Source organism: Aeromonas sp. FDAARGOS 1411 (assembly GCF_019047125.1).
In the GTDB taxonomy this organism is placed as follows: Bacteria; Pseudomonadota; Gammaproteobacteria; order Enterobacterales; family Aeromonadaceae; genus Aeromonas; species Aeromonas veronii.
Genome location: NZ_CP077214.1, coordinates 3042388 through 3147500 on the forward strand (window position 1 = coordinate 3042388; position 105113 = coordinate 3147500).

Below are 105113 nucleotides of genomic sequence, written 5' to 3' on the forward strand. Positions count from 1 at the left end.
CGCTCGACAACTCCCCTTCCGGCAGGGTGGCAAGATAGAGCAGGGCTCTCAATCCAAAATCTGTATAACTGGTTAGTCTCATAAAACCTGATTAGCGCGATGCGAAAAGTGGAGTATTGATTCAAATCAAATAAACATCTAGGATGCCACTTATTAAATGACATTTTATATGTTCAATTAGAACGAGGTCCCTATGCTAGATCAAACCACCGTTGCCGTCATCAAAAGCACCATTCCGCTGCTCGAATCGGCAGGCCCTGCCCTCACCCAGCACTTCTACCAGCGTATGTTCAGCCATAACCCGGAGCTGAAAGATATCTTCAACCTGGCCCACCAACGCAGTGGCGGCCAGCCGCTGGCCCTGTTCAATGCAGTCGCCGCGTATGCAAAGAATATCGACAATCTGGGAGCGCTCGCCGGTGCGGTCGAGCGGATTGCGCACAAACATACCGGATTCCTGATCCAGCCGGAACAATATCACATTGTAGGTAGTCATCTCTTGGCCACGCTCAAAGAATTGGGCGGAAGTGCGGTCACCGACGAGGTGCTGGAGGCATGGGGCAAGGCGTATGGCGTGCTGGCCGACATCTTCATCGGCCGCGAGCGAGAGATCTATCAGGAGAAGGCAAGCCAGGATGGCGGCTGGCAAGGAACCCGCACCTTCATCATCAAGGAGAAGCGGGCCGAGAGCGCCCTCGTCACCTCCTTCCTGCTGGCGCCGGAAGATGGCAAGCCGGTATTGACCTTCAAACCGGGCCAATACCTCAGCATCAAGCTGGTTCACCCCGAGTTGGAATATCAGGAGATCCGCCAGTACTCCCTCTCCGATGCCCCCAACGGGCAGGACTACCGCATCAGCGTCAAGCGTGAACCGCAGGGTCAGGTCTCCAATCTGCTGCACGATCACCTGCAGGCGGGTGACAAGATCGAGGTGATGCCCCCTACCGGCGATTTCTACCTGAAAGCCGACAGCCAGACCCCGGTGGTACTGCTCTCCGCTGGTGTCGGCGTGACGCCGATGATGAGCATGCTCAACCAGCTGCTGGCGAACGGCCATCAGGCTGATGTCACCTGGCTGCACGCCTGCGAACAGGGCGCTGTACACTCCTTCCGGGAGGATATTCAGCAAAAATCCCGCCAGCATCCCAACTTGCTGAGCCGGATCTGGTATCGGGAGCCGGAGGCCAGTGATGTGCAGGGTCAAGATTACGATCTGGCCGGCACCATGGATCTGACTGCCGTGAAGGAGCGCATCACGCCAGAGGCCCACTACTACTTCTGTGGCCCCGTCGGCTTCATGCAAGAGATCAAGCGGCAGCTGCTGGCGGCTGGGGTGCCAGTCGGGCAGCTCCATTACGAAGTTTTTGGCCCCCACCAAGATCTCTAAGGCGCAGGCAGCCATATAACATAGGGAGGCTCCGGCCTGTCATGGCACGGCGGCTGGAACCGGACCCACAGGTGCAGATCTGTGGGTCATTTTTTTGGATCAGTGCATCGCCTTGGCGCGGGCCACCACGTTGGCCGGCATCCTGTTGCCAAGACGGTTGAGCAGACTCGCCGCCTTCTGGTGCAGCGCCTTGTCACCGATGACGGAGCCATGGAGCCAGCGATAGGCGTCCTCATAATCAAGCGGACTGCCCATCCCCTGCAACAGCATCTCGACCCACTCGATGCGAGCCCGCAGAAAACCGAGGCTGGCCGCCTCGCGCATCAGGGTCTCGGCCCGCACCAGATCCTTCTGCACCAAAGTTCCTTTCCAGTAGTAGCGACCCAGTTGCTCCAGCGCCGGCGCCAACCCCTGATTGGCCGCCTCCCACATATATTGCACCCCAAGCTCGGCATTGGATTTGGTGCAGACACCCCACGCCAGCATATCCCCCCAGAGGAATTGATAGGCCGGGATCTTCATCACAGAGGCGCGCGCTTCGATATCCTGAGTCAGCTGACAGCGATCCTGCTTCACCTGAGTGAGGTGGCGCCCCTGCTCAATCCAGTTGAGCAGCTCGTCCTGACGATAGAGTGGCACCGCCTGCAACTCGCCAGCGGCCAGAGGTGCGGGAGGCGCCACCACAGCGGCAGGTTCCGCCGCTTTTGGCAGCGGCGCGGCCCCCTCGCCACTACTGGCAACGGGTGTGACCGGCTCGGCCGGAAGCAAGATGGGGACGGCCTCAGAGGGCGCAGGCGTAGCAGCAGAGACAGGGGCCGTTGCCACCGCAGCACTGCTTGCGGTCGGTGCCGATACACTGGCTGCAGGCGCATCGCTCGATACGGCAGCCGATACCGCCTCGGCACCATAGAGGGGCGCGGTGAATGCACCGACAAGAACGAGAAGGGTAAGGGGTTTCATCATAAGGATCTCCTGCTGCACTCTGTTATCGGCACCAACCCCCATCCCCTTAGCCTGCCGGGCGGATCTCATCAATACAAAAGGGAGCCGAAGCTCCCTTGTTGGCACGGTTGACTCGCTTATTTGACGAAATCGACACCCAGCTGGATATCGGCTTTCAGAGTAGCCAGCATGCCTTCCATCGCTTCCTGCTCGAAGGCGCTCAGCTTGCCGTAATCCAGTACGGTTTCGACACCGTTCTTGCCCAGCAGTACCGGCTGCGCGAAGAAGGTGGCGTGCTCGCCGTTGCCTTCCACGTAGGCGCACTCAACAACGTTGGCTTCGCCCTGCAGACCCTTGATGAGGGAGAGACCAAAACGGCAAGCCGCCTGACCCATGGAGAGGGTAGCGGAACCGCCACCGGCCTTGGCTTCTACCACTTCGGTACCGGCATTCTGGATGCGCTTGGTCATGGCAGCCACTTCTTCAGCGGTGAAGGAGGCGCCTTCAATCTGGGAGAGCAGCGGCAGAATAGTCACGCCACTGTGGCCACCGATCACGTTGACGCGAACCTTGTCCACGTTCAGTCCTTTGGCGGCGGCAACGAAGGTCTCGGCGCGGATCACGTCCAGGGTGGTGACACCGAACAGACGACGCTTGTCATAGACACCGGCTTTCTTCAGCACTTCGGCGGCGATGGCAACGGTGGTGTTGACCGGGTTGGTGATGATGCCGATCAGCGCTTTCGGGCAAGTGGCCGCGCACTTCTCGACCAGATTCTTGACGATACCGGCGTTGATATTGAACAGGTCGGAGCGATCCATCCCCGGCTTGCGTGCCACACCGGCGGAGATCAGCACCACATCGGCCCCAACCAGCGCAGGAGTCGGATCTTCGCCGCAGAAGCCCTTGATGGCGACGTCGGTAGGAATATGACTGAGGTCAACGGCCACACCCGGGGTAACCGGGGCGATGTCATACAGGCTCAGCTCGGAGCCAGCCGGCAGACGGTTTTTCAACAGCAGAGCGAGGGCTTGACCGATGCCACCAGCGGCACCCAGAACGGCAACTTTCATGATCAACTCCATGTTTAAGCGTAGGTTTAAGGTTGTTTGTTGTTGTGCGCCCAACCTTAATGGATCCCCCCATAAAAAACAATCTGATAACAGTTGCAGTCACGGGTTCTGTGAGCCACGAAACATGCGGGAGCAAAAATTGGAGAGAAATACAAAAAGTTGGAGGAGAAGCACAGTTTTTCTGCACTTCTACCTACCATAAAGAGGTAGATTTGAAGGTCTCAGGATTGGAATGCCAGCGCCCGTTTTTCACACCAGCGAAAACCAATTGTTAACAATCCGTTCATCGCCAGATAAAGCCCGCCAGCCACCCCGAACACCGCCAGGGTATCGTAGGTCTGGGCATTCAGCCCCTGCGCCAGCCCCATGATGTCCATGATGGTGATGGTACTGGCGAGGGAGCTCCCCTTGAGCACCAGGATCACCTCGTTGGAGTAGGCAGGCACCAGATGACGGGCGGCGTGGCGCACCTTCATCCACAAGGTCTGGCGGCCATTAAAACCAAGCGCACGACACGCCTCCACCTCACCAGCCGGGATGGCATCGAGCGCCCCCTTGAACAACCGGGTGGAGTAGGCCGCCGTGTTGAGACCCAGCGCCAGCACGGCGCAGAACCAGGGCTGCTTGAGCAGCGGCCAGAGCGGGCTGGCTTTCAGCCACTCGAACTGACCCGGCCCGTAGTAGATAAGGAAGATCTGGATCAACAGCGGCGTACCGGTAAAGAGCAGCACCCACAGCTGCACCAGCTGGGTCGCTACCGGCAGGCGCAACTCCAGCACCCAGGTCATCAGGGCCGCCAGCACAATCCCCAGCAGCAGGCTGAACAGGGTCAGCTCCAGCGTGGTGACCAGACCGCCCAGCAACGTAACGAGATACTCTTGCATCAGTTAGCCTCCGTAGCGGCGGGTGTAGCGGGCAGCCAGCCCGAGGCCATATTCACTCACCAGACTGATGGCCAGATAGATGAGGGCGGCGGCGGCATACCAGGTGAAAGGCTCATAGGTACTGGCCGAGGCCATCTGGGCCTGACGCATCATCTCGTTCACCCCGATAAGCGACACCAGCGCGGTATCTTTCAGCAACACCAGCCACTGGTTGCCGAGGCCCGGCAGGGCATGGCGCCACGCCTGCGGCAACACGATGCGAAAGAAGATGTGGCTCTTGCTCAAACCCAGCGCCAGCGCCGCCAGCCGTTGACCTGAAGGCACCGCATTGAGCGCCGCCCGCAGGGTCTGGGTCGCATAGCTGGCGAACAGCAGGGAGAGCGCCAGCACGCCACAGGCGAACGGGCTGAACTCCACATACTCGCCAGTGAGGAGGAACAGCACCTGGGTCGAGCCGAAGTAGATGAACAGCACCACCAGCAACTCGGGCAGGCCACGGATCAGCGTGGTCAGGGTGGCCACCGGCCACACCAGCGCACGCTGCTTGCTGAGCTCGGCGGCACTGAACGCCAGTGCCAATACCATGCCCCCGACCAGTGATGCCAAGGCCAGCCCGAGGGTCATCCAGGCTGCATCCAACAACAGGCTCAACATGGCTTACTGTGCGAAGTATTTGTCGAAGATTTTCTGATAGGTGCCGTTGGCCTTGATCTCGGCCAGCCCCTTGTTCAGCTGGGTCAGCAGTTCCTGATTGCCCTTGGCGACCGCGATGCCAAAGCCGGTACCGAAGTACTTGGCATCCGTCACCGGCGCACCCACCACCGCATACTCCTTGTGCTGCTTCAGCCAGTCGGCTGCGACAGCAGTATCAGCAAACACACCGTCGGTACGGCCATTCATCATGTCGAGGAAGGCGCTCTGGTAGCTGGCGTACGGCACGGTCAGCAGACCCTTGCTCACCCAGTTATCCACCAGATAGGACTGGTGGGAGGTGCCGTTCTGCACGCCGACTGTCTTGTCGACCATCTCTTCCGGCCCCTTGAAGGCCCCTTTCTTGGCGACGAATACTGCCGAATTCTCGTAATAGATGTCGGAGAAGTCGACCTGAGCGGAGCGCTCCGGGGTCACGTCCATGGCGGCGATGACGGCATCGTAGCGACGGAATTTGAGGCTGGGGATCAGGCTGTCAAAGGCCTGGTTATGGAAGCTGCACTCCAGCTTGGCCTGCTCGCAGATGGCGCGCGCCAGATCGATGTCAAAACCCTGAAACTCGTTCTTGTCATCCAGGTATTCGAACGGTGCGTAGGTGGCCTCGGTGGCGAACTTGATCTCTTTGGCCATGACGGAGGTACTCAACAGGCCCATGGCAGCAACCAACAACAGACTCTTTTTCATGACAGCTTCCTTATCGATTCAATATCAATGCATCAAGAATTCGGCAAACCGGCTGGTTTGAGGGGATTGGAAAATGGCAGCGGTGCCGGATTCGATGATCCGCCCCTTCTCCAGATAAATCACCTGACTGGCTACCTTGCGGGCAAAATCAACCTCGTGGGTCACCACCACCTGGGTAATGCCGGTCTTGCTCAGGTTACGGATGATCTCGGCCACCTCTTTGGTGATCTCGGGATCGAGGGCGGCGGTCGGCTCGTCAAACAGCAGCACTTCCGGATCCATCATCAGGGTACGGGCAATGGCCACCCGCTGCTGCTGACCGCCGGAGAGGCGTGCCGGCCAGGCATCGCGCTTGTCGGCCAGTTGCAGCTGGGCCAGCAGATAGGCCCCCTTCTCGATGGCGGCCTCCTTGCTCATGCCGAGCACCTTGACCGGCGCTTCAATCAGATTCTCCATCACAGTGAGATGTGGCCAGAGATTGTACTGCTGGAACACCATCCCCACCTTGCGACGCAGCAGTTGGGACTGGCGGTTGAATTCGGCAGAAGAGAGGGAGTTCGGGAAAGAAAATTCACTTTCGCCAATCCGCAGAACACCCACATCCGGGGTATCCAGCAGGTTCATCATCCGTAGCAGGGAACTCTTGCCAGCACCGCTCGGACCCAGCAACACCAAGGTTTCACCGGGGGATGTCCGAAAGCTGACCTGTTGCAGAACCGGCACCTTGTGCCAGGACTTCTCGATACCTATTAATTCAATACCCATACAGCCCAATTGAATAAGTTTTCAAAATTTCATCCCGATTCTATCCCTAACAAAGGTTGATGCAAGCCATTTTTGAATCAATATGCAGAACAAGCGCCGCTTCCTTGCAAAAAACGGCATATGAATGCAAAATGGCCCCGCTGTTCGTATCTGCCGCCTGTATCGCACAGGCCGCCACACCTCCTCATTCGTGAGACCAAGATGAAACACAACGACAAGCAAGAAAAACTGGCCAAGGCCTTTAAAGCCTTGCTGAAAGAAGAGCGCTTTGGCTCCCAGGCAGAAATCGTCACCGCCCTGCAAGAGCTGGGCTTCGAGAACATCAACCAGTCCAAGGTATCGCGCATGCTGAGCCGCTTCGGCGCCGTTCGCACTCGCAATGCCAAGATGGAGATGGTCTACTGCCTGCCGGTGGAACTGGGCGTGCCCACCACCTCCAGCCCGCTCAAGAATCTGGTACTGGACGTCGATCACAACGGCGCACTGGTGGTGATCCACACCAGCCCGGGCGCAGCCCAGCTGATCGCCCGCCTGCTCGACTCCCTTGGCAAGGCAGAGGGGATCCTCGGTACCATCGCCGGTGATGACACCATCTTCATCACCCCGACCAGCGACACCGATATCGAAGAGCTCTATCTCTCCGCCCTCGAGCTGTTCGAACAGACGCCGTAATGGCCGCCACCGCATCATAGCGGTCACGCCAGAACGAAAAATCCCGGCCAAGGCCGGGATTTTTGTTTTCTGCAGCTTCGTCAGGCGGGCTTATTTGCCCTGCGCCATCAGAAAACCCTCCGATGGGGCGAAGAAAGCCGCGCCGGTCACTGCCTTGGTGAAACGCAGCAGGTGATCGAAGTGGCTGCCCTCTCCCTTGTACATGCTGGCCAGCATGGCGTTGAAGTGCTGCGGTGTGCGGCAGCAGGAGATGAAGTAGAGCCCCTGCTCGGTCATGGTGCCCCAAGGCATGCTCTGGCGCAGGATCTCCATGGACTCCCCTTTCGGCGTCTTGAGGTTGACCCGCTTGATGTGGGCGGTCAGCGGTTTGGCGGCAGACTCATACTCGATGTTGTCGGGCTTGGTACGACCGATAATGTCTTCCTGCTCTCTCTGCGCCAGCTTCTCCCAGTCACTCATGGCGTGTACCCAGCGCTGAACGTGGATGTAGGAGCCACCGGCAAACTCGCCCTCGGCCAGCAACGCCACTTCGGCACGGTGTTCATCCTGCGGGTTCTCGGTGCCATCAACGAAACCGGTCAGGTCACGGCAATCCAGATTGCGGAAACCGCGCACCTCTTCGGCCAGTTCGACCAGTCCGGCCAGCAGTGCCATCACTCGGTGACCGGCGTGGTGCAGCACATCCACCCGATCGGCGCGCAGCTGAATAAAGAGATCAAACGGGGTGTTGGGGGCCTCCTGACCGTTGGCGGATTGCGCCATAAAGCTGCGGAACTGGGGCGGACGGGCGGCAGGGTAGAGACCATCCCAGGCATCGGCGCCAACGGCAACCAGACCGCTGAAACCGGCATCGGGGAAATCGGCGGCGACCGCCTGCCACAGGGCGGGCAGTTTGGCCAGACGGCCGACCAGTTCGGCGGCATCGCCGGTACGATTGAACATCAGATAGAGGGCGTGCAGATTCGGCTCTGCGCAGATCCCGGCTTGGGCTTTCATATATCTCTCCCCTGAGTAGGCGTTAGCGTTACGGGCTATTTGCGTTGCGCGATTATAAACCAGAGTGGATCCAGTTCTTTGATTTCACGACGATATCACGCGTTCAGGGCAAAGGGTCAAACAACACCAATCCATGGGGAGCGACCTTGATCCGTGCCCGCATCCCATCAAGGGGCTCGCCAATGCTCGCCTCCAGCTGCAGATCGCCACACTCGAACAGCACCCGGCAGTGGTGGCCGAGGAACTGCTGCTCCACCACCTTGAGCTCCCCATCTGCGGCGCTCTCCAGCAGCAGTTGCTGGGGTCTGAGCATCAGCTGCAACTGCTCACCCACCGCACGGCCATGAGGCTCGCTGCCACAAATGACCCCGAGCGCCGTCTGCACGCACTGGCTGTCCACCACCTCGGCAGCCAGATAGTTGACCCCGCCGAGAAACTCCGCCACGAAGCGGTTTTGCGGGCGGCGATAGAGCTGCTCAGGCTGGCCCACCTGCTCGATGTGACCGGCGCGAAACAGCGCCAGCCGATCGGCGAAGGCGAACGCCTCCTCCTTGCTGTGGCTGACGAAGATGGCGCCAATCCCTTGCTGCTTGAGCAGGGCGCGGATCTCGAGGATCAGCTTCATCCGCACCTGGGTGTCGATGTTGGAGAAGGGTTCATCCAACAGCATCAGCCGCGGCTTGCACACCAGCGCCCGGGCGATGGCTACCCGCTGCTGCTGGCCGCCGGAGAGCTGGTGCGGATAACGATCCCCCAGCCCCTGCAGATTGACCAGCGCCGACGCCTCTTCAACCTGCTGCTGGCGGGCGCGGCGATCGAGTTTGGTCAGGCCGAAGCCGACGTTGTCGGCCACCGTCAGGTGGGGAAAGAGGGCGTAATCCTGAAAGATCATGCCAATGTTGCGCGCCTCGGGCGGCACGCTGGCACCCGGCCCGTCGAGCAGGGTATCGCCGAGGCGGATCGACCCCTCCGCCAGCGGCAGCAGCCCGGCGATGGCCTTGAGAAGCGTGGTTTTGCCGCAGCCACTGGCTCCCAGCAGGCAGACGATCTCGTTGTCTGCCACCGTCAGGGAGAGCTGCTCCAGCACATTGCGGCCGTTGTAACGGCAGCTGACATTTTCAACCTGCAAACAGGACAAGGCTGACTTCCTCTCGTTTCTGGCGGCGTGCTGCCTTTCGGTTCAGCACACCGCATGCAATTTCATTGACCGACGCGGCGACTCAGTGGCCCGGACTGTCCAGAGTGCGGTTGACCCAGATCAGCGGCAACAGCCCCACCAGCACAATGACGATAGCCCCCAGCGCGCCGCGCTCCAGCATCTCGTCCGAGACAAACTGATAGACGTGGGTCGCCAGAGTATCGAAGTTGAACGGCCGCAGCAGCAGGGCGGCGGGCAGCTCCTTCATGGATTCGATGAATACCAGCATGGCACCGGCAAACAGACCTCGGCGCACCAGCGGCAGATGGACCCGCCGCAGCATGCCGCCATCCCCCTGCCCCAGAGAGCGGGCAGCCATATCGAGGCTGGGGGAGATCTTGCCCATGCTGCTCTCCACCGAGCCGATGGCGATGGCCACAAAGCGCACCAGATAACCGAACACGATGGCGGTGAGGGTGCCGGTCAGCAACAAGCCCGGGCCCTGACGCCCGAGCCACTCGGCCAGATCGTTGATGGCAAAGTCGAGGGCGGTGAGCGGCACCAGCACCCCGATAGCGAGCACGGTACCCGGCATGGCGTAGCCCATGGCGGCGATGCGCAGAGGCAACAGACTCTTTATCCCGCCATCGAGACGGCGGAAGAAGCCAAGCAGCAGGGCAATCCCCATCGCCAGCAGAGCGGTCAGCGCCGAGATAGCCAAGCTGTTGCCGGCGAAGCGGACAAACTCCGGCGTCCACGACAACTCGAAGTAGCGCACCCCGTAGTCGAGCAGGATGACGAACGGCAGGCCGAAACCGGCCAGCACCAGCCCCCAGCACCAGAAAGCGGCCAGAGCGCGACTCATCCCCTTAAGCGGATAGCGCAGCGGCTGCTCATGGCCCATCGACTTCTGGAACACCTGCTGCCGACTGCGCGAGCGGCGCTCCAGCGCGATCAACAGCACCACAGCCAGCAACATCAGGCAGGAGAGTTTCGCCGCGGTGGCCAGACTGCCATAGCCGAGCCAGGTGTCGTAGACCGCCGTGGTCAGGGTGTTGATGGCAAAGAAGTGGACGGTGGCGAAATCGGCCAGCGTCTCCATGGCCACCAGCGATACCGCCACCATGATGGCGGGGCGTGCCAGCGGCAGACTGAGGCGGCGAAAGCTCTGCCACGGGGTACAGCCGAGCAGGCGGCTGGAGTGGATCAGGCTGACTGACTGCTCGAGAAAAGAGGCGCGGGTCAGAAGATAGACATAAGGGAACAGCACCAGCGCCAGCACCCAGGCGGCGCCGCCAAGGGAGCGAACGGCCGGAAACCAGTAATCGGCAGGACTGTTCCAGCCAAAGAGTGCTCGCAACCCGGCCTGTAGCGGGCCCGAGTAGTCGAGCAAGTCGGTATAGACGTAGGCGACGATATAGGAGGGCATGGCCATTGGCAGCATCAAGGCCCACTGCAGGGCACGGCGCCCCGGCACCTGACACATGGCCACCAGCCAGGCGGTGGGTACACCAAACAGCAGGCTGAGCAGTACCACACCGACCACCAGCCCCAGGGTATTGCCCAGATAATCGAGCAGCACGGTATCGGCGAGGTGGCGAAACAGCTCCCCCTCAGCCGAAAAGGCAGAGAAAAGCAGGGCTATAACCGGTAAACCCAGCAGCAGGGCGATGGCCCAGCTGCCGGTCATCCATCCAAAATTTTTCATGAGACCACAGATGTTGATGGGGCCGTTGGCCCCATCTGATTACAAGTCGAACTTCACTTCATCCAGCAACTGCAAGGCGTCCTTGCGGTGCTTGGCGTAATCGCTGACCGGTAGTGCGTCAGACTTGAAACTGCCCCAGGACTTGACCATGGCGGAAGGCTCGACTCCGGCCTTGACCGGATATTCGGCGTTCACGTCCGCATACATGTGCTGGGCGGTGTCGCCAGCCAGAAACTCCATCAGCTTCTGGGCCTCGGCCTTGTTCTTGGCATATTTGGTCATGGCCACGCCGCTCACGTTGACGTGGGCACCGCGGTCAGCCTGGTTCGGGAAGTTGATATAGACTGCATCCGCCCAGGACTTCTGCGCCGGATCTTTCAACATGGCGCCCAGATAGTAGCTGTTGCCGAGCGACACGTCACAGATACCATCCTTGATCGCCTTGACCTGATCCCGGTCGTTGCCCTGCGGCTTGCGCGCCAAGTTGGCCTTGACCCCTTCCAGCCAGGTTTTGGTCTCGGCCATGCCGTGATGGGCAATCATGGAGGAGACCAGCGCCACATTGTACTCATGCTTGCCGCTGCGGGTGCATATTTTCCCTTTGAATTCCGGTTTGGCCAGATCTTCGTAGCTGATGGTATCGAGCTTGCCGAGGCGATCCTTGCTGGAGTAGATGGCGCGAACCCGGGTGGTCAGGGCGAACCAGCGATTCTCCGGATCACGATAGATGGCGGGGATGTTCTCCTGCAGGATCTTGCTGTCCACCGGCTGCACCAGCCCCTTGTCCACCAGATCGGTCAGACGGCTGATATCGACAGTCAGCATCAGGTCGGCCGGAGAGAGCTTGCCTTCCCGCTCCAGACGCTCGTTCAATCCCTCTTTGGCGAACACCACGTTCACCTTGATGCCAGATTCCTTCTCGAACTGCTGGATGATGGGCTTGATCAGCTCATCCTGCCGGTTGGAGTAGACATTCACTTCCCCGGCCGCCAATGCCGACTGAGCTGCCAACGCAGAGAAAGCCAGTGCCAACATCTTCATTTTCATCATCCATTCCTTGATTAGCTATACAGAGTGATAACGATTTCCGTTTGCATTCTGCATACATCTTATAAGCGGATCAAGAAAGCTCGCCGTCGCCACATCACATATTTAATCGCCCATAAACGAAAAGGGCCGGATGGAATCCCATTCGGCCTCTTCAGAGCAAAACGTTATGTTGATCAGGCTTCAATAAGCGCTCACTCCATCGGGATTCCCCGAGATCGGGAGGTCAACAGATCTGTACGTCACTGATGCGGTTCATCACAGCGCCTCGTCGTCACTTTCGCCGGTGCGGATGCGCACCGCTTGCAGCAAGTCGTAGACAAAAATCTTGCCGTCGCCGATCTTGCCGGTATAGGCCGCCTTGCAGATCGCCTCGATCACCCCTTCCACGTTATCATCGGCGGTAGCAATCTCCAGCTTCACCTTGGGCAGGAAGTCGACCTGATACTCGGCTCCCCGGTATAATTCGGTGTGTCCCTTCTGGCGGCCAAATCCCTTGACCTCGGACACGGTCAGCCCTTCCACCCCCAGGTTGGCAATAGCCTCGCGGACATCGTCCAACTTGAACGGTTTGATAATCGCACTAATCAGCTTCATCTGGTTGCTCCCAATCCATGGTGTGTCATGAATCGGGTTTCAATTCTTATGCCAAGTATTTTTATTGTTTTATTTCATATAGATAGAGTTTAATGCCGGCGCCATTCGCCAGGCACATCCCCATAACCGGCCAGCACGCCCCATAATGAGGCACCATGCTGCAGCGGTCAGCGGGTATGCACCAAACAAGAGCAAAACAGCATGTTAGTTATCTCCAACAGCGTCACGATTCCCTGGCATGAGCTGCAATTTCAGACCATGCGGGCACAGGGCAACGGTGGACAGCACGTCAACAAGACCGACTCCGCCGTCTGGCTGCGCTTCGATTACCGTAACTCCCCAAGCCTCACCCCGCTCTACAAGGAGGGGCTCGACAAGCTGAGCGACAGCCGGGTACACGATGGCTTTATCCTGATCCGGGTCGAGAGCCATCGCAGCCAAGACATGAACCGCAAGGAGGCGATGAGCCGTCTGGTGGAGTTGCTGAAGAAAGCAGCCTGGCGCCCCAAGGCTCGTCATGCCACCAAGCCGACCCACAGCTCCCAGCGCAAGCGGGTTGATGCCAAAAAGCGCAAGGGTGATATCAAGTCTGCCCGCGGCAAGCCGGTGCTGGACTGAGCCCCCCCAGCCTCCAAAGGATGTCAGCCGATGAGATACAGTTTTTGCGACAGCGCTCGCGGCCCCCTGCTCATTGCCATCAATCAGGATGGTCTGCGCCACGTGGAGTTCATGCACGGAGAGCGGCCCGTCATGCCGCAAACTGACTGGCAACGGGATGACAAGGCGCTGGCCCCCTATCTTGCCCAGTTCACCGCCTATTTCGCCGGAAAGTTGCAGCAGTTCGATCTGCCCATGGCAGCGAAGGGCACCCCGTTCCAGCAAACGGTGTGGAACGCTTTGTGTGATATCCCCTATGGCGAGACCGTGAGCTATCTCGAGATTGCCCAGGCTATCGGCAATCCCAAGGCAGTGCGAGCAGTAGGCGCTGCCAATGGCCGCAATCCGCTGAGCATCATAGTGCCCTGCCATCGGGTGATCGGACGCAGCGGTGAGCTGACCGGCTATGCTGGCGGCATTCCCATCAAGCGCTGGTTGCTGGCACTGGAACAGACAGGCACAACATTCGAGCTGGCCCCATGAGACGATGAGCGCCCCGGAGAGGGACGGGACAATATGGTGACCAGAATGAAAAGGCTTTCAGTCAGTGACCACGCTTTGCTGACAAGATGAACAGAAAATGAAGAATCGCCTCAGAACTACTTCAGATTGAGCTTGGCATGATGGCTCCATACTTGAATGGCACGGCTCATTCGCTGATTCAAGTAGCACCCATGTGACGCTTCCAATCTGTCTTTTTCCCCGCGCCTCCTCTGAGGCGCTTTTTTTGTGCCGACACAACAGGCCGCCACCCGGCTTGAGTGGCCTGAACGCCACAAAATCTGCGCCCGCCCAAAAACCAAGAGGCGAAGGATCATCCTTCGCCTCTGACGTAACAGCTGGCTACTCGTTCTGGGGCAGGAACTGCAGTTCCGGCGCCGAGGAGGTCAGCACATCGGCGCAATAATCCCAGGTCGAGATGCGATAGTGCTGCAGATCTTCATCCAGATGCAGGCCGTCCGACTCCTGATGGAACCAGCTGGCAAAACGGGATGGGGTGATGAGCTGGATCTGCTCTTCGATAGCGTGGCTATCCTTCCCCTCGGCCAGATCGCAATCTTCGATAACCCGCAGGGCGTAGATATGACGAAAATAGACCCGGCAGAGGATTTGTGGGGGCAGATCGATGCTGCGCGCCCGCCCCAGCATGATGGTCAGGGAGTCGCTCCAGAGATCCTGATGCAGCTCGGCCACAACCAGACCGGGCGGTAGCTGGCGGGACGGAGCCCAAGGGACGGCAACCTGCCGAATGGCATTTTTCTGTTCCATATTCACCTCACGACGACTCGCTCCCTGTCTTGAGTCTATCTGAACCACATAGTCCCGGCGAAGGCAATCGATGGACAGTAAAAACGGCAATAAAAAAGCCGACGTATCAAACGTCGGCGAATAAAAAGTGCTTACAACAGAGGATTCACATATTCAGACCCGCGGGTCGAAAGATTGGTTCCCTCTTTTTGTAATTAATTTTCGGCGCGTTTAAACATCAGGGTATTGGCGTCCGACTCTTCCGGTACGAAGTAGTAGCCCTCGGCGTTGAAACCGGTCAGCTGCTCCACCTCGGTCAGACGGTGCTTGATGATGTGGCGAGCCATCATGCCGCGCGCCTTCTTGGCGTAGAAGCTGATGATCTTGAACTGGCCGTTCTTCTCATCCTTGAACACCGGTGTGACAATCCGCCCTTTCAGGCTCTTGGGTCGTACCGACTTGAAATACTCGTCGGAAGCCAGATTGATCAACACCTCATCCCCCTGCGCTGCCAGCGCGTCGTTGAGATGGTGAGTGATCACCTCCCCCCAGAACTGGTAGAGATCCTTGCCGCGATCGTTGTCGAGCTTGGTCCCCATCTCCAGCCGGTAGGGCATCATCAGATCGAGGGGGCGCAGCACGCCGTAGAGGCCGGAGAGCATCCGCAGGTGCGCCTGAGCGAAGTCAAAATCGGCCTCGCTGAAATCCTCTACCGCCAAACCGGTGTAGACATCCCCCTTGAAAGCCAACAGCGCCTGACGGGCGTTGGCGGGAGTGAAATCTGGCTGCCACTCGGCAAACCGGGCGGCATTGAGACCGGCCAGCTTGTCGCTGATCTTCATCAGAGTGGCGATCTGGTCAGGGCTCAGTTGGCGGGCCCGGCTAATCAGTTCGGCGGAGTGATCCAGCAGCTCGGGTTGGGTGAAACGGGGTGTCACCAGCGGTGACTCGTAATCCAGCGTCTTGGCCGGGGAAACCACAATCAGCATAACGTTCCTTTATGGCGAGGGGCCGAACGGCAGAGCAGCCCCATGATTCATTCATCCAGCGTCACATTGTCCAGCGTGCCGGTACCGAGCCGCTCGCGACCGGAGAGCTTGATCAGCAGTCGCAGGTCGTTGGCCGAGTCGGCGTGGGCGAGTGCCTCACTGTAGCCAATCTGGCCGGCGCAGAACAGGCTGAAGAGCGCTTGATCGAAGGTCTGCATACCCAGCTCGGTGGATTTGGTCATCACCTCCTTGAGGCGATGCATCTCTCCCTTGCGAATAATGTCAGTGATGAGCGGAGTATTGAGCAGGATCTCGAACGCAGCGCAGCGCCGCTTGCCATCCATACTCGGCACCAGCTGCTGGGCGACGATGGCCTTGAGGTTGAAAGAGAGATCGAACAGGAACTGGCGGTGTTTGTCCTGCGGCACCAGATGGAGGATGCGATCCAGCGCCTGGTTGGCATTGTTGGCATGCAAAGTGGCGAGACAAAGGTGTCCTGTCTCGGCGAACTGCAGGGCAAACTCCATGGTCTCCTGACTTCGGATCTCGCCGATCAGGATCACGTCCGGCGCCTGACGCAGCGAACTTTTCAGCGCCACATCGAACGACTCGGTGTCGATCCCCACCTCTCGCTGGGTCACCAGACTACGACCATGCTGATGGACGAACTCCACCGGATCTTCCACCGTCAGAATGTGACCATCGGCATGCTGGTTGCGATAGCCGATCATCGCCGCCTGAGTAGTCGATTTGCCCGCCCCGGTGGCGCCGACAAACAGCACCAGCCCCCGCTTGGCCATCGCCACCTCTTGCAGGATCTTGGGTAGCTGCAGATCTTCAAAGGTGGGAATGCGGGTCTCGATACGCCGCACCACCATGCCGGGCAGCTCCTGCTGCCAGAAGGCGCTGACCCGAAAACGGCCAAGCACCTCGCGATAGATCGCGTAGTTGGCCTCCTTGGTACGGATATAACGCTCGAAGTGATCGCTGCTGAGGGTATCCCTGACCAGCGTCAGAGCTCCCTTCTTGTCGAGCGCTTCGCCCCCCAGCGACACCAGATGGCCATTCACCTTGAGGGTGGGCGGCGAGCCCACCGTCACAAACAGATCCGATCCCTTTCGCTCGACCAGCTCGCTCAGCAGATCATCCAGATTCATCATCTATCCCTCCCTGGGTGTGAGTCGCTTAAATGCTGTTGGGATCAACAGCCTTGGCCTTGGCATCGAGGGATGCCACCACACCACGACTCACCAACTGCTTGAGACTCTGATCCATGGTCTGCATGCCGTGGGTCATCCCGGTCTGGATCACCGAGTAGAGCTGGGCAATCTTGTCCTCGCGGATCAGGTTACGCACCGCTGGAATGCCCATCATGATCTCGTGAGCCGCCACCCGGCCACCGCCAATGCGCTTGAGCAGGGTCTGGGAGATAACCGCCCGCAGGGATTCGGAGAGCATGGAGCGCACCATGTCTTTCTCTGCGCCGGGGAAGACGTCGATGATACGGTCGATGGTCTTGGCCGCCGACGAGGTGTGCAGGGTGCCAAACACCAGGTGGCCAGTTTCGGCGGCGGTCATGGCCAGACGAATGGTCTCAAGGTCGCGCATCTCGCCCACCAGAATGATGTCCGGGTCTTCCCGCAGTGCCGAGCGCAGAGCGTTGCTGAAGCTCTTGGTATCCCGGTGCACTTCCCGCTGGTTCACCAGACAGCGCTTGTTCTCGTGGACGAATTCGATGGGGTCTTCGATGGTGAGGATGTGGTGATGGAAGTTCTCGTTGATGTAATTGACCATGGCAGCCAGGGTGGTCGATTTACCGGAACCTGTCGGGCCGGTCACCAACACCAGACCCCGCGGGAACTCGGCGATCTTGCGGAAGATCTCCGGCGCATCGAGATCCTCGAGGCTCAGCACAGTGCTGGGGATGGTACGAAATACCGCGCCCGAGCCGCGAGCCTGCTGGAAGGCGTTGACCCGGAAACGGGCCAGATTGGGCACCTCGAACGAGAAGTCGACCTCGAAGTTCTCCTCCAGCTCCTTGCGCTGATGGTCGTTCATGATGTCGTAAATGAGGGCATGCACTTCCCGGTGTTCCAGGGCGGGCAAATTGATCTTGCGAACCTCACCATCAACCCTGATCATCGGGGGAACCCCGGCCGAGAGGTGTAGATCCGAGGCTTTATGCTTTACACTGAAAGCCAATAACTCTGTGATATCCATAGACTTGTCATTCTCCCATCACAAGATCACTAACGAAATATGAACCAGATTGCCCAGCACCTGTTTCAGGTAAAGGAACGTATTGCCCAGGCCGCCGAACGGGCTAGCCGCAACCTGCAGCAGATCCGCCTGCTGGCCGTGAGCAAGACCAAGCCGGTCGAGGCCATCATGGCCGCCCATGCCGCAGGTCAGCGCTGCTTTGGCGAATCCTACGCTCAGGAAGCAGCGGCCAAGATCGATACCTTGCGCCAGCAGCCGGAATATAGCGACATAGAGTGGCACTTTATCGGCCCTTTGCAATCGAACAAATCCAAACTGGTCGCCGAACGGTTTGACTGGGTGCAGAGCGTGGATCGGGACAAGCTGATCGACCGCCTCAACAACCAGCGCCCAACTACAATGGCACCGCTAAATGTTTGTCTGCAAATCAATATTAGCGGAGAGAGCAGCAAATCCGGAACGTCGGAACAAGAGATTTTCCGCCTTGCCGAGCTGGTCTCTCAAAGTGAGCGACTGGTGCTGCGGGGACTGATGGCCATTCCAGAGCACACCAGTGACGAGAGCATACTGGCCGCCCAAATGACCCGTATGCAGACTCTGTTCACCGAGCTTGCGCGACAATACCCCACGGTGGATACCCTCTCGATGGGCATGACCGAGGATCTTGAACTGGCGATCGCCCACGGCAGCACCATGGTGCGGGTCGGCACCGCCATCTTCGGCGCCCGTGACTACTCATAGGCAAGGCCCGCGGATAACCCATACGTCCGCCTCTTGCCGCGACTTCATCAACAGGAGCGTTTGATGGAACACCGAATTCTGGCGTCAGGTGGTGCAGGCAGCGCCAACCCCGCCGCGACCCCATGTGCAACAGGAGCATCTGATGCAGCATAGAACGCTGGCCTTTATCGGCGCGGGCAACATGAGCCGCAGCATCATCGCCGGACTGGTCAAGGCGGGTTATCCCGCCTGGCAGATCACGGCCGCCAACCCCAGTCTGCCCAAGCTGGAGACGCTGGCGAGCGAACATGGCATTCGCATCACCCAGAGTAATGCCGAGGCGGCCCGCGACGCCGAAGTGATCGTGCTGGCAGTCAAGCCGCAGCTGATGGCAGGCATGCTAGCCGCTCTGGTTGCCGAGCTGGGCTCCCTTGAGGGCAAGCTGCTCATCTCCATCGCGGCTGGCATCAAGGTGGCGCGCCTTGGCGAGATGGCCGGTGGCCATGACCGCATCATCCGCACCATGCCCAATACCCCTGCCCTGCTGGGTCTGGGCATGACCGGTCTCTATGCACCCGAACATATTGCCGCCGTGGATCGTGACTTTGCCGAGCAGATGATGCAGGCGGTCGGCAAGACCCTCTGGGTGGAGCAGGAGTCTGGCATCAACGGCGTCATCGCCGCGGCGGGCAGTGCTCCGGCCTACTTCTTCCTCTTTATGCAGGCGATCGCCGAAGAGGCGGAGGCGATGGGTTTCTCGCCCGATCAGGCACGCCTGCTGGTGCAGCAGACCGCGCTGGGCGCAGCCGCCATGGTGGAGCAGAACCCTGAGCTGGCGCTGCAAACCCTGCGTGAGCAGGTCACCAGCAAGGGCGGCACCACAGCTGAAGCCATCAAGACATTCCAGCTGCAGGGGCTGATGCCGCTGACTGCGCAAGCCATGCAGGCGGCCGTTGCTCGTGCCACCGAAATGGAAACCCTCTTCTAACAGGAGCCCAGATGAACACTGCTTACTTTCTGATTAACACCGTTTTCGATCTCTACCTGATGGTGATCCTGCTGCGCGTCTGGCTGCAGTGGGCCCGTGCCGACTTCTACAACCCGATGAGCCAGATGGTGGTCAAGCTGACCAATCCGCTGGTGATCCCACTGCGCCGCGTTATCCCGGGCTTTGGCGGCATCGACCTCGCCTCTGTGGTGCTGGCGCTGGTCATCGCCTTCGCCAAGCTGGCCCTACTCAAGAGCATGAATGTGCTGCTGGCGGACTGGCTCAGCATCAGCCTGTTCGCCGCGCTGACCGTGCTGAAGAAAGCGGGCTCGATGATCTTCTGGGTACTGCTGATCCGCGCCATCCTGAGCTGGGTCAGCCAGGGCCGCAACCCCATCGAATACGTGATGCATCAGCTGACCGAGCCGTTCCTCGCTCCTATCCGCCGCGTACTGCCGGCACTGGGCGGACTGGATCTCTCGGTGCTGGTCGCCTTTATCGGCCTGCAAGCCATCAACTACCTGCTGGGTGACCTGTTCGGCCAGCTGTGGTGGATGATTTGATGCCAGCCGTCCTGCAACAAGGGGATGAACTGGTACTGCATCTGGTGATCCAGCCCAAGGCGAGTCGGGATCAGATCATCGGATTGCATGGTGAAGAGCTGAAAGTGGCCATCACGGCGCCGCCGGTCGATGGCCAGGCCAACAGCCATCTGATCAAGTTTCTGGCCAAGCAGTTCAAGGTGGCCAAGGGACAGATCACCATAGTGCGGGGCGAGCTGGGGCGACACAAAACCGTCTCCATCGACAGCCCCAAACAGTTGCCGCAAGAAGTGAGTGCGCTGCTGAATGACACGCAAGGCTGAATGAATCGGCCTGCGCCAACCGTAGATATGAGAGGGATGACAGATGAAAACAGTCTGGATGAGTGGCCTGCTGGCACTGCTGATGACCCTGCCGCTCAAGGCAGAACAGATGAAGGAGCTGGGGCCCTGGCTAGTGCACTACAACGCCTTCAACTCCAGTTTCCTCACCCCCGAGGTCGCCAAGGCGTATGGACTGGAGCGCAGTCGCTACAACGCCATCATCAATATCGCGGTACAGGACAAGCAGAAAGTGGCGCAAGCCGTGGGGATCACCGGTGAGGCCAAGAACCTGACCGGCACCATCCGCACCCTGAACTTTCAGGAGGTAAAAGAGGGCGATGCTATCTACTATCTGGCGACCCTCCCCTACCGCAACGAAGATACCTATCAGTTCACCCTGAAGATCATGGGCGGTGGGCAACAACAGAACCTCAGCTTCCAGCAGACCTTCTACGTCGACTGAGCAGCAACAAGAAGCCCCGACCAAGGTCAGGGCTTCATTTTATCCATATGACAAGGGCGCCATCAGGGCGCCCTTGTTGCATCTATTCCGTACCGCAGCGGTTACAGGGCGAGGAACAGACCGGCCAGACAGGCGCTCATCAGGTTCGCCAGCACGCCAGAGAGAATTGCGCGCATGCCGTAACGGGCGATGAAGGATTTGCGCTCCGGCACCATGGAACCCAGACCGCCGATCAGGATCGCCATGGAGGAGATGTTGGCAAAGCCGCACAGGGCGAAGGTCACGATGGCCTTGCTCGACTCGCTCAGGGTCTGATCCTGCACCAGACCGATAAAGGCGACGAACTCGTTGACCACGATCTTGGTACCGATCAGAGCGCCAGCGGCTTGCGCCTGATCCCAGGGTACCCCGATCAGCCAGGAGACGGGGGCAAACAGCCAGCCCAGAATGATCTGGAAGCTCAGATCCAGCCCCACCAGACCGCCAGCCCAACCCAGCAGACCATTCAGCATGGCGATCACGCCAACGAAGGCCAGCAGGGTGGCACCGACCGCCACCGCAATATTGAGGCCAGACATGGCGCCATCGGCCGCCGCTTCGATCACGTTGGTGGCGCGGGGGATCTCGACATCCTGATGGTGATCGACCTCTTCAGCTCCCGGCGGCACCAGGATCTTGGCCATCGCCAGACCGGCAGGGGCCGACATGAAGGCGGCAGCGATCAGGTATTTCAACTCAACCCCGAGGCTGGCATAGCCCACCAGGGTGCCACCGGCGACAGAGGCGAGACCACAGCTCATCACAGCGAAGAACTGGGAATCGGACATCTTGGAGAGGTAGGGTTTGACCACCAGCGGCGCTTCCACCATGCCAACGAAGATGTTGGCGGTCGCGGAGAGGCTCTCGGCGCGGCCGGTGCCCAGCAGCTTCTGCAAGCCACCACCCAGCAGGGCGATCACCCGAGGCATGATGCCGATGTGGTAGAGGATGGCGATCACCGCGGAGAAGAAGATGATGACCGGCAACACGTTGAAGGCAAAGATGAAGCCCAGCTTGAACTTGGCCAGATCGCCGAACAAGAAGGCGATCCCCTCCTGACCATAACCGATCACGCTGCTTACGCTCTCGCTGACCCCGTTCAGCACCTGCTGACCGGCAGGCAACCAGAGCACCAGACCGGCAAACATGATTTGCAGGCAGAGGGCAAGGCCAACTGTTCGCAACGGGATACGACGACGATTATCAGAGCAGATGACGGCAAGCGCCAGGATACTCAGGATGCCGAGCAGGGCAATCATAGGGACTCCATCAGGTGGGGCAAAAGATGGGCGCGGATTCTGCGCTTCTCCCCCCGTCACTGCAAGTCCGCTTGGTTACAACCCTGTTAGAAAAAACGTTTGCACGACATCGGTTGCGCCAACTGGCTGATTTGGTTCGATTTTAGTATCAAAAGAAATCTAAAGTTCTTATATGGAAACAATCATTCCTCACCGCCGGACAATTTACCCCCGAGCCAGGGGGCCAGTCGCTGCTCCCAATAGGGTTCGGGGCCAAAGCGGGCCTTGAGGAAATCGATGAAGAGACGGATCTTGGGATCCAGATGTTCGCGACGGGCATAAACGGCGTGTACCGCCATCTGCTGGTTCGGTCGCCACCCTGGCAACACCGGGATCAGCTTGCCGCTCTGTAACTCCTTGTCCAGCAAGTAGTTGGCAATATAGGCGATACCGAGCCCGGCCAGTGCCGCATCCCGCACCGCCTCCGCCATATCCACCCGATAGTTGCCCGCCACCTGCACCGTCTGGCGCTCCTTGCCTTGGCGAAACGACCACTGATGATAGCGCCGCTCCCGACTCTGGTAAGTGATGCAGTTGTGCTGGGCCAGATCCTTGGGATGAAGTGGCGTGCCGTGGCTCAGCAGGTAATCCGGCGAAGCCGCCACCACGAAGCCAATGTCGGCCAGCCGCTGTCCCACCAGCCCTTCCGGCTTGTCCTCATAGGTGGTGAGCCAGAGATCCAGCCCCTCATCCACCAGATTGGTTCTGTGGTCGAACAGCGAGACTTCCAGCTCCAGCTCGGGATAGCGATCCTGAAACGCCTTGAGATGAGGAATGACGTGCAAGCGGCCAAAAGATTGGCCCACCCCGAGATGGAGCACGCCGCTCACCTTGCCACGCCGCTCGGCGATCATGGAGTCCGCCTCCTGCGCCACCGCCACCAGCGCATGGCAGTGACGGGCATACTCCTGACCCAGCTCGGTCAGGACGAAACGGCGGGTGGTGCGCTGCACCAGCTGGGCACCGAGGGTAGTCTCCAGCAGCGCCAGCTGCTTGCTGATATGGGATTTGGAGACCCCGAGACGACGGGCAGCGGCAGAGATCCCCTGCTCGCGCACCAGCGCATCGAAGATCACCATTTGAGGAAGACGTTGCAGCACAGGATAACCGGATTGAGTGGCGGGAGCCCATTATTCCAGAGCCGCCCGCCAAGGGGTAGGGTCAGAGCCCCAGCGCCCGGGTGATCTGCAGTTTGAGGGGGTCGTCAGCCGGATTCTGGTTGGCGCCGTAGCTGGCGATCAGCTTGCCATCGCGCCCCACCAGATACTTGTGGAAGTTCCAATTCGGCTCATCCCCATCAGCGGCCGCCGCCAGCCCCTTGAACAGTGGCACTGCATCGGAGCCCCGCACCGCTACCCGATTGAACATCGGGAAGGTGACGCCATAGTCGCGGCGACACACCTCGGCGGTCTTGGTCTCGTTGCCCGCCTCCTGCCAGAAGTCGTTGGAGGGGAAGCCGAGAATAATCAGTCCCTTATCCTTGTAGCTCTGGTAGAGCTGCTCCAGATCGCGAAACTGACCGCTGTAGCCGCAGTAGGAGGCGGTATTGACCACCAGTACCACCTTGCCCTCGGTCAGCTGACAGAGGTTGTGGCGCTGAGAGTTGTTTAGCTCCCGCATCTCCACATTGAAATAATCGGGGCACGCCGCAGAGGCAGCGCCGGCCCCCAATAACAGCAACAGAGTGAACCATTTCATCGCCAAGACTCCTTTTGTTTTGTCCATCATACGCGGTTACCAGAGCTGCAGTTCACTCTCAATGCAATGGAATGCCGGTCAGCCAGCCGTGGCCCCAGAACACCAGCAGCGCGGTGGCAGCCAGGCCCGCCCCGACGCTGATGCCGGTGCCCGTCCAGTTGGCCGCAGGACGGGGATATCGCTGCCAGTCCCGCACCGAAATCCAGACCATGCTCACCAGCGCCCACAGCCCGATGCCGCCAAACAACACCAGAGAGCGCGCCTCGCTGTTGACCAGCAGATGGGCCACCGCCCAGAGCAGGGTACCGAGCAGTTGGGGATGCACCAGCCAGCGGCGCAGATGGTTGGGCCCCAGGCCGGAGAAAAAGAGGATCAGCGCAAAGGGCATCATCACCGTCATGGTCATCGGCCCCCACTCCGGCAGGAAGTAGAGCGGCAGCGAGCTGGCCGAGCGCCAACCGGCGATGATGCAGGCGATGGCGATAAACACCAGCAGGGAGAAGAGCCCCTTGTAGCGATTCTCACCCAGCCGTTCTCTCAGTCGCGCCCGATGGGCCACCGCAAAACAGGGGTAGAGATGGATCAGGGTAAACAGCGCAACCCCCAGAGTCAGCAGGAACATGAGTCTCTCCTTGTACTTGGTACGACCACTATGCCGTAAAGGGAGATTTGCGCCTATCAAAACCGCGCTGACCCATGGAGTCAAAAGTGTGGCAAGACAAAGGAACAGAAAGAAAAGAGCCGATCACGATGGATCGGCAAATAAGTGCCAGGGCAGTCAGACATCTCGCGGGATGGGAGATGCCCCAAACGGGGATATTGAGTGGCCGATGGGGCGCATCGGCCGAACCGAATCAGCCCTTGAGCTGATAGAGCGCCGCTACGTTGCGCGCAGTGAGTTGAATATTGGTGCTGGCGCTCTCCAGCGCCTCCGGCAGAGACATGGCGCGGTTGACCACGGCGAATACCGCGTCCAGCCCGTGATCGTGTACCACACCGCAATCATCGGTCAGGCAACCGGAGATGCCGATCACCGGCTTGCCGAACTGCTTGGCGCAACGTGCGACACCGATTGGCGTCTTGCCATGGATGGTCTGGCTGTCGATGCGACCTTCACCGGTGATGACCAGATCCGCATCGGCCACTTCATCGGCCAGTTTCAGCGCTTCGATGACGATCTGGATGCCGGGCTTGAGCTCGGCACCAAGCAGGCCGACCAGCGCGGCCCCCATGCCACCGGCGGCACCCGCCCCCGGAATATCCTTCACCTGCTTGCCAAGGGCCTGCTCAATGCAGTCGGCATAACGGGAGAGGTTGGCATCAAGTTCGACAACCATCTCGGGCGTTGCCCCCTTCTGCGGGCCAAACACCGCAGAGGCGCCTTTCGGGCCGCAGAGCGGGTTGTTCACATCGCACGCTACCTCGATAACCAGATCGCTCAGGCGCGGATCCAGACCGTTCAGATCGATGGTCGCGAGTTCGGCAAGACCTGCGCCACCCAGCTCGATGGCAGAGCTATCCGCTTTGAGCAACTTGCCACCGAGCGCCTGGATCATGCCAGCACCGCCGTCATTGGTGGCGCTGCCGCCGATACCGAGGATCAGATGCTTCACCCCCATCTCCAGCGCGGCCAGGATCAGCTCACCAGTGCCGAAGCTGGAGGTGAGCAGTGGATTGCGCTGCTCGGGCGCCACCAGATGGATGCCGGAGGCGGCCGCCATCTCGATGACGGCGCGCTCGCCATCGCCCAGCAGACCGACGAAGCCCTGCACCTTGTTGCCAAGTGGCGCGGTCACTTCGACCGGCAGGATGCGGCCACCGGTGGCATCCACCAGCGATTGCACCGTGCCTTCACCGCCATCGGCCATCGGCAATTTGACGTAGGTGGCGTTCGGCAGTACCTGCTTGAAACCAGCCTCGATGGCATCAGCCACCGCCATGGCGCTCAGACTCTCCTTGAATGAATCGGGGGCAATAACAATTTTCATATCAATTCCTTAGGCGAGGCCAAACACGCCAAACATCAGGGTGGAGACAGTGGCAATGGTTAGACCGACTGCAGTTTCGTAAGGGATAAGTTTCAGGCGCTCACCCACCCCCATGTGGACGCTGCCACCGGTGGCATGGAAGAAGGAGCCGTGGGGCATGTGGTCAAACACGGTGGCACCGGCATGGATCATGGCCGCCCCGGCCAGACCGCTGATCCCCAGTTCAATCAGGGTGGAGCTGAATACGTTGGAGGCCACCACGGTACCGGCGGTGGTCGAGGCAGTCGCCAGTGACATCAGGGCACCGGAGATGGGCGCCAGCAGGTAGGAGGGCAGACCGGAGGCGGTCAGGCCGCTGATCAGCACATCTTTCAGGCCGGAGTTGGCGATGATGCCCGCCAGGGTACCGGTACCCAGCAGCATGATGGCGACCGGCGCCATGCGGGCGAGGCCGGAGACCGCAAACTGGTTCACCTTGCTGAATTTACCCATCATCAGGGCACCGACCAGACCACCAAGCGGCAGCGCAATCAGCGGATCCACCACGATACCGGCAACAGGACGCAGAGCCAGCAGCAGGATGGCGACCAGCGGTGCACTGATGGCGGCGGCAAAGCCTGGCAACTTGGCACCGGCAAAGCTCACCACCTCATCAGCAGCAACCTTGCTGCCCTTGTTGTTCAGACGCTTGGCCAGCCAGTAGGCCATCACCAGACCGAACAGACCCGGAATGATGCCCGCCGCCATCACAGAGGTGAGGGGCAGATGGAAGGCATCAGCCGCGGCAATGGCGTTAGGGTTGGGGGACATGACGTTACCCGCCTTGCCGCCGCCGATCATCGCCAGCAGGATGGCCGCCTTGGAGAGGTCGGCACGGCGGGCGATGGCCAGCGCGATGGGGGCGACCGTGATAACGGCCACATCCACGAATACGCCGACCGCAGTCAGGATCAGGGTTGCCAGCGCCAGCGCCAGCAGGGCGCGGGTTTCACCAAGTTTCTTGACGATGGTCTCGGCGATAGTGGTGGCAGCGCCCGATTCGATCAGTACACCCGCCAGCACACCGGCCGCCAGGATCCGCATCACCGCAGTGGTGATCCCCTGGGCGCCGCCGATCATCAGGGCGACGGTCTGGGTCAGATCGGCACCGCCAATCAGGCCACCGGCCAGGGCACCCACGATCATGCCGTAAGCGGGCGGCACCTTCTTCAAAATGAGGATGATGGCGATGGAGAGCGCCGCGATGGCGCCAAGGGCTGTAACCGGGATCATGACGGACACCTTCAATGGGAGTGAATGGCCGCCATTATGGAGATCTGCAATCAGAATGCTTTGGCTGAATAACCAAAAATCACATCATGTAAATGTATTTTTTTGTCCAAATTCACAATCACAAGTCGAGATTAAGGCCGAGATAGAGCAAAAATTTGTCGTCTAACTTGTTGAAATTCAACCCGGTTATCTGCTCTATCCGCCCCAGCCGATAGCGCAGGGTATTGGGGTGAATGAACAGAGCTTCGGCACAGCGATGCAGATCACAATCCTGCAAGAAATAGTGGCGCAGGGTCTTCTGCAGCGCCCCCTTGCCATCTTCCCGGGCCAGTTTCTGCAGCGGTGTGCGCAGCTGATCCGCCTGCCAGGAGTCCGCCAGACTGCCCAGCAGCACCGGCAAACGGTAGTCCTCAAAGAAGTAGACCTGTTTGCGCGGCGCCTGCCGCATGCCACGGCGCAGGGTATCTCGCGCCGTCTGGTAAGAGCGCGCCAGCCCGTCGATCCCGGCGAAGTAATCGCCCACCGCGATATGCACCTTGAAGTGAGGAATACGCGCCAGCAACTGCTTGATCCGGCTGCGCTCCTGCGCCGATTGCCAGACGCCATCACTCAATTGCGCCGGTTTGAGCACCACTATCTCGTCGAGCCCGTTGATGGCGACCAGATTGTCCCGCTCCGGATTCTCCAGCTGATGGACCAGCTCTCGCAGACGCGCCGGATCCGCCTCCTCCAGCGCCAGCACGGCCACCACCCGAGGCTGGGCCAACTCCAGCCCGAGAAAACGGGCCGCCTGCTGCAATTGATCGACTCGCCCCTCGCCCCGAATGAGCTGCAACACCAGCTCTTCCTTGTGGCGCTTGTCCCACTGCAACTGCTCGGTAAGCGCCGCCTGCTCCAAGATCAGTTCGGCCGTCATTCGCACCAGCTCGGCGTAAGCACGCACTTCCTCCGGATCGCCGGAGATGCCGATCACCCCGATCAGCTCCCCCTGATAGGAGATGGGCAAATTGATGCCGGGGCGCACCCCTTTGAGCTGCAAGGCAGTCGCTTCGCTGATCTCCACCACCCGGTTCTCGGTCAGCGCCAGCACGGCCCCTTCGTGGCGCTGATGGATCCGCTCCGGATTGCCGGACGCAATGATGAGGCCATGTTCGTCCATCACGTTGACCGAGAACGACAGGATCTTCATCGCCCGTGCGACGATCTGGCGGGCAAGGTTATCGTTTAGCTGCATAACATCTCCGGGCAAGGAACTGATCTGAGAGCGCCACTACGGGCCGATTCAGGGCACATGGACGCAAAGATGCCACATCATCAAGACAAGCGAGAGGGGGATCGCTAGAATAGGCCACTTTACCCGATGTGCGCCCCGCCATGGAGCAGGAATTGCGTGCTTGCACCCGCCTGCCCGTGATGGCCCATCCCTCCGATCTGGACTGTGCTATGGATTATGAATTTCGCCGCGACCCGTTTGGTGGCTATCGCGCCCGGTTCTCCATGGGCCATGAAGCCATCGGTCAGTGGCTGATCGACGAGGTTGGCAAGGATGAAGAGAAGCTCGACGAGCTCTTCTCCATCATTGATCAGCTCTCCAACCGCACCCGAGTCGAATACCGGCTCAACGGCGGTGACTACTCCCTGCTGCTGACCCATGAAGAGGCGGAGGTGAAAGCCAACGCCCTCAATATCGAGCTGGGTGAGGATCTTGACGATCTCGCCTACTACGATGATGAACAGCTAGCCATGTGCGGGCTGGAAGATTTTGCCCAGGTGCTCACCTCCTGGCGCGCCTTTATCCGTAACGAGGATATGGGCTGATTGACCCAATGTCGGGCAAATGTGCTCTTTTGCCTAACTCAACAGGATTGACTATGTCTATTTACGATTTTGATGACGAACTGCCGGAAGACGAAGAACAGGAATCCACCAAGAAAGCGGCTGCACCTGCCAAGAAGAAAGGCAAGCAGGTGATGAACACTCAGGTCAACCTGAGCCCGCGCGATGCCAGCCGTCTGAACGGCATGCACGTTGAAGCGATCGCCACGCTGGACGACGTCAGCCTGCCGAAGAACGTCATCTTCAAGGCAGGCCTGATCGCCCTGGGCGAACTGGAAGCCAGCAAGCGCGCCGATATCATCGCCCGCGTGATTGCCGAATCAGGCCGCTAAGCGTCCCTGAAGGCAAATAGAAAGCCGGAGCCACTGCTCCGGCTTTTTGTTTTCCGGCCGTGCACTCTCAACGGCAATCGATCCCCTTTCCGGCTCGGGAGATCAGTTGGTCATAGCGGCCATCGGCACGGGCGGCAGCCAGGGCATGATTGAAGCGCTCAAGCAGGTTGGCGGCCTCCGGGTACTGCCGTGAAATGATCAGGTAAAAGGTGTCGCTCTGACGAAAGTGGGGCAATGCCTGCAGATGGCAGGGGTCGCCAAACAGCTGACGGCTGGCATCCCGGGTCACCGTCTCGTTCATCGGCAGCAGATCGATCCGTTTGCGATCCAGCAATTGCAGACATTGTGCCAGGGTCTTGGGGCGCTGCAGATCCAGCCCGAAACGCTTGATCACCCCGTCGGCATGGCTGGTGCTCCACCCCAGCGGAATGCAGACACGCAGCCCTTGCCAGCGGCCAGCCTGAATGGCCTCGCTCCCCCGATAGGTGTACCAGGAGAGGCGATCTATATGAATGGGAGCGCTGTAGTGGAAGAGCTTGGCCCGCTCGGCAGTCCAGGCGTAGGGGAAGGTGGCCGCAACCAACCCATTGCGGGTCAACTGATAGCCGCGGGGCCAGGGCAGGTAGTCGACCTGGAGCTCTCGATACCCGGCCTCTTGCAGCAGGGTCGTCACCAGCCGGGTGCTCTCGCCGCCTTCAGGCAGGGCCTTGCCGGTATAGGGGGTGAACTCACCGGTCACCAGCAGCAAGGGTGCGGCCTGCAGCCAGACACACCAACAACACAACAACCACAGACAGTGCTTCATCAGCTGCTCTCCCTTTACCCTGTTGATGAGTATAGAGAAGGGATCCGACCACCTCCTGCGCGGTTGTCCTGCTGACGCCCACTTGTTAAGGTTGCCGCCTGCCTCGATCAAGGAGATCCAATGTTACCCCTCCCCGACTCATTTATCTGGGGCACGCTGGCGCTGGCCGTGCTGCTTGCCCTCTTCCGCCAACGTCTTCCCGCCTTTGCCCTGCTGGGACTCTCCCTGCTGCTGGCCCTGTGGCTTGACCGAATGACGCTACCCGCCCTACTGGTCTCGGTCGCAGGATTACTGCTGGCGTGGCGTACGCCAACCCTCCCCGCCCGCCGGGCGATGGCGGCCAGAATGGTGCTGATCCTCTGGGCGATTGCACTGACCCTGCACCTAATCCCCGGCTTCAACAATCTCAAGGTGCTGGATCAGGCGCTGGCAGGCCCCGCCAGCGTACCGTTCAACATGTATCTGAACCTCGACAAGCCGCTGCTGCTCTTTGGCTTGCTGCTGGCCTGCCCGATGCTGCTGGGCAAGGGGGGCGCCATCCGCTGGCGCCCTTTGGCCCTGTTGCTGCTGCCGCTGGGTGCCCTGCTGGTCATCGCCTGGCAGTTGGGGGCACTGAAACCGGAAGTGGGTCTGCCCCACTGGTGGTGGCTGTTTGCACTCAACAATCTGCTGTTCACCTGTGTGGCAGAAGAGGCGCTGTTTCGCGGCGCGATCCAGCAGGAGCTGACCGAGCGTTACCGCCCCTGGATTGGCATCGTCGTGGCTGCGCTACTGTTCGGAGCCATCCACCTGCCCGGTGGCCCACTGCTGGCGCTGTTTGCGACCCTGGCAGGCTGCTGCTATGGCCTGGCATTCCAGCTCAGCGGGCGACTCTCCGTGGCCATCCTGATCCACTTCGCCTTCAACTTCGCCCATCTGGCGCTCTTCACCTACCCGCTGGCCCACCGCTAACTCCTGAAGGCGCCTGACACAGGCGCCTTCCCTCGCTCTTCCCTCTCTCTTTAAGCGTGTTAAGCGTGCTGCCTCGCTCGCTTTACACCTCCATAAAGCTCCAAACAAAACCAATTCATTTACTTGTAACCAAAATGTAAACAAACTGACCTCTGCATTCGCCATAACAGTCACTTTCCATTGCCCTGCAACCAAAAGGATCCTGTGATGCAGAAAACCCTCAGTTATGCCGCCCTGCTGCTGGTCAGCCAGTTCCCGCAACTGGCACTGGCCGATACCGATGTCTATCTCACCAACAACAGTCCTGAACCGCTTCAGATCGACATCAGCCAAAGCGGCAGCGGCCAGCTGCAACCCAGCAGTCTGTGGAGCCAGCACCGCACCGAGCTGGGCCCGTGGGAGAGCGCCATGGTACTCAGCTTCAATCGCTATGAGGGGGTAAAAGCGGGCAAGAGCTATCTGTTCGAAACCCGCGTGACCACAGCGGGTGGCGACGTCTATCGGCTCAACCAGCTGATGGAGGGAACCTGGTGGAACACCACCTTGCAGCACGGTGGCGAGACGCCGACCGGCGCATCCGGCTGGCAAAACGATCGGGCGATCCACCGCGTTGCCGGGCCACAAGAGCTGGCCTTTGCCGCCAAGTTCACCGGCCGCTACGACGATCTGCACTATATGATCACCCCCCCCCAAAAACGGGAGCAGCCGGAACCGGCAGAAAACAGGCTCAAGGTGGCCAGCTACAACGTCTGGGCGCTGCCTGTGATCGCCTCCAGCATCGGCGAGCGGTTGACCCTGCTACCTGATTATCTCAAGGGCTATGACGCCCTGCTGCTGCAAGAGGTATTCGATGGCCGCCGCGAAGGCTTTTTGCAGGCGCTGGCGAAAGAGTACCCCTACCAGACCAAGGTACTCGACAAGCCCGGGGTCAACATTCATGACGGCGGCGTGGTGATCGTCAGCCGCTATCCCATAGTGCGGGAGGCCCAGCTGGTCTATCCCCAATGCACCGGCACCGACTGCTTCGCCGACAAGGGGGTGATGTACGCCGAGGTGATCAAGGGGGGCAAGGCGTGGCACCTGTTCGCCACCCACACCGCCAGCTTCGACACCGACGAGGCGCGCAAGCTGCGCCAGATCCAGTTCGGTCAGATCCGCTCTCTGGCTGCCAGTCTCAAGATCCCTGCCACGGACACCGTCATCTATGGCGGCGACTTCAACGTCAACAAGCGCAAGTTTGCCGACGATTACGCCGGCATGCTGGCCAACCTCAATGCCGATGAGCCGACCTACGGCGGCTATACCGAAGCCACCTTCGATCCCAGGATCAACCCCTATGCCGGCGGGCCGCTCTCGGGCGGAGCCAACGTCGAGTATCTGGACTACCTGGTAGTGAGCCGGGAGTACGGCGCCGTACGCCACAACCTCAACACGGTCTGGATCCCGCGCAGCAGCGATGGCAGCCTCTGGCCCGCCAGCAACCTCTCAGACCACTTCCCGGTCAAAGGAGAGATCAGCCGATGACTCATCGTTACGGGATACTGGCGCTGGCTATCCTGACCCTTTTACTGGTGAATCTGGGCTGGCAGGAAGAGCAGCCCCCGATATCGCCAGAACAGTCGGCGACGCCTTCTCCGGCCGATGTGCAATTGCCAGCAGAATCGGGGAGCCCGCCTCCCCGCATGCCAAACGCTGAGGGGATAGATGGCAAAAGCAAAGAAGTGCCCAGCAGCTGGCAGGCGATGCCGGATGAACTGATCAACCAGCTTGCCAGCGAGATCAGCGACAGCGAGTTGCCGCTGGCGCAGCGTGTGAGCAATCTGGAAGCAACAGAGGCCGGGTGGCTGAGCGAGGGGGAGAGTCTGATCCGGTTACAGGGGCGCTATGCCCTGGCGCTGGATCAGTTGGCGCAAGAGAGCGAGCAGTTACCGCTGGCCGAGCGGCTGGACGCCCTCAGCCGCTTGCAGGACCGGTGGGCAGCGGATCATCCGGATCTGGCGGTGGATCTGTTCAACCCGGATGCCCGCCTGCAGCAAGCTCGTCAGCTGTGGGGAGATGAGGATCTGGCCACCCTGGCCCGCCACTTCCTGCCCTCAGAGCAGGCCGAAGCCACGCTGGCGTTTGCCGGAGCGCGCCAGCAGCAGCTGGATCAACGCAGCCGCTACCAGCGAGAGCTGGCCGAGCTGGAGCAGCAACTGGCGGCCAGCCAACAGCAGATGGATCCTGCCCTGTGGCAACAACACAAGGAGGAAGTGCTGAGCCAGTGGCGTCGTGACTTCTTCGCGCGGGAGCAAGGCACACCCTGAGGTCAGCGCTTGCCCTTGAACTGCTTGACGCTACGTTTGGCCTGAGTGCGGCGATTGGCCTGCTTGTCACGAGGGGGGCGCTTGCCCTCCCCGCTGGCAGGCTGGTCGGTGACCGGGAATCCCGCCAGATCGCCCAACGGCAGCTCGCGGCCGGTCAGGGTGCGGATGGCTTGCAGCATGTCACTCTCGCCATGGCAGACCAGCGAAATGGCCAACCCCTCGCGGCCAGCCCGGGCGGTACGACCGATGCGGTGTACGTAAACAGGGGCGCTGGCGGGCAAGTCCAGATTGATCACCACCGGCAGCGCCTCCACATGGATGCCACGCGCCATTAGGTCGGTAGCCACCAGCACCCGAACTTTGCCCTCTTTGAAATCGCCGAGTGCCTGCTCGCGCACCGCCTGCTCCTTCTCGCCATGGAGGGCGGCCACCGCAATGCCCGCCTTGGCCAGCTTTCTGGCCACCCCGTCGGCATCATCCCGCGCACTGATAAAGACCAGCACCTGCGGCCACGCCTGCTCCTTGAGCAAGCTGATGAGCGCCGGCACCTTGCTGCTCTTGTTGACCAGATAGAGCCGCTCTTCGATCTCGTTCACCACGCTGTTGAGGGGGGTGGCCTCGATACGGGTAGGCTCGCGCAGCAGGCCGTTGGCCAGCGCCTCCAGCTCGGCAGGCAAGGTGGCGGAGAAGAGCAGGGTCTGGCGATCCGCCGGAATAAAGCCGAGCAGTGCCTTGATGTCGGGAGCAAAGCCCATCTCCAGCAGGCGATCCGCTTCATCCAGCACCAGCAGTTGCAAACCATCCAGCCCCAACAGTTGCTGGGTCAGCAGATCCCGCAGCCGCCCCGGCGTCGCCACCAGCAGCTGTGGCCCCAGAGCCAGCTCGGCCTGTTGCCGCTCCTGCGCAACGCCCCCACACAACGTCACTATACGCAGCCCCAGCGCCTCGGCGCCCTCTTCAAGCGCGGCAGTGACCTGAGTCGCCAGCTCGCGGGTTGGCACCAGCACCAGACCCTGCACCTGACTGGAGGAAGGATCCAGCCGTTGCAGCAGCGGCAAGCCAAACGCCAGCGTCTTGCCGCTGCCGGTCTGGGCCAGCGCCAGCAGATCCTGCCCCGCCAGCGTCGCCGGAATCGCCAGCTGCTGGATGCGGGTCGGCGTCTGCAAGGTGGCAGGCAAAGAGGCAAGCAGAGCAGGATGAAGGGCAAGTTCGCTAAAGATCATGGCGCTACGTCAACAAAGAAGTGGGAGGCGAAGTCTAGTGAGCGGGGGCCGAGAAGTAAAACCCTATCCATGATGGTTTGGCCAAGGGGCGCTGACGACGGGCTGACTACACTTTAGCTGACCCATCACCAAGAGAGACTCGCCATGACCAGACACATCCCCCTTCTGCTGCTCGTGGTCACCCTGCTCGGCAGCGCCACCCTCGGCCTGTCGCAGACTCCGGAGAACGACGTCGCCCCCGAGCCACCGAAACCGGTGCGCATCCTCAATGCCCACCTTGGCGAGCTGCCGGGGCTGATCAATGCCGACAAGACAGGCCCCTTTGTCGACCTGGTGCACGCCATCGATGACCTCTACCCCGATGTAACCATCAAGATCACCATCTACCCCATCGCTCGTGCCATGGCTGGGGTGATCTCCGGCAAGGCTGATCTGGGGCTGCCCGCCATCCGCAACCTCAAGGATATCGATATGCTGGCTTATCGTTTCAGTACCCGCAGTTTTGGCAAGGTTGCCCATGTGATTTACAGCAATACCGCCTATCCGGTCACCACGGATATGGCCTACGGCATAGTGCCCACCAAACGGGATCTGCTGATCGAGGCCGTACCCGACTATATGCCCTTCCCGGTGCAGCGCTCGATGAGTATCGAGCAGTCACTGCGCAAGCTCTCACGCGGCCGTATCGACGCCTTTGTCTGGGCACAAGAGGAGGCCGACCTGATGCTCAAGCAGCTGGGGCTGACCAATATCAGGCGAGAATTTTTCGGGGATTTCGAGGATGTCTTTATCATCCAGAAAGGGGCTGCTGGTGATGAGATGGACGAATTTCTCCAGCAAGCCATTGATCAGCTGGCCGCCACCGGCAAACTGGCCGAGATCTACGAGAAGATCCACCGCCCCTATGTGGAGTGGCAACCCTCCCCTGCCGCCAAGGTCGAACCGGCAACCACCCCGCCCGCTACGCCCTGAACGGACAATTCCCGCATAAAAAATCCCGCCGAAGCGGGATTTTTTATGGCTTGCAGCCTTACAGCACGGCCAGCGCCGCAGCGTAGTTCGGCTCGTCGGCCACTTCGGCGACCAGCTCGCTGTGCAGCACCTTGTTGTCACCATCCAGCACCACGATGGCGCGAGCGGTCAGACCGACCAGCGGACCGGAAGAGAAGGCAACGCCGTAATCTTCCATGAAGGCCGCACCGCGCAGGGTGGAGAGGGTCACTACCTTGTCCAGACCTTCGGCGCCGCAGAAGCGGGACTGGGCGAACGGCAGATCGGCGGAGATGCACAGCACGACTGTGTTCTCCAGCGCGCTGGCCTGCTCGTTGAACTTGCGCACAGAGGTCGCGCAGGTCGGGGTATCGACGCTCGGGAAGATGTTCAGGATTTTGCGCTGACCGGCAAAGCTTGCCAGGGTCACGTCGGAGAGATCCTTGGCCACCAGGGAGAAGGGCTTGGCTTGCTCACCGGCGACCGGGAAGTGACCAGCGACGGAAACCGGGTTGCCTTGCAGAGTGACTGAGTTGCTCATGTGTTATGTCCTTTATTGGTGTAGTAAAAATCCGGGTGATCAGTATAGGGGCGGCGAGACCAGACAAACACCCGCGAAGACAAGGGATATAAAGGGGTTGACCTTGGACTTAACACCAAGGTTTAGACTCCTCCTCGGTAATCAGGGATCTCGCAGGGGCGGGATCCATCAAGAGGGACTCATCATGAGCAAATCCTGCTGCAATCATCAGCACGCCGCCCCCATCAAGGCCGTCAGCAAGGCGGCCTCCGGCCAGAGTGAGCATCACCACGATAGCCACTGCTGCGACAACACCACGCCCGTCAGTTGCTGTTCAACCCCGACGCCTTATGAGCACGCATCCCGTGACGGCAATGAATCACCTGGGGATGAAGAGCCTCCCCGAGGAAGCTGTCACGATCAAGCGTGCTGCAGCGCCCCCTTATCGCCAGCTCATGAGCATGAGCATGAGCATGGGCACGATATGCCCCCTGCCGACCCGCTGGTTGCGCCGGAGCAAGGCAACAGTCGCCATAGCTGGCAGGTGTTGGGGATGGATTGCCCCAGTTGCGCCCGCAAGATCGAGACCGCCGTCAGCCGGGTGAGCGGCGTGCAGCAGGCCCGCGTGCTGTTTGCCACCGAGAAGCTGGTGGTGGATCTGGCCCCCGGCCTCTCCCCCGATCCCGTCACCGCCGCCGTGCTGGCCGCCGGTTTCCAGCTCAAGGAGGAAAGCGCTGACAAGCAGGCCGCTGGCCGCAAGCAAGCTTCACAACAGCCCCGGCAGGGCAATCTATTCGGTAACTTTTTGGGCAAATATTGGCAGCCCCTGTCACTGGCCGGCCTGATGCTGGTCGCCGCCCTGTTGCCGAAAGAGCTCGGTCAGCCGCTCTTTACCCTAGCGACCCTCTGGGGGCTGTGGCCTATCTCCCGCAAGGCGTGGGCGCTGACCAAAAGCGGCTCCCCCTTCGCCATCGAGACGCTGATGACAGTCGCCGCCGTGGGCGCCCTGTTCCTCGGCGAAACCGCCGAAGCGGCCATGGTGCTGCTGCTCTTTATGCTGGGTGAGCATCTCGAGGCCTACGCCGCCGGACGCGCCCGGGCCGGAGTGACCGCCCTGATGGCGCTGGTGCCTGACAAGGCGCTGCGCATCCGTACCACTGCCGAGGGCGAGGTGCGGGAAGAGGTCGCCGCCGATCAGCTGCGTCCCGGTGATATCATCGAAATCGCCCCGGGTGCCCGCTTGGCAGCCGATGCCCGTCTGCTCGATGAGCTCGGTGCGTTTGACGAGAGCGCCCTGACCGGTGAGTCTATTCCGGTAGAGCGCCGCCATGGTGACAAGGTGCCGGCCGGCAGTCTGGCTGCCGATCGAGTGCTGCGCCTTGAAGTCGTCTCCGAGCCAGGCAACAACGCCATCGACCGCATTCTGCACCTCATCGAGGAGGCCGAGGGCCAGCGCGCCCCCATCGAGCGCTTTATCGACCGCTTCAGCCGCTGGTACACCCCGGCCATGATGCTGATCGCTATGCTGGTCGTCATTATTCCACCGCTCGCCTTCGGCCAGAGCTGGGACGAGTGGATCTATCGCGGACTGGCGCTGCTGCTGATCGGCTGCCCCTGCGCGCTGGTCATCTCCACCCCGGCAGCGGTTACCTCGGCGCTGGCTGCGGCAACCCGTCAGGGGGCCCTGATCAAGGGGGGGGCCGCGCTGGAGCGATTGGCCCATATCGATACCGTCGCCTTTGACAAGACCGGCACCCTGACCCTGGGCAAGCCGCAGCTGACCGAGCTGGTGAGCCTCAATGGCCAGCCGGAGGACGAGTTGCTGGCACTGGCGGCTGCCATCGAGCAGGGCTCCCACCACCCGCTGGCCCGCGCCGTGGTCGCCAACGCGACCGAACAGGGGATGACGCTGGCGGAGGCTCGCGACCTGCGAGCCCTGCCGGGCATGGGCGTTGAGGGGCGCATCAACGGCGAACTGTGGCAACTGCTGGCACCGAGCCGGGTGGCGACCCTGAATGTGGAACAGCAGACCCGGATTGCTTCGCTGGAGCGGCAGGGCAAGACCGTTGTGGTGCTCTGCCAGAGCAGCGATGCTCAGGCGTTGCCGGTTGCCCTGCTGGCCCTGCGGGATCAGATCCGGCCGGAAGCCGCCACCGCGCTGCAAGAACTCCATCAGCTCGGGCTCAACAGCATCATGCTGACCGGGGATAACACCAACGCTGCCGAGGCGATCGCCACCGAGCTGGGCATGGGCTGGCGCGCCGGTCTGCTGCCGGAGAACAAGGTAGAAGAGATCGCCAAGCTGGCCAGCACCCGGAAGGTTGCCATGATCGGCGATGGCATCAACGATGCCCCGGCCATGAAGCGGGCCAGTATCGGCATCGCCATGGGTGGCGGCACCGACGTGGCACTGGAGACCGCCGATGCGGCGCTGACTCACAACCAGCTCGGCGGTATTGCCGCGATGATCCGGCTGTCGCGGGCGGCACTGGCCAATATTCACCAGAATATCGCGCTGGCGCTGGGGCTGAAGGCCATCTTTCTGGTCACCAGCCTGCTCGGCATCACCGGCCTGTGGATTGCGGTGCTGGCCGATACCGGCGCCACCGCACTGGTGACCGCCAACGCCCTGCGGCTGCTGCGCAAGCGCTAATCCCGCACCATCAAAACCGTGAAATAACAACCGCCGCCCCAACCGGGGCGGCTTTTCTTTTTCCTCTCATTTCTCTCACGGCACCCCGTAAAAGAAAAAGCGCGCCTGCCGGTCGGCAGTCGCGCTTTGCTTACTCTCTCGGAGTTATCCCACCCTTGGCAAGGTGGAATTCAACCCGGGGGCGCCGAGCCATCCCCCGGACTCAATGGCTTGCTTACTTGACGCTGCACTCCTGAATGACGGCAGTACCCGCCTTGACGCCAGCCGGGTCAACCTTCACCAGCACACTCCACAGCCCCTGCGGCAGGGTGATGCTGTTATTGGCACTGCCCCCCTTGGAGAAGGCGAACGAATAGCCGGTTTCAGCGTTCACCGCGCCGCCACCGTTGAGCAGGTACTCCTTGCTCCAGTCCTCGTTGGCGACCTTGAACTCGGTGCTGCCGGCATAGTTGAACGCCGCCTGATAGATGGCGAGATCGCCATCCATCCCCTTGTAGCTCAGCTGGTACTGAGGTTGGGCTCCCCAGCCGGAGAGCTCACCCTTGACGAACAGGTTGTAGCCGAGCGGATTGCCCGCCACAGTCTCCAGCACCTTGCAGCTCTGCACCGGCTCGGTGAAGCTGACGCTCAGGGTCGGTTTGTCCTTGTTCATGGCGGTAAAGACAAACTTGTAGCTGCCCGCCTTGGCCAGATCGACACCAATATTGCCGGTTTCTCCCCCCTTGCAAAGGGTCAGCGGGGTGCCGACCACCAGCTTGTCACCAGCGTTGCAGCTGCCGTAGTTGACCGGCCCCCAGCTGGCGTCAGCGATCTTGACGTTGGTGGTACCCAGCTTGTCGGTGCTCACCTCGGTAGTGAACTCGTACATAAAGTTGCCGCTGAAGGTCATCTGGTTGGTGTTGCCCCACTCATCGAGGAACCCCTTCAGATAAACATCGGTGTTGCCAAACGGTGGCAGGGTGCTCAGGTCGGTCTTCTTGCTGACCGGCAGGCCCGCGCCCTGTGCACCAGACTGCGGCTTGACGAACACGGCGGCAGACCAGGCCCCCAGCGTCAGCTGGCCGTTATCATAGGCGGCGCCGCTGGCGATGCTGTCGACTGCGCGATGCTTGCTGCTAAGCACCATACCGCTCAGATCGATCGGCTGATCGTTGCCGTCACGGAAGTCGCCGATGCTCTGGCTCTGGTTGCTGGCGTTGATCATCACCACCAGACCGTCGATGGCGGGATCCAGATCCGCCCCGGCACTGACGCCATCATCCACCGTCATGACGATAAGGCCGGGCACCTGATCCGGGCCGGTATTGCGGAAGTCGACCCGCTTGATCACCTCGGCGCCGCTGCCCAGACGCAGCAGGCGGGATGAGTTGCGCAGCTCCGCCAGCTCCTGATAGAAGCTCACCATCTGCGCCATCTCGGCCGAGCCCGGCTTGGCATGCTTGCCGAGCACCTGCTCGATCAGCGGATAGTTGTCGCCATCCTTGTCCTTGCGCGGCAACCCCTTGTCGAAGTTGTTGTCGCCCAGGGTGTAGTCGACCTTGTTGTACCAATCGCCCGAGTCATAGCTGTCCCTCTCCATGGATTTGGAACGCAGCAGCTCGACACCGGCGTGGGTGAAGGGAATGCCCTGACCCAGCATGGCTGTCGCCAGCGATACCCCCTGCATCCGCACCAGATCGGCTCCGGCAGGCGCCTTGTAGATCAGGTTGTCGAACAGGGTCTGGTTGTCGTGCTTGTCGACATAGTTCTGCACTTCCACCGGATCCTGGGCATAACCGGCAGGCTGACCGTTGTAGTCGATCTCGGCGCCTTTCTTCGGCATGCCATCCTTGTCGGTCAGCACGAACTCCTTGAGGTTGCCCGCCATGCCGAGCCGCACCAGATCGGACTGGTGCAAGGCCGTAGCCAGATCCACCTTGCTCATTTCGTTAGGATCGACGAAGGCACCGTTGCCAAAGCCCTGGGTCTTGCGAATGGTATCGCCACCGTCGAACGGACTGCCGCCGCGCACTGCATCGCGCAAGCGGTCAGAGAAGGAGCCGATACCGGTACCGCCCAGATGCTTCTGGGTCGCCTGCACGAAACGCTTGTCATCCTGCACTTCGCCGAAGTTCCACCCCTCGCCGTAGAAGTACATCTCGGGATTGACCTTCTTCACCGCGGCCAGCGCCTGCACCATCTGATCTTTCGGATGGTGGCCCATCAGGTCGAAGCGGAAGGCGTCGATCTTGTAGTCGCGCGCCCAGGTGACCAGAGAGTCATCCATCAGCTTGGCGAACATGGCGTGTTCCGGCGCCGTGTTGGAGCAGCAGGTGGAGTTCTCCACCGAGCCGGTCTCCGGATTGAGGCGCTGATAGTACCAGGGCACGATCTTGTCGAGCACCGACTTGGGACCGAGCCCGGATTCGTTGGTGTGGTTGTAGACCACATCCATCACCACGTTCATGCCGATGTTCTGCTTGATGGCCTTGACCATCTCGCGGAACTCCAGAATACGTTTGGTGCCCTCGGCGTTGGTGGCGTAGGAGCCTTCCGGCGTGGTGTAGTGGTAGGGATCATAACCCCAGTTGAAGGAGTCGACGCCGCGCAGATAGCCGGAGAGCTCCTGCACCTGCGGATTATCCTTGCTGTCGCCCCCTTGCAGGTCGGCCAGCACATCCCCCACGGTCTGACCGCCACCGCAATAGCCACCAAATTTGGATGTTTTCACATCCGGATTGACCTGACAGAGCTTGCTGAAGTCATCGCCGAGATTGGCCACCTTGGCCGGATCCTCATTGACGGTGGCGATATCGAACACCGGCAGCAGGTGCAGGTGGCTGACGCCGCTTTTTGCCAGCGCTTTCAGATGGTTGACCGGTACAGAGTCGGGCTGGGTCAGGCCGACAAACTTGCCGCGCTTCTCTTCATCGGTGGAGGCATCGTTGCCGGTCAGGTCACGAACATGGGCCTCATAAATAGTGATGTCGGCGGGGTTCTGCTGGCTGTGGGGCGCCTTGAGGCTGTCCCATCCTTCCGGTTTCAGGGCCGGATCGTCGAGATCCACTACCTGACTGAACTCGGAGTTCATCGCCAGACTCAGGGAGTAGGGATCGGTCACCTCGTAGCGCTCGACCTTGCGGCTAAGCGGGTGGTAGACCTCCATGTCGTAGCGGTAGAACTGGCCGATCAGCTCGCTGCCCCCTTCGTAACTCCAGCTGCCGCTGGCGCTGTCGAAGGTCATCGCCACTTCACCACTCTTCTGGTGGCTGGCGTTGTAGAGGGCCAACTTGACCGACTTGGCGGTCGGCGCCCAGAGGCGGAAGGTCACCCGGTTTCCCTCTACCACTGCGCCATAGCTGAGCTTGGTCGCCTCGGGAGCATAGAGCGCATCGAGGGCGCCGGCGCTCTGCACCAGGGTGGCTCCTTGCAGGATACCGTCGGCATCGGTGCCGATAGCCACCAGTTCCCCCTTGAGCAGGGGCTTGAGATCTTTCCCGGCAGGCAGGGTAAAGGCGGCGGCATCCTTGAGATGCGGATATTTGGCCTGCTGCTCGGCAGTCAGGCCGGTCGCGGTCAAGCTGATATAGGGGAAATCGAACACCCCATCGGCATTGGCCTTGATGGTGCCCGAGTCGCTGTAATAGAGGCGAACGTGGGGCTTGTCCTTGCCCCCTTGCCAAATCAGGGTATTGCCATCGATAAGATGAGCGCTGGCCCCCGCCACGCCAAAGGCGGCGGTAAAGGCTTCGGCACGGCTGCCAAACAGATCTTTCTTGCCCGCGACGATAGCCACGGTGCGATCCGGGTGCTCACTGAAGATCACCTTCATATCGCTGCCGGTCAGGTTGGCCAGATCGCCGTTGCGAGCGATAAAGTTGATGCACCCTTCCACATTTTTGAGCGGAACAACCCAGGCCGGACCAAAGCTGTCGGCGGTGGCTGGTGTCTTGCTCTTGTCATCCCAACCGGTATTCAGGCCACTATCAGCCGTTGCCTGGCAGGCGTCGTTATTCCAAAGGTGCAGGCTGTGGCTGTCAAACGGTGCCTTGGCTCCTTTGGCTGCCGACTGGGTATCCACCAGCGCAATGACCACCTGATTTTCGCCGGCAACCAGCAACTCTTTCGGGGGATCCATCTTGGGCAGACGGGCGACAGGCCCATCGGTGACTTCAGGTGTAGGCGGTGTAGGGGGGACGGGGTTCACACCGGAGGCATCAGAGCTGTTGTCATTACAGCCAGACAAAAGCGCGAGCAGTGAGGCTGTTACCAGCGCCACTTTGGTCTTTTTCATATCCATATTTTTATAATTCCCGCTGTAGTTAGTCTCGATAGTCGAGCACCCGGTCATTGCCAGGCGGTGCCATATTAATCAGCGGCAATCGATTCAAATGTGAGCGGAAAGGCAAAAAAACCATCCAGTTTCAACAAGATAACGTTTTCAGACTGAAACTTCGATCCGGCTCACAGACCTCGCGGCCATTTGGCCTCATATCTGGAAAACGGCAGTCACGGGGTCAGAAAAGCAATGTCTGATCAAGTGGATAGACAAGGAGTAAGCAATGAAACGGATTGAAGAGCAGGCAAGACGACTCGATCAGGAATATCAGGCGATCGGGCAGCTGTTCGACCAGTTTTGCCAGCAGGCTGGCACCCTGGCCGAGCAGTATCACTTCTTCAACTGGCCCGATTATGAAGACTCGCCCCCGCTGAGCCGCGCCTTCACCCTGCTGGGGGAACCCCGCGAGCTGCGGCTGCGCTGTCAGCCCGGTGAGCGCTCCGCCCTCCATGGCCTGATCCAGGTGGTCTCGGAGGATGGCACCATAGATGCCAGCCTCGGGTTTCGCGCCGATGGTCAGCTGCTGCTGGAGTCCGGCAAGCTGCTGGACAACCCGCCACAACTGCTGCTCAAGTTGCTGCTCGGTGCTGTGTGGCAACACAAGCCCCAGGATGAGATCTCCGGGCAACCGCACTGACATCAGAGTGCCAACGGCACTGAAACCAAGGGGGCCAACGGCCCCCACTATTTATCCTGTTCGCTGGTGATTTCGATGGTCACATGCACCAGCTCTTCATGGATCGCCAGCCGCTCGCGGATCTGCTGCGCCGGTAGCGGATTGACCATCAGCAGAGAGAGCACGCAGGCATACTGCTGCTGCCCTACCCGCCAGACGTGCAGATCGCGGATCTCGGTCTGTGGCAGTTCGGCGATGACCTCGCGGATCTCCACCACCAGCGGGGTATCCATCTCGGCATCCAGCAGCACCCGACCGGAGTCGCGCAACAGGCCCCAGGCCCATACCGCGACCAGTCCGGCACCCACTATGCCCATCAGCGGATCCAGCCAGTCAGCCCCCCACAACATACCTCCAGTCAGCGCCAGAATCGCCAGCACGGAAGTGGCCGCATCCGCCAGCACGTGGATATAGGCGGCGCGCAGATTGAGGTCCTGATGGCCGTGATGATCGTGTGAGTGATCGTGGTCGTGATGCTCATGATGGTGGTCATGCCCATGGCCGTGGTGATGGTGGCCGTGATCATCCTTGAGCAGCCAGGCACAGGCGAGGTTTACCAGCAGCCCCACCAGCGCGATAGCGATCGCCTGTTGATAGTGGATCGGGCTGGGATCGAGCAGCCGGAACACCGACTCGAACAGCATCAACCCGGCCACTCCCACCAGCAACAGGGCGCTGGTGAAGCCACCCAGCACCTCGATCTTCCAGGTGCCGAAGCTGAATCTGTGGTCACGGGCGAAATGGCGGGCAGCGCGGTAAGCCAGCACCGAGAGGCCGAGCGCCAGTGCGTGGGAGCTCATGTGCCAGCCATCGGCCAGCAGCGCCATGGAGTTGTAGAACCAGCCGCCGCCAATCTCCGCCACCATCATGATGACGGTCAACAATACGGCCCAGCGGGTCTTCTGTTCGGCCAGCGGATTGCCCTCGTGGATGACGGGTTGATGGCAGTGAGATTGAGCAAGGGATGACATGGATTTCTCCTGAGAGCGATGATGCAATATACTATACCCCAGTATAGTTTTATTGTTCGAGAGGATCCGTCATGTCCCACACTATTCACGACAAAAAGAAGTTGCTGGCACGGGTGCGCCGCATCAAGGGACAGGCCGGTGCGCTGGAGAGCGCGCTGGAGCAGGAGAGCGACTGCACCGCTATTTTGCAGCAGATCGCCGCCATCCGCGGCGCCGTCAACGGACTGATGCTGGAGGTGCTGGAAGGACATATGCGCGAGCATCTCGGTGCCCCCGATGCCACCCCGGCCGAGCGGCTGGAGGATCTGGATCAGGTGGTCAGCGTCCTGCGATCCTATTTGAAGTAAGCAGGATCGCGGCATCATCTCTTCAGGCTCGACCAGCGTCGGGCTTGAGCCACCGCCAGCTTTGCGCCATGATGTCCAGCCCGGCTGACCGCCGGTTTTACTGGACAGTCAATTTCAAGGATCCCCCATGTTTGAACACGTCGATGCCTATGCTGGCGACCCCATCCTGACGCTAGTCGAGACCTTCCACAAAGACACCCGCGAGCAGAAGGTGAACCTGGGGATCGGCCTCTATTACGACGAGCAGGGACGCATTCCGCTGCTGCCGTCGGTGCAGCAGGCCGAAGCCCAGCGCGCCGCCGCCCCTGCCCCGCGCCCCTACCAGCCGATGGAAGGCGCCGCCAACTACCGCACCGCAGTGCAACACCTGCTGTTTGGTGCCGACCATGAAGCGGTCAAGGCGGGACGTATCGCCACTATCCAGACCATCGGTGGCTCCGGCGCGCTGAAGATCGGGGCCGATCTGCTCAAGCGCTACTTCCCGACCTCCGAGGTGTGGGTCAGCAACCCGACTTGGGACAACCACAAGGCGATGTTCGAGGGGGCCGGCATTAAGGTGCATGACTACCCCTACTACGATGCGGCCACTGGCGGCGTGCAGTTTGACGCCATGATCGACTGCCTGAGCAGCCTGCCGGCGAAGAGCATCGTGCTGCTGCACCCCTGCTGCCACAACCCGACCGGGGTGGATCTCTCCCGCGCCCAGTGGGATCGGGTGATCGCGCTGGTGGTCGAGAAGAACCTGATCCCCTTTATGGACATCGCCTATCAGGGCTTCGGTGACGGGCTGGAAGAGGATGCCTACGCCATCCGCGCCATGGTGGCCGCCGGTGTCAGCTTCTTCGTCAGCAACTCGTTTTCCAAGAACCTCTCCTTCTACGGCGAGCGCTGCGGCGGCCTGTCGGTCATCTGCAAGGATGCCGAAGAGGCGAGCCGGGTACTGGGTCAGATGAAGGCCACCGTGCGTCGCAACTACTCCAGCCCTCCCACTCACGGTGGCCAAATCACCGCGGCGGTGATGAGCCAGCCCGAGCTGCACGCCATGTGGGTCGATGAAGTGACCGAGATGCGCACCCGCATCAAGGCGATGCGCCAGAAGTTGTTCGAGGTGTTGAGCGCCAAAGTGCCAGGCCGAGATTTCAGCTACTTCATCAACCAGCGCGGCATGTTCAGCTACACCGGCTTCACCCCGGAGCAGGTAGAGCGCCTGCGCGAGGAGTTCGCCGTCTATCTGGTGCGCTCCGGCCGCATGTGCGTGGCGGGCCTCAACAGCCGCAACGTCGACTATGTGGCTGACGCCATGGCGGCGGTGCTCAAGGGCTAATCCGCATCAGCCCCGCTTTGGCGGGGCTTTTTGTCTGTTGCGTTCGCGGTCACCTCTTGAGGAGTCTGCTCCCCCTGCTGTGAGAGAATGCCAGCAGGTCACGTTGAATCTTTCTGATTCCAAGCCTGTTTATCTTCATCAATTTCAGGAGCCACTATGGATCTGATCGCTCTCTCTCGGCTGGGAGGTCGCCATCTGGTCACCCTGCACCTGTTGCTCGACAACCAGAGCGTCACCCGCACCGCCGAGCGACTCTGCACCACCCCTTCCACCGTCAGCAAAACCCTCAACCAACTGCGGGATCTGCTGGGGGATCAACTGCTCTACCGCCAGGGCAACCAGCTGCTGCTCACCCCCATGGCCGAGCGACTGGCTCCCACCCTGCATCGACTACTGGGGGAGCTGAACGGCCTCACTCGCCAGAACACCTTCAACCCCCAACAGTGGCAGGGCAGCTTGCGGCTGGGATTGCGCGAGAGCGTGATGACCTGGCCGGTGGGCCCCATTCTGGGTCAGCTGATGCAGGAGGTACCGGGCATGGTGCCGGAGATCTGGAACAAGGATGAGCAGGGGCTGGAGGCGCTGGCAGCGGGTAAACTCGACTTCGTGATCCTGCCCCATGACCAGAGCCAGCCATTGCCACGCCAGCCCGGGCTGGTGTGGGAGACCCTGCGGGAAGAAAAACTGGTCTGCCTGCTGCGCAAAGACCATCCCGCGCTGGCCAAGCCCTGGGATCTCGATGCCTACCTGAGCTGGCGCCATATCGCCATCCGGGATCAGGAGCTGGCCAACCCCTTCTTCGAGCAGAGCCTGGCCCAGCAGCAGGTGCGTCGCCAGATTGGCGCCACCCTGCCCGATTTTGCCAGCGCGGCGGCCCTGCTGCCCCAGACTGATCTGATCCTCACCGCCATCGGTGGCTGGGCGGCCTGCATGGCCAGTCAGCCGGATCTGATGATGCGTCCGGCACCGTTCGATTACGGCAAGGTGAGTCACAGTCTGGTCTGGTATGGCCCGGCCGGTGATGGCTCGGCCCGTCACTGGTTCCGCCAGCGGATCCTGCAACTGGGTCGCGAATTGATTGAGCCCTGAGCCGGGCGACAGCGAGAAGAGGTTGATGTTTCGCCGCGGCGAAACATCAACGGCAAGCAGGGACTAGGGACGTTTGGTATAGATGGGGCTGGGGAAGGAGGCGACGTTGCTGCCCAGATCCGTGATGCGGGCAGCCCCCTGCTTTTTCACCTGATCGATGCGCAGCACCTGATGCATGGGAATAAGAGTCTGGCGCACATCGGCAAATTCGCTCTTGAGCTTCTCGTGACTGGGATCGACGATAAGCGCCGTGTGGTTGTCCCAGACAAAGTCGGCAATCTCGATAAAACCGAACAGCTGGCCCTGATTGACTTCGCGCACATACACTTCGTAGCGCTCGCTGTGGCAAATAAACTGAACCCGATATAACGCCTTGCTTTCACTCATGATTATCTGTCATTGAGGGGTAAGAAGATGGCCATTATTCTAGCCGCCGTTCTCGCCCCCTCCAATAGACAGAAATCACAGTTGCGGCCTTTCCATGCCGCACCTCACGCCATGACGGTCACCGGATGACGCAGCCACTCAGCCCATCAAGGCAGGCAGTGAGACCGGCCCCAATCCCGCTGCACGCAAACGGCTGGCCAGCTGTTCCAGCTCGGTTTGGTGAGCCTCTGGCCATTGCGCCGCCTCCCCCCGCACCCCGTGGTGGCGAAAGCCGTTGAGGCGAATGGGCACAGGCCCAAGCTGCTGCAAGAAGGCGGCAAGATCTGCGCCAAGCTCACCATTCGCATCCAGAAAATCGCTCCTGCCCGGCACATGGAGCAGCCGCAGTTCGGTCAGCTTGCCGTGGCGTGCCAGCAGTTGCAGCGATGCCAGCACCCGCTCGCGACCATAGCCGGTCAAGGAGTGATGCACCGAGTCACGCCACCCCTTGAGATCGAGCATGGCGCCGTCGAGCACCGGCAATAGCCGCTGCCAACCGGTTTCGGCCAGCGAACCGTTGCTGTCGAGCAGGCAAGTGAGATGGGCCAGATCCGGCGCGCCCTTGATGGCGGTAAAGAGCGCAACCACGAAGGGGAGCCGGGTGGTCGCCTCGCCGCCGGAGACGGTAATCCCGCTCAGCAGTGGGCCGTAGCGGCGCAGCAGGGCCAACACGTCGTCCACCGTCATGGTAGCGGTCTTGGGATTGGCACTGCGCGGGCAGACATCCAGACAGGCGTCGCAGTCGGTACAGAGCGTTGCCTGCCAATGAACCTTGCCCTCGCTCATGGATAGGGCGCCGCTCGGGCAGACCGCAAGGCAGTCACCGCAATCGTCACACAGCCCTATGGTGTGGGGATTGTGGCAGCCGGGGCAGCGAAAGTTGCACCCTTGCAGAAACAGCACCAGCCGGTTGCCCGGCCCGTCGACACAGGAAAAGGGCAGCACCCTGCTTACCAGGGCGCTGCGTGTTGGCAAAACATCAGCCATCGGTGCGAACTCAATACTCGCCGATAGTCGATTCGTGGGCGACTACTCGCGGTGCCCGCTGCCGGATGGCGGTCACTTCACTCGCCTCAGCACCGAGACAGGTGGTCTGCAACCGCGAACCTTCTTCTGCGAAGCGGGCCACGTCGCTCTTGCGGATCATGTAGCCGGTCACCCGCACCAGATCGCTGTCGGCCACGTTGGCGGTGAACTCGCGCATGCCGATGGCGAGCGCTCCCTTGCAGAGCTGCAACAGCGCCTGCGGGTTCTGGCGGATGGTGGGATCCAGCGTGAGGATCTCGCTGATCCCCGAATGGTAATAAGTGTGGTGCGGTGCCAGCGCCAGCACATGGCTGGCGGGATCCGGCTCATGACCGTAAGGGATGCGCACCCCGGGGGTGACAGCCACATCGATGCTGAGGCCACCCTGCGAGTGCAACAGCGCACGGCCACCCCAGGCATGGGTCTGCGGCGTCGCAGTGACATATTCCGAGAGTTGGGCCGAGATGCGATAGCCAAGCTGGTTCGCCTCCTCGCCATGGCCATAGCGATCCGGCAGATTCTCTTTATCCATCAGGATATTGACCGCTTCCGCCATGCCGTAGATGCCGAACATGGGGACAAAGCGATCCTCATCCAACAGCCCCTCTTTCACCAGGAAGCTGTCGAAGAAACCGGACTCCTCGTGGAGGAATGCGGCCCGCGCTTCGATCAGCTGAGAGGCCAAGCGGCAGTAGTGTGGCAGCAGGCAGCCGAGGAAGTCATCGATCCCCTGACACTGCTCGGCGACCCGCTTAAGGGAGATGCGCACCAAGGTATTGGCGCCACCGGCCTGCGGCAGGGCGTTGTAGCAGCTGACGATGCCAAAACCACGAGCGTCGAAGGTGTCGCGGTGGATCGGGTAGTTGGCGATGTGCGGCTTGCTGCACTCGGCGATGTTCTTCACCGCCTGCAGCAGCAGATCGTCCGGGGTCTGCTCCGGATCGTGGAAGAAGGTGAGGTTCGGCGCCACCTGCTTGAGCTCGTTGTCGATACGCAGGATCAGGCGGCAGATGCGGTTGTCATCCGGCCCGATGTTGACGTGCATGAAGGCGTCCGGCAGCACCCGATCCAGATAGACCCAGAACCCCTTCAGCTTGCGATAGAGGGTCTCGTCATCCAGTTCGCCGACGAACGGCAACAGCAGATGGTCGAGCCGCCCCAGCCAGACCGGCATGCCGGTGACTGAGGGGACATGGTGATAGAGGATGCGCAGGGCGTTGAGCGCCTCGTCGAAATCCTGCGGCGCCGCCAGCTCCAGCCAGGCAGAGCCCTGAGTCAGAAATTTTTCATAGTCCGGCAGCACATAACGCGGCTTGTAGGGGGCGTGCCCTTCGAACATGTCGCAGATAAATCCCTGCTCCATCGCCTCGGCGACTGCGGCAGGCAGGTCGGGGTAGGGCAACGCATTCTCGGCGGCCAGCGCCAGTGCGTGGCTCTTCTGGGCGGCGGAGAGATGGGGATCGCGCACGATACGCTGACAGGTTTCGATCAAAGACATGGGACACTCCTTCACGGATAGAGCCCATATCCTCACCATTTGCAGGCTTTTTTTGAAGTGACATTCACAACAATACGAATGTCTCAAAAAGACATCCGTGAGAGAGGATCACACCCCAAACAGAACGGGGGCCTTGTCTACCGACAAGGCCCCCGTTGTACGGATCAGGGCTCGATGACGATGGGCGTACCCGGGTCAATAGCGTCCCACACTTCATCCAGCTCGTGATTGAGCATGGCAATGCAGCCGTTGGTCCAGTTGGAAGGCTGAACCCTGCGGTTGCCAATGCTGTTGCGCTGGCCGTGGATCATGATCATGCCACCCGGACGAACACCCAGCTCATTGGCGCGCTTGATGTCATCCAGGTTCGGATAGTTGATATGGATGGCTTTGTAGTAGCCGGAATTGGTCTTCTTGTAGTCGAGGGTGTAGCGCCCTTCCGGCGTACGCTGATCCCCTTCCTGCTGCTTGTGCCCCTTGGGCGCCGGGCCCAGAGCAATCCAGTAGCGCTTCAGTTCTTTGCCATCCTTCATCAGGGTCAGGCTATAGGTCGACTTCTTGACCACCACCAAATCGGCTTTTTCGGTCAAGGCAAAACTCAATGCGGGCCAAAGCCCCAACAAACACAGTAATACGGCTCTCATTCCATCCCTCGACAAGCCTCTGGTGCGGGCTTTTCTTGTTGCCAGATCATCTGAACGATGCCCGCCGAGCGGCGAGCGAGCGCCATGATATTGGATCGCCATCAATACTCAATATGCCCGGCAAAACATATCTTGCCGCAGCCAGGCCATCTTCCTTGAACGCTGTCATTTTGCATTGGCAATTAATAGTTAAAACAACAAGATACAAAAAATTATCGCGCTGGCACCCGGGGCAATGATCGGCGAAGATAACACTCCACTCCCCGACAGGATCATGCCATGCGCTCTTCGTGCCGCCTCGCCACCCTGCTGTTCTCGCCACTCCTGCTCTGGCTGCCCGCCAGTGTCGCCGCCGATGCACTCTGGCTGCGCGAGCCCGCCCTCTCCACCGATGGCAAGCAGCTTGCTTTCACCTGGCAGGGGCGCATTTTTGTCGCCAGTGCCGAGGGTGGCCCCGCTACGGCGCTCACCGGCAGCGACTACCTGAGCCAGCGGCCAATCTGGTCGCCGGATGGCAAACAGCTCGCCTTTGCCGCCAATCTCTACGGCAACGAAGATGTGTTCGTGGTGCCTGCCAGCGGCGGCGAGATGGTGCGCCTCACTCGCGATTCGCGCACCGATCTGCCGCAAGCCTTCAGCGCCGATGGCAAACGGCTGTTGCTGAGCAGCCAGCGCCTGGGGGCACCCGCTGCCGACCATTTTGTCGCGGAAGGCTACCAATGGGGCGAGCTCTACTGGACCCCGATCACCGGCGGCACCTTGCAGGCCGACCTGCCGCTGCCTGCGACCCTCGCCCGTCCCCACGGGGAGCGGCTCGTCTACCAGATGCCCGCGGCGGATCAACCCTTTCGCAAGCATCAGCACTCGTTTGCGGTGCCCCGTCTCTGGCTGTTTGATGGCAAGCAGCACAAGCAGCTGACCGAAGATCGGGTGGCGGCCACCGATCCGGTCTGGAGCGACAAGGGAGATGCTCTCTTTTACCTGAGCGAGCGCAGCGGTGATTTCAACGTCTGGCGCCGGGATCTCGCCAGCGGCAAGGAGCAACAGCTGACCCACTATCAGGGCCATCCGGTGCGGGGGCTCAGCGCCTCTCGCAATGGCGATCTGGTCTGGTCATGGCTGGGGGAACTCTATCGCCTTGATGCCGGTAGCAGCGAGCCACGCAAGCTGACCCTCACCCCGCAAGTGGCCAGCGCGCCGGATGAGGCGAGCGAGGCCCTGACCCTGGCAGACGAAGCGCTGGTCAGCGAAGAGGCGGACGAGCTGATCCTGGTGAGCGAGGGCAACCTGTTTGCCGTCGACCCCGAGCGGGAGCGGGTGCGCCAGCTGACCCGCGATCCGAGCGAGCAGTCCAGCCCCCTCTTCGCCGAGCAGGGGCGCGCCCTCATCTATCTGTCGGAGCAGCAGGGGCACGCTGCCCTCTATCGCCTGCGCAAGGGTGATCCGGATCTGCTGTTCAGCGATCCCGGCACTCTGACCGAGAGCCTGCTGCTGGCGATTCCCGGCAAGGGGATCAGCCGTCCGGTGCTCTCCCCCGACGGCAAGCTGCTCGCCTTCGTGGTGGATGGCCAGGCCATCCACCTGCTGGATCTGGCGAGCAACAAGCAGCGGGAGCTGGTACCTGCCAGCTTCAACCCCTCGCGCCACGAGGTGCATCTCGCCTTTGCCCCCGACTCCCGCCATCTGGCGCTCACCTTCCGCCCCGATGCGGCAGAGCAGGAGATCGCGGTGATCGACACGGCCAATCCCAAGGCCAAACCGGTCAATGTCAGCCTCAACGGCTATCAGGATGGGCAACCGGGCTGGAGTCAGGATGGCGCCATCCTCTACTGGCAATCGACCCGATTTGGCGCACTGGGGCCCGATGGCGAGCCCCTTGTCACCAACCTGCTCGGCATTTACAGCAGCCGCGCCGCCAGAGCCGATGCGATTGCCGAGCTGGAGCCGCCGAAAGGGGGATACGGCTTTGAGAGCGATCGCCTCAACCATCGCGAAGCACTGCTGCTGCAACCCACCGGCACCCTGCTCGCCAGCCGCATCATCGGCGACCAGCTGATCTATCTGGTGGAGGAGATGGGGGTCAACAGCGAGAGCGAGATCAAGGGCTACAGCCAGGATCTGCGCAAGGGCAAAACCAGCGAACTGTTTGGTGAGCAGCCCGGCCCAGCGCTGGCAAGCCTCAACCAGCAGGGCACCCTGGCTACCCTGGTGCGGGATGGGGAGATCACCCGGATCCACCTCGACTCCGGCGAGGCCACCAGCGCCCCCTTCGCCTTGCAGCCCACCAGCCGCTGGCAGGCACGCATGACCGCCGCCTTCGATCAGATCGCCCGGCTCACCCGGGATGAGTTCTATCTGGACGATATGAACGGGGTGAACTGGGAGAGCTATGTCGCCGCTTACCGCCGCCTGCTGCCGGGCATCGGCAACCCGCGGGACTTTGGCAACCTGCTGGCGGAGCTGGCTGGCGAGCTCAATGTCTCCCACACCTGGGGCAGCGGCCCCGCCCCCTTCCCGCGCATGGCGGACGAGACCGCCAGCCTTGGCGGCTACTGGCAGGATGGCGAGCAAGGGGTGATGCTCACCGCCCTGCTCTCTGGCGGCCCGCTGGATCAGGAGAGCGATATCGCCCCGGGCGCCCGCCTGCTCGCCATCAATGGCATCCCGATTGCCAATCTGGCCGAGCTGGATCGAGCCCTCAACCATCAGGCTGGCGCCCGGCTTGCCCTCACCTTCCAGCAGGAGGGCAACAAGCAAACTGACGAGGTGGTGCTCACCGCCATCGACAAGCAGCAGGAGTACCAGCTGCAACAGGATCGCTGGATTGAGAAACGGCGGGAGCTGGTGGCTAGCCTGAGCAGAGGACGGGTCGGCTACGTCTATCTGCCGGCAATGAATAGCGAGGTCTACGATGCAGTGGTGGCGGATGCCCTCGGCAGGCAACGCAATCGCGAGGCGCTGATTGTCGATGTCCGCTTCAACAGCGGCGGCTATCTCGCCAATACCCTGGTGGAGTTTCTGACCGGCAGCGGCAGCACCAAGGGAATGGCCAGCAGTTGGCCCCGTCAGGGCAAGGGGGAAACCGACGCCGCCACTCGCCAGTGGACCAAGCCCTCGGTGGTGCTGGTGAACGCCGCCAGCTACTCGGAAGGCTCCGCCTTCCCCGAGTACTACCGCGCCCTCAAGGTCGGCCCCATCGTCGGCGATCCGGTGCCCGGCACCGGCACCATGGTCTATAGCCACGACTCCCGGCTGATCCCGGGCCTCTCCTACGGCATTCCGACCCTGGGGCTGCGCAAGCCGGACGGCACCTTTTACGAGAATCAGGAGCTGATCCCGGATCTGCAGGCGCCTCTCACCCCCGCCGACATGGTGGCCGGGCGGGATCCGCAACTGGAGGCCGCGGTACAGGCCGCCCTCAAGCAGCTGCCCGCCAACCCCAAATAACGGCGCCCATCGAGCTCAACGAAAGCGGAACAGCTCGCGATGCAGATGCCCGTCCGGCAACAGCCGGGTCAGGGCATCTGCCATCCCCTCCGGCCCGCAAAACCACACCTGCTCGGGCGCATCCTGCGCGATGCGGGCCAGATCCAGCCGCCCGGCCGCCTTGTCCAGATGCAGCTGATAACGCACACCGGTGCGATGACAGAGCTCGGCCAACCGTCGGTGGTAGACAGCCCCCGCCAGATCCGGCGCGCACTGGATCAGGGTGATCCCCTCGCCTCGCTCCCCACGGGCTGCCAACCCCTCCAGCCAGGCCACAAACGGCGTGATACCTATCCCGGCCCCCAGCCAGAGGGCTCTACCTCCCCCTTGCGGGGCGACAAAGGCGCCATAGGGCCCGGTCACCACCACCCCATCCCCGGCGCGCGCCTCTGCCACCAGCTGACGGGTATGATCCCCGAGCGCCCGCACCGCGATCACCAACTGGCGCCGATCCGCTGACACCCGCACTAGGGTAAAGGGGTGCGGCCCCTCCTTGGCGTCAAACTCGAAGAAGGCAAACTGGCCCGGGCGGTAATGGGCGAGCGGCCGCTCCAGCTGCATGGTCAGCTCGCAGGTCTGATCCGCCAGCGCCCGCACCGCAATGACCCGGCCCGGATGGCAATCCCGCGCCCCCACTTGTCCCAGCAGGGAGTAGAGTGCCCCGATAGCACCCAGCCCACCGATCAACCAGATCGATACCCCCATGGGAGTCATAGCTCCAATCTGAGGCAACAGGCAGAGCCCGTGTCCCCACCCCGCAAGATAGATGAGCGGCGCCAGCCGGTGGATCAGCCGAAAGCGACCATAACTCACCAGCGCCAGCAAGCTCACCACCACCAGCGCGATCAGCAGATAGAAACTCCACTCACCCAGGGTATTGCCAAGGGCATGGAGCGAGATGCCATTACCTGCACCAACCCCAGCACCGCTGGCCCCACGCCGAGCGGGACGGCTCAGCCAACCCGCCGAGACCGCCCACTTGGGCGCCTCCACCAGCAGCCAGTGGGCGGTCAGCGCCAATGCGCCACCGATGGCCGTCTGGCGGTGCAATCGCAACATCCGGTCCAGACCGCCACACCACACCTCCAGCTGCGGCAGGCGCAATGCCAGCAACAACGAAATGGCCATATAGGTCATCCCCAGCAGGCCGGTCACCAGCAACATCTCATGGCGCCAGGGCCACACCCCGTTGGCATCCCCCGCATACCCGAGCCACCAGACCCCGACCGCCAGCAGTGGCAACAGCCACCACACCCGTTTACTCGTCATAACATGCTCCCTGGTTCCATCGCGGCAGGGCCTCACCCCTGCTCATGGTTCCATTACAACCCCGTCCGGTCACAAGACTTTGCCAGAGGGGGAAGCTTGTGTGGCAATGTGTGACAAACGGCAACAGCAGAGGGGCCCGCCGGCCCCTCTGGTCACCCTTGCTCACTGGCCCTCTCTTCATGGGGAATAGCGCAAAATCCACCTCTGCCGTGATTGACGACCCGCCTGCAAAAGGAATCAAATGGGGACGACACATATCTGCGGCGGAAAACCTGCTGCCCACTCCCCCGGACGAGGAGCCTCCCCTTGCTTTCATCCACTGAACAACGCTACTGCTCAAGCTGTCAGCGCGAGACCAACCATGTCGTGGTGCTGGTCGACAAATCCTTTGACCAGCAGCTGACACCGGAGCAAAAGCGCAAGGCGTTTATCAAGGACTTCATTACCGGCTGGGCCGCCGGCCCCTTTCTGGCCAACATGGATCGCTTTGAACGCCACGCCATCTGTGAAAATTGCGGAAATAAAGTCATTGATGAATCGTGAATAATGAAAAAAAGAATGGCAGGAAGGTCGCCCCTCCTGCCAATTGCCTATTCATATCAAGCCTGCCTTCATCACATCACTTACTGCACGCAGCTCAGCGCCTCTCTGACATCTCCAGCAAAGTAGCACCGGGTAATCCACGCCTCGAAGTCGGCCAGCATGCGGGTTTCCGACTCGCTGTTGTCGGCGATAAGCTCGGCGCCGTGTACCACCCGGATATGGGCGTCGAGCGGGCTTCCCTCGCCAGCCGCGGGGCGCTGCTGGGCGGCGGCCATGCAGGCTTGCGCCTGTTGCCACGCTTCGGCGGCGCTCAGGTTGCATGCCTCGGCCAGCGGCACCGCGCTGAATCCCTCGCCGGTCAGGCTGCGCAGGGTCTCATCGTGACTCATGCCGTTGCCAGGCCCCCAGTAGTGGGCGGCCAGATCCGGCCCGATGCGCGGGTTGTCGGTAAGGTAGCCATCGCGCTTGAGGAAGTAAGCTCGGGTCTGCTCCACCGCCATCAGCGCCAGCAGGTAGCCGTGATAGGCGCAGGCCGACTCCTGATTAAGGAGATGCGGAATGGCCAGCAGCGGGCGCGGGCTCTCCACCCCGACAATCTTGCGCTCCCACTGGCGGGCCAGCGCCAGCACTGCATCGGGAGTGCGCTCAGCCTCATCCATGGCGTAAAGATCCCGCTCGAAGTAGGCCACCAGCGCGATCTGGCGTTCGTTAAAAGCGCGAAACGGCTGACGCGCTTCGATCATCTCCTTGATGAGGGCATCGGGAACAGCCTCTCCCGCCGCATTTCTGGCATAGCGTTTGAGCCAGTCGGCATCGTCCAGCAGGCTGTCGCAGAACATTGACTGGGTCTCGGCATAAGCCATGGAGGTGGGCGGGAACTCCTGTGAGAAGCAGGGCGCGTTGCCGGTGACATTGGCAAAGTGCGCGGCGTGACCCCCCTCGTGGAACAGGGTGTTGAGGCCACTCCAGCCGCTGCCCACCTGCGCCGGATCGGCCAGGCTGGTAAAGTTGACCACCGCCGGCACCCACACCCCCTGTTGGAAGAAGCTCGGCACCGGGCCGTGGCAGAAGCCGTTCTCGTATTTCCCCTCTCGTGCCAGCAAGTCCAGGGTCAGGGTCGCCCCGCGATACTGGATGCCGAGCCGGCGGAAGCTCTCGACCCAATCCCGCAGCGCCCGCGAGAAGGGCACGTAAGGATCGAGCTGGCGGGTCACGTCGCCGCTCACGCTGTAACGCAGGTTGTGAGGCAGCAGGGCCGCCTCGCCCTTGGCGGCCTTCAGCTCGGCCAGGCTCTGCTGCAACCGGGCGTCGGTGCGGGCAATGAAGTCGTCGAGGATGGCGAACAGCTGATCCGGGCTCATCTGTTCGTTCTTGCGCACCTTGTAGGCGAAGTAGTCGCGATAGCCCATGGCGCGGGCAAAGCGGTTGCGCAGCGCTACCACCTCGAGAAAACCATTGCCGACCACCCACTGCTCCAGGGTGTGGAACATGGCGAGCGCGCTCTGGCGCACCGCCTCGTTCGGGCTGGCGGCCAGCGAGGTGCTGGCGGCGGGCAGGCTGCCAGCCACCTGCTGGCCCTGCTCATCCAGCAGGGTCAGTTTCAGCCCTTTGCGGCGGGCGAACAGCTCCGCCTCGGCAGCTACCAGCTCATCCATCAGGGCAGCGGCAGCGGGATCCTCGATGACGTTGCACTCGAAGAAGGCGATCCAGCCTTGCAGACCGCGCTTGAGATCATCCTCGTCGGCCTGCGCCAACATCTCCCGCAATTCGGGCAGACGGGCCGGATTGGCACAAAAGGCCTTGTAGGCCTGCTCGGCCGCGGTGAAACCGGCCTGATCATCGCTGGTGCCCATATAGGTGGACCAGAAGAGATCCTCCTTGCGCCTGTGCACCTGCAGGTAGTCGGCGTTGAGCTGGTTGAAGTAATTCCTGGCAATGGAACTCATAAATTCCCTCTTGTTATGGGGTCACCCACAGCGGGGCCCACTCCTTTTTTTGAAGAAATGCCAAACCATTCACACTCTTTGGCAAAAATTGCGCAGGGATGCGCATCAACACGCTACCAAAAAGTGGGGGTTGCTGTCTGCTGACTATACTGATGTTAAAACGCTCATTTGAGAAAGCTCGGCAAGAGACTGAAAGTAAATGAGTTGTTAACTCTTACGAACTGGCTGCCGCGGTACAGAGCCACATAAAATCAACAGGGAAATGAGGGTTTAGTCATGTTCAAGCTCGGTGATATTACCGTGAGCCGCAAATTGATTTTGCTGCTCGCACTGGCGTTTGTCGGTTTTGTCTCGCTGCTGCTTATCTCGGCCAACGCGCTCCAGCGCAATCTGATGAGCGAGCGAGAGGCGCGGCTCAATGCGGTACTGGAGCAGGCCATGAGCCAGATCCAGTTTCTGGCCAGCACCCTGCCAGCAGAGCAGGCCCAGCAGGAAGCGCGCAAGCTGCTGACCAACACCCGCTTTGATGGCAACAACTATTTATTCGTCATCGACGAGAACCGCACCATGGTGGTTCACCCTATCCGTCCCGAACTGGTCGGCCAGAAGATGGGTGAAGGAAGTGCCGCCACCGCCGGGCAGTTCTGGTATCAGATGGTGGATATCGCCAAAGGGGGCAAACAGGGCACCCTGCAATATGTCTGGACAGGCCCATCGGGCGAAACCGCCGACAAGCTATCCATGGTCTCCGGCTATCAGCCTTGGGGCTGGATCCTCGGTTCCGGCATGCTGCTGCAAGATATTCAGCAGACCATCTGGGCCCAGTACATGAAGATGGGTACCGCCACCGCCATCGTGATCCTGCTGATGGGGCTGCTGGGCTGGCGCATCACCCACTCCATCGTCTCCCCCCTCAGCCAGATCAACCACGCCATGCAACGGGTCGCCAAGGGGGATCTGGTGGTGAGCATCCCGGTACAGGGCAAGGATGAGTTGGGAGTGGTCGCCCGCTGCACCAACCAGAGTCTCGATGCCATCCGTCACGCCCTGCTGGAGGCCAGCCAGGGGGCCCGCAACGTGGCGGATGCCGCCCTGCGCATTGCCGCCTCTGCCGAGCAGACCAATCAGGCGGTCACCAGCCAGCGGGATCAGCTGGCCCAGCTCGCGACCGCCATGAACGAGATGAGCGCCACCATCTCCGATGTGGCCGGACACGCCGAAAATACCGCGCGGGATACCCAGGAAGCGACCGGTGAAGCCGGGCTCGGCAACCGCGACGTTCACGCCAGCGTGCACGGCATCAAGGCGCTGGCCACCGAGGTGGAGCAGGCCACCCAGCAGGTCAACCAGCTTAAAGAGGGAGTGATGCAGATCAGCGAAGTGACCGCCGTCATCAGCGCCATTTCGGAGCAGACCAATCTGCTGGCCCTCAACGCCGCCATCGAAGCAGCCCGCGCCGGCGAGCAGGGCCGCGGCTTTGCCGTGGTGGCCGACGAGGTGCGCCAGCTGGCCAGCCGCACTCGCCAATCCACCGAAGAGATCCAGAGCACCATTGCCCAACTGCAGCAACGGGCCGTCACCGCCGCCAACGCCATGGATACCAGCCGCAAACTGGCAGAGAGCAGCGTCAACCAGTCCCAGCAAGCGGGGCAGGATCTCACCCTGATCGTCAACCACATCCAGCATGTAAGCGACATGGCGACCCAGATCGCCACCGCTGCCGAGCAGCAGAGCATGGTGGCCGAGGATATGAACCGCAACGTCAGCGGCATCAACGACTCGGCGCTGGAGATGTCCCAGTCCGCCTCGCAACTGGCGCAGGAGAGCGAGTTGCTGGCTGGTCTCTCCCGTAGCCTGGATGAGCGGCTTGCGGTGTTCAAACTGGGCAAAGAGTCCGCCGCGGCGCCAATGATGGCTCCCGTGTCTCCCCCATCAGGCGAGCAGCGCGCCCGTCATTGATGGCGTCAATCCGTGTCGCCTTGTCACCCGACCTGCCAGCCAAGCTGGCAGGTTTTTTTTACGTCAGCAACACGCAATCAACATGCGTCTTATCGACATATTCAACGTTAATCGGTGCCATTCACAGATAAGAGAACAATTTAAAAACAGCCAGTTAGAATGATTTTCGCGCCATTGAATGGCGCATTTAAACATTTAACTTCAAATAATTAATCAATGCGGTGCACAATGCAGACGGCCGAACATTTGGCCCATCACTAACCATCTAGTCATTTGGCAAACTGACCGAAAGGTCGGGACGCAAAGCCTCCGGTCTACAGACGTTTTGTCCAGGATAGCGGGGTTGCCACACGCAAGTGTGCATCGGGGAACTCCCCGGCCAACTGACTGCCCACATCTATCGAACAGAGGAATGTATGGCAGCAAAAATCCAACTCAATCACATCGCGGCGATGCTGGCCCTGCTGGCCAGCGGCAGCGCACTGGCCCACGGCTACATCAGCCAGCCCGAGAGTCGCAACTATCTGTGCAAAACCGGCGGCAACAGCCAGTGTGGCGGCGTGCAGTGGGAACCCCAGAGCGTGGAGGGCCCATCAGGCTTCCCGCAGAGCGGCCCGCAGGATGGTCAAATCGCCTCGGCGGGCAGCCCGCGCTGGAGCGAGCTGAACATCCAGACCAGCGACCGCTGGACCAAGCGTGAAGTACAGCCCGGCCCCTTCGCCATCAGCTGGACCTTCACTGCCAACCACGTCACCCGCAACTGGCGCTACTACCTAACCAAGCAGGACTGGAACCCCAACCAGCCGCTCACCCGCGCCTCGTTCGACCTGACCCCCTTCTGCATCATCGACGGCAACATGGTGCAGCCGCCCAAGCAGGTGACCCACAACTGTATCCTGCCGGAGCGCACCGGTTATCAGGTGATCCTCGGCGTGTGGGAAGTGGGCGACACCAGCAACAGCTTCTACAACATCATCGATGCCAAGTTCAAAGATGGTAGCCAGCCGCCGCTGGAGTGGAGCCAGGCAGGCACCATCTACCCCTCCATCGACCTCGCAGTGGGTGACAAGGCGATGACCCGGGTATTCGATGCCAACGGCGAGCGCCCCGATCTGCAGACCGTACTGACCATCACCACCGCCGAGCAGGGCCAGAAGAACAGCTGGGCCCATGCCCTCGCCAGCAAGATCAACGCCGAACAGAGCCTGATCCGCGCCGGTCAGCAAGGAGCCGATGGTCAGTTCAATCCGGTCTACGGTATGAACCCCGTCTATCTGCATCGAGACAGCAAACTGGATCGAGTCGAGATTGATATGCAACAGCTGCAGCCGCCGGTAGTGGACAGCATCAGCGTCAGCGGTCTGGCCAGCGACTATGTGCTGGACAACGGCAAGGCAACCCTCGATTTCACCGTCACCGCACAGGGCGATCTGGCCGTCACCAACACCCTCTATGACCACGGCGGCGTCGCCAAGGGTGAAAGCAGTGCCGACATCAAGGACAGCAGCCACACCTTCACCATGGCGCTGGAAGGTCTCAAGGCGGGTCACCACCAGCTGGTGATCAAGGCCACCCCGAAAGCGGGCGGCGAGACCATCCAGCAGACCATGGATCTGATGTTCAAGGAGCAGAGCAGCGGCGAATACGACTTCATCTTCCCGAACTCGCTCAAATCCTATGCCGCCGGCACCAAGGTGCAGCAGCCGAAAAATGGCAAGATCTATCAGTGCAAGCCCTTCCCCTACAGCGGCTACTGCCAGCAGTGGACCACCACTGCCACCCAGTACGAGCCGGGTTTCGGCTCCCACTGGCAAATGGCGTGGGATGAAGTGCACTAACCCACGCTTGGCCACATAAAAAAGGGCGTCCTCTCTAGCAGGGGACGCCCGGAAAAATCAAACCTTGCGGTTTGCATACCAACGGAACCAAGACCTCACTCTTCACTTACTTCACACACTCAACACACTCTTCAAACAGGATTTGTCCATTAACCCTGCCATTTTCCTCCTTCGACAATCACATCATTCGGATCGGTATCAGGGCTCAGCTTGTCACGCACATACTGGTCATAGAGTTTCAGCAGGTACTTCTCCTCCCCCAGCTTGGCGAGACGGTCGTTGACCCAGTCACGCAGCTCGATATTGCCCTTCTTCACCGCCGGGGCGATCGGGTCTTCCGAGCCCAATTTTTCGGGCAATACCCGGTAGCCCGGATTCTCCTTGGCCCAGCTGAACAGCACCAGATTGTCCTGGGCGTAGGCGTCACCGCGCCCTTGGGCCAGTGCCTGCAAAGATTCGGTGTTCTTCTCGAACTTGAGCACCTTCCAGTCCGGGTGGTTGCGGGTCAGCCAGATGTCGGCCGTGGTGCCCGTGGTGACGATCAGGGTCTTGCTGGCCAGATCGTCGAGCTGCTTGGCCGGGCTTCCTTGTGGCACCAGCACCTGCACCGCCACTCGCAGGTTAGGATTGGTGAAATCCACCACCTCGCGCCGCTCCGGGGTGACCGTCATGTTGGCGAGGATGAGATCCACCTTGTCGCTCTGCAGGAAGGGGATGCGACTGGCGGGCTCCACCGCCACGAACTCGACCTTGTTCTCGTCTCCCAGCAGGTCCTTGGCGAAACGGCGACCGAGGTCGGTGTCAAAGCCGACGTAGTTGCCTTTTTCATCGACATAGCCGAAGGGAGGCTTGTCGGTGAAGACCCCGACGATGAGCTTGTCGCGGGCCTTGATCTTGTCGAGGGAACCGTCCGCCGCATGGGCGGCGCCGCTGGCGAGTCCCAGTCCCAACAAGGCACTAAGCAGAACCGAGGTGATTTTTTTCATGCTGACTCCTTTCGTTTGATGACATTTGTATAAGAAAACTTGGCGAGGAACTGGCGCGCACGCTGGCTGCGCGGGCTCTCGAAAAATGGATGGGGGGTGGCCTGCTCCAGGATGTGGCCGCCGTCCATGAAGACGATGCGATCCGCCACCGCCTGGGCGAACGCCAGCTCGTGGGTGACGATGAGCAGTGTCATGCCGCTGCCGGCGAGATCCCGGATCACCTCCAGCACCTCCTGCACCATCTCGGGATCCAGCGCAGCGGTCACCTCGTCAAACAGCATCACCTGGGGGTTCATGCACAGGGCCCGCACGATGGCGATGCGCTGCTGCTGGCCGCCGGAGAGCTGGCGTGGATAGTCGTGGCGCCGCTCCCACAGGCCGATGCGAGTCAGCAGCTGTTCCGCCTGCAGCAGGGCCTCGGCCCGCTCCCGTTTTTGCACCTGAAGGGGGCCGAGCAGCACGTTCTCCAGCACCGTCAGGTTGGGGAAGAGGTGATAGCTCTGGAACACCATGCCGATGCGCTGGCGCAGCCGCTGCCAGTCGGTGGCACCATCCAGCAACACACCATCGAAGCGGATCTCGCCCCCCTGAATGGGTTCGAGCCCGTTGAGAGTGCGCAGCAGTGTGCTCTTGCCACAGCCGCTAGGCCCCAGGATGACGATCACCTCCCCGGCTCGCACGCTGAGGCTGATCCGATCCAGCACCAGATTCGGGCCGAACTGTTTACTGACAGAACCGAGTTCAAGCAGAGGTGTCATACCGCATTACCCCATTGTTGCTCCAGCCGGCGCGAGGCGAGCGAGAGCGGATAGCAGACCAGAAAAAAGAACAGAAACAGCAGACCGTAAATAAGCAGCGAGCCATAGGTGCGCTCGATGACCTGCTGGCCCACCTTGATCACCTCCACCACCCCGATCAGCACCGCCAGCGAACTGGTCTTGATGATGCGGGTGTAGATGTTGATGGTCGGCGGCGTCAGCCGCTGCAACGCCTGCGGCAGCAACACATGGCGATAGAGCTGCCAGGTCGAGAGCCCGAGCGCCAACCCGGCCTCCTGCTGACCACGGGCGAGGGAGTTGAGGCCACCGCGCACCACCTCTCCCACCTCGCTGGCGCCCCAGAGGGCGAGTACCAGCACGGCGCACCAGAAGGCCGGAATATCGAGGCCGAAAAAGATCGGCAACCCGAAGAAAAAGAGATAGAGCCACACCAGCACCGGCACTACCCGAAACAGCTCGAGATAAAGCCGCAGCAGGCCCCGCACCAACCGGCCGCCCTGTTGTGCCAACACGCCGTAAGCGACACCGCCGAGGGTGGCAAGCAGGATGGCCAGTAGCGAGATGGCGAGGGTCTGACCCGCGCCCACCGCCAGCAGTGGCAGCGCCTGCGTCAGCTGCTCAGTAACGGAATTGACCATATTGAGCCCTCCTTTCCTGCGCCTCGGTGGCGAATCTGCAGCAGCTGGAAGATAAGTGCCCACATCGGGATCCTCGCCTGCATCAGCGATTCAGTGACCGAACTGACCATGTTGCAGCCTCCTTTCAACGACGCGCAGAGCGAGCGAGAGCGGCAGGAAGATCAGCACGCACATCAAGGTCAGCACCGCCAGCATCTCGTAGGTCTTGTAGTAGAGGGCGATGTAATTCTTGGTGGTGTAGAGCAGCTCTGGCACCGCCACCGCCGAAGCCACAGTCGTCTCCTTGAGCAGAAAGATGAAGTTGGCAAACAGCGCCGGCAGGCTGGCGAGCCAGGCCTGGGGCAACTGCACGTGGCGCAGCAGTTGCCAGCGGGAGAGGCCGATGGCCCTGCCAGCCTCCAGCTGACTGGCGGGCACCGCCTGAATGCCTGCACGCAGCGCCTCGGTCAGATAACCACCGCCGAGGAAGGTCATGGCAATCACCGCAGTGGTAAAGCCCGACAGCGACAAGCCGAGCGCAGGCAGCCCGAAATAGAGGAAGAAGAGCTGGATAAGCAGCGGCGTGTTGCGAGCCAGCTCGACATATCCGCGGATCAGTGCGCTGAGCTGCCGCTTGTGCAGGCTCAACAGGGCGACGTTGAGCAGGGCGACCGCCAGCGAAGTGAGGATCACTATGGCTCCCAGTTGCAAGGTGACCCAGACCGCCTTGCCGAAGGCGGGCAGCGTCGTGAGGATGAAAGGCAGATCCAGATTCATGCCGGGATCCTCCCGTCACGCTGCAGACGCTGGGGCAGCACAGTGATCGCATCCGGGTACTTGATGCCGGCACCGGTATTGAGCACCACGACCTGCTCTCCCCCACGGATCCAGCCAGCCTCGCGTAGTTGACGAGCAGCAGCAAACGCGGCGGCCCCCTCAGGGCAGACAAAGCTCCCTTCGCGAGAGGCAAGCTGGCGGATCTCGCTCTGGATGGCCTTGTCATCCACCGCGATGGCGCAACCCTCGGTGCGATAGAGGGCGTCCAGCACCAGAAAATCTCCCAGTGCCTTGGGTACATTGATGCCGAAAGCCAGCGTTTGGGAGTCGGGCCAGAAGCTCGATTCGGTGGCTCTCTGTTGCCACGCCTGCACAATGGGCGCGCAGCCACTCGCCTGTACCGCGACCAGTCTGGGCAACGCGCCCTTGACCCAGCACAGCTCCTGCAGCTCGCGCAGCGCCTTGTAGATACCGATGAGGCCGACCCCGCCACCGGTCGGATAGATGATCACATCCGGCAGGGTCCAGCCCAGCTGTTCGGCAATCTCCAGCCCCATGGTCTTCTTGCCCTCAATCCGGTAGGGCTCCTTCAGGGTTGAGGCGTCAAACAGGGATTGCTCCGCCACCGCCTGCGCCACCTGACGACCGGCATCGCTGATCAGGCCATCCACCAGATAGAGGCGGGAACCGGCGAGAGAGGTCTCCAGTCGAGTGATGGCGGGGGCTGCCTGCGGCATAACGATGGTGCTGCGCAGTCCGGCACGGGCACCGTAGAGCGCCCATGCAGCGCCTGCGTTGCCGTTGGTCGGCATGGCGAAGTGAGTGACGCCGAGTTCACGCGCGCGGGAGATGCCCACCGCTGCACCACGAGCCTTGAAGGAGCCGGTGGGGATGACGCTCTCATCCTTCATCCAGAGATCCGGAATACCGATCTGCTTGCCCAGCGTAGGCAGCCGTAGCAGTGGGGTGAATCCCTCCCCCAGCGTCACAACGTGGGCGGGATCTCGCACCGGCAGCAACTCGTGATAACGCCACAGGCTGGCCGGGCGCCCCAGCAATGCCGCCGGGTGCCATGCTCGCTTCAGCGCATCGAGATCGTAGCTGGCCAGCAGTGGCGCACCAGCCCGGCTCAGTTGCCAGGGCTGGTCAGCCTCATGGATCTCGCCACTCTTGCTGCAACGCAGATGTGATAGGTAGCTATACGGCATGCTTTATCCTGAATGGATCGACTTTGGTCAGTCACTTATTCCATCCTGCAACCCAAGTACCGGATAACAAACAAAATTAACTGGCAAACCTAAGTGAAAAAATTCATATGAAGCCGTCTGTTTTTGCTGGCAATCTCATCTGCCAGCAACAAAAAAGGGGAGCCATTGGCTCCCCTTTTGTCATCTCTTCCTATTCAAATCTGGAAGTCGAGGGCAGGCTCGCTGCCCATGGCGCGGGCTTGAATATCCGCCAGCGCCAGCTCGGGGTTGCAGAGCTGGATAAACTGCCAGGCAAAGTTGTGCTGGAACTGCCCCTGCTTGAGGCCAATCCAGGCGGTATGGGGGGCAAACAGATGGCTGCCATCAAGCTGTACCAGCCCCTGATCGCGCTGTGCGTCGAACGCCATGTCGGCCAGTATGCCGACCCCCATCTCCAGCTCGACATAGGTCTTGATGACATCGGAGTCCTGCGCCGTCAGCAGGATCTGCGGTTCAATGCCAGCCGCAGCAAAGGCTTCATCCACCCGCACCCGCCCGGTCAACCCGGCTTGATAGGTGACGATGGGCCAGTTGGCCAGCGCCGCCAGCGTCAGCTCCCGCTCACCTGCCAGCGGATGTTGCTCGGGCACCACGATATTGTGGTGCCAGCGGTAGTAGGGAAATGCCACCACCCCTTCGCTCTTGTCGAGCTGCTCGCTGCTGATGCCGATATCCACCTCGCCGGTCTGCACCAGCCGCACAATCTCCTCCGGGCTGCCCTGACGAAGCTCCAGCTGTACCAGCGGAAACTGCTCGCGAAACGCCTTCACCACCCGCGGCAGGGCATAGCGGGCCTGGGTATGGGTGGTCGCCACCAGCAAGCGGCCCGAGTCGCGGTTGGCAAAGGTACTGGCCAGTTTGCGGATGTTGTTGGCGTCATTGAGAATGCGCTCGGCAATCACCAGCAGCTCCTTGCCAGGCTCGGTCATACCGAGCAGCCGCTTACCGTAGCGGATAAAGAGCTCGATACCGAGCTCCTCTTCCAGCTCGCGGATATGGCGACTCACCCCGGATTGCGAGGTAAAAAGGGCATTGGCCACCTCGGTCAGGTTGTAATCCCGCCGCGCTGCCTCCCGGATAATACGTAACTGCTGGAAATTCACCTTGTCGCCTCCTGCGAAGAGTGGGCGACACAATCTGCTCGCCCCTCTCATTTTTGTTATTTGGCCGGATCATGCCCGGCTGACAGCCTGAACCGGGCGGCCACACCGCCCGCAACACAGCATCAAATCTGATAGTCGGGATAGAACTGCGCCTGTCTGGCCACCAGCTTCACCCCCTGACCCGGGGCAAACAGCTTGGCCGCCTCCTTGCTCAGCTCCGCCTCATAGTGAGCCCCTTTGGTCTCACCGTCACCACGCAGCTCCACCCGAATGCGTGGCCCCATGGGCAGCAGACGGGTAATGGTGGCGCGGATCCCGCCCGGCGCATCGGCTGGCAAGATCTCCAGTTCATGGGGGCGGACATAGGCGATGGCGGCACTGCCGTGAGCCAGATGGGAAGCCGACGGCCCGCCGAGCAGCTGCTCGCCGACACCGAATCCCTGCTCCGCCACCCGACCGCGGAACTGGTTCACACTGCCGAGGAAGCTGTGGACGAAGGAGCTGGCGGGCTGGTCGTAGACCTCGGCCGGGGTGCCGATCTGCTCGACCCGTCCGGCATTCATCAGCACCACCCGATCCGCTACCTCCAGCGCCTCTTCCTGATCGTGAGTCACGAACAGACTGGTGACGTGCAGCTCGTCGTGCAGCTCGCGCAGCCAGCGACGCAGCTCCTTGCGCACCTGCGCATCGAGGGCGCCGAAGGGCTCGTCCAAGAGCAGTACCTTGGGCTGCACCGCCAGCGCGCGGGCCAGCGCGACCCGCTGACGCTGGCCGCCGGAGAGCTGGGTCGGGTAGCGCTCAGCCACGTGGCTGAGCTGCACCAGATCCAGCAGCTCCTTGACCCGGGCACGAATGGCCGCCTCGGCCGGGCGCTCGCTGCGCGGTTTGACCCGCAGGCCAAACGCTACGTTTTCGAACACCGTCATGTGGCGAAACAGGGCGTAGTGCTGGAACACGAAGCCGACGTTGCGCTCGCGCACATGGAGATCCGATGCGTCCTCGCCACGGATGATGACGTGGCCAGAGTCGGCCTGCTCCAGCCCGGCGATGATCCGCAGCAGGGTGGTCTTGCCGCAACCGGAGGGGCCGAGCAGCGCCACCAGCTCACCGTCGTGAAAGTCGAGGTTAATGTCTGCCAGCGCCGCGTACTGATTGAAATGCTTGTTGAGTTGTTGAACCTGAATGCTCATGGCTGCCTCTTTAAAACGGTGATCAGTGAGATTTGGTGGGCTGGGCACGCAGCCGGGCCAACAGGGTTTCCCCCAGCAGGGTGAAGATCCCGAACAGAGCCAAGAGGCTTGCCACTGCAAAGGCGGCGCCGGTCTGGTACTCGTTGTAGAGGATTTCGATATGCAGCGGCAGGGTATTGGTCTGGCCGCGAATATGGCCGGAAACTACCGACACAGCGCCAAACTCCCCCACTGCGCGGGCGGTACAGAGCAGCAGGCCGTACATCAGGCTCCAGCGAATGCCGGGCAGGGTGACGCGCCAGAACATCTGCAGACCGCTCGCCCCCAGCATGATGGCCGCCTCCTCCTCTTCCGGGCCGCGCGCCTCCATCTGGGGCAGCAGCTCGCGCACCACGAAAGGCACGGTAATGAAGGTGGTAGCTAGGATGATCCCCGGGGTGGCGAAGATGATCTTGATGTCATGTTCGCTCAACCAGTCACCAAACCAGCCGCGGCTGCCGAACATCAACACCAGCATCAGACCGGCGATCACCGGCGACACCGAGAAGGGCAGATCGATGATGGTGATGAGCAGCTGCCGACCGGGGAAGCGGAAACGGGCGATAGCCCAGGCCGCCGCAATCCCGAACAACAAATTGAGTGGAACCGCACAGAGGGTCACCAACGCGGTGAGACCGAGGGCGCTCAAGGCATCCGGCTCGCTGATGGCGTGCCAGAAGAAGGCGAGCCCCGGCGTCAGCGCCTGAATAAAGACGGTGGCCAACGGCAGCAGCAACAGGGCGGCAAACCAACCCAAACCGACCGTGATGAGCAGCCACTTGACCCACTGGGGTTCACGGATCACGACCGGTGCCTTGCGAGCGGGGGTCGCCTCCACAGAGGCCGCCTCAATGGCGATAGCAGATGAACTCATATCCGGCTCCCTCCGATGCGAGACCAGCTCCAGGCCTGCAACTTGTTGATTAGCAGTAACAAAATGAACGAAATCAGCAGCATCACCACGGCGATGGCGGAGGCACCTGCGTAGTCATACTCTTCCAGGTGGCTCATGATCATCAGCGGCGCGATTTCCGAGACCATCGGCAGGTTGCCGGCGATGAAGATGACGGAGCCGTACTCCCCCACCCCACGGGCAAACGCCAGCGCAAAACCGGTGAGCAGGGCAGGCACCAGGGTCGGCCAGAGCACCCGCAGAAAGGTCTGCCAGCGATCGGCGCCGAGGCTGGCGGCGGCCTCCTCTTGCTCGGTTTCAGCCTCCCGCAGCACCGGCTGCAGGGTACGCACCACAAACGGCAATCCGATAAAGGTGAGTGCGATGACCACCCCGATAGGGTTGTAGGCGAGCTGGATGCCGAGCGGCGCCAGCAGCTGGCCGATCCAGCCGTTGGGGGCGAAGATGGCGCACAGGGCGATGCCGGAGACAGCGGTGGGCATGGCAAACGGTAGGTCGATGAGGGCATCCACCAGACGACGACCGGGGAAGGTGTAGCGCACCAGGATCCAGGCCAGGATCAGGCCAAACAGGCTGTTGAGCAGCGCCGCGACAAAGGCCGCACCGAAGCTCAGGCGAAAGGAAGCGAGCACCCGGGGTGAACCGATCACCTGCCAGAACTCGGCGGCGGTCAGGTTGTTGATCGCAAACAGTACCAGGGCCGAGAGCGGCAACAGCACCAGCAGGCCCAGATAGAGCAGACTGAACCCCAGGGTGGGGCCAAAACCGGGCAGGACAGAATAAGAACCAAATCGCATAACACATCCATCTGTTATGAAGAATTTTCGATATGGTGATTCTGCTCACTCCCCTCATCGGCAACAAACATCAATTGCGACTTTGCTAATCACTTTTTTGTCTAACCGCAGAGTCACAAGGCTCTTGGCGCACTCCAAATAAAAAAAGGTCTTTTATATAAATAAAAGACCTAAGAAATGGAGCAATAAGGAGCGGAGCATTCAAAGAACGGGGGCATGGAGTAGCCAGCGAACAGCGCGCTCGCCAACCCTCCAACCACTTCACAGATACCTAGCGAAAGCCCAATACGACCGGCCGGGGCGATGCGGCCTTGACCGGTGCCACTACCAGCTCACCACGGCGGTAGAGTGCCCCCAGCAAATGCAGCCCCTGATGCCAGTCCCCATGACCGGACTGGGCATTGATATGGCCAGCCTCACCGGCATCGAACAGCGGCACCTGCCACTGGCGACTCCAGTATTCGGCCCGTTCAAAGCTCATCCAGGGATCATTGCGGCTGGCCACCAGCTGGGCCGACACCTGCAGCGGCCCGGCCAAGGCCTCATCCGCAATGCCAAAACGGGCAGGATCGGCGGGCGCCACCAGAAAGATCGAGGCCACCTTCTCCGGCTGCAAGCGGGCCGCCGCGATGGCGGTCAGGGCGCCGAAAGAGTGGGCCACCAGATGGACCCGGCTGCGGCGACGTTTCAGCTTGCTCGCCAGCTTGGCACTCCAGACCCTGAGGTCCGGCTTGTCCCACGGCAGCCCGGTCATCCGCTGCCATTGGGGAAAATGATCGTGCCAGCGGCTCTGCCAGTGATCCGGCCCACTGTTGTGCAGACCGGGAACCAGGAGGATCTTGTTCATCTTGGTGCTCCTATCGGCTGGCACAGGGGCCAGTTCAGTGATGGATAACGAAGCTATCAACGACCCGGCTGATAGATCTGGTCAAACAGACCGCCCTGGGCGAAGTGTTTCTTCTGGGCTTTCTCCCAATCCCCTTCCAGATCCTTGACGGTAAAGAGGGCAAGCTGCGGGAACTGGGCTGCCGTCTCCTTCAGGATCGCCGGGTTGCTGGGGCGATAGTGATGTTTGGCGACGATATGCTGCCCCTCGTCAGAGTAGAGATAATCGAGATAGGCCTTGGCCACCGCTTCGGTACCGTGCTTCTTGGCCACCTTGTCCACCACCGCGACCGGCGGCTCCGCCAGAATGGAGACCGAAGGCACCACCAGCTCGAACTTGTCGCTGGCACCCGCCTGACCAAGCACCAGCAGGGCTTCGTTCTCCCACGCCAGCAGCACGTCACCGAGACCGCGCTCGGTAAAGCTGGTGGTGGCACCGCGGGCGCCTGAGTCCAGCACCTTCACGTTCTTGAATAGATCGCCGACAAACTGCTTGGCCCCCTCTTCACTGCCGCTCTTCTTCAGGGCATAGCCCCAGGCGGCCAGATAGTTCCAGCGTGCCCCGCCGGAGGTCTTGGGGTTGGGAGTCACGATGGCGACATCCTTGCGCACCAGATCATCCCAATCCTTGATCTGCTTGGGATTGCCCTTGCGCACCAGGAAGACAATGGTGGAGGTATAGGGCGAGGCGTTGTTGCCGAGGCGGCTCTGCCAGTCGGCAGCGGTCAGCCCCGCCTTGGCGATGGCGTTGACATCGTAGGCCAGCGCCAGCGATACCACGTCGGCCTCCAGTCCATCCACCACAGCACGGGCCTGCTTGCCGGAGCCACCGTGAGACTGGCTCACCACCACGTCGTCGCCGGTTTTGGCCTTCCACTCCTTGGCAAAGGCGGCGTTGTACTCCTGAAACAGCTCGCGGGTCGGATCGTAAGAGACGTTGAGCAGGCGGATCTCGGCGGCATTGGCCTGACCAAATGCCAGCAGAGAGAGCAGGGTCAGGGCGGTCATTCGCAGTTTCATGGTGATTCTCCATATCTTGTTGGGTTGAGAACAGCATGCCGTGGAGTTGTTATGCCCAGAAGAAAGAAATAACTCTTTGCTTATCTCTTTTGCTCATATCAACTCAGCCACCCGCACCGGGAGCCGGACGCAGACTCTGTGAGCCATGCCCCTCTGGCCCCTTGCTCGCTGTGCCATCATGGGAACAAGGCAGGCAGATGACGAAAAGGAAGTCGTTATGTGGATCAATGCAGAACCGGTCAACGGAGCCCTGGTCTCGTTGGCCATCGGCCTTATCATCGGGCTGGAGCGGGGTTGGCAGGTGCGCCAGCTGGGGGATAACCAGCGCATCGCCGGGATGCGTACCTACGGCCTTATCGGCCTGCTCGGCGGGGTGTGCGGTTTGCTGCTGCCCACCCTGGGCCCCTGGCTGCCGCTGCTCGGCCTGCTGGCGGTGGTGATCGGTTGTGGCCTCTCGGTCTGGCTGGCCCAACGCTGGCAGGGGGAGTTCGGCCTCACCAGCTCGGTCGCCATGCTGCTCACCTATTTGCTGGGGCTGATGTCGGTGCTGCTGAGCCCGAACGAGGCGGTCGCCTGCGCCGTGCTGGCTGCCCTCTTGATGGGGCTCAAGGGCAAGATCCAGCAGGGGATGCTGTTTCTGAGCGAAACCGAGTTCCACGCCACCTTGCGTTTTCTGCTTATCTCGCTGGTGCTGCTGCCGGTGCTGCCCAACGAGGAGATGGGGCCCCTCGATGCCTTCAACCCCTTCAAGATCTGGCTGATGGTGGTGGTGATCGCCGGCATCTCGTTTTGTGGCCACTTCGCGGTGCGGCTGCTCGGCACCCGCGCTGGGCTGGTGCTCACCAGCATACTGGCGGGATTGGCCTCCTCCACCGCTCTCACCCTGCAGTTCGCCCGTCTCAACAAGGAGCAGGGCGGGCTGGAGCGACTGCTGGCTACCGGCATCCTGCTGGCAGGGGCCACCATGTGGCTGCGGCTGCTGGTACTGGTGCTGCTCATTCACAGCGAACTGGCGATGCGCCTCATCGCCCCCCTGTTGCTGCTGGCCACCACAGTCTACGGCTTTGCCTTCTGGTTCTGGCGTCAGCGCGAGGAGCTGACTGACGGCCCGGTGCAGCCGGAAACCAGCAACCCGCTCGATCTTGCCACCGCCATCAAGTTCGGCCTGCTGCTGGCGCTGATCGGCTTTATGGCCACCCTGCTGCAAGACAAGGTGGGCAACTCCGGGGTCTACCTGCTGGCGCTGGTGTCGGGGATCACCGATGTGGACGCCATCACGCTGTCGCTCTCCCAGCTCTCCCACAAGGAGCTGGCGCTGGAGGTGGCCGCCCGCGGCATCCTGCTCGCCGGGCTGGTCAACTCGCTGGTGAAGGGGCTGCTGGCCCTCGGTATCGGCGGTCGCAGTCTGGGGCTGCGGGTGCTGCTCCCTTACTTCATCTCGGCCCTGCTGATCCTGCCCCTCGTCTGGCCCGCAGGTTGACGGGGATCACCTGCAACAAGTGACAGACTGACGGCGCCCCTGACAGTCACGTATACTGCCTGCTCTTGCAGCATGAGGAGGTAGCAATGGCGAGCGACTGGGACAAGGTACTGGCTGGCGGGGCACTGGATAGCCAGAGCGAGGAGATAGCCAACGACCGGATCCGCGGTCAGGCGCAGCTGGCCCGGCTCAATGGTTCACCTGCAGGCGATGCCCCTCTGCGCCAGCAGATCTGCCGCGAGCTCTTTGGCCACTGCCCCGACTCCTGCTGGATCAGCACGCCGTTTACCTGCGAATTCGGCCGCAACATCCATATCGGCGAGAAGACCTTCTTCAACTTCAACGTCACCATTCTCGACGTGGGCGAAGTGCATATCGGCAGCCATGTGCTGCTGGCCCCCAACGTGCAGATCTACACCGCCACCCACACCATGAACTATCTGGAACGACGGAACTGGACTGCCTACAACAAGCCGGTGCGGATCGGTGACGACTGCTGGATTGGCGGCGGCGCCATCATCTGCCCCGGCGTCACCATAGGGCCGCGATCCATTATTGGCGCGGGCGCCGTGGTGACCCGCGACATCCCGGCCGACTCGGTGGCGGTGGGCAATCCGGCCAAGGTGATCCGCAAACTCAAGCAGGATGAGGAGCGCTGCTGGGAGCTGGCCCAGTGATGGCGCTGGCACTGCTGCCACTGGGCGCCGCCCTCTGGCTCGGCCTCGGCGAGCAGCAGTGGTGGCCGCTGGCCGTGTTGCTCTTCATGAGCCTGCTCACGGTAGTCGCCTACGCCTGGGACAAGCGGCAGGCGGTGCGCGGTGAATGGCGCATTCCCGAATCTCGCCTGCACCTGCTGGAGCTGTGCGGCGGCTGGCCGGGGGCACTGGTGGCCCGCCAGTGGCTGCGTCACAAGACCCAGAAGCGCAGCTACCGGCTGGTCTTCTGGTTTATCGTGCTGCTGCACCTCACCCTGTGGGCGCTCTGGGTCGGGCGGCCACTCTGGCAGCAATAGCCAACTGCATCACAAAGGCGAAACGGGGCCCATTGCGGCCAATTGGCGGCTGTGAGAAAACAGAACAGATCCCATCAGCGTTTTCGCCGTTTATAGACGACAAGGAGTCGTGACATGACCATGTGGACAGGCATAGTCCTGATCGTATTTATCAGCCTATTGTTCGGATACCTCGGCAAGCGAGCCCGCTACCAGATGGGGGATGCACGCATCACCGACCGCCTCGGCAAGCAGGATATGATCATCAGAGAATTGCAGGAGCGGATCGCCAATCTGGAGGCGATCGTCATCGAAGAGGAGAAGCGGCGCCCGTTTCGGGAGCTGTGATTTTTCGCCATCAGGCGTCAGATAACCAAAATTCAAATCAAAGAAAGAGGGCTGCATGATGCAGCCCTCTCTTGTTTGAACTGCTTCAGATTGCCAACGGCAGCAACTCGGCATAGTCGCGGATCGCCGGAAAAGCGGTAATGCTCTGCTCCGGCTTGCAGCTATCCGGATTCTGGATCGCCAGCTGATAGCCGATACCATAGTCGGCGGCAGCCCGCAGGATCCGCTCGCTATCATCCACAAACAGGGTGCGGGCCGGATCGAACGCCAGCCGCTCGGCCAGTGCCTGCCAGCAGTGCTGGCTCTCCTTCGACCAGCCCAGTTCGTGGGTACTCACCATCAGATCCAGATGGTCGCTCAGCCCCAGCTGCGCATCCTTCACCGACAGGCTGGCGGGGTGGGCATTGGTGAAAAGCACCAGCTGTTTGCCCGCGGCGCGCAGCGCGGCCAGAAAGGGGATGGCGTGGGGACGCCACTGGATCTTCGCCAGCAGCTCCTGCTTGAGGGCCCGAATGTCGAGCCCCAGGGTCTCGCTCCAGTAATCCACGCAGTACCAGTTCAGGGTGCCGTTGACGGCGTGATAGTGGACGTCGATCTGCGCTTTGGCTTCATCCAGCGGCAGGCCGAGCCGCTCGGCGTAACGCTCCGGCACCAGCTGCTGCCAGAGGTGGTTGTCAAAATGCAGATCGATCAGGGTACCATCCATATCGAGCAAGACGGTATCAATCTGGTGCCAAGGCAAGGTGGTGGAGCGGGAGTGTGGCATCGGGCCTCTTGAGCGCGGATCTCGGAAAACGGGGCGGCAGTATAACGGATTTTTCCTCCCCCTTTGCCATCCCTGGCCCGTGGTGTTCGGTGTGAGAGTCGTTTACTCTTGAAGCACGATTTTTTAACGAGCCGTCACCCCTGATGAGTGAGCACCACAAAAGCCCCCCCGAACAGATTTCGATCGACCAACTGGATCATCCCAAGAGCAAGCCGGAGATCCTCAAGGCCGATATCGTGGCCGAGAGCCGACTGTTCAAGGTGGAATCGCTACACCTCAAGTTCTCCAACGGCGAAGAGCGGGTCTACGAGCGGATGCGCGGCGGCAATCGTGGCGCCGTCATGGTGGTGCCGCTGTTCGATGCCCACACCCTGCTGCTGGTGCGCGAATATGCCGCCGGCACCCACTCCTACGAGCTGGGCTTTCCCAAGGGGCTGATCGACCCGGGCGAAGATGCCTTCGAGGCGGGCAACCGGGAACTGATGGAGGAGGCGGGCTTTGGCGCCAACAGCCTGACCCTGCTCAAACAGGTGTCGCTGGCGCCCGGTTACTTCTCCAGCCGGATGGACATTTTGCTGGCGCGGGATCTCTTCCCCGAGCAGCGGATCGGCGACGAGCCCGAACCGCTGGAAGTGATCCCCTGGCCGCTGAACCGGATCGACGAATTGCTAGCGCGACCCGACTTCACCGAGTCGCGCAGCATCAGTGCCCTGCTCCTGGCCCAAAAGTGGCTGGCGGAGCAGGCAGAGTAGCCCGCAGACGGGCAGTTAACAGACAGAGGATAACGAGATGCAGGAGTTGTTGGCCTGGGTGCCGGGGGTCAAGGAGATTGCCCGCGAAGCCGGAAGGATCCTTCACGACATCTATCATGGCGGTCAGTTCGAGCGTCAGCTGAAGGAGGATGCCACTCCGGTCACCAGTGCCGATCTTGCTGCCGATGCCTACCTCAAACAGGCGCTGTCGGCGCTCACTCCCCATGTGCCGGTGCTGACCGAAGAGGCGGCCGACATCCCCTTCAGCCAGCGATCCAACTGGCGGCAGTACTGGCTGGTGGATCCCCTCGACGGCACTGGCGAATTTATTGCGGGCAGCGGCGACTTCGCCACCCTGATCGCCCTGGTGCGGGACAATGTGCCGGTGCTCGGGGTCATCTACGCCCCCGAGTCCAACGTGCTCTACTGGGCGGTGCGCGGCTACGGCGCCTTCAAGGAGGTGAATGGCGAGGTACTGCCCATCAGCGCTATGCATCACGAGCATGACCAGCCCGACTCGCTGGTAGTAGCCATCAGCCGCCGCCAGAAGCTGGAGAACCTCACCCGCCGCCTCAACCCGGCCATCAACTACGAGCTGATCCCGCTTGGCTCCAGCTCCCTCAAATCCTGTCTGGTGGCGGAAGGGGCTGCCGATTGCTACGTACGACTAGGCCCCACCGGCGAGTGGGACACCGCCGCCGCCCAGTGCATCGTCGAGGCAGCCGGTGGCCGTATCCTCAGCCTGGCGTTGCAGCCACTCAGTTACAACGAAACCGAGTCGCTGGAGAACCCTGACTTTATCGTGATGGGGGATCCGGATCTCGCCTGGGGCAACATTCTGGCCCACTAGGCGGATAGCGATGTCATCACACCAGACAAGCAGGCGGCCCGATGGCCGCCTGCTTTTTCAGGGAAGTTGCCCCGGGTGATGGCCGGTGTGATCCGCTGGTCAAGGCGCTCTTGAACAGCGTGATACGCTGGCAAAGAAGCGAAATGATAGTGAAATATCACAATTGGTCGGCGAGAAATGGTGCGATTTTTCACGTAATTCTGAAAACACCTTATTAGCCAAAATAAAAAAATGATCGCAGATAAAAATTTGGTTTTATATTTCACAAAAATCACCATTGTCAGTTTTGTTGCATTCTGTGACCAAGATTCCATTCCCAATCTCGCTGGCTAAACCCCGCAATGGCAGTGATATGTTTCAGCCCCGCTTTTTGAGAATTAAATCCCGATAAACCACAATTAACTCAGATTAAAACACTGACAAAAAGTGAATTAGTAATGAGTTTATCTGTAGAGGCTACCAAGGAGCTATCCGGTTCCTGCTCCACCACTGCCAGCACCACCCGCTGGCGCCGTCACGACACCCACTGGGTCATCAGCCTGTTTGGCACCGCCGTTGGCGCCGGCATCCTGTTCCTGCCCATCAATCTGGGTCTGGGCGGCATCTGGCCTCTCGTCATCGTCGCGGTACTGGCAGGCCCCATGACCTTCCTCGCCCACCGCGGGCTGGCGCGCTTCGTGCTCTCCTCGTCACGCCCCCACGCCGACTTCACCGAAGTGGCGGAGGAGCATTTCGGCAAGATGGCTGGTCGCCTCATCTCGGCGCTCTACTTCCTCTCCATCTTCCCGATCCTGCTCATTTACGGGGTCGGGCTGACCAACACGGTGGAGAGCTTCATGGTCAACCAGCTCGGCATGGCGACCCCGGATCGGGTGATGCTCTCCGGCGTGCTGGTGTTCGCCATGATCGCCGTGATGCTGGCGGGGGAGAAAGCGATGCTGCGCGCCTTCGCCTTTATGGTCTATCCGCTGGCAGCCATTCTGGCGGCCCTCTCCTGCTACCTGATTCCTCAGTGGCAATGGCCGGAAGTGACCGCATTTGAGGGGGTCAGCTTCCTCAACACCGTCTGGCTGGCGCTGCCGGTGACCGTGTTCGCCTTCAGCCATGCCGCCGCCATCTCCGGCTTTGCCAACGTACAGCGCCGTGAATATGGCGAGCAGGCCGAAGCCAAGAGCGGCCTGATCCTGCGCAACACCACAGTGATGCTGGTGGGCTTCGTGCTGTTCTTCGTCTTCTCCTGCGTGCTGAGCCTCTCACCAGCCCAACTGGCCGAAGCCAAGGCCCAGAACGTCTCTGTGCTCTCCTATCTCGCCAACATCACCGACAACCCGGTGATCGTGACTCTGGGGCCGCTCATTGCCTTTATCGCCATCAGCTCCTCCTTCCTCGGCCACTTCCTCGGTGCCCGCGAAAGCCTCAAAAGCCTGATCGCCAAGCCCACCGGCCTGCCGCTGGCCAAGGCGGACAAACTGGGTATCGCCCTGATGTTCTTCTCTATCTGGAGTGCCGCCGTCATCAACCCGGGCATTCTGGGGCTGATGGAGACCCTTTCCGGCCCGGTCATCGCCATGATCCTGTTCATCATGCCGGTGATTGCCATCTACAAGGTGGATGCGCTGGCCCGCTTCCGTCACGGCTGGACCAACGGTTTTATCCTGCTGACCGGGTCGCTGGCGGTATCGGCGCTGATCTTCAGCCTGTTGAAGTAACGACTCGCAGCAGATAACAAAGAGAGGCGACCCCGGGGTCGCCTCTCTTGTCTCTGTTCGGGCGTGAACTCAGCCCAGCTTGGCGCCGTTCTCCACCGCCTGCTCGGGAATGGCCATCACCACGGCGCCATCTGGCCGGTAGAAACCGGTCAGCAGAAACTCCGACTGAAACGGCCCTATCTGCTTGGTCGGGAAGTTGACCACGGCGATGATCTGGCGGCCCACCAGCTGCTCTGGCTGGTAGAGGGTGGTGATCTGGGCACTGCTCTTGCGAACCCCCAGTTCGGGGCCAAAATCCGCCCACACCTTGTAGGCCGGTTTGTGCGCCTCGGGGAACGGCTCGACCCGCACCAGAGTACCCACCCTCAGCTCCACCATCTCGAAATCCTGCCAGCTAATCGTCTCCATTTCGGCTCCAGTTTATCGTGCACCTTGCATGACCCGCAGCATGGCCCAAAGAGAGCATCCCGTCTTCGGCGATCAGCCGCTTCGTTACGGCAGGCGGCCGTTTTGTTGGCGCCAGAGGGATGGAATGAGCCCGGTCTCGGCCAGGAAGCGCTCGCTGAAGGCCCCCTGATTCTGGTAACCACAACGGCTGGCAATCTCGCCGACGGGCAGCTGCGTGCAGGCAAGCAGGGTACACGCCAGCGCCATGCGCCGACTGCGAATGTAGTGGGAGACGCTCATCCCCAACTGCTGGCGAAAAGCGAGCTTGAACTGGCTCTGGCCAAGGCAGGCGATGGCGGCGAGTTGCTGATTGGTCAGCGGGGCGGCGAGGTTGGCATCGATATGGCGTTGCACCTTGAGGATGCGGGCGGCAAGACGCGGCGTGGCTGCGCTCTGCATCCCCTGCCCTTCAGCCAGCAGGGAGAGCCACACCAGCTCCATGCCCGCCACCTGTCGCCCTTCGGCCACCATGCGGTGCAGAAACGCGAGGTAGTGGCGCTGGGGCTCATCCAGCTCGATAAAGGGGTGAGCTGCCAGATCGCCGGGCAGCCAGTCGCTCTCCTGCACCAGAAACGAAAGCGCAGGATCGGCGGCGTAGTCGTGTCGCTCACCGGGGGCGATGATGCAGGCAGAACCGGGGGCAAGCCTACGCCCCCGGCCCTGCACATCGATCTCGAGGGGGCCGTCGAGGGGGATCACCAGCTGGGCAAAGTCGTGACTATGGCTGCAGACATGGTGGTGATAGTGGCGCAGGCTGAAGCGGGACATGGCAGATAGCAATGACGCGGCCAGGGCCGCGTCATTGGGGGTTATTCCTTGTCGAAATCTTCGATCTCTTTGCCCAGCGCTTCCATGATGGCGCGCGCTTCGGCAGGGACGCTGTCCGGATGATCCTTGCGCAAATCTTCGTCGCAAGGAAGCGGCTGGCCGGTGAAAGCGTGCAGGAAGGCTTCACAGAGCAGCTCGCTGTTGGTCGCATGACGCAGGTTGTTCACCTGACGGCGGGTGCGCTCATCGGTCAACACTTTCAACACCTTGAGCGGGATCGAGACGGTAATCTTCTTGACCTGTTCGCTCTTCTTACCGTGTTCCGCGTAGGGGCTGACGTAGTCGCCGTTCCACTCTGTTCCCATGACTCACCTGTTCTCATTTAGCCGTGAGCGCGGATTTTAACCCTTAAGGAAATTAATGGCAATCCAACAGCAAAGCCATTTAGACGTCTAGAAGTGTTGACGGCCTTTTTAAGCTGGCGTAGTGTGGTTCATCATGATGCCAGCATTGGCACGATTGCGTGTGGCAAAAGCAGCGTGGCAGGAAGAGCGGCCACCGTCCAGAGAGATCAAGGAGAGAAACATGACCCACAAGGCCACCCTAGCGGTTCGCACCGGGATTGAGACAGACCAGCAACACGGTGCCGTGGTGCCCCCCATCTACCTCTCCAGCAACTACACCTTTGCCGACTTTGGCGAGCCCCGTCAATACGATTATGCCCGCTCCGGCAATCCGACCCGCACCAATCTGGCGAACGCGCTGGCGGCGCTGGAAGGGGGCGCTGGCGCCGTGGTCACCGGCACCGGCATGGGCGCCGTCCATCTGGTCACCACAGCACTGCTCAAGGCTGGGGATCTGCTGATTGCCCCTCACGACTGTTACGGCGGCACCTGGCGCCTGTTCGAGTATCTGGCGGCCAAGGGCCACTACCGGGTGCAGTTTGTCGATCAGGGGGATGAGGCCGCACTGGCCGCAGCTCTGGCGCAAAAACCTGCGCTGGTATGGGTCGAGACACCCTCCAACCCGCTGCTGCGAGTGGTGGATATCAGCGCCATCGCCAGCGCCGCCCACGAGGTGGGTGCACAGGTAGTGGTGGACAACACCTTCCTCTCCCCCCTGCTGCAACAGCCGCTCGCACTTGGTGCCGATGTGGTGGTGCACTCCACCACCAAGTACATCAACGGTCACTCAGACGTGGTGGGCGGGGTGGCGATTGCCAAGGAGGCCGCACTGGCCGAGTCGCTGGTGTGGTGGGCCAACTGTCTGGGGCTCACCTCCGGGGCATTCGATTCCTACCTCACCCTGCGCGGCCTGCGCACTCTGGCCCCCAGATTGCGCACCCATCAGGAGAACACCGATCGCATCCTCGCCTTCCTGCAACGACAGCCGCTGGTGAAACGCATCTATCACCCCAGCCTGCCGAGCCATCCGGGCCACGATATTGCGCGCCGTCAACAGTCCGGCTTCGGCGCCATGCTAAGTTTTGAACTCGATTGCAGCGAGGCGGGCATTCGCGCCTTCCTCGCGGCCCTCGCCCTCTTCTCGGTGGCCGAGTCTCTCGGCGGAGTGGAGAGTCTGGTGGCCCATCCGGCCAGCATGACTCACAGGGCCATGACCCCGGTCGCGCAGCAGGCAGCAGGTATCAGCGCCCAGCTGCTGCGGTTGTCGGTCGGTATTGAACACGGTGAAGATCTGGTGGCCGATCTGGCACAGGCTTTTGCACAGGCGCAGCAGGCAGAACAGGTAGCGAAGTAATGGAACAGCAGCAACAAGGAGAGATCGCGGTGGCAACAGAAGCAGGCTTGAAGCGACGTCACGTCCACAAATTCGGTGGCAGCAGTCTGGCGGATCCGGTCTGTTATCGCCGGGTCGCCAGCATCATTGAACAACAGGTGGGTGGGGATGAACTGATCGTAGTCTCCGCCGCCGGCAAGACCACCAACCGCCTGATCCAGCTGGTGGAGCTGGCCGAAGCAGGTGATGAAGCCGCTGGTGAAGCTATCTCCGCCCTTCACGCCTATCAGCAGGGGCTGATCGACGGCTTGCTGGAGGGTGAACTGCAGCTCGACCTGAGCAAGCAGTTGGCCGACGACATGCAGCTGATCGCCAAAACGCTGGAGGGGCAGTTTGACCGCTTCGCCCGCAACGGCCTGCTCGCCTTTGGCGAAGTGTGGTCGGCTCGCCTGCTGGCGGCCCTGCTCACCAGCCGCGGCGACAAGGCTATCTGGCTCGATGCCCGCAGCTTCCTGCGCGCCGAGGATGGAGCTCTGGTCAAGGTAGATACTGCGCTCTCCAGCGAGCTGCTCAAGGCGCGACTGGCCGAACATGCCGGTCGTATCGTGGTAACCGGCTTTATCGCTGCCGACATGGAGGGGCGCTCCCTGCTGCTCGGTCGCAACGGCTCCGACTACAGCGCCAGCCTGTTGGCGCTGCTGGCGGACGGTGAATCCACCACCATCTGGAGCGACGTGGCCGGGGTCTACAGCGCCGACCCGCGCCGGGTGAAGGAGGCTCGCCTGCTGGAGCGCCTGAGCCTCGCCGAAGCCAACGAGCTGGCCCGCCTCGGATCCTCGGTATTGCATTCGCGCACCCTGCAACCTGTGGCCGACAGCCGCCAGCGCCTCACCCTGCGCTGCAGCTACAACCCGGATGAGGGCTGTACCCATATCCTGCGCCGCGCCCCCCGCTCCGGCGGCGCCCGCATCGTCTCCTCGGTGGATCAGATCGCCCTCATCGAGTTGAAGGTGCTGCCGCAAACCAACTATGAACAGACGGTGGCCACCATCGAGGCCCATCTGGCCCGTCACCGTCTCAACCCGCTCACCCTGCAGCGCCAGCCGGATCGCCGGATCCTGCGCCTCGCCTACACCCTTGAGGTAGCACAAGGCGCCTTCGAGCTGCTGCGCGACTTCCAGCTGCAGGGGAGCTTCACCGGCCTCATTCAGAAAGAGGGGTTCAGTCTGGTGGCGCTGGTCGGCGCCGGTGTCACCGACAACGCGGAGCAGTGTCACCGCTTCTATCAGCTGCTGGCAGATCAACCGCTGGAGTTCGTACAGGTGGCCCGAGATGGCCTGAGTCTGGTGGCTGTGCTGCGTCAGGTAGTGTTGGAGCCGCTGCTCATCGCCCTGCACAGCGCCCTCTTCAGCCGCCCGACCCGGGTCGGACTGGTGGTGTTCGGCAAGGGCAATATCGGCGGCCACTGGCTGAGCCTCTACGCCCGTGAAAAGGCACGGCTGGAACATGAGCTCAATCTGGCGCTCACCCTCTACGGGGTGTTCAGCTCGGAAGGGGGCCTGCTCGATGAAGAGGGACTCAACCCCCTCAAGGTACAGGACAACTTCAATCCCAAACCGCTGATCTGGCCGGAGTTGCTCTCCCAGCTTGAACAGCACGGCTTCGATGCGCTGGTTGCGCTGGACATGACCGCCAGCGAAACGGTGAGCCGCTACTATCCGGATTTTGCCCAGCTTGGCATTCACATCATCGCCGCCAACAAGTTTGCCGGTGCCGCCGACAGCGAGTTCTACCAGCGCATCAAACAGACCTGCCGCGACCATCAGGTACAGTGGCGCTACAACGCCACCGTGGGTGCCGGGTTGCCAATCCAGTCCAGCATCCAGATGCTGCGCCAGAGCGGCGACCGCATTCAGGGGGTCTCCGGCATCTTCTCCGGCACCCTCTCCTGGCTGTTCCAGCAGTATGACGGCACCCGCCCCTTCTCCGAACTGGTGGATGAGGCGTGGCAGCACGGCCTGACCGAACCGGATCCCCGCGAGGATCTCTCCGGTCAGGATGTGCGGCGCAAGCTGCTTATTCTGGCGCGGGAGGCAGGCTTCGAGCTCGACTCCGCCGATATCGAGTTGGAGAATCTGGTGCCCGTCACGCTGCGCAAGGTGACCGCCGATCAGTTCATGGACAGACTGAAAGAGCTGGATGGCCCGATCCAGACCGCCTTCGAAGGGGCCAAGCGCCTCGGCAAGGTACTGCGCTACGTGGCCCGCTTCGAGCATGACGGCAAGGCGCGGGTCGGACTGGAGGCGCTGGAGCCCCACCACCCGTTTGCTAACCTCTTGCCGTGCGACAACATCTTCGCCATCGAGAGCGACAGCTATCGCACCAACCCGCTGGTGATCCAGGGGCCGGGGGCGGGTCGGGAAGTGACCGCCGCCGCCATCCAGTACGATCTGTGGCAGATCTGCGCCAGCCTCTAAGGTGATATGCAAAGGGAGCAGCACTCAGCTCCCGCGCACAATAAAAAAGCCCGAGTCGATGACTCGGGCTTTTTGCAGAATGCCGCTTCGATTAGGAGAAGCAGGCCTGCAGCACGTAGAAGATGGCGATAGCCAGAATGGCACCTGCAGGCAGGGTGATGATCCAGGAGACCACGATGTTGCGCAGTACCCCCAGATTCAGCGCCGCAATACCGCGCGCCAGACCGACACCCATCACAGCACCGACCAGGGTCTGGGTGGTGGAGATGGGCAGACCGGTACCGGAGGCAATCACCACGGTCGCGGCAGTCGCCAGCTGGGCAGCAAAACCACGGCTCGGGGTCAGGTGAGTGATGCCGGTACCTACCGTCGCCATCACCTTCTCGCCCATAGTCGCCAGACCGATCACGATACCGATACCGCCCAGCGGCAGGATCCACCAGGCAATGGCAGCCTGACTGGAAATCTCGCCACCGGAAGCCACGATCGAGGCCACCGCAGAGAGCGGGCCAATGGCGTTGGCCACATCGTTGGAGCCGTGGGCAAAGGCCATGGCACAGGCAGTGATCACCATCAGGATGCCGAACACCTTCTCCACGTTGGCGAAGTGCATCTTGCTGTCATCCTGCGGGTTGTACTTCTGGCCGCGAATGTAGATCCAGCCGGCAAACGCCACTGCGATGGAGATGGCAATCGAAAGCAGAATGCCCTCGCCATCGCTCAGGTGCAGACCGACGTGGGTCAGCCCCTTCTTGATGGTCACCAGACAGATCACCAGCGCAGTCAGGAACATGTAGAACGGCACATAGCGCTTGGCGTTGTTCAGGGGATCATCGGTGTTGAAGATAAGCTTCTGCACGCTGATGAACATGAAGTAGGCGATGACACCGGAGATGGCCGGGGTGATGACCCAGGAGCCGACGATGCCGCCAAACTTGCTCCACTGCACCGCTTCCGGGCCAATGCTCACCACAGCGAAACCGACGATGGCGCCGATGATGGAGTGAGTGGTCGAGACAGGCCAGCCGAAGTAGGAGGCGAGGATCAACCAGGCGCCTGCCGCCAGCAGGGAGGCGATCATGCCGAGCACCAGCAGATCCGGGCTATCGACAAACGCATTGCTGTCGATGATGCCGTTACGGATGGTGGCCGTCACTTCGCCACCGGCCAGATAGGCACCGGCAAATTCGAAGATCATGGCAATGATGATCGCCTGACGGATGGTCAGGGATTTGGTGCCGACCGATGTTCCCATGGCGTTGGCCACGTCATTCGCGCCAATGCCCCAAGCCATCAAAAAGCCGAACAAGGCCGCCACGAGCACCAGAGTGGTGCCGTAATTCGCGATAATGTCCATTAGTAGTGTTTACCCAGTCAGTCGATTACGAACGAGCCAGCATCAGTTCCAGACGGGCGCCTACGCGCTCGGCCTGATCTGCCAGGTCACCTACCCATTCGAGGATCTTGTAAAGGAACATCACATCGATCGGATTGTAATTGTGCTCAACCGCTTGCAGCTGTTGGCGAAGTCCGATCTGCATGGTGTCTGTATCGTCCTCGATCAGATCCAGCTGGTGGATCATCTCGGCAACCATTTCCACTTCCCGTCCTTTGAAGCCGGTCTCGAGCAGCTCGTCGAGCTCCCCGATCGCTTTCTCGGCCTGAGCGGTCGCATCAATACAACGTTTGAGGTAAGCCATGAAATCCGTCCGCATTTCTGCGGGGAACTCCATGCGACGGCCAAGCATGCGGCCGGAGATATCCTTGGCACGGTTGGCAATCTTGTCTTGCTGGGTCAACAGCTCCAGCAGGTCGGTACGTGCAACCGGCAGGAACAGGCCGCGAGGCAGTTTCAGACGGATTTCACGCTTGAGGGTATCTGCCTCTTTTTCCAGTTGGGCGATCTGCTGCCGGATCTTCTCGGCATCTTCCCAACGGTCTTCGGCAACGGCGTCAAAGAAGGGAACCAACTGCTGGGAGCACTGGTGAACCTTGACGATATGCTTCTGCAGCGGCTTGATGGGGGACTTGGCAAAAAGCCCCAAAATAGTATTTACTGGCATGGCCAAACCTGTGTCGGTGAAAAAACACTCGATACGATTTTATGAGGCGCGCATGGTAACCGAACTGCGCCCTCAATTAAACCGCGAATTAATCTAGTCGTCTCGCGGGCATTATATCCCCGCGACCCGAATCCTGCCCCCCAAAGTTGTCTGCCAGCCCGGAATGACTATGCAAACTGAGATCGAGATAAAGTTTTTTGTCGCCCGCGACATTCAAGCCGAGTTATCCAACCTGCTGAATTCTCTTGAGATTAAAGAATCATCACAACAGCAGCTCGGCAACGTCTATTTCGATACGCCGACCTTGGCTCTGCGCCAGCTGGATATGGGGCTGCGTATTCGCCGCTGCGATGCCTTCGCCGAACAAACCATCAAATGCCGTGGCCAGGTGGTGGGCGGCCTGCACGCCAGACCCGAGTACAACACCCCTGTCAGCGGCGATTTGCCGACCCTCTCGGCCTTTCCCGATGAGATTTGGCCGACTCTGACCGAGCGCGACCACATTCAGCAGCAGCTGGTCGCTCAGTTTCGCACCGACTTCCTGCGCCGCCACTGGCTGATCGCCTTCGAGGGGGCCGAGATTGAGCTGGCCTGGGATCAGGGAGAGATAGTCGGCAGTCAAGGCAGCACCACCATCAACGAACTGGAACTGGAGCTCAAATCAGGCGCGACCGCGGCGCTGTTTGCACTGGCCCAACGCCTCGCCAAGCTTGGTGGGCTGCGTCTCGGCGCCCAATCCAAGGCCCAGCGCGGCTATCGACTGGCTGGTCTTGGCAAACCGCTGACCCTGCAGGCGCTGGTCGAACATGAAGGTATGGATGGCATAACGGGGGTAAGCGAGGGGCTGCGCCACTGGCAGCATCACGAGCAGCTCTGGCTGGAGCATCCTCAGGATAAAGGCATTCAACAGCAGGCACTCGCAGCCCTGTGCCAGGGGATCGATCTGGTCGCCCGCAGTGCGGCCACGCTGCCACAACCAGCGCCCTGGCTACCCGCCCTGACCAACCTGCAAGCCCAGTCGGGCGAGCATGACGAGTGGCCTGCCGAGCTTGCCGATCTCTTCCTCTATCCGGCGTATGTCGAGTTGCAACTGGCCATCGCTGTCTGGCTACATCACGCGGCCTGAGTGGGGCGATGTCGTAAATAAAGGCCAGAAACAAAAGCTGAAAACAAAACGGGTGAGCCTTGGCTCACCCGTTTTGCATTACAGCAGGTTGAGCTGCTGCATGGCGCAGCGAATGCGCTCGCAAGTCGTTTCCGACAGCGGCATCACCGGCAGACGGCACTCTTCGCTACAGAAACCGAGCAGGGAAGCGGCATATTTGGCACCAGCCGGGCTCGGCTCGGCAAACATCGCCTGATGGAGCGGAATCAGCTTGTCTTGCAGTTCACGCGCTTCTTGCCACTTGCCGGCCAGCGCCAGATTTTGCACCTCGGCCACCAGCTTGGGGGCCACGTTGGCGGTCACAGAGATACAGCCCTGACCGCCGCCGATGTTGTAGGCAACCGCAGTGGCATCCTCACCGGAGAGCCAGGCGAAGGGCTTTTTGATCAGCTGGCGCTCGGTCCAGGGGCGGGCCAGATCGCCGGTGGCATCTTTTACCCCGGCAATGCGCGGCAGCTCGGCCAGACGGGCCAGGGTCGCCGGCTGCACGTCGACGATGGCACGCGGCGGAATGTTGTAGACGATGATGGGTTTGGTGGTTGCGTCGTGCACTGCCTTGAAGTGGTGGTAGAGCCCTTCCTGATTGGGGCGGTTGTAGTAACCAGCCACATGCAGGGTGGCATCTGCACCGACCCGCTCGGCATACTGGGTATATTCGATCGCCTCGACCGGATTGTTGGAGCCCGCTCCGGCAATCACCGGAATACGGCCAGCGACCTGTTTGACCACCAGCTCCACCACCCGGCAGTGCTCGTCGTGGGTCAGGGTCGGGCTCTCACCCGTGGTACCGACCGGCACAATGCCGTGAGTACCCTGCTCGATATGCCACTCCACCAGACGCAGCAGCGCCTCTTCATCCAGCTTTCCCTGTCGAAACGGGGTAATCAACGCAACGATTGAACCTTGAAACATGGGATCTCCTTCTCCGGTTTGACGCTAATATGGCAATAAAAAACCCCGGTTCGATGTGCGCAACCGGGGTTTGAATCTTCTCGGGGATGAGAGGTTACGCGCGAACGTCAGCAGGCCCGAATTTCAGGCTTTTTTTATGCTTTCGTTTCAACCCGTTGAACCGCATTGACTCATCTCTGCTCAAAAAATGGTGTCTGGGCATATTTCGGGAACACGGCATAAATGTCAAGGCGAAAGGGGCTATGTATAATGGCCGCCCAAAATTGCGTGGAGAGACCCGATGAGCAGCCCAATCAGTGCCGTCAGCCAGATGCTGGAACGAAACCAAGCCCTCTTTGTCGGCAAGCGGCTACTTGTCTGTGGCGCACTGGAGGATGACTACCCCCGCCAGCTGGCGAGCCTGGCCCAGACCCTGACCGTCTTTACCACCGATTACTGCTACTACCGCAGCCAGCAGGCGGCCCTCGGCAAGGCTATCCTGTTCGACCACCAGTTGGGCGGAACTCCCCGCTTCGATGCTCTGTTAATGCTGATGCCCAAGGCGAAAGCCGAGGCGCAATATCTGCTGGCCATGATGACCCCCCTGCTGGAAGCGGGCGCCGATCTGTTCTTGGCCGGCGAAAACCGTGGCGGCATCAATGGCGCTGACAAGCTGCTGGCACCCTATGGCGACAAGCCGATCAAGCGCGATTCGGCACGCCGCTGCTCGCTCTATCATGGCGAGCTCTGCAAACCGGTCGCCCCGTTCGATCTGGATAGCTGGTTTGGCCGCTATCAGTGCAAGGCGGGTGATACCGAGCTCACCGTGCTGGCGTTGCCCGGCGTTTTCAGCGCCGCCGAGCTGGACCTCGGCACCCAGATGTTGCTGGCCACCGTGCCGGCCATGAAGGGTTCACTGCTCGATTTCGGTTGCGGTGCCGGGGTGATTGGCTCCGTGCTGGCCAAGCGCAATCCCGAGCTCAAGGTCACCATGGTGGATATCAATGCGCTGGCGCTGGAGTCAAGCCGCCGCACCCTGGCCATCAACGATCTGCAAGGGGAGGTTCATGCCTCTGACGTCTACTCCGACATCACGGGATCGTTTGACCAGATTGTCTCCAATCCCCCTTTCCATGCCGGGCTCAAGACCTTCTATGCGGCGACCGAAACCTTCCTCGCCAGGGCGCCTGAATTTTTGCGTCCCCATGGCAGCCTGACCATAGTTGCCAACGCATTCCTGCGCTATCAGCCTATACTGGAAGCACACTTCAAACGGACGGAAGTGAGCAACAGCGACGCCAAATTCAAGGTCTATCTGAGCAAAGTGTAAATAAGTGTAAGCAGTACAATAAAACCGCTAGAGAGCGCCATCCGGCATCTGATAAGGTATTAAGCACACGATAAAAACCACCCCTTTAGGGGTGTTTTTATACCGAACATTGAAAACCTTTTCATGTTGTTAATTCAGGGAGAGAAATACGATGGCAGGCATATTGACCATGATCCTGGCTGGTGGCGAAGGTACTCGCCTGCAGCCTCTGACCACTACCCGCAGCAAGCCTTCCGTCCCCTTTGGTGGCAGCTACCGGCTGATCGACTTTGTCCTCAACAACTTCGTCAACGCCGACTTTCTGCGCATCTATGTACTGACCCAATTCAAATCCCAGTCCCTCTACCTGCACATGAAGAAGGGGTGGAATATCGTCGGCATCACCGACCGCTTTATCGATCCCATCCCGGCCCAGATGCGGATGGGCAAGCGCTGGTATGACGGCACCGCCGATGCCATCTACCAGAACCTCGGCTTTATCGAGCGGGCCGAACCGGATCACGTCTGCATCTTCGGCTCCGACCACATCTACAAGATGGATGTGAGCCAGATGGTTACCTTCCACAAACAGAAGAACGCCGCCATGACGGTTGCAGCCCTGCGCATGCCCATCGAAGAGGCGAGCGCCTTCGGGGTGATCGAGGTCGATACCGAAGGGCGGATGATCGGCTTTCAGGAAAAGCCGAAGCAGCCCAAGCACATTCCCGGCGATCCGACCCAGGCGCTGGTCTCCATGGGCAACTACATCTTCGAGACCGATGCCCTCTGCCGCGAGTTGAAGCGGGATGCCGCGGAGGAGAACTCCAGCCACGACTTTGGCAAGGATGTGATCCCGAGCCTCTACCCACGTGCCCCCGTCTATGTCTATGACTACAGCACCAACGTCATCCCCGGCGAGAAACCGCACGTCTACTGGCGGGATGTGGGCACCCTCGACTCGTATTGGCAAGCGCACATGGACCTGGTGGCCGACAATCCCCCCTTCTCCCTCTATAACCGCAAGTGGCCCCTGCACACCCACTATCCGGCGCTGCCGCCTGCTACCTTCATCGACAGCGACGAGTGCAAGGTGAAGATCGCCAACTCGCTGATCTCCGCCGGTTGCTTCATTCAGGGCAGCCAGATCCAGCGATCCATCCTTGGTTTCCGCTGCAATATCGGCGCGTGCAGCCATATCAGTGAATCCGTTCTGCTGGGGGATGTGAAGATTGGTGAAGGCTGCTCCATCCGGCGCGCCATCATTGATAAAAACGTTGAAATTGCGCCCGGCACCGTTATCGGTGAAAATCTGGACCACGATAGAGAGCGATTTACCGTATCCGAAGGCGGTATCGTGGTGGTACCTAAGGGAGCAAGAGTTGGCTATTAACCCACTGAAAATCCTGTTTGTTGCCTCGGAAGTTGAGGGGCTGGTCAAGACCGGGGGCCTGGCCGATGTCGCCAGAGCCCTGCCGATGTACCTGGCCCAGAAGGGACATGATGTCAGGATCATGTTGCCCTTCTACAAGACGATAAAGCGACGGGATGAGGCCAGACTGGTGGCGTCACGCTGGCTGCCAACCCACCCCGGGCTGCCGGATATCGGTTATCGCATCTACCAGATGGAGCTGGATGGCGTCTGCGTCTATCTGCTCGACTGCCCGCAATATTTCGATCGTCCCCAGCTCTACGCCGAGAACAATCAGGCCTATCCGGATAATGGCGAGCGCTTTGCCTTCTTCTCGGCCGCGGCCCTCCATGCCTGCGAGCAGCTCGGCTTTGCCCCGGATATCGCCCACTGCAATGACTGGCACACCGGCCTGCTGCCACTGCTGCTGAAAACCCGTCACGCCCACAACCCCTTCTTCCAGCAGACCCGCAGCGTGATCAGCATTCACAACGCGGCGTTTCAGGGGGTGTTTGGCCGCGAGCAGTTCTGGGCCATGCCCGAGATCGCCGACTACGAACGCCGCATCAACTACGACTACGGCCACGTCAATCTGCTCAAATGCGGGGTGCTCTACGCCGACAAGATCAATGCAGTCAGCCCCAACTATGCCCAGGAGCTGCTGACTCACCTCGGCGCCCACGGCATGGCGCATATCTTCCAGCAGCGGGCGGCGGATCTCTGCGGCATCCTCAACGGCTGCGACTACAAGGACTGGGATCCGGAGTTCGACGAATTCCTGCCTGCGACCTACAGCATCGACAACATGGCTGGCAAACAGATCTGCAAAGAGAGCCTGCAACAGGAGGCGGGGCTGGCCGTGGCGGACTTGCCCATCTACGGCATGGTTTGCCGCCTGACCGAGCAGAAGGGCGTTCCCCTGCTGCTCCCTGCGCTGGAGAAATTCCTCCACCATCAAGTACAAGTGGTGATCGTCGGCTCTGGCGATCCTGCGCTCGCCACGCAACTGCAAACCATGGCCCGGGATTATCCGGGCAAGCTCGCCTTCATCAACACCTATGACGATCGGCTGGCTCATCTGGTCGAAGCCGGTGCCGACTTCTTCCTGATGCCCTCGCTGTTCGAGCCTTGCGGCCTCAACCAGATGTACAGCCTCGCCTATGGCACCCTGCCGCTGGTGCGCGCCGTGGGGGGGCTGAAAGATACCGTGGTGGATTGGGATGCGGATCCCGAGCATGCCACTGGCTTCTGCTTCAACGATCCGACTGCCGCCATCCTGCTAGATACCATGCGCCGCAGCCTGCTCTATTTCCTGCAGGACAAAGAGCGTTTTGCCAAGGTGCAGCGCAATGCCATGAGCACCCGCTTCAACTGGCCTGACTCAGTCACCCAGTATGAACGGATGTATCAGAGCGCATTGGGCCGTTACTGAATGCCAAACGTCAGCTAATTGCTGAAGTTTTGTACCCTTGGCTTCACTTTGAGCGTCAACAGCGAAAAAAGTCCCCTTTGGCTGTTGACGCTCCCCCAAAACTCTATAGAATCCCCCTCCGCAGTGATGCGAAGGTGGCGGAATTGGTAGACGCGCTAGCTTCAGGTGTTAGTGTCCCACGGATGTGAGGGTTCGAGTCCCTCTCTTCGCACCAATACTGCCATGCTGATTCAGCAGCATGTAAATCCAACTAGAAAACCCGAATGTGCGAAGGTGGCGGAATTGGTAGACGCGCTAGCTTCAGGTGTTAGTGCCCCCCGGGTGTGAGGGTTCGAGTCCCTCTCTTCGCACCATGCTTCTCCAGACAGCATGTAAATCAAAACTGGTAACACAATGTGCGAAGGTGGCGGAATTGGTAGACGCGCTAGCTTCAGGTGTTAGTGTCCCACGGATGTGAGGGTTCGAGTCCCTCTCTTCGCACCATGCTTTATCCAGACAGCATGTAAATCCAGACTGGAAACCCGAATGTGCGAAGGTGGCGGAATTGGTAGACGCGCTAGCTTCAGGTGTTAGTGCCCCTCGGGTGTGAGGGTTCGAGTCCCTCTCTTCGCACCATGCTTCTGACATGTAAAAACAGAGCAATGCGCTCCAACCGCATTTAAAAACCAGCTGGAGAAAATCAGTGTGCGAAGGTGGCGGAATTGGTAGACGCGCTAGCTTCAGGTGTTAGTGTCCCACGGATGTGAGGGTTCGAGTCCCTCTCTTCGCACCATTCATTACGCAAAAGGCCCATCACGAAAGTGATGGGCCTTTTGTTTTTACTCCTTGTTATGGCTATGCTTTTGACGACTCCCCGCTCATCGTCATGCCAAGGAACGCATATGATACTGGATACCGACATTCACAACTTTTACGAACATCTGGTGCTCAAGGAGATTGAGAAACAGGGGCTGCAGCAAAAGCTCAACAGCGATCAGATGGCCGACCTCTGCTGCCTTACCCTCAACCAGCTCCCCGCCCACTATATTCGCCACAATGTCGACATGATCTACTTCCTGACCGACGCCAAGCGCACCGAAATGGAGAAACTGGTGGTCGAATCGCTCAAGGTGGCACAGCAGAAGATCAAGCAGGCTCCCGTCAAAAGCTCATAACCAGGGCTGCTGCCAGAGCAGGGTGACGATACCGGTCAACCCGGCCACTGGCAGCAAGATCAAGGCGGGCCGCAATCCGGGCTCCAGCATCACCCAGGCAGCCAGCAGAAAACCGGCACTCCAGGTGCCGTACTCTTTATCCTGACCCCATGCGAGTACGGCCACCGCCACCAGCAACATCATCCCCCGCAATATCCAGCGCATTGTTTTCTCCCCAACCAACAATTGAGAGTGATTATCATATTCATCTACTAGGGATGCAAGTGGCGTCACAGACAAGCTTCGTATGTAGCCCTTTGTGTCAACAGGCCGCTCAAAAACGGGTTATGAGATCAACTAATTTGTGATTTTTCCAATCAAATGTGCACTTTTGCCAATTTGATGGGGCTTTAACCCGCCGGGTTTGTGGTAGATTGCGGCCTCTTTTTGGGTTGCCTCCTCGGGATCGATGTATCCACAGGACGAGAGGGAGTGACCTTGGCGAGCAAGAGTTTAGGAAGTATCTATGCAAAACCAACAAAACCACATCCGACTACCGGGCATGGCACAGGTGTTTGCCTGTCTGGCCATTTTCCTGGCCCTGGCATTCTCGTTCACCAGCGTGCTCGATCTGCCGATCCAGCTGGCGTTGTTCATCGCCTGGTTTGTCATCATGGGGCTTGGCATCAAACTCGGCCACGATTACAAATCCCTGGAGCAGGCAGCCGTTGACGGCGTTGCCAAGGGAATGGGGGCCATCCTGATCCTGGTCTCCGTCGGTGCCCTGGTCGGCACCTGGATTGCCGGTGGCATAGTCCCCAGCATCATCTATTTCGGCCTCAAGGTGATCCATCCGTCCATCTTCCTGCTGGCAACATTGATCATCTGCTCCCTGACCTCGCTGGCCACCGGCACCTCCTGGGGCTCTGCCGCCACCGCCGGTATCGCCATGATGGGGATCGGCCACAGCCTCGGCGTGCCTGCGCCGCTGGTAGCCGGTGCCGTGCTCTCCGGCGTCTATTTTGGTGACAAGCTCTCTCCGCTCTCCGACTCAGTAGTGCTGGCTTCGACCATGTCCAACGTCGACGTGGTGGAGCATATCAAGGGGATGCTGCCTATCAGCCTGCTCTCCTATGTCATCACCGCCGTGCTGTTCACCGTGGTGGGCATGCAGTATTCGGGTAATGTCAGCCTGGAGCAGGTCAATCTGGTGATGGAGGCTCTCGACAACCAGTTCAACATCACCCCGCTGGCCATAGTCCCCGTGGTGCTGGTGCTGGGTCTGCTGGCCAACCGCAAGCCCGCCTTCCCGGTGATCAGCTTCGGCGCCCTGCTGGGCCTGATCTGGGCCATCGCCTTCCAGGGCATGGATCCGGTCAAAGCGATGCACTCGGCTTATAGTCCGTTTGCCATCACCTCCGGCATCGATTTTATCGACAACATTCTCGGTCGCGGCGGCATGGAGTCCATGCTGGGCTCGGTCGCGGTCATCATCTTCGGTCTCGGGTTTGGCGGCCTGCTGGAGAAGGTTGGCATTCTGGAAGTGATCGCCAGCGCCTTCGAGAAGCGCATCAATAGTGTCGGCAGCCTGACCAGCCACACCATCGGCACCGCGTTTCTGGCCAACGTGTTCGGCTCAGCCATGTATGTGTCGCTGATCCTGACCCCCAAGATCATGGCCAAGAACTACGACCGACTGGGACTGGCGCGCAAGAACCTCTCTCGCAACGCCGAGTTTGGCGGCACCCTCACCTGCGGCATGGTGCCCTGGAGCGACAATGGCATCTTCATGGCCGGGGTACTGGGAGTGGCCACCCTCGACTACCTCCCCTACATGTGGCTGAGCTTCACCTGCATCATTGTGACCATCACCCTCGCCTACATGGGCAAGGCGGTGAACCGGATCCCGCTGGTCGCGGCGGCAAGCTCCCGCTAAGCCATCCTGAAACAACAAAGGCGCCACCAAGGCGCCTTTGTTGTTTCAGAGAAATGCTGTTTGATGGAGCTCACTGATCACCACAAACAAAAACAGCCCTCGTTGCCGAGAGCCGTTTCATCAGACCGATACGCCGATCAGATGGAGAAGCTGGAGCCACAGCCACAGGTCGTGGTGGCATTGGGGTTGGTCACGGTGAAGCGTGAGCCTTCCAGACCCTCGGTGTAATCCACACTGCCGCCTACCAGATACTGCAGGCTCATGGGATCGATCACCATGGTGACGCCATTCTTCTCGACTACGGTGTCCCCGTCGTTGATCTTCTCATCAAAGGTAAAGCCATACTGGAAACCGGAGCAGCCCCCACCCGTGATGTATACCCGCAGCTTCAGCTCGGGATTCTCTTCCTCGGTGATCAGGTTCTTCACCTTGTTGGCCGCCGCATCCGTCATCTGGATGGGCAGCGGGGCTTCTGCTACTGCACTCATTACTGACCTCACAACCATTAGATCCACAAACATGGAAACCGCGAAATTATCCAATACCCGACCATTCAGTTCAAGTATTCACCACGTTTAACCGGCCGCGGGAACCGGAGCAGGCGGTGCGGCGACCAGCGGCTTGATCACCTCGCCCCACTCAACCAGCAACTCTTGCGCCGGTTGCCTGCCATCCTTGTTGATGGTGACACGGATCCGATCCGGCACAAAGCCTTCCGGCAACTGCCAATTCCCTTCCAGCAGCTGGAAATAACGCAGGGCATAACGCCACTCGCTCACCTTCATTCCGAGATCGCGGCCGGTTAGCGTCTTCGGCTTGTCAGCCAGACTCCCCTCGACCCGGATCTGCACCTGACCACGGAACAGCTCCCGCTTTTTGGCGGGCTGGGTCAGGGCGAGACGATAGTGGTAGCGACCGGGAATGCTGGTCTCCTGCAAGGTCAGGTTATCGATCACCACCCCCACCTGTTCGCCGGTGGGGCGCATGATCCGCTCGAAAAAGGCCAGCTGGCGCTTGAGCTCCTGCACCTGCGCCTCCTGACTCTTCAGGGTGGTCTGCAACTGCTCGAAGGCCGCTTTCTGGGTCGCCAGCTGGGTATCTTTCACCCCCAATTCGGTCTTGAGCTGGCCGATGGCCTTGCCCTGACGATCCAGCGTCTCCTGCTGTACCACCAGCAGACTGCTCTGGGCCAGATCCTGACGGTTCCCGACAAAGTAACCGATGAGCCCGCCAACGGCTAACACGACCAATAACTTCAATAGATTGGACATAGCCCCTCATCCCGTTATCACGCCATTTACGGCAGCGCCTCTCCCTTCACTATACCGCCCTGACCGGGGTCAAAGGCGATAAAGGGAAAAATTAACTGGCCGTAGCGCTGCCATCACCCCGCTTTTGACGCGCGGCAAGCCGTAAAGTTCGCTCAAGGATCTGGGAATAGATGGGACGACCGCCCAGCGCTTGCGCCACAAGGGTGGCTCCCACTGTGGTGATCATCATCGGCAGGATCAGCTGATAGTTGTCGGTCATCTCGGTGACCAGCACGATACCGGTGATGGGGGCGCGCACGGTGGCAGCAAACAGCGCCCCCATTCCTGCGATGGCAAAGGCGCCGGGCTCGATGCCAAGCTCCGGAAACGCCGCATGAAACAGATGGCCAAACACCACGCCAAACAGGGTGCCCAATGCCAGGGTTGGCGCAAACACCCCGCCCGGGGCACCGGAGCAGAAGCAGATGAGGGTCGCAACCAACCGCACCGAGAAGATAAGGAACAGGGTCGCCATCGCATACTCATCCCCCATCAGATGGGGAATAAGCTCGGTGCCGCCCCCCGTCACCGCGGGGGCAAACAGCGACAGCACACCAAACGTTCCGGCGACCAGCATGCCGATGGCCACGAAACGGTGGCGCTTGTTCTGATGCAGCGCCAAATAGCCATCCTGACAGGCCAGCACCAGCTTGTTGAAAACAAAGCCCAATACGCCGAAGGTGGCCCCCATAAAGAGGAACAGCCAGAGCGCCTTGAGGGCTGGCGCATCGTAGTGGGGCAGGGTGATCACCGCCCCCTGCCCTTTCATGTTCTGCAACATCAGGGTCGCCATGATGGCGGAGATCCCCACCGCCTTGATGGCAAGAAAGGAGTAACGAAACTGCGGCCGCATCTCCTCCATCACGAACAGGATGCCCGCCAGCGGCGCATTGAAGGCAGCTGCCAGACCGCCCGCCGCACCGGCGGCCAGCAGGGCGTGGCCATGCTCCTTGGGCAACCGGAAGATATCCGCCACCATCTTGCCGAGGTTGCCGCCGATCTGTACCGAAGGCCCCTCCCGTCCCAGCACCATGCCGGAGCTCAGGGTACAGATGCCGCCGAAGAACTTGACCGGCAACACTCGCCACCACCGCACCGGGCGCAGATCGTCCATCGCCCCCTCGATCTCGGGAATGCCAGAACCACCCGCTTCCGGGGCAAAGGTATGAGTGAGGAAGTAACCGACAAATCCCAGCAAGGCGCTGAAGCCAAAGCCAAGCAGACCGAGCTGCCACCAGGGACGGTCGGCCAGCAAGGCAATGCGTTGCTCTGCCAGCCAGTGGACCCCCGATTCGAACAGACCGCACACCAGTCCGGCCAGGGTGCCGACCAGCGCCGCCAGCAACAGCACCAGCAAGGGCATCTTGTCTTGCCGGATAATGCGGGAAAGCGGCCCCCGCGAAGAGGTATCGGCTTCAGAGGAGAGAGCTTGTTGCGCCATCTTGTTACACCAACTTGGAAAAACCATATCGTCAGCTAGCTGAGATCAGGATCACCCGGCGCGTTGCTCGGCTGCCCAGGGCTGGGGCTTTCTGCTATAGTCGGCCCGTTAAATTTTTGTCACGGGAGCAGACCGAGAGTCCGGGTGGCGAGAGCGCAAAGCATACTCCTGATGCTCCGGCCTGCCGAGTCTCAATCGGCTGCAATCCCTTGTGTGACGACCAAAATCCCATTAAGGATGATCCATGTCAAAATCAGATCAGCTGTTTGAACAGGCCCGCCAGACCATTCCGGGTGGCGTCAACTCACCGGTCCGCGCCTTCAATGGGGTCGGCGGCACGCCCCGCTTCATCGATCACGCCGATGGCGCCTATCTCTATGATGTGGATGGTCAGGCCTACGTGGATTACATCGGCTCATGGGGCCCTATGCTGCTGGGTCACAACCACCCCGCCATCAAAGCCGCCGTCATCAAGGCCGTTGAGAAGGGGCTGAGCTACGGTGCGCCGACCGAGATCGAAGTGCTGATGGCCGAGAAAGTCCGCCAGATCGTCCCCTCCATGGAGCAAGTTCGGATGGTCAACTCCGGCACCGAAGCCACCATGAGCGCCATCCGTCTGGCCCGCGGCTACACCGGCCGCGACAAGATCGTCAAATTCGAGGGCTGCTACCACGGCCACGCCGACTCTCTGCTGGTCAAGGCCGGTTCCGGCGCCCTAACCCTGGGTCAACCCAACAGCCCGGGCGTTCCAGCCGATTTCGCCAAACACACCCTGACCTGCGTCTTCAACGATCTGGATTCGGTGCGTGAAGCCTTCACCCAGTACGGCAGCGAGATCGCCTGTATCATCGTCGAGCCGGTCGCAGGCAACATGAACTGCATCCCGCCGGTCCCCGGCTTCCTGGAAGGGCTGCGCGCCATCTGTGACGAGTTCGGTGCCCTGCTGATCCTGGACGAGGTGATGACCGGCTTCCGCGTCTCCCTGCGCGGTGCTCAGGGTCACTACAACATCGACCCGGATCTCACCACCCTCGGCAAGATCATCGGTGCCGGCATGCCTGTGGGCGCCTTCGGCGGCAAGAAGAAGGTGATGCAGCACATTGCCCCGACCGGCCCTGTCTATCAGGCGGGTACTCTCTCCGGCAACCCGGTGGCCATGGCGGCCGGTCTGACCATGCTGGACCTGCTGCTGGAGCCGGGTCTCTATGAGCAGCTGAGCGCCAAGACAGCTCGTGTTGCCGAGGGACTGAAAGCGGCCGCCGCCAAACACGGTATCCCGCTCGCCATCAACTATGTGGGCGGCATGTTCGGCTTCTTCTTCACCGACGAGCCCGAAATCACCCGCTACGAGCAGGTCACTCGCTGCGATATGGAACGCTTCAAGCGCTTCTATCACCTGATGCTCGAAGAGGGCGTCTATCTGGCGCCGAGCGCCTACGAGGCAGGCTTCCTGTCGCTGGCTCACGGCGACAAGGAGATTGAACACACTCTGGCCGCCGCCGAACGCAGCTTCGCCAAGCTGGCTGGCTAAATCGCCGCTGGTTGTCGCAAAGGGCCCGTCATGGGCCCTTTTCTATTACAGAGACTCCATCACCACACAGGGCGGCAATACGCCCATTTCTGGTGCATTACCCCCTCGTCATCCACCGATTTGTCATTCTCTGGTGCAACTTACCCCGCCATCCCTGTCATAAAGCAGGCCCACTATTTGCACATTCACCACAAGAGCCCACGTCACCGAGGTCCATATGGCAGAGATGAGCCCCATCGATGTGCTGCGGCGCTATCAGGAGTATCAGGAGGAGCTGACCCCGCTACTGCAGGGGCTGCTCAGCGCTCCCCTTGCCTCGCTCAAGGGGTATCCCTTTGTGGTCAGCATTGACCATTATCAGGGGCCGATGTGCATCCAGCCTGCGGCACCGGCGGCCCATAACCGGCTGCACCTTATTGTGCAGGGGCAAGGACGGGAGATCACCGTCTGTCTGAATCAGCTGATTGGCTGGTTGATGGGAGACAGGGAGCGCCGCCGCGCCATGCCCTGGTTCAAGGCGGTCTATGTGGTGCTCAGCATGGCGCTGTTTCTCATCGTCGCCACCCTGATCTGGCACGGGCTGGAGCAGCTCTACCAGCTATTGTGCGGCGAGCGGCAGAACCAGCTCGGCGCCTTTAGCGCCATCATCTTCCTGACGCTGGCACTGGCGGTGTTCGATCTGGGCAAGACCATTCTGGAAGAGGAGGTACTGCTGCATAAGGATATCTTCCGCCACAGCGCCATTCGCCGCACCATCACCCGCTTTATCGCCGCCATTCTGATCGCGGTCTCCATCGAGGGGCTGCTGCTGCTGTTCAAAGGTTCGCTCGGCCAGAGCGAGCTGCTCTGGCCTGCGGTCGGGGTGATGGGGTGTGCGGTGGGGTTGCTGCTGGCGCTTGGTCTCTATGTCTATCTGGGGGCCAAGGCTGAAGCGGCACTGGTACAGGCTAGCCTGCGCTCTCCACCGTCAGCTGCACAAGGGAGCGACGCGCCGCCCGCCAGGAAGCGTACATGGTCCAGGAGGTATAGATGACGATAAAGGCAACCAGCCACTTCAGCATCTCCATATCCATGGATTTGACCAGCATGGCAGCCAGCACCACACCGATGGGACCGAAGATGGCCACCGCCAGCACCGCCTTGGCATCGAATGCCCCTTTACGGATAAAGGTGCCTGCGGAGAAGACGCTAAGCACGGCGGTGGAGCCCATCATGATGGGAAACGCCGCCAGCGGATTCATCCCCAGCAGATAAACCAACGTCATGCAGGGGGCAAACAGGCCGATACCGACATTCATCAGCACCCCGAAGATGAAATTGCCAAGCAGGGCGATCGCCAACTTGTAGCCGCTGAGCCCCATCGCATCGCCACCTACAGGGAAAAGACCCAGCAGACCGGCAAAGATCAGTCCTGCGACGACCAGTAAGGAGATAGCCATCACCAGCCGGATGGTCTGCCGATCAAACGAGGCCACATGGCGAGCCCCCCAGGCCGCGCCCGCTGCGGCGGCCATCATCATGCTGATCAGCGTCAGCGGATCCACCGCGACTGCACCGACGAAGATCAGCGACTGAGTCACGGTCGGCAGCACGCACTGCCCATTGAGGGTACCCGGCAGCACTCGATCATCGATCAGCTTGAACTGCTTGTAGCAGGCGGTCTTTACCGCAAAGCTGCCCACCCCCAGGGTATCAAGGAAGTTGGCAACACCGCCGATCAGCGCCACCGGCCAGAAAGGTGTGGACTCAAAAGTCCCGTTGCATCGTTTTTGCCAGCACGCTTGCACCAGCATAAAGATGAATACAAGGCCTCCGGCTATAAAAACCAGCCGTAAAATATCAACTAACATAGTGGTTTCTCCTGCAACGGGCGGCGATTCTAAGGCAAGCAGCAGAAAAAATCTTGACCGGAATTAAGCAATGCTCACGACACGCCTCTGCGAGGCGAAATATTTATCAATAGACTCCGAACGACTCTGCTAATACTTGTTACTGAGGCCAACAGGCCGGGTCCTGAGCACGTTGTTATGGTCCTTTCGCGACGACCACTTGTGCCAAAGGACATAATAAAAAAGAGGGCCGGTAGTGATACCGACCCTCTTTCTGTATCAGGCCAGGGCGCAGGGCCCTCGACCATGGCAACTGCTTATTGAATGCTCTTGCCGGCACGCACGTCCTTGATAAACCCCTTCAGGCTGGCCAGATCACGGGGGGCACCGCGCAGGATCTGATCACCGATGATGAAGGCCGGGGTACCGGAGATACCGAGCGCTTCAGCCAGCGCACGGTTGGTACCGAGGTTCTGGTCAATGCTGCCATCCTTGATCTTGGCTTCCACCTTGCTCCAGTCCACACCGGCCGCCACAGCCAACTGCTTGACCTGTGCTTCATCAGCGAGCGGGCCCTGATGGCTATAGAGCTTCTCGTGGAACGCCTGGTACTTGTCAGGCTGACCCAGCTGGACCGCCAGCGCAGCACGAGCTGCGAAGTAGGAGGACTCGCTCAGAATGGGGAACTGCTTGTAGATGTAACGGATATCTTTATCTTCCGCCATAAGCTGCTTGACCAGCGGATGGGCCCGTTTGCAGTAACCGCAGTTGTAATCAAAAAACTCCACAATGGTCAGCGACGCCTTCGGATTCCCCATCTCGGGATCCTGATTGGCATAAAGCTGCTTGGAGTGAGCCTTGATCAGCGCCTTGTCACTCTCGGCCTGCTGGCTCTCCTGCTTGGCACGCAGGGCATTGGACATCTCGACCAGGATCTCGGGATTCTTGACCAGATAGTCGCGAACGATTTTCTCGACATCGCTTTTGGTCAGCTCGCTTGCATGTACCGGCGTCGCCAGCAGGGTCACGCCAGCCAGCGCGCAAAACAGGGCATTTTTAATAGTCATAACGTTATCTTGCAGAGGATATGATAGAGGCCACTATAGTGGTTGAGTCTGTTTTCAAGTCAAGTTATCTGGCCAAAAAAGCGCTTGATGCGCCCTGATTGCCACTTTTTCATATCATTTCGTGCAATTAACCAGCAATCAAACCGGACGGGGATTTACAAGTTGGATCAGCATGGTAATATTCGCCGCACTGCTGCGGAGGGGTGGCAGAGCGGCTGAATGCACCGGTCTTGAAAACCGGCGATGGGCGACCATCCGTGGGTTCAAATCCCACCTCCTCCGCCATTCATACCGAGCCCATGCAACAATGTTGCATGGGCTTTTTATTTGCCTACGACTTGCCACTCCCCATAGCACTCAGCAAATCAGCCTCCTTCATCACCCTCCTTAATCTTCACTCCTGCAGGCTCAATAACTACCAGAAAATCCCCCATCAACCTCGAACCTCTGCGTTCCTGCGAGCATCCCTTCCCATTTCCTTATTGCCCCAAACAACAACGACCCAACGCAGCGACCACGGCTCCAGCATGTTGGTACCGCCAATAACCCCTCTTCGGAATAATAGAAAAGCAGGGACGATGGGGTTGCGGCTTAAAAAGAGGGAGCAGCTAGCTCAGGAAGCAGAGATCCCAAGCAAGAGATCACGACGTATAAGCGATCATAGGATTCACGGGTTATGGCGGCACCAGAGCCACCGAACAAAGCGACAGCGGTTCAGCGAAGAAAGAGTACCAAGCGGAACATCAGGCTATTTGTGGAACCAGAAAACAGCGAAGAGTAACAATAAGAACAGAGGAGAAGAGATCAGATGGGTCAATTATCAGACGAATTACTGAATTTCAGCCAATAAAAAACCCCGCTCATTGAGCGGGGTTTTTTGTATTGAGTGCCTGGCAGTGTCCTACTCTCGCATGGCGAATGCCACACTACCATCGGCGCTACCGCGTTTCACTTCTGAGTTCGGCATGGGATCAGGTGGTTCCACGGCGCTATTGCCGCCAGGCAAATTCTTCAATCTGAGAAAGCTGACGTAAGTAATTCGTTCGTATTTGCTACAAGCCTTAGAACACTTCTTGGGTGTTGTATGGTTAAGCCTCACGGGTAATTAGTATGGGTTAGCTCAACACATCACTGCGCTTACACACCCCACCTATCAACGTTGTGGTCTCCAACGGCCCTTTAGGACCCTCAAGGGGTCAGGGATGACTCATCTCAGGGCTCGCTTCCCGCTTAGATGCTTTCAGCGGTTATCGATTCCGAACTTAGCTACCGGGCAGTGCCACTGGCGTGACAACCCGAACACCAGAGGTTCGTTCACTCCGGTCCTCTCGTACTAGGAGCAACTCCCTTCAATCATCCAACGCCCACGGCAGATAGGGACCGAACTGTCTCACGACGTTCTGAACCCAGCTCGCGTACCACTTTAAATGGCGAACAGCCATACCCTTGGGACCGACTTCAGCCCCAGGATGTGATGAGCCGACATCGAGGTGCCAAACACCGCCGTCGATATGAACTCTTGGGCGGTATCAGCCTGTTATCCCCGGAGTACCTTTTATCCGTTGAGCGATGGCCCTTCCATTCAGAACCACCGGATCACTATGACCTACTTTCGTACCTGCTCGACCTGTCCGTCTCGCAGTTAAGCTGGCTTATGCCATTGCACTAACCTCCTGATGTCCGACCAGGATTAGCCAACCTTCGTGCTCCTCCGTTACTCTTTGGGAGGAGACCGCCCCAGTCAAACTACCCACCAGGCACTGTCCGCGAGCCCGATTCAGGGCCCTGCGTTAGAACATCAAACATACAAGGGTGGTATTTCAAGGACGGCTCCAGCGCAACTGGCGTCACGCCTTCAAAGCCTCCCACCTATCCTACACATGTAGGTTCAATGT

The 105113-nt window shown here is 60.6% G+C and carries 100 protein-coding genes, 6 tRNA genes, 2 rRNA genes and 1 riboswitch (2 of these 109 only partly in view); of the genes, 47 read left to right on the forward strand and 61 right to left on the reverse strand.

All coding sequences use genetic code 11. The annotated features are described in order from the left end of the window. Window positions 1-82, reverse strand: the beginning of a protein-coding gene (locus I6L41_RS13605) for an Rrf2 family transcriptional regulator (protein ID WP_005340388.1). It extends 389 nt beyond the left edge of the window; the window shows 82 of its 471 coding nt (coding positions 1-82); its start codon is at window positions 80-82; its stop codon lies beyond the left edge, outside the window. A gap of 111 nt (window positions 83-193) precedes the next feature. On the opposite strand from I6L41_RS13605, the gene hmpA reads away from it, so the two are divergent. Continuing rightward, window positions 194-1387, forward strand: a complete 1194-nt coding sequence (gene hmpA / locus I6L41_RS13610; RefSeq protein WP_216959463.1) for an NO-inducible flavohemoprotein — start codon at window positions 194-196, stop codon at window positions 1385-1387. Between the two features lie 99 nt (window positions 1388-1486). Here hmpA and I6L41_RS13615 read toward each other — a convergent pair whose 3' ends face one another. The 6 genes from I6L41_RS13615 to I6L41_RS13640 all read right to left on the reverse strand — a co-directional run bounded on the left by I6L41_RS13615 (window position 1487) and on the right by I6L41_RS13640 (window position 6446). Further along, the gene (locus tag I6L41_RS13615; RefSeq protein WP_026034955.1) at window positions 1487-2071 is read right to left on the reverse strand and encodes a tetratricopeptide repeat protein; all 585 of its coding nucleotides are present in this window, start codon (window positions 2069-2071) and stop codon (window positions 1487-1489) included. Between the two features lie 395 nt (window positions 2072-2466). Further along, a complete protein-coding gene (gene mdh / locus I6L41_RS13620; RefSeq protein ID WP_019445592.1) occupies window positions 2467-3402 on the reverse strand; it encodes a malate dehydrogenase in 936 nt (311 codons plus the stop codon). Window positions 3403-3623: 221 nt separating this feature from the next. Further along, a complete protein-coding gene (gene artM / locus I6L41_RS13625; RefSeq protein ID WP_005348902.1) occupies window positions 3624-4286 on the reverse strand; it encodes an arginine ABC transporter permease ArtM in 663 nt (220 codons plus the stop codon). A 3-nt stretch (window positions 4287-4289) separates the two neighbouring features. Beyond that, window positions 4290-4940, reverse strand: coding sequence for an arginine ABC transporter permease ArtQ (gene artQ / locus I6L41_RS13630; RefSeq protein ID WP_064337352.1), 651 nt, complete (start codon window positions 4938-4940; stop codon window positions 4290-4292). A 3-nt stretch (window positions 4941-4943) separates the two neighbouring features. Next, window positions 4944-5681, reverse strand: a complete 738-nt coding sequence (locus I6L41_RS13635) for a transporter substrate-binding domain-containing protein (protein WP_021230952.1) — start codon at window positions 5679-5681, stop codon at window positions 4944-4946. A gap of 24 nt (window positions 5682-5705) precedes the next feature. Beyond that, complete coding sequence (locus I6L41_RS13640; protein ID WP_216959467.1) at window positions 5706-6446, reverse strand: ATP-binding cassette domain-containing protein; 741 nt, start codon at window positions 6444-6446, stop codon at window positions 5706-5708. Between the two features lie 201 nt (window positions 6447-6647). Between I6L41_RS13640 and argR the strand changes: the two genes are divergently transcribed. Then, window positions 6648-7118, forward strand: a complete 471-nt coding sequence (gene argR, locus I6L41_RS13645; RefSeq protein ID WP_005340378.1) for a transcriptional regulator ArgR — start codon at window positions 6648-6650, stop codon at window positions 7116-7118. A gap of 90 nt (window positions 7119-7208) precedes the next feature. Here the strand turns inward: argR and I6L41_RS13650 are convergent, their stop codons facing one another. The 5 genes from I6L41_RS13650 to glnK all read right to left on the reverse strand — a co-directional run bounded on the left by I6L41_RS13650 (window position 7209) and on the right by glnK (window position 12604). Then, a complete protein-coding gene (locus I6L41_RS13650) occupies window positions 7209-8114 on the reverse strand; it encodes a Dyp-type peroxidase (protein ID WP_216959471.1) in 906 nt (301 codons plus the stop codon). Window positions 8115-8217: 103 nt separating this feature from the next. Further along, complete coding sequence (locus tag I6L41_RS13655; protein ID WP_216959474.1) at window positions 8218-9252, reverse strand: ABC transporter ATP-binding protein; 1035 nt, start codon at window positions 9250-9252, stop codon at window positions 8218-8220. Between the two features lie 82 nt (window positions 9253-9334). Then, on the reverse strand, window positions 9335-10960 hold the full coding sequence (locus I6L41_RS13660) for an iron ABC transporter permease (RefSeq protein WP_216959477.1): 1626 nt from the start codon (window positions 10958-10960) through the stop codon (window positions 9335-9337). A gap of 39 nt (window positions 10961-10999) precedes the next feature. Beyond that, entirely contained in the window at window positions 11000-12007 is a 1008-nt protein-coding gene (locus tag I6L41_RS13665; protein WP_005340374.1) for a Fe(3+) ABC transporter substrate-binding protein, read from the reverse strand. Between the two features lie 258 nt (window positions 12008-12265). Then, window positions 12266-12604: a P-II family nitrogen regulator gene (gene glnK / locus I6L41_RS13670; protein ID WP_005341406.1), complete on the reverse strand. Its 339-nt coding sequence runs from the start codon at window positions 12602-12604 to the stop codon at window positions 12266-12268. A gap of 201 nt (window positions 12605-12805) precedes the next feature. Between glnK and arfB the strand changes: the two genes are divergently transcribed. Then, on the forward strand, window positions 12806-13222 hold the full coding sequence (gene arfB / locus I6L41_RS13675; RefSeq protein WP_216959480.1) for an alternative ribosome rescue aminoacyl-tRNA hydrolase ArfB: 417 nt from the start codon (window positions 12806-12808) through the stop codon (window positions 13220-13222). Between the two features lie 30 nt (window positions 13223-13252). After that, window positions 13253-13744, forward strand: a complete 492-nt coding sequence (locus tag I6L41_RS13680; protein ID WP_216949693.1) for a methylated-DNA--[protein]-cysteine S-methyltransferase — start codon at window positions 13253-13255, stop codon at window positions 13742-13744. A 360-nt stretch (window positions 13745-14104) separates the two neighbouring features. Here the strand turns inward: I6L41_RS13680 and I6L41_RS13685 are convergent, their stop codons facing one another. The 4 genes from I6L41_RS13685 to tapT all read right to left on the reverse strand — a co-directional run bounded on the left by I6L41_RS13685 (window position 14105) and on the right by tapT (window position 17718). Continuing rightward, window positions 14105-14530 carry a hypothetical protein gene (locus I6L41_RS13685; RefSeq protein ID WP_040098961.1) on the reverse strand — a complete coding sequence of 142 codons (426 nt, stop codon included), beginning with the start codon at window positions 14528-14530 and terminating at the stop codon, window positions 14105-14107. 194 nt (window positions 14531-14724) lie between these two features. Further along, on the reverse strand, window positions 14725-15498 hold the full coding sequence (yaaA, locus tag I6L41_RS13690) for a peroxide stress protein YaaA (RefSeq protein ID WP_040067414.1): 774 nt from the start codon (window positions 15496-15498) through the stop codon (window positions 14725-14727). 47 nt (window positions 15499-15545) lie between these two features. Then, window positions 15546-16655: a type IVa pilus ATPase TapU gene (gene tapU, locus I6L41_RS13695; RefSeq protein WP_005357951.1), complete on the reverse strand. Its 1110-nt coding sequence runs from the start codon at window positions 16653-16655 to the stop codon at window positions 15546-15548. A 28-nt stretch (window positions 16656-16683) separates the two neighbouring features. Continuing rightward, window positions 16684-17718: a type IVa pilus ATPase TapT gene (gene tapT / locus I6L41_RS13700; RefSeq protein WP_005340354.1), complete on the reverse strand. Its 1035-nt coding sequence runs from the start codon at window positions 17716-17718 to the stop codon at window positions 16684-16686. 39 nt (window positions 17719-17757) lie between these two features. Here tapT and I6L41_RS13705 point away from each other — a divergent pair, with 39 nt between their 5' ends. From I6L41_RS13705 to I6L41_RS13725, 5 genes are all read left to right on the forward strand, one after another. Continuing rightward, a complete protein-coding gene (locus tag I6L41_RS13705) occupies window positions 17758-18459 on the forward strand; it encodes a YggS family pyridoxal phosphate-dependent enzyme (protein ID WP_204480235.1) in 702 nt (233 codons plus the stop codon). 142 nt (window positions 18460-18601) lie between these two features. After that, a complete protein-coding gene (gene proC, locus I6L41_RS13710; protein ID WP_216949695.1) occupies window positions 18602-19426 on the forward strand; it encodes a pyrroline-5-carboxylate reductase in 825 nt (274 codons plus the stop codon). Window positions 19427-19437: 11 nt separating this feature from the next. Continuing rightward, window positions 19438-19989 carry a YggT family protein gene (locus I6L41_RS13715; protein WP_042011910.1) on the forward strand — a complete coding sequence of 184 codons (552 nt, stop codon included), beginning with the start codon at window positions 19438-19440 and terminating at the stop codon, window positions 19987-19989. Beyond that, window positions 19989-20291 (forward strand): DUF167 family protein YggU, encoded by a 303-nt coding sequence (gene yggU, locus I6L41_RS13720; RefSeq protein WP_216947939.1) that lies wholly within the window; start codon window positions 19989-19991, stop codon window positions 20289-20291. The genes I6L41_RS13715 and yggU overlap by 1 nt, the downstream gene beginning before the upstream one ends. A 43-nt stretch (window positions 20292-20334) precedes the next feature. Next, window positions 20335-20754 carry a DUF4426 domain-containing protein gene (locus tag I6L41_RS13725; RefSeq protein WP_120414748.1) on the forward strand — a complete coding sequence of 140 codons (420 nt, stop codon included), beginning with the start codon at window positions 20335-20337 and terminating at the stop codon, window positions 20752-20754. A 101-nt stretch (window positions 20755-20855) separates the two neighbouring features. Here the strand turns inward: I6L41_RS13725 and I6L41_RS13730 are convergent, their stop codons facing one another. The 7 genes from I6L41_RS13730 to I6L41_RS13760 form a co-directional block, all read right to left on the reverse strand. Beyond that, a complete protein-coding gene (locus I6L41_RS13730; RefSeq protein ID WP_160881766.1) occupies window positions 20856-22052 on the reverse strand; it encodes a NupC/NupG family nucleoside CNT transporter in 1197 nt (398 codons plus the stop codon). A gap of 182 nt (window positions 22053-22234) precedes the next feature. Beyond that, entirely contained in the window at window positions 22235-23170 is a 936-nt protein-coding gene (locus I6L41_RS13735) for a LysR family transcriptional regulator (RefSeq protein WP_005340335.1), read from the reverse strand. Window positions 23171-23252: 82 nt separating this feature from the next. Next, a complete protein-coding gene (locus I6L41_RS13740) occupies window positions 23253-23789 on the reverse strand; it encodes a glutathione peroxidase (RefSeq protein ID WP_076495785.1) in 537 nt (178 codons plus the stop codon). Between the two features lie 58 nt (window positions 23790-23847). Beyond that, window positions 23848-24411: an NnrU family protein gene (locus tag I6L41_RS13745; protein WP_216959484.1), complete on the reverse strand. Its 564-nt coding sequence runs from the start codon at window positions 24409-24411 to the stop codon at window positions 23848-23850. Window positions 24412-24643: 232 nt separating this feature from the next. Then, complete coding sequence (locus I6L41_RS13750) at window positions 24644-25777, reverse strand: glycerate kinase (protein ID WP_216959487.1); 1134 nt, start codon at window positions 25775-25777, stop codon at window positions 24644-24646. Window positions 25778-25786: 9 nt separating this feature from the next. Further along, entirely contained in the window at window positions 25787-27049 is a 1263-nt protein-coding gene (locus tag I6L41_RS13755; protein WP_139707427.1) for a GntP family permease, read from the reverse strand. A gap of 118 nt (window positions 27050-27167) precedes the next feature. Next, the gene (locus I6L41_RS13760) at window positions 27168-28283 is read right to left on the reverse strand and encodes a sugar diacid recognition domain-containing protein (RefSeq protein WP_005340325.1); all 1116 of its coding nucleotides are present in this window, start codon (window positions 28281-28283) and stop codon (window positions 27168-27170) included. Between the two features lie 209 nt (window positions 28284-28492). Here I6L41_RS13760 and I6L41_RS13765 point away from each other — a divergent pair, with 209 nt between their 5' ends. Both I6L41_RS13765 and I6L41_RS13770 read left to right on the forward strand, forming a co-directional pair. Next, entirely contained in the window at window positions 28493-28867 is a 375-nt protein-coding gene (locus I6L41_RS13765; protein WP_026034971.1) for a YacL family protein, read from the forward strand. Between the two features lie 53 nt (window positions 28868-28920). After that, window positions 28921-29217 carry a hypothetical protein gene (locus tag I6L41_RS13770; protein WP_005340323.1) on the forward strand — a complete coding sequence of 99 codons (297 nt, stop codon included), beginning with the start codon at window positions 28921-28923 and terminating at the stop codon, window positions 29215-29217. Window positions 29218-29284: 67 nt separating this feature from the next. Here the strand turns inward: I6L41_RS13770 and I6L41_RS13775 are convergent, their stop codons facing one another. Next, entirely contained in the window at window positions 29285-30022 is a 738-nt protein-coding gene (locus tag I6L41_RS13775) for an ABC transporter substrate-binding protein (protein ID WP_216959492.1), read from the reverse strand. A gap of 120 nt (window positions 30023-30142) precedes the next feature. Here I6L41_RS13775 and I6L41_RS13780 point away from each other — a divergent pair, with 120 nt between their 5' ends. From I6L41_RS13780 to I6L41_RS13790, 3 genes are all read left to right on the forward strand, one after another. After that, window positions 30143-30973: a CPBP family intramembrane glutamic endopeptidase gene (locus I6L41_RS13780; RefSeq protein ID WP_204384353.1), complete on the forward strand. Its 831-nt coding sequence runs from the start codon at window positions 30143-30145 to the stop codon at window positions 30971-30973. 207 nt (window positions 30974-31180) lie between these two features. Then, window positions 31181-32497 (forward strand): sphingomyelin phosphodiesterase, encoded by a 1317-nt coding sequence (locus I6L41_RS13785; protein ID WP_216959495.1) that lies wholly within the window; start codon window positions 31181-31183, stop codon window positions 32495-32497. Then, a complete protein-coding gene (locus I6L41_RS13790) occupies window positions 32494-33279 on the forward strand; it encodes a hypothetical protein (protein WP_216959499.1) in 786 nt (261 codons plus the stop codon). The genes I6L41_RS13785 and I6L41_RS13790 overlap by 4 nt, the downstream gene beginning before the upstream one ends. A gap of 2 nt (window positions 33280-33281) precedes the next feature. Here I6L41_RS13790 and I6L41_RS13795 read toward each other — a convergent pair whose 3' ends face one another. After that, window positions 33282-34502 carry a DEAD/DEAH box helicase gene (locus I6L41_RS13795; protein WP_216959502.1) on the reverse strand — a complete coding sequence of 407 codons (1221 nt, stop codon included), beginning with the start codon at window positions 34500-34502 and terminating at the stop codon, window positions 33282-33284. A gap of 144 nt (window positions 34503-34646) precedes the next feature. On the opposite strand from I6L41_RS13795, the gene I6L41_RS13800 reads away from it, so the two are divergent. Beyond that, complete coding sequence (locus I6L41_RS13800; protein ID WP_040067394.1) at window positions 34647-35474, forward strand: transporter substrate-binding domain-containing protein; 828 nt, start codon at window positions 34647-34649, stop codon at window positions 35472-35474. A gap of 58 nt (window positions 35475-35532) precedes the next feature. Here the strand turns inward: I6L41_RS13800 and tpx are convergent, their stop codons facing one another. Continuing rightward, window positions 35533-36033: a thiol peroxidase gene (gene tpx, locus I6L41_RS13805; RefSeq protein ID WP_005341463.1), complete on the reverse strand. Its 501-nt coding sequence runs from the start codon at window positions 36031-36033 to the stop codon at window positions 35533-35535. Between the two features lie 184 nt (window positions 36034-36217). On the opposite strand from tpx, the gene I6L41_RS13810 reads away from it, so the two are divergent. Next, window positions 36218-38665, forward strand: coding sequence for a zinc/cadmium/mercury/lead-transporting ATPase (locus I6L41_RS13810; RefSeq protein WP_216959505.1), 2448 nt, complete (start codon window positions 36218-36220; stop codon window positions 38663-38665). Window positions 38666-38879: 214 nt separating this feature from the next. Here the strand turns inward: I6L41_RS13810 and pulA are convergent, their stop codons facing one another. Then, window positions 38880-42944: a pullulanase-type alpha-1,6-glucosidase gene (gene pulA / locus I6L41_RS13815; RefSeq protein ID WP_216959507.1), complete on the reverse strand. Its 4065-nt coding sequence runs from the start codon at window positions 42942-42944 to the stop codon at window positions 38880-38882. A gap of 262 nt (window positions 42945-43206) precedes the next feature. Here pulA and I6L41_RS13820 point away from each other — a divergent pair, with 262 nt between their 5' ends. Then, on the forward strand, window positions 43207-43620 hold the full coding sequence (locus I6L41_RS13820) for a hypothetical protein (protein ID WP_216959511.1): 414 nt from the start codon (window positions 43207-43209) through the stop codon (window positions 43618-43620). 47 nt (window positions 43621-43667) lie between these two features. Here the strand turns inward: I6L41_RS13820 and dmeF are convergent, their stop codons facing one another. Next, entirely contained in the window at window positions 43668-44630 is a 963-nt protein-coding gene (gene dmeF, locus I6L41_RS13825; RefSeq protein ID WP_216959514.1) for a CDF family Co(II)/Ni(II) efflux transporter DmeF, read from the reverse strand. A gap of 71 nt (window positions 44631-44701) precedes the next feature. Here dmeF and I6L41_RS13830 point away from each other — a divergent pair, with 71 nt between their 5' ends. The 3 genes from I6L41_RS13830 to I6L41_RS13840 all read left to right on the forward strand — a co-directional run bounded on the left by I6L41_RS13830 (window position 44702) and on the right by I6L41_RS13840 (window position 47390). Further along, complete coding sequence (locus I6L41_RS13830) at window positions 44702-44977, forward strand: metal/formaldehyde-sensitive transcriptional repressor (protein ID WP_005340299.1); 276 nt, start codon at window positions 44702-44704, stop codon at window positions 44975-44977. A gap of 127 nt (window positions 44978-45104) precedes the next feature. Then, window positions 45105-46301, forward strand: coding sequence for an amino acid aminotransferase (locus I6L41_RS13835; RefSeq protein ID WP_216959517.1), 1197 nt, complete (start codon window positions 45105-45107; stop codon window positions 46299-46301). Between the two features lie 156 nt (window positions 46302-46457). Beyond that, complete coding sequence (locus I6L41_RS13840) at window positions 46458-47390, forward strand: LysR family transcriptional regulator (protein ID WP_139441934.1); 933 nt, start codon at window positions 46458-46460, stop codon at window positions 47388-47390. Between the two features lie 63 nt (window positions 47391-47453). Here the strand turns inward: I6L41_RS13840 and I6L41_RS13845 are convergent, their stop codons facing one another. The 4 genes from I6L41_RS13845 to I6L41_RS13860 all read right to left on the reverse strand — a co-directional run bounded on the left by I6L41_RS13845 (window position 47454) and on the right by I6L41_RS13860 (window position 50984). Then, window positions 47454-47777 (reverse strand): DUF1820 family protein, encoded by a 324-nt coding sequence (locus tag I6L41_RS13845; protein WP_005340296.1) that lies wholly within the window; start codon window positions 47775-47777, stop codon window positions 47454-47456. 138 nt (window positions 47778-47915) lie between these two features. Continuing rightward, on the reverse strand, window positions 47916-48803 hold the full coding sequence (locus tag I6L41_RS13850; RefSeq protein ID WP_216959520.1) for a YjjW family glycine radical enzyme activase: 888 nt from the start codon (window positions 48801-48803) through the stop codon (window positions 47916-47918). A 10-nt stretch (window positions 48804-48813) separates the two neighbouring features. Then, window positions 48814-50340 (reverse strand): YjjI family glycine radical enzyme, encoded by a 1527-nt coding sequence (locus tag I6L41_RS13855; RefSeq protein WP_216959523.1) that lies wholly within the window; start codon window positions 50338-50340, stop codon window positions 48814-48816. Between the two features lie 164 nt (window positions 50341-50504). Beyond that, entirely contained in the window at window positions 50505-50984 is a 480-nt protein-coding gene (locus tag I6L41_RS13860) for a murein L,D-transpeptidase family protein (protein ID WP_005340284.1), read from the reverse strand. Between the two features lie 279 nt (window positions 50985-51263). Here I6L41_RS13860 and I6L41_RS13865 point away from each other — a divergent pair, with 279 nt between their 5' ends. After that, window positions 51264-54431 (forward strand): S41 family peptidase, encoded by a 3168-nt coding sequence (locus I6L41_RS13865; RefSeq protein ID WP_216959525.1) that lies wholly within the window; start codon window positions 51264-51266, stop codon window positions 54429-54431. A 15-nt stretch (window positions 54432-54446) separates the two neighbouring features. Here the strand turns inward: I6L41_RS13865 and I6L41_RS13870 are convergent, their stop codons facing one another. Then, window positions 54447-55739 carry a ferric reductase-like transmembrane domain-containing protein gene (locus I6L41_RS13870; protein WP_216959527.1) on the reverse strand — a complete coding sequence of 431 codons (1293 nt, stop codon included), beginning with the start codon at window positions 55737-55739 and terminating at the stop codon, window positions 54447-54449. A 306-nt stretch (window positions 55740-56045) separates the two neighbouring features. Between I6L41_RS13870 and I6L41_RS13875 the strand changes: the two genes are divergently transcribed. Continuing rightward, window positions 56046-56282, forward strand: coding sequence for a hypothetical protein (locus I6L41_RS13875; protein ID WP_216959529.1), 237 nt, complete (start codon window positions 56046-56048; stop codon window positions 56280-56282). 80 nt (window positions 56283-56362) lie between these two features. Here the strand turns inward: I6L41_RS13875 and I6L41_RS13880 are convergent, their stop codons facing one another. Next, entirely contained in the window at window positions 56363-58228 is a 1866-nt protein-coding gene (locus I6L41_RS13880; RefSeq protein ID WP_216959531.1) for a M3 family metallopeptidase, read from the reverse strand. Between the two features lie 276 nt (window positions 58229-58504). Between I6L41_RS13880 and I6L41_RS13885 the strand changes: the two genes are divergently transcribed. Together I6L41_RS13885 and gbpA are read left to right on the forward strand one after the other, a co-directional pair. After that, window positions 58505-60187, forward strand: a complete 1683-nt coding sequence (locus tag I6L41_RS13885; protein WP_100646846.1) for a methyl-accepting chemotaxis protein — start codon at window positions 58505-58507, stop codon at window positions 60185-60187. Between the two features lie 265 nt (window positions 60188-60452). After that, window positions 60453-60538: riboswitch (cyclic di-GMP riboswitch) on the forward strand. Window positions 60539-60603: 65 nt separating this feature from the next. After that, window positions 60604-62025 carry an N-acetylglucosamine-binding protein GbpA gene (gbpA, locus tag I6L41_RS13890; RefSeq protein WP_216959534.1) on the forward strand — a complete coding sequence of 474 codons (1422 nt, stop codon included), beginning with the start codon at window positions 60604-60606 and terminating at the stop codon, window positions 62023-62025. Window positions 62026-62174: 149 nt separating this feature from the next. Here gbpA and I6L41_RS13895 read toward each other — a convergent pair whose 3' ends face one another. The 11 genes from I6L41_RS13895 to I6L41_RS13945 form a co-directional block, all read right to left on the reverse strand. Further along, on the reverse strand, window positions 62175-63011 hold the full coding sequence (locus I6L41_RS13895) for a transporter substrate-binding domain-containing protein (protein ID WP_216959537.1): 837 nt from the start codon (window positions 63009-63011) through the stop codon (window positions 62175-62177). Next, window positions 63008-63769: an amino acid ABC transporter ATP-binding protein gene (locus tag I6L41_RS13900; protein WP_216959540.1), complete on the reverse strand. Its 762-nt coding sequence runs from the start codon at window positions 63767-63769 to the stop codon at window positions 63008-63010. The genes I6L41_RS13895 and I6L41_RS13900 overlap by 4 nt, the downstream gene beginning before the upstream one ends. Next, window positions 63766-64428: an amino acid ABC transporter permease gene (locus tag I6L41_RS13905; protein ID WP_216952128.1), complete on the reverse strand. Its 663-nt coding sequence runs from the start codon at window positions 64426-64428 to the stop codon at window positions 63766-63768. The genes I6L41_RS13900 and I6L41_RS13905 overlap by 4 nt, the downstream gene beginning before the upstream one ends. A gap of 90 nt (window positions 64429-64518) precedes the next feature. Continuing rightward, window positions 64519-65184 carry an amino acid ABC transporter permease gene (locus tag I6L41_RS13910; protein ID WP_216952129.1) on the reverse strand — a complete coding sequence of 222 codons (666 nt, stop codon included), beginning with the start codon at window positions 65182-65184 and terminating at the stop codon, window positions 64519-64521. After that, on the reverse strand, window positions 65181-66392 hold the full coding sequence (locus I6L41_RS13915; RefSeq protein WP_216959543.1) for a threonine synthase: 1212 nt from the start codon (window positions 66390-66392) through the stop codon (window positions 65181-65183). Before I6L41_RS13915 ends, I6L41_RS13910 begins: the two co-directional genes overlap by 4 nt. Window positions 66393-66586: 194 nt before the next feature. Continuing rightward, window positions 66587-67534 carry an HTH-type transcriptional regulator Cbl gene (gene cbl, locus I6L41_RS13920; protein ID WP_216959546.1) on the reverse strand — a complete coding sequence of 316 codons (948 nt, stop codon included), beginning with the start codon at window positions 67532-67534 and terminating at the stop codon, window positions 66587-66589. A 122-nt stretch (window positions 67535-67656) separates the two neighbouring features. Continuing rightward, window positions 67657-68724: a sulfate/molybdate ABC transporter ATP-binding protein gene (locus I6L41_RS13925; RefSeq protein WP_113740060.1), complete on the reverse strand. Its 1068-nt coding sequence runs from the start codon at window positions 68722-68724 to the stop codon at window positions 67657-67659. Between the two features lie 22 nt (window positions 68725-68746). After that, entirely contained in the window at window positions 68747-69637 is an 891-nt protein-coding gene (gene cysW, locus I6L41_RS13930; protein ID WP_005343065.1) for a sulfate ABC transporter permease subunit CysW, read from the reverse strand. Next, window positions 69634-70473, reverse strand: a complete 840-nt coding sequence (gene cysT / locus I6L41_RS13935; RefSeq protein WP_040067348.1) for a sulfate ABC transporter permease subunit CysT — start codon at window positions 70471-70473, stop codon at window positions 69634-69636. Before cysT ends, cysW begins: the two co-directional genes overlap by 4 nt. 271 nt (window positions 70474-70744) lie before the next feature. Further along, window positions 70745-71320: an alpha/beta hydrolase gene (locus I6L41_RS13940; RefSeq protein WP_040067346.1), complete on the reverse strand. Its 576-nt coding sequence runs from the start codon at window positions 71318-71320 to the stop codon at window positions 70745-70747. A gap of 56 nt (window positions 71321-71376) precedes the next feature. After that, the gene (locus tag I6L41_RS13945; protein WP_128814869.1) at window positions 71377-72378 is read right to left on the reverse strand and encodes a sulfate ABC transporter substrate-binding protein; all 1002 of its coding nucleotides are present in this window, start codon (window positions 72376-72378) and stop codon (window positions 71377-71379) included. 217 nt (window positions 72379-72595) lie between these two features. Here I6L41_RS13945 and I6L41_RS13950 point away from each other — a divergent pair, with 217 nt between their 5' ends. The 4 genes from I6L41_RS13950 (at window position 72596) to I6L41_RS13965 (ending at window position 75197) form a co-directional block, all read left to right on the forward strand. Then, on the forward strand, window positions 72596-73858 hold the full coding sequence (locus tag I6L41_RS13950) for a DUF4010 domain-containing protein (RefSeq protein ID WP_216959549.1): 1263 nt from the start codon (window positions 72596-72598) through the stop codon (window positions 73856-73858). Between the two features lie 86 nt (window positions 73859-73944). Then, complete coding sequence (locus tag I6L41_RS13955) at window positions 73945-74535, forward strand: sugar O-acetyltransferase (protein ID WP_216952135.1); 591 nt, start codon at window positions 73945-73947, stop codon at window positions 74533-74535. After that, window positions 74532-74870 carry a DUF1294 domain-containing protein gene (locus I6L41_RS13960; protein ID WP_216959552.1) on the forward strand — a complete coding sequence of 113 codons (339 nt, stop codon included), beginning with the start codon at window positions 74532-74534 and terminating at the stop codon, window positions 74868-74870. Before I6L41_RS13955 ends, I6L41_RS13960 begins: the two co-directional genes overlap by 4 nt. Window positions 74871-74984: 114 nt before the next feature. Next, window positions 74985-75197 (forward strand): hypothetical protein, encoded by a 213-nt coding sequence (locus I6L41_RS13965; protein ID WP_040067337.1) that lies wholly within the window; start codon window positions 74985-74987, stop codon window positions 75195-75197. Between the two features lie 85 nt (window positions 75198-75282). Here I6L41_RS13965 and yrfG read toward each other — a convergent pair whose 3' ends face one another. Then, window positions 75283-75963, reverse strand: a complete 681-nt coding sequence (gene yrfG / locus I6L41_RS13970) for a GMP/IMP nucleotidase (protein WP_203977625.1) — start codon at window positions 75961-75963, stop codon at window positions 75283-75285. A 143-nt stretch (window positions 75964-76106) separates the two neighbouring features. Between yrfG and nudE the strand changes: the two genes are divergently transcribed. Together nudE and cysQ are read left to right on the forward strand one after the other, a co-directional pair. Continuing rightward, window positions 76107-76715, forward strand: a complete 609-nt coding sequence (nudE, locus tag I6L41_RS13975) for an ADP compounds hydrolase NudE (RefSeq protein WP_216959555.1) — start codon at window positions 76107-76109, stop codon at window positions 76713-76715. 37 nt (window positions 76716-76752) lie between these two features. After that, a complete protein-coding gene (gene cysQ, locus I6L41_RS13980; protein WP_005357849.1) occupies window positions 76753-77565 on the forward strand; it encodes a 3'(2'),5'-bisphosphate nucleotidase CysQ in 813 nt (270 codons plus the stop codon). Here cysQ and I6L41_RS13985 read toward each other — a convergent pair. Continuing rightward, complete coding sequence (locus tag I6L41_RS13985) at window positions 77562-77879, reverse strand: hypothetical protein (RefSeq protein WP_216959558.1); 318 nt, start codon at window positions 77877-77879, stop codon at window positions 77562-77564. The genes cysQ and I6L41_RS13985 overlap by 4 nt on opposite strands. 123 nt (window positions 77880-78002) lie before the next feature. Here I6L41_RS13985 and I6L41_RS13990 point away from each other — a divergent pair, with 123 nt between their 5' ends. Then, window positions 78003-79274 carry an aromatic amino acid transport family protein gene (locus tag I6L41_RS13990; RefSeq protein ID WP_216959562.1) on the forward strand — a complete coding sequence of 424 codons (1272 nt, stop codon included), beginning with the start codon at window positions 78003-78005 and terminating at the stop codon, window positions 79272-79274. 69 nt (window positions 79275-79343) lie between these two features. On the opposite strand, the gene I6L41_RS13995 is transcribed toward I6L41_RS13990, so the two are convergent. The 3 genes from I6L41_RS13995 to metJ all read right to left on the reverse strand — a co-directional run bounded on the left by I6L41_RS13995 (window position 79344) and on the right by metJ (window position 80854). Further along, window positions 79344-79682: a tRNA-binding protein gene (locus I6L41_RS13995; protein ID WP_216952140.1), complete on the reverse strand. Its 339-nt coding sequence runs from the start codon at window positions 79680-79682 to the stop codon at window positions 79344-79346. An 84-nt stretch (window positions 79683-79766) separates the two neighbouring features. Further along, window positions 79767-80489 (reverse strand): AraC family transcriptional regulator, encoded by a 723-nt coding sequence (locus I6L41_RS14000; protein ID WP_216959565.1) that lies wholly within the window; start codon window positions 80487-80489, stop codon window positions 79767-79769. Window positions 80490-80530: 41 nt separating this feature from the next. Continuing rightward, window positions 80531-80854, reverse strand: coding sequence for a met regulon transcriptional regulator MetJ (metJ, locus tag I6L41_RS14005; RefSeq protein ID WP_005343046.1), 324 nt, complete (start codon window positions 80852-80854; stop codon window positions 80531-80533). 220 nt (window positions 80855-81074) lie between these two features. Here metJ and metB point away from each other — a divergent pair, with 220 nt between their 5' ends. Further along, on the forward strand, window positions 81075-82247 hold the full coding sequence (gene metB / locus I6L41_RS14010) for a cystathionine gamma-synthase (protein WP_216959569.1): 1173 nt from the start codon (window positions 81075-81077) through the stop codon (window positions 82245-82247). Further along, complete coding sequence (locus tag I6L41_RS14015) at window positions 82247-84703, forward strand: bifunctional aspartate kinase/homoserine dehydrogenase II (RefSeq protein ID WP_216959572.1); 2457 nt, start codon at window positions 82247-82249, stop codon at window positions 84701-84703. The genes metB and I6L41_RS14015 overlap by 1 nt, the downstream gene beginning before the upstream one ends. 91 nt (window positions 84704-84794) lie before the next feature. On the opposite strand, the gene I6L41_RS14020 is transcribed toward I6L41_RS14015, so the two are convergent. After that, window positions 84795-86060, reverse strand: coding sequence for an inorganic phosphate transporter (locus I6L41_RS14020; RefSeq protein WP_005343043.1), 1266 nt, complete (start codon window positions 86058-86060; stop codon window positions 84795-84797). A gap of 25 nt (window positions 86061-86085) precedes the next feature. Then, complete coding sequence (locus I6L41_RS14025) at window positions 86086-86766, reverse strand: TIGR00153 family protein (RefSeq protein ID WP_005340244.1); 681 nt, start codon at window positions 86764-86766, stop codon at window positions 86086-86088. A gap of 169 nt (window positions 86767-86935) precedes the next feature. On the opposite strand from I6L41_RS14025, the gene I6L41_RS14030 reads away from it, so the two are divergent. Next, entirely contained in the window at window positions 86936-87892 is a 957-nt protein-coding gene (locus I6L41_RS14030) for an inorganic triphosphatase (protein WP_216959575.1), read from the forward strand. Between the two features lie 78 nt (window positions 87893-87970). Here I6L41_RS14030 and dapA read toward each other — a convergent pair whose 3' ends face one another. Further along, a complete protein-coding gene (gene dapA, locus I6L41_RS14035; protein ID WP_216959578.1) occupies window positions 87971-88843 on the reverse strand; it encodes a 4-hydroxy-tetrahydrodipicolinate synthase in 873 nt (290 codons plus the stop codon). Between the two features lie 280 nt (window positions 88844-89123). Between dapA and rsmC the strand changes: the two genes are divergently transcribed. The 9 genes from rsmC to I6L41_RS14080 all read left to right on the forward strand — a co-directional run bounded on the left by rsmC (window position 89124) and on the right by I6L41_RS14080 (window position 94125). Beyond that, a complete protein-coding gene (gene rsmC / locus I6L41_RS14040) occupies window positions 89124-90152 on the forward strand; it encodes a 16S rRNA (guanine(1207)-N(2))-methyltransferase RsmC (protein ID WP_216959582.1) in 1029 nt (342 codons plus the stop codon). A 151-nt stretch (window positions 90153-90303) separates the two neighbouring features. Then, window positions 90304-91521, forward strand: a complete 1218-nt coding sequence (gene glgC, locus I6L41_RS14045; RefSeq protein ID WP_005340236.1) for a glucose-1-phosphate adenylyltransferase — start codon at window positions 90304-90306, stop codon at window positions 91519-91521. Then, a complete protein-coding gene (gene glgA, locus I6L41_RS14050) occupies window positions 91511-92971 on the forward strand; it encodes a glycogen synthase GlgA (protein WP_005343039.1) in 1461 nt (486 codons plus the stop codon). Before glgC ends, glgA begins: the two co-directional genes overlap by 11 nt. Before the next feature lie 128 nt (window positions 92972-93099). Further along, window positions 93100-93185: transfer RNA gene (locus I6L41_RS14055), tRNA-Leu, on the forward strand. A gap of 53 nt (window positions 93186-93238) precedes the next feature. Next, window positions 93239-93324 (forward strand) — tRNA-Leu (locus I6L41_RS14060). Window positions 93325-93368: 44 nt separating this feature from the next. Next, a tRNA-Leu gene (locus I6L41_RS14065) sits at window positions 93369-93454 on the forward strand. A gap of 46 nt (window positions 93455-93500) precedes the next feature. Then, window positions 93501-93586, forward strand: a tRNA-Leu gene (locus tag I6L41_RS14070). Window positions 93587-93657: 71 nt separating this feature from the next. Next, window positions 93658-93743, forward strand: a tRNA-Leu gene (locus I6L41_RS14075). Between the two features lie 109 nt (window positions 93744-93852). Then, entirely contained in the window at window positions 93853-94125 is a 273-nt protein-coding gene (locus I6L41_RS14080) for a late competence development ComFB family protein (RefSeq protein ID WP_005343036.1), read from the forward strand. Here I6L41_RS14080 and I6L41_RS14085 read toward each other — a convergent pair. Beyond that, a complete protein-coding gene (locus I6L41_RS14085) occupies window positions 94120-94329 on the reverse strand; it encodes a hypothetical protein (protein ID WP_005357820.1) in 210 nt (69 codons plus the stop codon). The genes I6L41_RS14080 and I6L41_RS14085 overlap by 6 nt on opposite strands. A gap of 301 nt (window positions 94330-94630) precedes the next feature. Between I6L41_RS14085 and nhaC the strand changes: the two genes are divergently transcribed. Further along, window positions 94631-96040: a Na+/H+ antiporter NhaC gene (nhaC, locus tag I6L41_RS14090; RefSeq protein WP_005357819.1), complete on the forward strand. Its 1410-nt coding sequence runs from the start codon at window positions 94631-94633 to the stop codon at window positions 96038-96040. 137 nt (window positions 96041-96177) lie between these two features. Here nhaC and erpA read toward each other — a convergent pair whose 3' ends face one another. From erpA to clcA, 3 genes are all read right to left on the reverse strand, one after another. Next, window positions 96178-96528: an iron-sulfur cluster insertion protein ErpA gene (gene erpA / locus I6L41_RS14095; protein ID WP_005340225.1), complete on the reverse strand. Its 351-nt coding sequence runs from the start codon at window positions 96526-96528 to the stop codon at window positions 96178-96180. An 87-nt stretch (window positions 96529-96615) separates the two neighbouring features. Then, window positions 96616-97311, reverse strand: a complete 696-nt coding sequence (locus tag I6L41_RS14100; protein WP_216959585.1) for a DUF6776 family protein — start codon at window positions 97309-97311, stop codon at window positions 96616-96618. Window positions 97312-97402: 91 nt separating this feature from the next. Further along, the gene (clcA, locus tag I6L41_RS14105) at window positions 97403-98791 is read right to left on the reverse strand and encodes a H(+)/Cl(-) exchange transporter ClcA (protein ID WP_013724143.1); all 1389 of its coding nucleotides are present in this window, start codon (window positions 98789-98791) and stop codon (window positions 97403-97405) included. Between the two features lie 244 nt (window positions 98792-99035). Between clcA and hemL the strand changes: the two genes are divergently transcribed. Then, a complete protein-coding gene (hemL, locus tag I6L41_RS14110) occupies window positions 99036-100322 on the forward strand; it encodes a glutamate-1-semialdehyde 2,1-aminomutase (RefSeq protein WP_029302267.1) in 1287 nt (428 codons plus the stop codon). Between the two features lie 217 nt (window positions 100323-100539). Continuing rightward, complete coding sequence (locus I6L41_RS14115; protein ID WP_216959590.1) at window positions 100540-101355, forward strand: hypothetical protein; 816 nt, start codon at window positions 100540-100542, stop codon at window positions 101353-101355. Here the strand turns inward: I6L41_RS14115 and I6L41_RS14120 are convergent. Both I6L41_RS14120 and I6L41_RS14125 read right to left on the reverse strand, forming a co-directional pair. Beyond that, a complete protein-coding gene (locus tag I6L41_RS14120) occupies window positions 101270-102172 on the reverse strand; it encodes a sulfite exporter TauE/SafE family protein (RefSeq protein WP_202002840.1) in 903 nt (300 codons plus the stop codon). The two genes, I6L41_RS14115 and I6L41_RS14120, sit on opposite strands and share 86 nt — an antisense overlap. A 296-nt stretch (window positions 102173-102468) precedes the next feature. Next, complete coding sequence (locus I6L41_RS14125; RefSeq protein WP_216959594.1) at window positions 102469-103218, reverse strand: DsbA family protein; 750 nt, start codon at window positions 103216-103218, stop codon at window positions 102469-102471. Window positions 103219-103415: 197 nt separating this feature from the next. Here I6L41_RS14125 and I6L41_RS14130 point away from each other — a divergent pair. After that, a tRNA-Ser gene (locus tag I6L41_RS14130) sits at window positions 103416-103503 on the forward strand. Between the two features lie 603 nt (window positions 103504-104106). Here I6L41_RS14130 and rrf read toward each other — a convergent pair. Together rrf and I6L41_RS14140 are read right to left on the reverse strand one after the other, a co-directional pair. Beyond that, a 5S ribosomal RNA gene (rrf, locus tag I6L41_RS14135) occupies window positions 104107-104221 on the reverse strand. Window positions 104222-104302: 81 nt separating this feature from the next. Then, window positions 104303-105113 (reverse strand): 23S ribosomal RNA (locus I6L41_RS14140); it runs 2079 nt beyond the window's last position.

What these genes read in the sequence shown, in the direction of transcription:
- hmpA (WP_216959463.1), top strand. Translation starts at nt 194, where the DNA reads ATGCTAGATCAAACCACCGTTGCCGTCATCAAAAGCACCATTCCGCTG.
- mdh (WP_019445592.1), bottom strand. Translation starts at nt 3,402, where the DNA reads ATGAAAGTTGCCGTTCTGGGTGCCGCTGGTGGCATCGGTCAAGCCCTC.
- artM (WP_005348902.1), bottom strand. Translation starts at nt 4,286, where the DNA reads ATGCAAGAGTATCTCGTTACGTTGCTGGGCGGTCTGGTCACCACGCTG.
- artQ (WP_064337352.1), bottom strand. Translation starts at nt 4,940, where the DNA reads ATGTTGAGCCTGTTGTTGGATGCAGCCTGGATGACCCTCGGGCTGGCC.
- I6L41_RS13635 (WP_021230952.1), bottom strand. Translation starts at nt 5,681, where the DNA reads ATGAAAAAGAGTCTGTTGTTGGTTGCTGCCATGGGCCTGTTGAGTACC.
- I6L41_RS13640 (WP_216959467.1), bottom strand. Translation starts at nt 6,446, where the DNA reads ATGGGTATTGAATTAATAGGTATCGAGAAGTCCTGGCACAAGGTGCCG.
- argR (WP_005340378.1), top strand. Translation starts at nt 6,648, where the DNA reads ATGAAACACAACGACAAGCAAGAAAAACTGGCCAAGGCCTTTAAAGCC.
- I6L41_RS13650 (WP_216959471.1), bottom strand. Translation starts at nt 8,114, where the DNA reads ATGAAAGCCCAAGCCGGGATCTGCGCAGAGCCGAATCTGCACGCCCTC.
- I6L41_RS13660 (WP_216959477.1), bottom strand. Translation starts at nt 10,960, where the DNA reads ATGAAAAATTTTGGATGGATGACCGGCAGCTGGGCCATCGCCCTGCTG.
- I6L41_RS13665 (WP_005340374.1), bottom strand. Translation starts at nt 12,007, where the DNA reads ATGAAAATGAAGATGTTGGCACTGGCTTTCTCTGCGTTGGCAGCTCAG.
- glnK (WP_005341406.1), bottom strand. Translation starts at nt 12,604, where the DNA reads ATGAAGCTGATTAGTGCGATTATCAAACCGTTCAAGTTGGACGATGTC.
- arfB (WP_216959480.1), top strand. Translation starts at nt 12,806, where the DNA reads ATGTTAGTTATCTCCAACAGCGTCACGATTCCCTGGCATGAGCTGCAA.
- I6L41_RS13680 (WP_216949693.1), top strand. Translation starts at nt 13,253, where the DNA reads ATGAGATACAGTTTTTGCGACAGCGCTCGCGGCCCCCTGCTCATTGCC.
- I6L41_RS13685 (WP_040098961.1), bottom strand. Translation starts at nt 14,530, where the DNA reads ATGGAACAGAAAAATGCCATTCGGCAGGTTGCCGTCCCTTGGGCTCCG.
- yaaA (WP_040067414.1), bottom strand. Translation starts at nt 15,498, where the DNA reads ATGCTGATTGTGGTTTCCCCGGCCAAGACGCTGGATTACGAGTCACCG.
- tapU (WP_005357951.1), bottom strand. Translation starts at nt 16,655, where the DNA reads ATGAATCTGGATGATCTGCTGAGCGAGCTGGTCGAGCGAAAGGGATCG.
- tapT (WP_005340354.1), bottom strand. Translation starts at nt 17,718, where the DNA reads ATGGATATCACAGAGTTATTGGCTTTCAGTGTAAAGCATAAAGCCTCG.
- I6L41_RS13705 (WP_204480235.1), top strand. Translation starts at nt 17,758, where the DNA reads ATGAACCAGATTGCCCAGCACCTGTTTCAGGTAAAGGAACGTATTGCC.
- proC (WP_216949695.1), top strand. Translation starts at nt 18,602, where the DNA reads ATGCAGCATAGAACGCTGGCCTTTATCGGCGCGGGCAACATGAGCCGC.
- I6L41_RS13715 (WP_042011910.1), top strand. Translation starts at nt 19,438, where the DNA reads ATGAACACTGCTTACTTTCTGATTAACACCGTTTTCGATCTCTACCTG.
- yggU (WP_216947939.1), top strand. Translation starts at nt 19,989, where the DNA reads ATGCCAGCCGTCCTGCAACAAGGGGATGAACTGGTACTGCATCTGGTG.
- I6L41_RS13725 (WP_120414748.1), top strand. Translation starts at nt 20,335, where the DNA reads ATGAAAACAGTCTGGATGAGTGGCCTGCTGGCACTGCTGATGACCCTG.
- I6L41_RS13730 (WP_160881766.1), bottom strand. Translation starts at nt 22,052, where the DNA reads ATGATTGCCCTGCTCGGCATCCTGAGTATCCTGGCGCTTGCCGTCATC.
- I6L41_RS13735 (WP_005340335.1), bottom strand. Translation starts at nt 23,170, where the DNA reads ATGGTGATCTTCGATGCGCTGGTGCGCGAGCAGGGGATCTCTGCCGCT.
- I6L41_RS13740 (WP_076495785.1), bottom strand. Translation starts at nt 23,789, where the DNA reads ATGAAATGGTTCACTCTGTTGCTGTTATTGGGGGCCGGCGCTGCCTCT.
- I6L41_RS13745 (WP_216959484.1), bottom strand. Translation starts at nt 24,411, where the DNA reads ATGTTCCTGCTGACTCTGGGGGTTGCGCTGTTTACCCTGATCCATCTC.
- I6L41_RS13750 (WP_216959487.1), bottom strand. Translation starts at nt 25,777, where the DNA reads ATGAAAATTGTTATTGCCCCCGATTCATTCAAGGAGAGTCTGAGCGCC.
- I6L41_RS13755 (WP_139707427.1), bottom strand. Translation starts at nt 27,049, where the DNA reads ATGATCCCGGTTACAGCCCTTGGCGCCATCGCGGCGCTCTCCATCGCC.
- I6L41_RS13760 (WP_005340325.1), bottom strand. Translation starts at nt 28,283, where the DNA reads ATGCAGCTAAACGATAACCTTGCCCGCCAGATCGTCGCACGGGCGATG.
- I6L41_RS13765 (WP_026034971.1), top strand. Translation starts at nt 28,493, where the DNA reads ATGGATTATGAATTTCGCCGCGACCCGTTTGGTGGCTATCGCGCCCGG.
- I6L41_RS13770 (WP_005340323.1), top strand. Translation starts at nt 28,921, where the DNA reads ATGTCTATTTACGATTTTGATGACGAACTGCCGGAAGACGAAGAACAG.
- I6L41_RS13775 (WP_216959492.1), bottom strand. Translation starts at nt 30,022, where the DNA reads ATGAAGCACTGTCTGTGGTTGTTGTGTTGTTGGTGTGTCTGGCTGCAG.
- I6L41_RS13780 (WP_204384353.1), top strand. Translation starts at nt 30,143, where the DNA reads ATGTTACCCCTCCCCGACTCATTTATCTGGGGCACGCTGGCGCTGGCC.
- I6L41_RS13785 (WP_216959495.1), top strand. Translation starts at nt 31,181, where the DNA reads ATGCAGAAAACCCTCAGTTATGCCGCCCTGCTGCTGGTCAGCCAGTTC.
- I6L41_RS13790 (WP_216959499.1), top strand. Translation starts at nt 32,494, where the DNA reads ATGACTCATCGTTACGGGATACTGGCGCTGGCTATCCTGACCCTTTTA.
- I6L41_RS13795 (WP_216959502.1), bottom strand. Translation starts at nt 34,502, where the DNA reads ATGATCTTTAGCGAACTTGCCCTTCATCCTGCTCTGCTTGCCTCTTTG.
- I6L41_RS13800 (WP_040067394.1), top strand. Translation starts at nt 34,647, where the DNA reads ATGACCAGACACATCCCCCTTCTGCTGCTCGTGGTCACCCTGCTCGGC.
- tpx (WP_005341463.1), bottom strand. Translation starts at nt 36,033, where the DNA reads ATGAGCAACTCAGTCACTCTGCAAGGCAACCCGGTTTCCGTCGCTGGT.
- I6L41_RS13810 (WP_216959505.1), top strand. Translation starts at nt 36,218, where the DNA reads ATGAGCAAATCCTGCTGCAATCATCAGCACGCCGCCCCCATCAAGGCC.
- pulA (WP_216959507.1), bottom strand. Translation starts at nt 42,944, where the DNA reads ATGGATATGAAAAAGACCAAAGTGGCGCTGGTAACAGCCTCACTGCTC.
- I6L41_RS13820 (WP_216959511.1), top strand. Translation starts at nt 43,207, where the DNA reads ATGAAACGGATTGAAGAGCAGGCAAGACGACTCGATCAGGAATATCAG.
- dmeF (WP_216959514.1), bottom strand. Translation starts at nt 44,630, where the DNA reads ATGTCATCCCTTGCTCAATCTCACTGCCATCAACCCGTCATCCACGAG.
- I6L41_RS13830 (WP_005340299.1), top strand. Translation starts at nt 44,702, where the DNA reads ATGTCCCACACTATTCACGACAAAAAGAAGTTGCTGGCACGGGTGCGC.
- I6L41_RS13835 (WP_216959517.1), top strand. Translation starts at nt 45,105, where the DNA reads ATGTTTGAACACGTCGATGCCTATGCTGGCGACCCCATCCTGACGCTA.
- I6L41_RS13840 (WP_139441934.1), top strand. Translation starts at nt 46,458, where the DNA reads ATGGATCTGATCGCTCTCTCTCGGCTGGGAGGTCGCCATCTGGTCACC.
- I6L41_RS13845 (WP_005340296.1), bottom strand. Translation starts at nt 47,777, where the DNA reads ATGAGTGAAAGCAAGGCGTTATATCGGGTTCAGTTTATTTGCCACAGC.
- I6L41_RS13850 (WP_216959520.1), bottom strand. Translation starts at nt 48,803, where the DNA reads ATGGCTGATGTTTTGCCAACACGCAGCGCCCTGGTAAGCAGGGTGCTG.
- I6L41_RS13855 (WP_216959523.1), bottom strand. Translation starts at nt 50,340, where the DNA reads ATGTCTTTGATCGAAACCTGTCAGCGTATCGTGCGCGATCCCCATCTC.
- I6L41_RS13860 (WP_005340284.1), bottom strand. Translation starts at nt 50,984, where the DNA reads ATGAGAGCCGTATTACTGTGTTTGTTGGGGCTTTGGCCCGCATTGAGT.
- I6L41_RS13865 (WP_216959525.1), top strand. Translation starts at nt 51,264, where the DNA reads ATGCGCTCTTCGTGCCGCCTCGCCACCCTGCTGTTCTCGCCACTCCTG.
- I6L41_RS13870 (WP_216959527.1), bottom strand. Translation starts at nt 55,739, where the DNA reads ATGACGAGTAAACGGGTGTGGTGGCTGTTGCCACTGCTGGCGGTCGGG.
- I6L41_RS13880 (WP_216959531.1), bottom strand. Translation starts at nt 58,228, where the DNA reads ATGAGTTCCATTGCCAGGAATTACTTCAACCAGCTCAACGCCGACTAC.
- I6L41_RS13885 (WP_100646846.1), top strand. Translation starts at nt 58,505, where the DNA reads ATGTTCAAGCTCGGTGATATTACCGTGAGCCGCAAATTGATTTTGCTG.
- gbpA (WP_216959534.1), top strand. Translation starts at nt 60,604, where the DNA reads ATGGCAGCAAAAATCCAACTCAATCACATCGCGGCGATGCTGGCCCTG.
- I6L41_RS13895 (WP_216959537.1), bottom strand. Translation starts at nt 63,011, where the DNA reads ATGAAAAAAATCACCTCGGTTCTGCTTAGTGCCTTGTTGGGACTGGGA.
- I6L41_RS13900 (WP_216959540.1), bottom strand. Translation starts at nt 63,769, where the DNA reads ATGACACCTCTGCTTGAACTCGGTTCTGTCAGTAAACAGTTCGGCCCG.
- I6L41_RS13905 (WP_216952128.1), bottom strand. Translation starts at nt 64,428, where the DNA reads ATGGTCAATTCCGTTACTGAGCAGCTGACGCAGGCGCTGCCACTGCTG.
- I6L41_RS13910 (WP_216952129.1), bottom strand. Translation starts at nt 65,184, where the DNA reads ATGAATCTGGATCTGCCTTTCATCCTCACGACGCTGCCCGCCTTCGGC.
- I6L41_RS13915 (WP_216959543.1), bottom strand. Translation starts at nt 66,392, where the DNA reads ATGCCGTATAGCTACCTATCACATCTGCGTTGCAGCAAGAGTGGCGAG.
- I6L41_RS13925 (WP_113740060.1), bottom strand. Translation starts at nt 68,724, where the DNA reads ATGAGCATTCAGGTTCAACAACTCAACAAGCATTTCAATCAGTACGCG.
- cysW (WP_005343065.1), bottom strand. Translation starts at nt 69,637, where the DNA reads ATGAGTTCATCTGCTATCGCCATTGAGGCGGCCTCTGTGGAGGCGACC.
- cysT (WP_040067348.1), bottom strand. Translation starts at nt 70,473, where the DNA reads ATGCGATTTGGTTCTTATTCTGTCCTGCCCGGTTTTGGCCCCACCCTG.
- I6L41_RS13940 (WP_040067346.1), bottom strand. Translation starts at nt 71,320, where the DNA reads ATGAACAAGATCCTCCTGGTTCCCGGTCTGCACAACAGTGGGCCGGAT.
- I6L41_RS13945 (WP_128814869.1), bottom strand. Translation starts at nt 72,378, where the DNA reads ATGAAACTGCGAATGACCGCCCTGACCCTGCTCTCTCTGCTGGCATTT.
- I6L41_RS13950 (WP_216959549.1), top strand. Translation starts at nt 72,596, where the DNA reads ATGTGGATCAATGCAGAACCGGTCAACGGAGCCCTGGTCTCGTTGGCC.
- I6L41_RS13955 (WP_216952135.1), top strand. Translation starts at nt 73,945, where the DNA reads ATGGCGAGCGACTGGGACAAGGTACTGGCTGGCGGGGCACTGGATAGC.
- I6L41_RS13965 (WP_040067337.1), top strand. Translation starts at nt 74,985, where the DNA reads ATGACCATGTGGACAGGCATAGTCCTGATCGTATTTATCAGCCTATTG.
- yrfG (WP_203977625.1), bottom strand. Translation starts at nt 75,963, where the DNA reads ATGCCACACTCCCGCTCCACCACCTTGCCTTGGCACCAGATTGATACC.
- nudE (WP_216959555.1), top strand. Translation starts at nt 76,107, where the DNA reads ATGAGTGAGCACCACAAAAGCCCCCCCGAACAGATTTCGATCGACCAA.
- cysQ (WP_005357849.1), top strand. Translation starts at nt 76,753, where the DNA reads ATGCAGGAGTTGTTGGCCTGGGTGCCGGGGGTCAAGGAGATTGCCCGC.
- I6L41_RS13985 (WP_216959558.1), bottom strand. Translation starts at nt 77,879, where the DNA reads ATGGAATCTTGGTCACAGAATGCAACAAAACTGACAATGGTGATTTTT.
- I6L41_RS13990 (WP_216959562.1), top strand. Translation starts at nt 78,003, where the DNA reads ATGAGTTTATCTGTAGAGGCTACCAAGGAGCTATCCGGTTCCTGCTCC.
- I6L41_RS13995 (WP_216952140.1), bottom strand. Translation starts at nt 79,682, where the DNA reads ATGGAGACGATTAGCTGGCAGGATTTCGAGATGGTGGAGCTGAGGGTG.
- I6L41_RS14000 (WP_216959565.1), bottom strand. Translation starts at nt 80,489, where the DNA reads ATGTCCCGCTTCAGCCTGCGCCACTATCACCACCATGTCTGCAGCCAT.
- metJ (WP_005343046.1), bottom strand. Translation starts at nt 80,854, where the DNA reads ATGGGAACAGAGTGGAACGGCGACTACGTCAGCCCCTACGCGGAACAC.
- metB (WP_216959569.1), top strand. Translation starts at nt 81,075, where the DNA reads ATGACCCACAAGGCCACCCTAGCGGTTCGCACCGGGATTGAGACAGAC.
- I6L41_RS14015 (WP_216959572.1), top strand. Translation starts at nt 82,247, where the DNA reads ATGGAACAGCAGCAACAAGGAGAGATCGCGGTGGCAACAGAAGCAGGC.
- I6L41_RS14020 (WP_005343043.1), bottom strand. Translation starts at nt 86,060, where the DNA reads ATGGACATTATCGCGAATTACGGCACCACTCTGGTGCTCGTGGCGGCC.
- I6L41_RS14025 (WP_005340244.1), bottom strand. Translation starts at nt 86,766, where the DNA reads ATGCCAGTAAATACTATTTTGGGGCTTTTTGCCAAGTCCCCCATCAAG.
- I6L41_RS14030 (WP_216959575.1), top strand. Translation starts at nt 86,936, where the DNA reads ATGCAAACTGAGATCGAGATAAAGTTTTTTGTCGCCCGCGACATTCAA.
- dapA (WP_216959578.1), bottom strand. Translation starts at nt 88,843, where the DNA reads ATGTTTCAAGGTTCAATCGTTGCGTTGATTACCCCGTTTCGACAGGGA.
- rsmC (WP_216959582.1), top strand. Translation starts at nt 89,124, where the DNA reads ATGAGCAGCCCAATCAGTGCCGTCAGCCAGATGCTGGAACGAAACCAA.
- glgC (WP_005340236.1), top strand. Translation starts at nt 90,304, where the DNA reads ATGGCAGGCATATTGACCATGATCCTGGCTGGTGGCGAAGGTACTCGC.
- I6L41_RS14080 (WP_005343036.1), top strand. Translation starts at nt 93,853, where the DNA reads ATGATACTGGATACCGACATTCACAACTTTTACGAACATCTGGTGCTC.
- I6L41_RS14085 (WP_005357820.1), bottom strand. Translation starts at nt 94,329, where the DNA reads ATGCGCTGGATATTGCGGGGGATGATGTTGCTGGTGGCGGTGGCCGTA.
- nhaC (WP_005357819.1), top strand. Translation starts at nt 94,631, where the DNA reads ATGCAAAACCAACAAAACCACATCCGACTACCGGGCATGGCACAGGTG.
- erpA (WP_005340225.1), bottom strand. Translation starts at nt 96,528, where the DNA reads ATGAGTGCAGTAGCAGAAGCCCCGCTGCCCATCCAGATGACGGATGCG.
- I6L41_RS14100 (WP_216959585.1), bottom strand. Translation starts at nt 97,311, where the DNA reads ATGTCCAATCTATTGAAGTTATTGGTCGTGTTAGCCGTTGGCGGGCTC.
- clcA (WP_013724143.1), bottom strand. Translation starts at nt 98,791, where the DNA reads ATGGCGCAACAAGCTCTCTCCTCTGAAGCCGATACCTCTTCGCGGGGG.
- hemL (WP_029302267.1), top strand. Translation starts at nt 99,036, where the DNA reads ATGTCAAAATCAGATCAGCTGTTTGAACAGGCCCGCCAGACCATTCCG.
- I6L41_RS14115 (WP_216959590.1), top strand. Translation starts at nt 100,540, where the DNA reads ATGGCAGAGATGAGCCCCATCGATGTGCTGCGGCGCTATCAGGAGTAT.
- I6L41_RS14120 (WP_202002840.1), bottom strand. Translation starts at nt 102,172, where the DNA reads ATGTTAGTTGATATTTTACGGCTGGTTTTTATAGCCGGAGGCCTTGTA.
- I6L41_RS14125 (WP_216959594.1), bottom strand. Translation starts at nt 103,218, where the DNA reads ATGACTATTAAAAATGCCCTGTTTTGCGCGCTGGCTGGCGTGACCCTG.